Genomic DNA, 114544 nt, shown 5'->3' on the forward strand with positions numbered 1-114544 from the left:
GTCGTCGCCCTCGCCGGTGTCACCTGGGTGTCATCATCTGGGGTGATCGCTAAGGTCGTGCGCGATCTGGGGCGACTCGGTAACCGCGAGACCCCGACCGTGCTTTCCATCCTGGTGATGGAAGACTTGGCGATGGCGTTCTATTTGCCGGTGCTCTCAGCGCTCGTCATTGGTGCGGGACTGCTGCAGGGCGCGTTCACTGTGGCCATTGCCGTCGCTGTCGTGCTGCTGATTCTTTATGTTGCCCTACGTCATGGTCGATTCTTGTCCCGACTGCTTCCCGACAAGAACGCCGAAGCACTGTTGCTCGGTGTCGTTGGATTGACGATGCTTGTTGCTGGTTTAGCGGAACGCGTGAGCGTGTCTGCTGCGGTGGGTGCTTTCCTTGTCGGTATCGCGATCTCGGGCCCGGTGGCGCACCAGTCAGCCCAACTCATCACTCCCCTGCGTGATTTATTCGCTGCGGTCTTCTTTGTGTTCTTTGGGATCTCAACTTCGCCGGCAGACATTGTTCCTGTTCTGCTGCCGGCGGCTGCTCTCGCGTTTGTCACTATCGCTACGAAGACGCTCTCGGGCTACCTTGCGGCGAAACGGGCTGGGATCGCGGTTGCTGGTCGATGGCGCACTGGGCTAATTCTGACTCCTCGCGGTGAGTTCTCGATCGTTATCGCCGGGCTCGCAGTCGGTGCCGGCATTGAGCCCATGCTCGCACCACTAGCGACGGCGTATGTACTCATCACGATCATCGCCGGTCCACTCCTCGCACGAATCCCCGACACCAAGTGGTTCAAAGCCAAGGTGCGTAAGACCACGGGAACGACACCCCCGACAACGCCTCTCGCCACTACGTAGCGCCAGATTCATTTTCGAGGTCAGGTGGGCAGAAACGCTAATACTGCTTCCGCCCACCCGAACAACTACGCTAAACCGCTACGTGCGCAATCGCGTCGCGCACCGTTCTCGCTACCTCCACAGCATTGGGCAGATCAGAGTGGATGCAGAAGGAGTCGGCGCGAACAGGAATCGTGTTGCCTGTTGTGCTGATGGTTGTTCCTTCTCGCAAGGCACGTGACGCTCGCTCTGCGACTTCACCGAGGTCTCGCACGGAACCCGTGCGATTGACGACAACCATGCCGTCATCCGTGTAGTCGAGATCAACGTAGTACTCCGGAACGAATGGCACTCCCCTTGCTGCCGATACTCGTTCGTGAGCTGTGCCGGCTAGCCCATAAATGGGAACTCCGTACTGCACCGCTACATCACAGGCAGCATCCATCAGTTCATCGTTTCGAGCCAACATTCCAAACAGCGCACCGTGAGGCTTGATGTGGTGGAGTTCATGGCCGTGGGACTGCACGAAGGATGCGACTGCGCCTGTTTGATAGCGGATGAGGTCTCGCGCTTCCTCAACCGTAATTACCATCTCCCGCCGCCCGAAGCCGGCGATGTCTGGCAGCCCCGGGTGGGCTCCGACGCTGACGCCTCGGTCTAACGCGAGCGAGACGATCCGAGAAATCGCTGACGGATCGCCAGCGTGCAGCCCGCCGGCAACGTTGATCGTGTCAACGAATTCGAGAAGTGGCTCGTCATTACCGAAGTGATGGATCCCGACTGACTCCCCCATGTCAGCATTGATTGTGCGCGTCATCTCAGTGATCAGACCCCAGATTGTGCTCAGGGCTGCGGCGAGCCGTGGTAGCTTTTTCGACCGCAGAAGCGACCTTCAAGAGCCGCTGTTCGTCATAGGGCGCGCTCATGATTTCCAGCCCAACCGGCAGTCCGTTATCAGTGAAGCCCACGGGAACCGTAATCGCCGGAAAATGCAGTTGTGACGCAATGACCGTATTGGTGGGGTACGTCAGGCAGGTCCAGCGGTCAGCGAATACATCCGCACGCGTGGGTGCCGGCAGTTTTGCATCCGGGAAAACAATGGCGTCGAGCTGCAACTCCTCCATCAGACTGACAACATGGCGCTGGAACTTCTGCTGCACCAAAATTCGATCGACATATTCGTCATCATCAGCGGGGTTCTCCGGGGATGCGGCAATCCCGATTAGGAGATCAAGTTTCGGGTGGAACCGTCCACTAGCGATAACGTCGCTCATACCCGTCACTCCTGCACCGGGGCGCGTTGCAAAGAACTTATCCATGTCGTCGTGAGATCGAGTGTTGTACAACGAGGTGAATCCAACGAGGTGCATCAAGTCATCTACATGAACGTCGACAGTTTCGCCGCCGGCTGCGCGAAGCTTATTAAGCGTTTCTTCCAGCACAACATTGATGCGTGCACCATCGACATCGCTCTCGTCACCGAACGCTTCACGCAGCACTCCAACACGCTTTCCTGCCATGGTCGACTCGGCAAGACCATCCGTGTAGGAACCCACGTGGCGAGCGATGCGATTGATGCTCGTGTAGGAGTCTTCCGGGTCGAACCCCGCAAGCACATCGAGCACTCGCGCACTGTCCTCTACCGTGCGAGTCATCGGGCCGGGGGTGTCTTGAGGCTTGACGAGTGCGGACATACCCGCACGACTAATCAATCCAGGCGTTACTCGCAGTCCGACGAGGTTGCAGAATGAGGCTGGCAGACGTATCGACCCACCCGTGTCACCACCAATTCCGACCAGAGAGAGGTTCGCCGCAATCGCTGCCGCAGAACCTGACGATGATCCTCCAGGATCACGAGCAAGATCGTAAGGGTTCTTGGTCGTTCCGCTGCGTGACGACGTACTGAACCACGACGTGGCAAAGTCAGGCATCGTGGTGGTTCCCATGATCACGGCGCCAGCGGCGCGCAGTCGAGCGACAACCGTGGAATCCTTTTCGGGTACGAAATCTGCGGCGATCTCGCTTCCATAGCTTGTGGGCATTCCCCCAACTTCGACCTGATCTTTCACTAGCACTGGCACGCCATGCAGAGGGCCAAAGAGCTGACCGTTCTTTGCGTAGAACGCATCGAGGTCGGCAGCGTCTTCGAGCGCGCGGGGCGAGAGCGCAACGATCGAGTTGAGTTCCGCGCCACTGCGGTCGATCGATTCGATGCGGTCTAGGTAGGCCTGAACTACTGAGGTAACCGTGACGGTTCCTTTTTGGTAGGCATCCTGAACTTCGCTAATGGTGATTTCTTTGACATCAAGAGTCTCCGACATGATCTTGCTCCTTTAAACGGTGTCGTTGCTAATACTGGACTGGGCGGTCTCGGATGGCGAGACCCGGCGAGGGCGTGCAAAGCGGCTCCAATCAACTGAGGTGAGAGCCGCGATGATAATCACCCCCTTGATGATGTTTTGGTAGTACGCGTCGATATCAAGAAGGTTGAAGCCATTCTGCAGGGTTGCCAAAATTGCGACTCCTACGGCCGTGCGCCACAGTGATCCCTTTCCGCCGGCGAGAGTCGTGCCCCCAACAATGACCACGGTGAGGACATCGAAGACGAGCTGACCGCTCAACCCGGCCTGGGCTGAACTCAATCGGGATGCCGTGATGGTGCCGGCAATCCCAGCGCAGATTCCGGCGACAAGGTAGGCACTAGCAACAACCCAGCCGGCTCGGATGCCTGAGAGCCGTGCTGCTTCGCGATTGCCTCCGACCGCATAGATGTTGTGGCCGTATTTTGTGAAGGACAAGACGAGTCCGCCAACCACGAACAGAAGGATCATGAGTAGTGCACTTAACGGTATTCCCAGAATGGCTCCGCGACCGAGAACAGTAAACGGCTCGAAGATGACTTGGATCGGACGGTTCCCCGTCAGAAGCAGTGCAACACCGGTGATGATGAGGGACGATCCCAACGTTGCGATGAAAGGGTTGACTCTGAGAAGTGTGACGATCACGCCGTTGAGTAAGCCAACAACTCCAGCCACGATGATGGCTCCTATGAACGCCGCAATCGGAGGGAGCGTCTGTCCCAGCGTTGCCGCGACGACGGCGGCGAGAGCGTAGGTCGCGGCCATAGAGAGGTCGAAGCCTCCCGTCAACACGACGTATGTCATCCCGATGCCCATTATGGCGACGGGTGCCCACTGTGCGAGGACATTGCTGACGTTGCCCAGGGATAAGAACGCGGGTTGGAGAAGCGCTACAACCATGATGAGCACAACAAGTGCGAGCACTACGCCGTACTCGCTCAGTGCGCGACGGATTCGGGGGCCGATCGGTGCAGCAACGGGCTGCAGTGTTGCTGTCATTCGTGTGCTCACTGTTATTTCTCCTGCACGTGAGTGAGTGAAGATGCGGATGATGGTGTGGATACCGCAGCGAGGGCGGCGGTGCCGAAGGCTTGAGCAAGTACATCGTGCACAGTCGCCCCGGCTGGCAGCTCAGCGACGACTCGGCCAGCACGGCATACTACGACGCGATCACTGTGATCGAGCACTTCTTGAATTTCGCTAGAGGACCACAAGACAGCACGACCCTCATCGGCGAACGAGCGCATCGAGGCAAATACTTCTGACTTCGCCCCTATGTCCATGCCTCGAGTTGGTTCGTCGAGAAGCATGAGTCGGAGTGGACGTGAAAAGAGACGGCCGAGCAGCAGCTTTTGCTGATTCCCTCCCGAGAGAGTGCCTGCGGGCGCCCCCAGCCGGGATTGGGCGAAAGCGACCCGGCTTGCGATGGGTTCGGCCCATCGGCGCAAGAGGGCTGCGGTGATCCGTCCGCGCCGACGAGCGAGGTGGAATCCACCGAGCGCAATATTCCATGACGCTGGCTGATCAAGCACCAGACCCTGGTGCTTCCGATCTTCAGGGGCAAGAGCGATCCCCACTTTCCAGGCCTGCGCTGGTGATCTTGGCCAGCGCAGCGACTTTCCATCAAGTTCGATTGTTCCGGTCTGCACTGGTTCAGCACCGGCAACAGCTCGCAACAACCGGGTGCGCCCTGAACCGACTAGACCAGCAATTCCGACCACCTCGCCTGATCGGATGCTCAAGGATTCGAGATCTACACCAGGTGCCTGCACGTTGCTTAGTGCAACGATTGTTGGCTCCAGAGCGCTGTGGCGACCGCCGGTAGGGGCCGTGGACGGTGAGTGGCCGAGCATCGCGGTGACGAGTGCAGTTTTGTTCCACGCCGCCGCTGGCGCTCGCGAAACTATAGACCCTTCTCTCAGCACCATCACATCGTCGCTGACATCGAGTACCGCATCGAGGTCGTGAGATACATAGAGCACGGAACATCCTTTGTCGCGCAGGTCACGGATCACCTCATGCAGTCGCGCGATATCTTCCGGTCCCAACGACGCGGTTGGTTCGTCCATGATCACGAGTCGTCGCCCGTGCGCGATAGCGCGCATGATCTCAAGCAGTTGCTGATTGGCTGTCGAGAGGTCGCCGGCGCGGGCATCCGGTCGGATGTCGCTGCCAACCCGCTCTGCTACAGAACGATAGTTCCGTCGAAGCTGACTCGATCGCACAATCCCGAATAGCGTCGGAACGTGCCCCAAATAGACGTTCTCTTGAGCGCTGAGCTCAGGAACAATAGTGAGTTCTTGATAGATCATGGCAACCCCCGCATCCGATGCGGCGCGAGGGTTGCCAGCGACCAATTGTGTGCCAAAGACCTCAATGTGACCCGCGGTGGCACGCTCGGCGCCGGCAATCGACTTCATAAGCGTCGACTTTCCTGCGCCGTTTTCGCCAACGACAGCGAGCACGATTCCAGGCTCAACGCTGAAGGACACATTGTTGAGCGCGCGCACGCCCGGATATTCCTTGCTGAGGCCAGAAACGGTCAGAGCCGTTGACAATTCGCGGTTGAGGTTCATGATTAGTACTCGGGGTCGAAGTCAGCAGCGTTACTGCTGTCGATGAAGATGGTGCCCGGTCCATCGACGACGACAGGCGACTCGGCCAAGTAGGTGAAGCCTTCGGTGATCTCTCCAGTAGCAAGTGCTCTGGCGAGATGGACGCCACCGTAGTACGACTCCTCGTAGGGAAGCAGCACAGTTGTTGATGTCCATGCTCCGTCGATCACACGGTCGGTACCGTACTCGGTTCCGCCAACGCTATAGATCCGGACATCGCTGCCGGGGGTGAGCCCTGCTGCCCGAATCCCTTCTTCAACGCCTCGAGTCATGTCATCCCACGAGGAGACGACGATCTGTGCGTCGGGGTTGGCCTGCAAAGCATCTTGCACCACACTGAGCGCTGTTGCTGGGTCGAAGTTTCCGGGTTGTTCAGTGACGACGGTAACGTTGGGATGATCGGCGGCAGCGCGCTCAATTGCATTTTGCCAGCGAGTGTAGAGGTCGCTTCCGAGGAATCCACCAACCGCAATCGCTTCACATTCCCCTTCACAGGAATCGAACGCGTTGTTGACGTGCTCAAGGAAGAATGACTCGGTCTGCATCGCAGCGAAGCCCACGGACCCTTCAGTAAAGTCTGCGTTTCCGCACATCGGGCTGTTGATTGTGGCTACCGGGGCACCAGTCTCAACCAACACATCGAAGCTTGCGCATCCCGAAGCATCTGCGACGGGCGAGAAAATGTAGCCATCGAACTCGCGGAGCACGGCGTCTTGCACCTGACCCTGCTGAGCATTCGCATCGAATGCCGCGTTGAATAGGGTGATTTCTGCATTGACCGCTTCTGCAGCATCCTGCGCACCCTGCCATCGAACCTGGCAGAACGTGTTCTCGGTCGCGCACTCGGCGATATAGGCGATGGATGCTCCGTCGAGGTCGGGCAGTCCCGCTTCGATGTAGTCGAGCGTTGCTGCCATTGCCGTTTGAGAGGCAACTGCATCTTGCTTGGGGTTGTCGTCGGATCCAGTGGGTGTGGGCGCCGTGCAGCCGGCAAGAGCCAGAATGCCCAACATCGCTGTGCTTAGTAACACTCGGGTACGCATGAGTTTCTCCTCGTTTGAAAGCTAGACATTCAATGTTTGACACTCAACGTAGTACTTCAGACCTAGATCGACAAGCTTTTCGTTGTTACATTTAGATTTCGCAGAAACTGAGGTTTCGGCGTAACCCCACGCTCAGCACATCGAGGAGTCACAGATGACGCAACCCGCTTTCCAACCCGCAGAGCTGTCGCGTCGCGATGCCTCGGGCCAAATTGCGATGCAACTCCGCAAGGCAATCAATGACAACGTGTGGGAGCCAGGAGAACGTCTGCCCACCGAAAAAGAGCTGGCAGACTCCTTTGACGTGTCGCGCGCCACAGCGCGCGAAGCCCTCAAACTTCTCTCGGCAACCGGACTCGTGCAATCAACACGCGGAGGACAGGGCGGAACTTTTGTGACCGTCCCTGATGCCGATCAAGTCGCCGCGCAGCTCAGCGATGCCATCCGACTGTGGTTCCGTGTCGGAAATGTCACCGTGCACAATGTTGATGAAGCGCGCGAAAAGCTCGAGACGATGTGCGTCGCGCTTGCCGCCCAGCACCGCACCGATGAGGACCTCATCGCGATTCGCCACGCGGTTGATGCAGCTCGCGACCTCGAAATGGATATCGACGAGTGGTTGGAATGGGATCTCGCATTCCACACCGCAATTTCTCGAGCAACCAAGAACCCGATTCTCGAACTCGCAATGATGTCGGTCCACCTAAGCCGACCTGCCACAAACACCGTCTTCGTGAACCTCCTCGGTCGCGACGAGGTTTTGCAGCAGCACCACGAGATTTGCGAAGCAATCGCAGCTGCTGACCCTGAAAGGGCACAACAGGCTCTACTTGCCCACGTTGGGTACCTCAATGACGTGCGACGCGACGCACTTCTTGCACTTCAAGTGGACGATGTGCCGCTGTCGCAGCTCCCTTTCACACCAGGCAAACGTCGCTAACGACTGACTCGTTAAACAAAAAAAGCCCCGCAATCTTTACGATTGCGGGGCTAAATGGTGGATCCAAGGGGATTCGAACCCCTGACCCCCTGCATGCCATGCAGGTGCGCTACCGGGCTGCGCCATGGACCCATCTGTTTTATCTCCGTTACCAGAAATGCAACTTCTCAAGAATAGTACATGCGCGACGCATCCAGAACCATCTGAGCGTTCTGTGGCCCAAGTTCGTGAGAATCACAGCCAACATTGAGGGCGGAAACCCAAAGACGGCCAGCATCCGAATGGATACTGGCCGCCTTTTCGCAAGCCGGAGCGTGCGTTTGCTCGGTTGCCGTGTCGGCTAAGAAACGGGAATAACGAGTCCGTTGTAGAAGTCGTTGATGTACGCCTTTGTCTCGTCTGAGGTCAACAGTTCGTATAGCTTGAGCACCCGAGGGTCAGTCTTGAGCTCGTCACGCGTTACGAGCGTGTTGTAGTAGACGCTCGAGGGGCCCTCGGTGACCAGCTGCAGGTCGCCCGAGAGGCCAGCAGCACCGGCGTAGTTGAAGTTCACGATCGCAGCATCTTGGTCATCAAGAGCCGACGGCAGGCTTGCCGCATCAATTTCGATGAAGTTGAAATCGCTCGGGTTGGCAGTGATGTCGGCAACAGTCGACGGAGCATCCGTGGTCTCGATGAGTCCGGCATCCGCAAGCAGCAAGAGCGCACGGCCCTCATTGCTGGCATCGTTCGGCAACGCAATGTTCGCGCCATCCTTCAGGTCTGCAAGCTCGCCAACGGTCTTCGAGTACAGAGCGAGCGGCGGAAGGTAAACCTGGCCAACGACGAACAGATTGTCTCCCGTGTTCTCGTTGTAGAGATCCAGGAACGGCTCGTGCTGGAACAGGTTGACGTCGAGGCTGCCCTCACTGAGAGCAGGGTTCGGTGTCGTGTAATCGGTGAACTCAACGATGTCGAGCTCGAGGCCAGCAGCCTCAGCCTGACCGCTGTCGATCACGAACTGAACAATTTCGCCGGCCGGTGTCGCCGTAGCACCAACGGTAAGCGAACCGAGCGTGCCATCAGTGGGCGCGGACTCTTCGGCGGGAGCCGAGCATCCAGAAAGGGTCAAAGCGAGCACGCCAGCGGCGGCCACAGTGGAGAGTGAGAAGAATTTGGAGCGTGACATGACATTCCTTAATCGAGAAAACAAACAGTGGTGAAAGAAAAAAGAAAAACTACTCAGGGGTAAGCCGCCGACAGAGTCAGCGGTGAGACATTCGGTTAGCCAAGCGAGCGCCGACTACCTGAACGATCTGCACAATCGCGACTAGCACGATAATCACCGCGACAATGTGGATGACGCTGTAGCGCTGGTGTCCATAGCGAATAGCAACATCACCAAGACCTCCACCACCAATCGCGCCCACAATTGCCGAGTAGTTCACAATCGACACCACTGTCGTTGTAAAGCCACGGATGAGACCAGGAACAGCCTCAGGAATAATCACTTTCGACACCAACTGCCAGCGCGTCGCGCCCAAAGAGTGCCCCGCCTCAACAAGCCCCTCGTTGACTTCGCGCAGCGAAATCTCCACGATGCGGGCATAGAACGGAATCGCAGCAATCGTCAACGGTACAATCGCCGCGGTCACGCCAAACGCCGTCCCCAACAACAGTCGAGTAAACGGGATGAGCGCAATCATCAAAATGATGAACGGGATCGAACGGCCCAGGTTCACGACGGCCTGCAGCACCGCGTTGATGATGCGACCGGCGATCACACTGCCGAATGGGCGCTCGAGAATGCCGCCGCGGTCGGTGATAACCAACAGGGTGCCCGCTGCAAGCCCAATAATGAGAGTGATGAGCATCGTGACGCTCACTTGGTACAGGGTCTCCCCTGTCGCCTTCAGGAGCGTCTCAAACAGCTGCGGCCAGAAGCCGGGAGCTTGGGAATCGATCATCGTCCGCTCCTCACAATCTCAACGACGAGGCCCTGAGCGCGCAAGTCGTCAATTGCGGCAGTGTGCTGCTCGATCGTTCCCGGCAGTTCAAGGCGCGTGCGCCCTGATTGCGCTCCCCCGATGGTTTCCATCGCAGCACCGAGCAGACCAACATCTAGTTGGTGAGTGCGGGCAAGCTGAGCGACAACAGGTCGCGCTGACGACAAACCGACAAAGGTGACATCGATGACTGTGGAGTTACCCTGCGGCAGTTCGCCGAGCGGGAACAGTCCACGAGCAAGCTGCGAACCTGGCTTGGCAAGCAAGTCAACAAGACGACCCTGCTCGAGAATGCGGCCACCGCTCATTAGCGCTGCGGAATCGCAAATGCTTTTGACGACGTCCATCTCGTGCGTAATCAGCAAAATGGTGAGTCCGAGCTCTTTGTTGAGCCTGCGCAGCAACTGAAGAATGGAGTCTGTGGTCTCCGGGTCGAGGGCGCTCGTTGCTTCATCGCTGAGAAGAACGCGAGGCCGAGATGCCAGCGCCCGCGCGATGCCCACGCGCTGCTTCTGCCCGCCCGAGAGCTGAGCCGGATATTGCTGAGCTTTCTGTTCGAGACCCACAAGTTCAAGAATGTCGTTAGTGCGGCTGGTGCGTTCGCTGCGGCTCACGCCCACAACTTCTAAGGCGAGTTCCACGTTTCCACGAACGGTGCGGCTATCAAGCAGGTTGAACTGCTGAAAGACCATGCCGATTTCGCGACGCGCATGAAGAAGATCGCGATCGCTGAGCGCGGTCAGTTCACGGTCGGCGACGGTGACCCTGCCCGAATCGGGGCGCTCAAGAAGATTTACCGTGCGGATGAGCGTGCTCTTGCCGGCACCACTTTGGCCGATAACGCCGAAAATTTCGCCTCGCTGCACAGCGAGGTTCACATCGTCGAGCGCACGAACTGTGTTCGCGGCTGCACCAAAAGTCTTGGTGACGGAAGAAAGCGTAATCATGAAACCCCAGAGATCGAAGGCAATTCTTGTGGAATCGCCGCGGGGTCTAACTGCCCGGCTAGATCAAGAAAACCAGCACACTGGCACCCACACAAATTGAGTTACGAAGTGTGAAGTAATCGAACCAGACTGACTAAACAGCTCCCGATTCGGGGTCGGCTGGTGCTGCGATATCGATCGGGATGACGGGGCAATCGCTCCACAAACGCTCAAGCGAGTAGTAGAGGCGATCTTCTTCGTGGAAGATGTGGGCGACAACGTGGCCGAAGTCGAGAAGAATCCAACGACCCTCCGCACGGCCCTCGCGACGTAGCGGCTTCGCGCCAGCTTCGATCATCTTCTCTTCAATTTCAGACGCGATCGACTGAACGTTGCGTTCGTTGCGGCCTGTGGCAAGGAAGAAAATGTCGGTGTAGGGCGTGGGACCGGTGACATCCAGTGCGACCATATCCGTCGCCTGCTTGGCGTCGGCGGCGTGCGCGACGATGGAAAGTAGCTCGTTAGCACGAGGAGAAGCAGTCACAGGGTCCTTAATCGGAGGAAGAGCAAAGAGTTAAACCTACAACATGTTGAAGGCGAATGCTGCCACAAGCAGTCCGGCAACCACAACAGCCATCGACGAAGCCGAGATGAGCAACACCGTGAGTGCACGAGTACCCTTCGGCTTTTGTGTCTGAGTTACTGACTGATTGGAGAACGTACTGACGGCTTTGACGGCGCGCACGGGTGCTGAATCAGTCGAAACCATGTCGCTGTCATTGAGATCGAGAAGTGAATCAATATCTGCGTGGTCAAAACGGTCCGAGACACCACTTGCCGACAACGTGCTCGGCAGATCAATCGACCCTGTGAGCATAGTTTCACCGCTGGAATTCAATGGACCACGGATGTCGGTGGCAAACGGGATCGCTGGCAAGACAAGAGCGCTTGTTGCGGGGGTTCCGCTGCCAATGGTCCTCGAAATGATTGAGGCACTTGGGTCGTCTTCAACCGCAGCCTGGCGAGTCCAGTGGCCCGCTGGGGCTACAGTCATTCCCGGGGAGTCAATCCTCGGCGACGGGGCCGGCGCGGCGGTAGGCGTCACGTTGGGTTCGACCGATAGTCGGTCGACCGCGGGCAGTTCGCCATCGAGTCGCTTGCGCGCCTGTTCGTCGAACTCTGCGCGGGCATTGCTGAGGTTTGTTGGTGCCGCCGAAATAGTGGGCGCTGATTTTACCGCCGGCGTTGTATCGGCTGGTTCGCTAGCAGCCTCCGGAGCTAACCCGAGGAGTCCCGCAATGGTTGATCGTGCGGATGAACGGGGAGCTTCAGCCGACTGCGGTTCTGCGCTTGGCGCTGGCTGGTGCGGTGCTGAGGCGGCCGACGACGTGTCTACCGGAGCTGCTGCAATGGTTCCGCTGAAGTCGAGGTCCGCTGCTGACTTAGCAGAGCCTGTCTCACGCGGCGGATCGATGAGCGGAGACCGGGGAGCATCCGTGATTTCCGCATCTTTCGCGGAACCGTCAGCGTTGGCCAGTAGTGATTCGAAAGCGCTCAGCGCGTCTTCGGGAGGTGCGGCAACCGCTGCAGCTTCAGGAACTACCGAAAGTGGATCGATGAGTGCTGGCGGTTCAACGTAGGCCGGAATCGTGGGCTCTACAGTCAGGTGCTGTTCCGCTGCAGGCTTGGAAGCCTGTCCAGCTGAACCCGAGTATGGATAATGCGGCACGGCATCCGCAGCAGCATTTGCTAACGGAGTCGAAGCAGCCTTTGGCGCCGCCTCGGGAGACGCAGCCGCTTCAGAAGGCACAGCGGTTTCAGAAGGCACAGCAGTTTCAGAAGGCACAGCAGTTTCAGAAGGCACAGCAGTTTCAGAAGGCACAGCAGTTTCAGAAGGCACAGCAGTTTCAGCGGGCGCTGCAGCGGCACGTTCAGCTTCCTGACGTGCGCGAAGCTCTCGCAGTTCGCGACGAGTAAGGGTGCGCTCGGGAGAACTCGACTCCGGCGCTGCCGGAGCGGCAGTGGGAGGAGGAGGCGGCGCAAAGGAAGAGTCTTGCGTGAGTGGTGATGGTGGCGGCGCCAGACGATAGGCGGCGTCTGTCGACGGTTGGGATGTTGCGGGCGCGGCAGGAGGCGCAACGGTGCCTGATGGGGCGGCTGCGGCAGTGGTGTCGGCGCTCAAGTCTTTGTGAGGTTCTTCGACACTGTTCTCTTCTGCTTCTTGAGAAGGAAAAGTTGTGAAGCCCTCTACTGACGGCTGCTCATCGGCAGCTCGTTCGCGCTCACTCTGACGCGCCGCACGGCGCGACTGCGGCGGCGGATCGTGAAAAGTGGTCATGGCATACTCCGATATAAATGGTGCTTGGCGATGTACTGAACGACACCATCCGGAACCAGATACCAGACCGGGAAGCCCTGACTGACTCTGGTTCGGCAATCAGTGGATGAGATCGCAAGCGCCGGCACTTCTAACGAGCTTACGCCTTGAGTAGGCAATCCACTAATGGTTAGGGGGTGTCCTGGCCGTGAAACTGCTATGAAATGGGCAAGAGTCCAGACCTCGGAAACGTCTTTCCATTCCATGATCTGAGCCATGGCATCCGCCCCCGTAATGAAGAAAAGGTCGGCATCGGGATAGGCCTTGCGCATGTCCCGGAGCGTGTCGATTGTGTAGGTCGCGCCTTCTCGTTCTAAGTCAACGCGGCTGACGTTGAAGCCGGGGTTAGCGGCGGTGGCGATCACCGTCATGAGATATCGGTGTTCTCCGGCTGTGACCGTTGACTTCATCCAGGGCTTGCCCGTGGGAACGAAGACGACCTCATCGAGGTCAAACTGTTGCTGAGCTTCGCTTGCAGCCACGAGGTGACCATTATGGATGGGATCGAAAGTGCCACCCATGATGCCGATGCGCGCACGCTTCTGCGTCGTCTCGGCCGACACGACTAAGCCTTAGTGGCCTGCGCCGTGAGCGTCGCCAGCTTTCGCAGGCTTCGCAACGTGACGGTTAGCCACGTCACGGAAACTCCACGTGACAAAGCCGAGAGTCGTGAAAACGACTGCAGCGATGATCGGAAAAGCGATCGCCGGCAAGATAAGCGGCGCGAGCTCTTCGCTCGACGCAAGTACATTCAGAAAAACAGACATCAGATCTCCATTCACAAAGCCGAGAACAGTCTAGCCGCGCACCTGACCACTACCGCGCACAACCCACTTGGTGCTGGTAAGTTCTGGTAATCCCATGGGGCCACGAGCGTGCAGCTTCTGGGTTGAGATACCGACTTCGGCGCCGAAACCGAATTCCGCGCCATCCGTGAATCTGGTGGAAGCATTGACCATCACAACTGCTGAATCGATTTCGGCGAGAAACCGGTCAGCGTTGGCGAGATCATTGGTGATGATCGATTCGGTGTGCTTGGTTGAATACGTTGCGATGTGTTCAATCGCAGCATCGAGGTCGGAAACCACCCGCACAGCAATATCGAGGCTCAAGTGTTCCACCGACCACGCATCATCGTCTGCGATGAGGGCCTGGGGAAATAGCCCACGGGTGCGCTGATCGGCGTGAATCGTCACCCCGGCGTCTGCGAGGCGTGCCAGAACGGCAGGAATAAGCCTTTCGGCGGCGTCTTCATGCACGAGAAGTGTCTCTAGAGCGTTGCAGACACTCGGACGTTGCACTTTGGCGTTGTGCACGATCTCAATCGCCGTTTCTTTGTCGGCAGACGCATCGAGGAATACGTGCACAATGCCGGCACCCGTCTCGATCACCGGCACTGTTGACTCTCTGACAACGGTCTGGATGAGCTGCGCACTCCCCCGCGGGATAAGAACGTCAACAAAACCGCGAGCCTGCATCAGTGCCTTCGCGCCATCGCGACCAAATTCGTCAATTGTTTGAACGGCGGTCGGCTCCACTCCCACGCTCGCAAGAGCGGACTGAATGATGTCTACAAGAACGCGGTTGGAGTCTTCAGCGGCTGAACCACCGCGCAGCACTACAGCGTTGCCGCTCTTGAGCGCCAGCGCCGCAATATCAATCGTCACGTTCGGTCGCGCTTCATAGATCGCACCAATCACCCCGAATGGCACGCGCACTTGTGAGACCGAGAGTCCATTAGGCAGTACAGAACCGCGGACCACTGTGCCGACCGGGTCAGCGAGTTCGATGATGTCGAGCACCGCCGCTGAGAGCTGTGTGATGCGCTCACGGGTCAGACGCAGTCTGTCCTGTAATCCCTCGGACATGCCACTAGTTGCGCCGCGTTGGAGATCGAGAGCATTGGCCGCGATGATTCGTTCGGCGTGCGTTTCGACATCCCGGGCGATAGCAGCGAGTGCCGCATTCTTCTGCACCGTAGTAAGAGTGGTGAGCGTGCGCGACGCTGCGCGTGCCGCTTCGAACTTCTCAGTAATTGTGCGCTCGATTACACCTGAATCAACCATATTCAGAGTGTAGCGGCGCTCAATACGCGCCTTCGACCCCTAATCGATCGTGATCGCTGCTTCAAACCACGTGCCGATGGATGCTCCGGCCAGCGCAGCCGCAACGCTCCCGGTTCCAGCCAAGAGTACGGGGATCCCCGCCGTTGCGGCATGCTTTGCTGCCGCAACCTTGGTACCCGCGCCACCCGTGCCAACACCCGCAGCACCAATATCGCCGAAAGTCACGTGGGCAAGATCATCATCGAACGCGACAAAGTCAATGCGTTGGGCATCCGGTTCAGAAGGAGGCTTCGTATAGAGCGCATCGATGTCAGACAGAAGCACCAGCATGTCGGCCCGAACTAGTACGGAGACAAGCGCAGCGAGACGGTCGTTGTCACCGAAGCGGATCTCATGGGTCGCTACCGTGTCATTTTCGTTCACGATGGGCAAGATTTTTAGCCCAAGCAATCGTTCCATAGCCCGCTGAGCATTGCTGTGGTGAGTGGGGTTATCCATGTCGCCTGCGGTCAACAGGATTTGTGCTGCAACCACTCCGTAGCGGTCGAAGCTCTCCTGATACCGGTAAATGAGCACGTTCTGACCGACTGCCGCTGCGGCCTGTTGGGTAGCGAGGTCGGTGGGTCGCCCATCTAGCTTGAGGAAGGGAATGCCGGTAGCGATGGCACCCGAAGAGACCAGGATCACTTCTGAACCTGCGGCGTGTGCCGCGGCTAGCGCATCGACAAGAGCGCCGATTTGGCCCACGTTGGCGCCGCTGACCGATGACGATCCAACCTTGACAACGATGCGCCGCGCACGAGGAATCTCGGCGCGCACGACGGGCTTGCTAGTCACGATCCTCCGACTCATCGCCTTTTTCAATGGCGAAACCTTCATCGTCCACCCAAACGCCAGCTTCACGCTCAGACTCGAGCTCAGCGCGTGCGGCTGCCTTAGCATCCATGCGCTCGAGGTAATTCTTGCGACGGCTGCGGTTGGTTTCGCGGGGGTTGTCGTCGAGTCGTGGGTCGGTTCCTCGAGGAGCAACAGTCAGTTCGGCGGCCGATGAGAGCGTTGGCTCCCAATCGAAGACAACACCTCCGCCTGCGCCAATAATGACGGTGGAGCCGGGGACGGCACCTGCCTTGAACAGGTCGTCTTCAACACCGAGGCGCGCCAAACGGTCTGCCAAGTATCCGACAGCTTCCTCGTTCGCAAAGTCTGTTTGTGCAACCCAACGCTCAGGCTTATCGCCAACAACGCGGTAAATGTTGCCGTAGGTGCCACCTTCGACCTTGACGACGAAGTCCTTCGCATTGACGGCGCGCGGGCGCAGAATGATGCGTTCCTTGACCGGTTCGGAGTTGCGCTTCTCGCGGTCAGCGAGAACAACAGCAGCGAGAGCAAAGGACAGCTCTCGCAGGCCCTCGCGAGATACAGCAGACACTTCGAAGACACGGTAGCCGCGCTCTTCTAGCTCAGCCTTGACGAGATCAGCGAGATCACTGCCCTCGGAAACGTCGACCTTGTTGAGAGCAATGAGTTGCTCGCGCTCGAGCAATGGCTTTTGACCCTCTGGAACGGGGTAGGCCGCCAGTTCGCCGAGAATCACATCGAGGTCGCTGATGGGGTCGCGACCGGGCTCCAAAGTGGCGCAGTCGAGCACGTGCAACAGTGCGGTGCATCGCTCGACGTGACGCAAGAACTCAAGCCCAAGGCCTTTGCCCTCGCTTGCGCCTTCGATAAGTCCAGGAACGTCGGCGATCGTGTAGCGAACGTCTCCGGACTCAACGACTCCGAGGTTGGGGTGCAACGTAGTGAACGGGTAGTCAGCAATCTTTGGCTTGGCCGCGCTCATAGCAGCGATCAAGCTCGACTTGCCTGCAGACGGGTAGCCGACCAAAGCAACATCGGCAACGGTTTTAAGCTCAAGGAAGATGTCGCCCTGAAAACCGGGCGTTCCGAGCAGCGCAAAACCGGGAGCCTTGCGCTTAGTGGATGAGAGGGCTGCGTTGCCGAGCCCGCCCTGACCACCTGGGCCGACGACCAAGCGCATGCCGGGAGCATCCATGTCGATGAGGACTTCGCCATCCTGATCGCGCACGAGCGTGCCGACCGGAACCGAGAGCAACATTTCAGCACCGGCAGTGCCAGCCTTGTGGTCGCCCTGACCTGGCTGACCGTGCTGCGATTTGCGGTGCGGCGATCGGTGGAAGTTCAGAAGCGTGGTGACCTGAGGGTCGCTGTAAAGCACGATGTCGCCACCGTTGCCACCGTTACCGCCGTCAGGGCCGGCAAGAGGCTTAAACTTTTCACGCTTGACTGAAACACAACCGTTTCCGCCGTGTCCTGCTACGAGATGCAAGGTCACCTGGTCGACGAACGATGCCATGATGGTTCCTCCTATTCTCGTGAGACACGGGTAATGCTATTGCTGTACTCAATGGTGCTGCACCTAGTGGTGCTGAGTTAAATGGCGAGAGCGAGCCGAAGCTCGCTCTTCGCTGTATCGTTCGCCTGCGAACAGGCAACCGGGGAAAACTAGACGGTGACGATGTTGACGACCTTGCGGCCGCCCTTTGCACCGAACTGCACTGCGCCTGCTGAGAGAGCGAACAGAGTGTCGTCTCCTCCACGGCCGACGTTGACGCCGGGGTGGAAGTGGGTGCCGCGCTGACGAACAATGATCTCGCCGGCGAGAACCTCTTGGCCGCCGAAGCGCTTTACGCCGAGGCGCTGCGCGTTGGAGTCACGACCGTTGCGGGTGGAGCTTGCGCCCTTTTTGTGTGCCATTTTCTTGGAAGTCCTTTACGCTCGTCAGCTACTTGATGCTGGTGATCTTGATGCGGGTCAGTTCTTGACGGTGACCCTGGCGAACCTTGTAACCGGTCTTGTTCTTGAACTTCTGAATAACGATCTTTGGACCGCGCTCATCGTTCAGAACCTCGGCAACGACCTTGATCTTCTCAAGCGCCTTGGCGTCGTGAGTGATCTTGTCGCCATCAACGAACAGAACTGGAGCGAGCTCAACATTGCCGTTCTTGTCGGCTGCGATGCGGTCGAGAACGACAATCGTGCCGACCTCTACCTTCTCCTGCCGCCCACCGGCGCGCACAACTGCGTAAACCACTTTTGACCCTTACTTAACGATTAATAGCTAGAACTACTGAAGCTTGTGGCGAATTCTGCGGGCTATGCCCAGCACACACCAAGGATCAACGATACTCGACGTGGGCACTCCCGGTCAAACGACACGCTTCTGCTGCTTCGAATTAAGTCAGCCATGAGAGACGACTTAGCGAAAATGAGAACGTGTACACCGGAGATTGATCGCAATCTCAACGATCACAACCACAGTTCAAGTGCAGCGACAACAATAGTACGTCCCAAACGGGTGCCCGGTCAAAAGCTCAACGTCACGATCTGCCCTCAATTAGGCTCAGACCATGACTGTGTTGATCGACCAGGCGATCTGGCCCGCCCACGAGACGGTGTGGGCCCACCTCGTGAGTGACACGTCGCTAGCCGAACTCCACGAATTCGCTGAGCTCGCGGGCATCCCCCGCCGAGGATTCGACCTCGATCACTACGATGTACCAGCGCGGATGTGGGAACAACTTGTCGCCCTCGGCGCCGAACCAGTCGGCGTTCGAGAGTTCGTGCGCCGGCTGGAAGCTAGCGGACTTCGGGTTCCTCAGCGCGACCGCACCAAATAGGGCGCCCGGACTAGAGCGATGCCGACTGAAGCGATCGCAGCGCAGCGAGTGCGGCATCCACAGAGTCAATGGGGACAAATATGTGATCGTGATAGTTGCCAGCGATCACATTGCAGCTGATGTCTGCATCGCCCAGTGCCTGAGCGAACGCTGCGGTAAGACCAACGGCCTCAAGAGCAGAATTGACGGTGAGAGTGATCCACGCTGATCGGAAGCTGTGGGGAATCGACTGACGCAGAGCATCCGACTCGCTCAGCACCACAGAGATCCCTTCAGCCTCAATGATCATCGCTACGACAGAATCGGCGTCGATGTCACGAAGTGACTCCACCGTCGCAAACACAAATACACCGGGGTTGTGCTGAGGTTCCATAGTGGACAGCAGCGAATCGAGGTCAGAGATCGCAGTCATAAAACGAACCTACCGCCAGATGGCGCCGAAGCCCTCGACGCTTCGTGTGACTGCGCCAGTTGAGATCTCAACAATGTAGGTCGCAACACTTCGCGGGCGCGCACTCATCACATACTCGTCGGAATCGAATGCGGAAACATTGGGTTGAACCTCAACCGCGACAAATTGTCCATTGGGCGACACCCGAAAATCGAGAATCGCGCCTCTGTCTTCGACCGTTTGGAAGAGGATGCGTGAAGCCGCGCCGTCGTCGTAGGCAAGGATGCTGCTAAAGGTGTGTCCGTCCTCCCCCACCAACACCATCTTGGCAACCAAATCGTCAGCGGCATTCGCATCGGCGTCGCCCAAAAACGGCTGCTTGCCATCAACCGGTGATGCCAGGAGCCGACGTTCAGAACCATCGGTAAGCAACAGGGAAGCGCTGCCACGCGCATCACCGACGACCACGTGGGAACCATCCGCCGATACCCTGCCGAACTCAAAAAACTGACCGAGCGGCACAACCTCACCCGAAGCGGTATCTACTCGCACTACGGTGCTCTCGGTGGTGAGAGCAACAATATTTGCCGTACCGGGGATGAACTGCCAGCCCGTAACGCGCATGGGATCACCATCGAGGTCGGAGATAGCAACAACGTCGCGCCCACGATCGAGATCAACCGTGTAGAGCGTGTGCGAGACAGTCTCAATCGGCCCAGGATCATCGCTCGAAATCGTAAACCCGAGAGTTGCCCCCGCACGCGACGCATCGAGGTCCGCGACCTCCCCCACCTCTGGCAGCAACAGCTGTTCAGTAATACCCGACTCTGGATTCACCAGATGCAGCGCGCCAAGGCGGTCGGCACTGGCCGTAGTGAACGCCACCAAGTCCCCTACGGGAGTGAATTCTTGGATGCCCTCCCCCGCGAACAGCACAGTGCGCTCAGAGCCGCTGAGTCCGGTGCGCACAATCTCATCGACCGGAACCCCACGGTCGAGATAGTAGAGCTCTGCTTCGCCAGTGGTAAATGAGTAGTCGATCGCTGAGGCTGAACCGCCGGATGGACTGACAACTCCATCGACAGTCACCGTGTACTGCGTGCCGTACTGGAGCGGCTGCTCAAACTTCACCGAGATCAGATCAGCCTCGCTCGAGACGCTAACGGCTGCGGCTGGCTCAACAGTCACGGCACCGGCATCAATTGCGGCGATTGCTTGGTTGAGAAAGAGACGCAAGGTTTGATCAGATGAGGCAACAACGGCATCCGTGTCGAGTTGGGCATTCGACAACTTCGGCCCCTGCAGATACCCCAAGGCCAAAAACACACCACAGAGCGCAACGAGCACCCCAATCGTCCAAGCGAACGCCTTGCGGAACGCCTGAGCGCCAGCATGGGGATTGTTGGGATTGCGGCTAATAGAGATATGGCTCATTTGGCCGCTCCACAATGCTCAAGGTCTTCGGGACAAGAACGAGTGAAATATCGCTGCGCGAGCTCGGGTTAATCTCGAAGTTCCCGGTGATCTGCACCCAGGAGTCGATCGCGAATTCATTGCTCCAACCGGGCGCGTACACCGCGACACCGGTCGGCTGAGCGTCAACAGCGCAGCAGGTCACCGTAAAGCGAGAAAGATAAAAAATGTTGTCGGGATCGTCATCACTCGGAGTGATGAAACCTACTAAATCTGCGGTTTTATTGGAGTAAAAGCTCGGATCGCTGGTCTGGCGCAGCAACGATGCCCAGTCGACAACCGTGAAGCTCGCAATCAATGATTCATCGGCACTGTCGACGTCATCCACATTCTGGCTATCACTGCCGACCGTTGAGCCCACGATGTCACGTTGACTCGCTGTTGCACTGGAGAGGGTGGCCGGCGGCACGACAACAAGCGAAAGTGCAACAACCCCCGAGAGAACGAGCGCGATAACCCCGAGAACCCGAGACCAGCCACTTCTCACTGCAGGTTCCTCGGTGCTGCCAGGGCGAATTGCGACACTCATCACGCCAAGAACGAGGGCAATCACGGCCATGATGACCGTGAATACCACGTAGCGGGGATGGATGTAGAGAACGAGCTGCTGGCTTGCCGCGAGCCACATGGTGGCGCTGACCGCGACCACAATCAGGATGACTCCCCACCAACGTTGGAGGTTAGGCCACATAGTTGATCACCAACCCAATAACGGCACTCATGAGGGCAACCACCAGTGAAAGTTGCAGCAATACGCGTGCTGTGAATGTCGTGCGCATGATGGCCAACATCTTGATGTCGATAATCGGGCCGAAGACCAAGAATGTCACGATTGATCCCGGCATGAAGGTGCTCGCGAACGGCAAGATGAAAAACGCGTCAACGCTGGAGCACACCGATATTACGAAGGCGAGCAGCATCATTGCAAGAATCGACCACAAGGGGTTGCTGCCGAGCGACACGAGCACATCGCGTGGAACCGCTACCTGAATTGCGCCGGCGATAAGCGAACCGATGAAGACGGCGGGCATGAGCACGCTCGACTCGCGCATGAAGATGTCGAGGCTCTTGTCTGAACGCGACTGGTGCTGATGATCGGCACTGGCAGAACATTGGGCGGCGAACCGACCGGTGAGCATCGAGTTCGGTTGCGGATGCAGGCTGAAGAGCCAGCCAACAATGTTGGCAATCGCGAGCCCGCCAAGAATTCGACCGACGAGGATGCCGTCAGTGAACCCAAACGCCTGATAGGTCGTCAGGATCGTAATCGGGTTAATGATCGGGGCTGCGAGCAAGAACGTCATCGCCTCAGGAACCGAGAACCCTTTAAGCACTAGTCCGCGAGCTAGCGGAACATTTCCGCATTCGCAGACTGGCAAAGCAATACCAAAGAGCGAAATGATTGCACGCCTGAACACAGGTCGTTGTGGCAGGTAACGCATCAGCAGGTCATCGGGCAGCCACGCTTGCACGACAATCGACAGAACGATACCGAGCACCACAAACGGCAGCGATTCAATGATCACGCTCGTCGCTAACGTCAGTAAGTCCTGCGCGAGGCCAGGAACACCGAGCGTGTCTAATTCGCCGGTGTACGCCCGCAACGCGAGCAGTGAGATAACTCCGAGCGTTCCGATCGCCGCCCACAACCAGCGGCGCCGCGATCGGCGAGGTCGATGATCATGCCGATGGCGATCATCGACGTTCGCAGTCACAGTGGAACTCACACGCTAACCCTATAAAAGCGCGACTCTAAAAGAGCCGAGAACACCCGGCATTACTGATCGTTGTTCGGCGTCGCATTCACTGTTTTGCCCTGGCTGCTGGCACGACGCGAGCCGCGCGATCGACCTTGGCCCGGCTGCTTGGGCTCAGGAAGAGCCTCGAGAACCGAACCCAAAATCTGTTCAGCGTCCTGAGTACTGATCTTTGGCGACGATGGTGAACTCTTCGTAGCCGGAAGATCGAGAATCGCAACCGCAGCTTCTGCTGCAGCCTCAACGACCTCGCTAGCCTGAGCTACTGGCTTCGATGCGTTTGCCTCAGCCTGAGGAGAATCCGACGTCTGAGTCGAGTCAGCATCGCGAGACGAGTTCGCGTTTCGCGATGAACCAGAGTTGCGTGATGACCCTGAGTTCTTCGACGAACGTGACTTGGGCCCTGTTGCTGACGCCTGATCTGCCGACGGAGCCACCGGGGATGTCGCTGGTGCGTCTGCTACGGGCTCGGCGGCCGCTACGACGGTACTGGCTGCGACACGGGCAAGAGCATTGCGAACATCTTCGGTGATCGCGTGAGTGCCGTTACTGCCGCCATTGCTGGCACCGTTACTTGAGCCAGCGTTGGAAGACTTAGCAGCACCGTTCGACTGCTGATTCTGCGAGCCAGCGTTGCTACCGGAGCCGGAACTATTTCCACCGCCGTTTGCGCCACCGTTGTTGCCGCTTCCGTTGTTGCCGCTTCCGTTGTTGCCATTCCCGCCACGATTACGACCACGGCGACCGCTGCCAGCCTGCTCGTTCTGAGTGGGCTGCTGACGGTGCTTGGTAACGGGATCATGGTGCACGACAACGCCACGGCCGGCACAAACTTCACAGTTTTCGCTGAAAGTTTCGAGAAGCCCGAGACCCAACTTCTTACGAGTCATTTGCACAAGGCCGAGCGAGGTAACTTCGGCAACTTGGTGCTTGGTGCGGTCGCGGCTCAAGCACTCAACGAGACGACGCAAAACGAGGTCGCGGTTTGATTCGAGAACCATGTCGATGAAGTCAATGACGATGATTCCACCGATATCGCGCAGACGTAGCTGGCGAACGATTTCTTCGGCGGCCTCAACGTTGTTCTTGGTTACGGTCTCTTCGAGGTTTCCTCCCGAGCCGACAAATTTTCCGGTGTTGACATCGACAACCGTCATGGCCTCAGTGCGGTCGATGACGAGTGAACCACCAGAGGGAAGCCAGACCTTGCGGTCAAGCGCCTTCTCGATCTGTTCCGACACACGGTATTCCTCGAACGAGTCAACCGAACCCTCGTGTTCTTGCAAACGATCAAGCAAATCGGGAGCGACAGAACGCACGTAGCCCTCAATTGTCTTGCGAGCGTCGTCACCCTCGATCACGAGCTTGTGGAAGTCTTCGTTGAAGACATCGCGAATGATCTTGATCAACAGATCCGGCTCAGAATGAAGAAGGGCCGGAGCCTGAGCCTTTTCCACCTGCGAGCTGATGTCTGCCCATTGGTTCGTGAGGCGACTCACATCGAGAGTGAGCTGCTCTTCCGTGGCACCCTCAGCTGCCGTGCGCACAATGACGCCGACGTTCTCAGGGAGTACACCCTTGAGGATCTTCTTGAGGCGTGAACGCTCAGTGTCTGGGAGTTTGCGGCTAATGCCACTCATCGACCCATTGGGCACGTAGACGAGGTAGCGGCCAGGCAGCGAGACCTGGCTAGTGAGACGGGCACCCTTGTGTCCGACAGGGTCTTTCGTCACCTGAACGAGCACGCGGTCACCTGGCTTGAGCGCAAGTTCAATACGACGCGCTTGCGGCTTGCCGTCAGCAGAGTTCTCTGCTGCAGCATCCCAATCAACTTCGCCGGAGTAGAGCACCGCGTTGCGGCCACGTCCGATGTCGACGAACGCTGCCTCCATGCTCGGCAATACGTTCTGCACGCGACCGAGGTACACGTTGCCGATAAGGCTCGCGTCCTGAGCTTTGGCAACATAATGCTCAACCAATACGCCGTCTTCGAGAACAGCAATTTGGATGCGGTCAAACTTTGAGCGGACCACCATGACACGGTCGACACTTTCGCGACGCGCTAAGAATTCGCTCTCGGTCACAACGGGACGACGGCGACCAGCATCGCGACCATCACGGCGGCGCTGCTTCTTGGCTTCGAGACGAGTCGAACCCTTTACCTTGGTCGGCTCGTTGCTTGGCTCAGCCTGCTTGCGCGGCTGGCGAACGCGAACAACGGTGTTGGGAGACTCGTCACCTGGACGGGCCTCTTCGCCAGAACGACGGCGTGAGCGACGACGAACGTTGCCTGCCTCATCGTGCGACGCGTTGTCATCACCACGGGTGTCGCCATTCGACTTGTTGTCGTTGCGCGAGCGAGGCGCACGCGCTGGAAGATCCGGAAGATCCGGTGCCTGAAAGAGCAACGATGTTGTCGACGGAGCACTAGCTGCTGCCGTTTTCTTCGCCGCTGGGGCTTTCTTTGCTGACGGGGCCTTTTCAGTGGCGGCATCCGAAGAGTTCTGCACCGACGCTGCTGGGCTCTTGCGTGAGCGAGAGCGCGTGGTCGACGTCTTCGGCGCTTGCGCGTCGTTGCTCTTATTGGCGTCGGAACCGGAATCCGCGGGGATCTCCGTTACTGATGCGGGAACCTCGAGCCCCAAGTGCTGGCTCGCAGTCTTAGCCGCTGGACGCTTAGCCGATTGCGCAGGAACGTCGGCGGGTGGCGCCTGTTCCTTGGGGGCCTCGACAGGTGGGGTTTGCACGGTTGGCGTCTGCGCTGCTGGCGTCTGCGCCGTCGACTTAGATGCTGATTTGGAAGCAGGAAGAATGCGGCCGAAAAGGCCTTTCTTCTTCGGAACTTCTTTCGAACTATCGCTTTGATTCACCATCGCTGGTGTACTCCTTGCCCTAATAGGCGACCGCGCCACCTACCGGGTACTCTCTCGTGCGCTATTCCCCTGCCAAACCTATGGTGGGAGAACCGCTACTAATTCTTCAGGTCTTGCAACGGGCTCGTGGCTCGCGCTGCAGTTGTGCCCTGTCACGACACTTCGGAACTGGCTATCCGACTCGCGCAACAAGCGTTGCGTAACTGGTCCGGTCGCTATGCCCGGTAAGCCTTCTTGGTGTTATTCCGAGCGCGGCTCGGAGTAACTACGCTTCATTATCGCATGCATTCTCAGAAAACGAGCCTGACGCGCATGCGATAATCCCAGCATGACTGCCTCCGGGGTTCGAAACAGGCCCATAGCCCTCGCCGTATTTTTGATCATCACCGGTTTGATCGGGCTGTGGGCGTCGTTCCAGCTCATGGTGGAGAAGATCCACTCGCTCGAAAACCCAGAAGCGGTACTCAGCTGCGACTTCAGCATCATCGTTCAGTGTGCAAAGAATCTCGACTCGGCTCAAGGAGCCCTGTTCGGCTTCCCCAACCCCGTACTCGGACTGGTTGGTTTCATGGCTCCCGTCGTCGTTGGGGCAGCGATTTTGGCTGGCGCGCGTTTCAACAGCTGGTTCTGGGTCACCTTCAACATTGGCGTTGCCGGAGCATTTGCCCTGTGCATGTGGCTCTCCTACCAAAGCATTTTCAATCTCTTCACGCTGTGCCCCTGGTGCATGGTCGTCTGGTCGGTGACGATCCCGATGTTCTGGGCTGTGACGTTGCGAAACCTTAAGGTGGGGGCAATTCCCGCACCGCGCGCGCTTCGCAAGGCTGCGTCAGCTGCGTACAGCTGGGTGCCGGTAATTGCCCTAGTCGGCTACATCATCATCGCGATCATCGCGCAAGTGCGCCTCGACGTACTGAGCTACCTCTAAGAGATATTCCGTCCCAGCGGCGTATGCCGCACCGGGAACATAAAAACGGCGAGTTCCTGACCGCAGTCGGGATCTCGCCGTTTTTTGTGCGGAACGCGCCTGGCGTTCGCAGAGTGGGAAGACTTAGGAGAACCAGAGAGCCAGTTCACGTGCGGCCGACTCTGGAGAGTCACTGCCGTGCACCAAGTTCTGCTGAACGGCGAGTCCCCAGTCGCGCCCGAGGTCACCACGGATGGTGCCTGGAGCAGCAGTCGTCGGGTCAGTCGTGCCTGCGAGCGAGCGGAAACCCTCGATTGCACGGTTGCCGGCGATGCGCAAAGCAACAGTCGGACCCGACTGCATGAAATCCATCAGCGGCTCGTAGAACGGCTTGCCCTCGTGCTCGGCGTAGTGCTGCGCGAGCAGATCTACTTCAGCCTGCACCAAACGCACGTCGACGAGCTGGTAGCCCTTGGCCTCAATACGGCGAAGGATTTCTCCGGTCAGATTGCGAGCAACGCCATCCGGCTTAATCAGTACAAGTGTCTCTTCGATGTTCATTGTGTCTCCTCAGCGGGGGTAGTCGTGGTTGATGAACTAAGAATTGCGGCTTTGGCGGCGTCGATATGGCGGCCCTTGATGAAGCAGTATGTCCAGATTGCAGCAAAGCCCGCGCCGACCACAAACATCGGGGCGAGAATGAAGCCAAGCGCTATGAGGACAACCTGAAGCCCCCAGCCGATCCATACTGCCCAAGGGTGGTGCAGCATCCGTGCCAGGGCAACGAAGACAAGGATCAACACTGCGCCGCCGACAAAGGCTGGTGCCGGACCGAGAGCCTTCAGGCCGAACGCAGTCAAGGCCACGAAGAAAATCAAAGTCGCATCGAGCACCAGAACGATACTCAAGAGCAACTCAGTTACGGAGCGCGTTCTGCGAGGTCGTGGGGTTCGACTCACGGCTTCCAGCCCTCCGCCTCCGCTAGAGCGAGCGCCTCGCCGACCAAAGAAATTGACCCAGTGACGACTACGGCGCGACGTTCATTCTCGCCTGCCCACTCCCGGGCCAATTCCATCGCCTCGGCGAACGAATCAAAGTCGGTTGTCTCATCAGAGAATTCGCGAACAATTTCGACGAGGTCCTCTGGCGCCACTGCGCGATCCGATTGAGAGGTCGTGACATAGAAGCGGTTAGCAACCGGAGCCAGAGCCTTAACAATGCCAGCGGCATCCTTGTCGTCAAGCACACCAATGACGAACGCGATTTCGTCGAAAGTGAAGTACTCCTTCAGCGCTGCCGCCAGAGCTGTGGCACCGTGAGGGTTGTGCGCGGCATCCACAATTACTGTGGGCTCAGCACCGATAACGTGCAGGCGACCAGGAGATGACACGGTTGCGAGTCCCTCGGCGAGAACGTCACCGACAAGTGCCTGACTGCCGTCGCCTAAGAAGGACTCGACTGCGGCAATAGCAAGAGCGGCATTGTGCCCTTGGAACTCGCCGAAGAGCGGTAAGAAGAGATCGGAGTAGGTGCCAGCGAGGCCGCGAACCGAAATCAACTGGCCACCGATAGCTACGGCGCTGCTCGTCAACTCAAAAGCATCGCCCTCGAAGCCAAGCTTGGATTCCGTGAGGTCTGCCGCCCGTTCAAGCTCAATTTGGGCATCCGCAGTTTGAACCGCAGACACGATTGAGGCTGCCGGCTTGATGATTCCCGCCTTGGTGCGCGCAATTTCAGAAATTGTCGTGCCGAGGCGCTGAGTGTGGTCGAGCGCGATCGGGCTGAAGACGGCAACTTGGCCGTCGGCGACGTTCGTGGAATCCCACTCGCCGCCCATGCCGACCTCGAGCACAGCGACATCGATGGGGGCATCCGCGAAGCTCGCGAATGCGAGTACCGTCAGCGCTTCGAAGTACGTCAGCGGCTCTTCGGCCTTTGCCAACAACTCGGCATCCACCATGAGGAGGAAGGGGCGGATGTCAGCCCAGTTGGCGGCAAGAGCGCGGTTGGAGATGGCTCGGCCATCAATCACGATCCGCTCGTTCACGCGCACCAAATGCGGACTCGTCATGAGTCCGGTGCGCAACCCGTAGGCCCGCAAAATACTTTCGACGATGCGACTCGTTGACGTCTTGCCGTTGGTTCCCGTGATGTGAATCACCGGGTAAGTGCGCTGCGGGTCACCGATGAGTTCGACGGCACGACGAGTTGCCTCGAGCCGCGGTTGCGGTGCCTGCTCCCCTATCCGCGCCAGCAATTCGTCGTAGACGAGTGCGGCATCTTGGGCGTACTCGGAGTCTTCGAGTTCGAAATCTGAGTCCTCGTCGATGTTCGTTCCCTCGAAACCATCAGCGAAGGGGCTGAGGTCAGCAAGAGGGTGGGCCGCTTCGAGCTCGGCCCGTTCTTCGTCACTGAGAGAGTCATCGAATGACTCATCTGGTTCTACGCTGTCGTCGAATTCTTCGTCGCGTTCAGACATTAATCGTTCCTATCTTGGTGATGTCAATCACCAGGCCGCCCTGATTGGCATATTTTCCTGCCGGCAATTCGGTGCGGTATGTCTCAAGTGTGCCCTCTGTCAGCTCATTCGCGAAGCTCTGAACCGTCGATTGCGCTGCAAGCGTTTCTGAGGCGATCATGGCGCTGTGGAAGTCGATGGCCTCATGGTCAGCGGCGTCGAGGGCACTGATGACGAGTGCGATTCGGTCGCTTACGTCGAAGCCTGCAGCCTTGCGCGCATCCTGAATGGCCCGGATGGCGTCTCGAGCCAGCCCTTCGGCCGAAAGCTCAGGGGTGAGTTGGGTATCAATGATCACGAAACCACCGTCAGAGAGGAATGCGATCGCACTCGCTTCATCGGCTGCTTCCATCTGCAGTTCATATTCGGCTGATTCTAAAGCCATGCCATCGACCGAGACCCCATTAGCGGTCGCCTCCCAGTTGCCAGCTTTGGCCTCTTTGATGACGTGCTGAACTTGCTTGCCGACACGCGGTCCAAGAGCACGGGCATTGACGGTCAGCTTTTTGGTGATGCCGAAGCTGTCAAGCGATCCATCTTCGAGTTGCTCAAACCGAACAGTTTTGACATTGAGTTCATCACGAAGGATGTCGCTGAACGACGCGAGCGCATCGGGAGTTTTACTGACAATGGTCAACGATGCCAGCGGAAGTCGAACGCGCAAGCTGCGGGCCTTACGCAGCGCAAGGCTGTTCGACGCGATCTCGCGGACGCGGTCCATTGAGGCAACCAGCTCGTGGTCGCTCGGGAATGCGGATGTGTCGGGCCAGTCGGTGAGGTGCACGCTGCGGCCGTTGGTGAGGCCGCGCCACATCTCTTCCGAGACGAGCGGCAGCAGCGGCGCTGCTACCCTCGCGACGGTTTCGAGCACGGTGTAGAGCGTATCGAACGCGTCGGTGTCGCCGCCGTCCCAGAAGCGGTCGCGACTGCGACGCACGTACCAGTTGGTGAGCACGTCAGCGAAGTCGCGAAGTTTTGCGGAGGCCATGGGGCTGTCGAGCGCATCAAGCTCACGGGTGACGTCTTCGATGAGTTCGCGAGTTTTCGCCAGCAGGTATCGATCGAGAACGTTTGTCGAATCTGTTCGCCACGTTGCTTCGTAGTTATCGGCCGCGTTCGCATAGAGAGTGAAGAAGTAATAGGTGCTCCACAGGGGAAGCAGCATCTGGCGAACGCCATCACGGATGCCCTCTTCGGTAACCATGAGGTTTCCGCCGCGGATAACCGAGCTCGACATCAGGAACCAGCGCATCGCGTCGGCGCCATCGCGGTCGAAGACTTCAGAGACATCCGGGTAGTTGCGAAGACTCTTCGACATCTTTTGGCCGTCATTGCCCAGCACGATGCCGTGGCTGATGACGTTCGAGAATGCCGGGCGGTCGAACAACGCCGTCGACAGCGTGTGGAGGGTATAGAACCATCCGCGAGTTTGACCGATGTACTCCACGATGAAGTCGGCCGGGCTGTGAGTATCGAACCACTCTTGGTTCTCGAAGGGGTAGTGAACCTGGGCGAACGGCATTGAACCGGAATCGAACCACACGTCGAGCACGTCTTCGATACGTCGCATTGTCGACTGACCGCTGGGATCGTCGGGGTTGGGACGCGTCAGCTCATCGATAAACGGGCGGTGCAGGTCGGGCTCACCATCGTGATTGAGCGGCAAGCGACCAAAGTCTGCTTGGATCTCGGCAAGCGAGCCGTAGACATCCACGCGCGGGAAGTCAGGGTTGTCGCTCTTCCAGATCGGGATCGGTGAACCCCAGTAACGGTTGCGGCTGATCGACCAGTCGCGGGCGTTACCCACCCACTTGCCGAACTGGCCCTCCTTGACGTTCTCGGGAACCCAATTGATTTCCTGGTTGAGTTCACCCATGCGGTCGCGGAACTCGGGAACCTTGACGAACCAGCTCGACACAGCCTTGTAAATCAGCGGATTGCGGCAGCGCCAGCAGTGCGGGTAGGAGTGCTCGTAGCTGGCGACCTTGAGCAGGCGGCCCTCTTCACGCAGCAGTTTCGTGAGCGGCTTGTTGGCCTCGAATACCTGCATTCCGGCAACGGGCGGTACCGATGGCAAGAACTTGCCGCCATCGTCGACAGAGATGACGACGGGAATGCCGGCAGCGGCACACACGATCTGGTCGTCTTCACCGTAGGCCGGCGCCTGGTGCACGATGCCGGTACCTTCACCGGTGGCAACGTAGTCGGCAACCAAGAACTGCCACGCATTTTCGGTTCCATAGGTCTCGGCATCTTCGTAGAAATCCCAGAGACGGTCGTACCGCACACCGTCGAGTTCAGCGCCCTTGAGTGTGCGCGAGACTGCGGCGAGCGCCTCCTCAGAGGTCTCGTAACCAAGTTCCTTTGCGTACGCCGCTATGGTGTCGCCCGCGAGCAGGTATTGCGCCGAGCCCTCCTCTGAGCCGTCACCTGCACCCAAGGGGCCGGCGGGCAGCAGTGCGTAGTCGATGTCGGGTCCGACAGCGAGTGCAAGGTTGGTGGGCAGGGTCCACGGCGTGGTCGTCCAAGCGAGAGCCTTCACGCCGGTGAGTCCGAGCGCTTCGGCCTTCACTCCGTCGAGAGGGAATGTCACGGTGACGGTCTGGTCTTGACGCATCTTGTAGACGTCGTCATCCATGCGCAGTTCGTGGTTCGAGAGCGGGGTCTCATCGTTCCAGCAGTATGGCAAAACGCGGAAGCCTTCATAGGCGAGGTTCTTCTCATGCAGCTGTTTGAACGCCCAGATGACACTCTCCATGAAGTTCACGTCGAGGGTCTTGTAGTCGTTCTCAAAGTCAACCCAGCGTGCCATGCGGGTCACATACTCTTGCCACTCACCGGTGTACTTGAGCACCGATTCGCGGGCAGCTTCGTTGAACTTGTCGATGCCCATTTCTTCGATCTGGGCCTTCTCGGTGATTCCCAGTTGGCGCATCGCTTCAAGTTCGGCAGGCAGTCCGTGGGTGTCCCAGCCGAAGCGGCGGTGCACTTGCTTGCCGCGCATCGTCTGAAAACGAGGGAAGAGGTCTTTGGCGTAGCCGGTCAGCAAATGACCGTAATGCGGGAGGCCATTAGCAAAGGGTGGGCCATCGTAGAAAACCCACTCGTCAGCGCCTTCACGCTGATCAATGGATGCCTGAAAAGTGCCGTCTGTCTTCCAGTACGACAGAACCTGCTCTTCAATCGCCGGAAACTTCGGTGACGGTGCTACGGAATCGTCTGAGCGGTGGCGAGGATACGACATGGGGCTCCAGTGGTACGTGGGTGCGGATAATCTGCACGAGGACGACCTTTCAGCCGCGGTACCACCCCGCTTGTGCACCGTGCGGCACACCACTCATGTCGCTGTAACGGGCTTTCCCGTTCGGTTCTACTGCCGACCGCTCCACAACCGGGGCTGCAGTTGAGACGATTTCTTCCGAATGCTCACCGGTGATGGCCGGTTCATAGCGTGTGCATCAATCATAGGTGAGTTGGCTGATGCTTCGCCGCACAGTTCAGCCCCGTTTCGGCCGGCGCTCGTCGCGCTCTACGTTCTGAATTGTCGCCAGCACAGCGGCTCCTCGGGACGCATCATGCACGGTGACAACAAAACGTTTTCCGTTCACCCGCGTCACCTCGATGGCGTCACCCTTCGAGAGCACGACGCCGCTGCGCCCCTGGGAATCCCAGCGCCACCCATACCCGCCGAACTCTCCCATGGGGTCGATCTGAACTACCGCCACGGACGCGATCTGATCCGGTGCAATCGAAATTCGCGGCCACCCAAAAGCGGAGCGAACTCGGATACCATGCCGGTCGATAATCACACGCCAGGACAGAGTACTCGTCGCGAGCACGAGAGCAACAAGCCCAATCACGGCAGGAACTATCAACTCGTCGGGGTTATTGACAGCTTGAATGATCAGCGTGACGGCGAGAGCAAGGAACACGAGAAGAAGAATTGCGACAACTGGTGATCCGAGTCGGGTGCTACTGGCAAAGTAGAGCCGCTCTGTGGCTGACGCCGCTATCGGTTCAGCGACCGTGCGCGTGCTCGTAACCTTCTCGCCCGGGGGCAAGACAAACCACGACAGCAATGCAAGAATGCTCGCTGCTATGAACGCGATGGCGAGAACACCTCCGATGTTTCCCGCACGTTCGGCGCTCTCCAACCCGCGCTGGATCGCAAGACTTCCCCCGCTCGTTAGGGTCAGCACTGTTGCGAGAAAAATGGATGTCGCGACAAGCACTTTCTGCGCTCGCAATAGCCCTCCGTCGGGTCCGCCTCGCCAGCTCACGACCGCGGCGAATGCGGAGAACAGTAACGTCACCACAAGAGGCAGGGCGATCATTGCGCCCACCGTGGTGTAGCCATCCGGCCCACTGGGTGTCCAATGAGAGGCAACCGGGTTCGGGAGTTCGGGGATCCACAGCGCCATAACGAAAGCACCGGCCATGACGATCGTAACCGGTACGACGACGCCGATAACAACGATGGCACGCCGACTGCGGGAACGAGTCTCGGTGTGAAGGTCGGTGGGGGTAGTCATCGATATTCCTCTCGGATGAGGGCGGTTAGTGCACTGAGTGAAATGTTGTGGGTGCGAGCTTCGCTCACAAGAGCGGTGACCGCAGTCGTCAGTGCTTCATAGCTGTGACTGACGTCGGAGACAATGGCGCCGCGCCCCCTGCGAAGTTCGATAAAGCCTTCATCGCGGAGTTCTTGGTACGCGCGCAACACTGTATGCATGTTGATGCCTAGAGATTCCGCTAGCTCTCGAGCACTGGGTAGGCGCTCGTTCGTGCTGAGTCGGCCTTTGAGCACTCCCTGTCGAATGCTCGCAGAGAGCTGCTCAAAGAGCGGCACATCAGACGCGGTATCAACACGGATCAACATGAGTGCAATAGTAGTTGTTATAGCTCAACTAGCACAAGACCTCCGGCGATTCCGTGCCGGCTAAGCGTCTAATTGTTTCTTCTCGCACAAATACGCGAGATGTTTTTGGCAACCACTAAGGACATCCGAGGCCCAAGTATGACTAGGGTTATTGGCGCACCGGCTTTCTCAGCTTGGGCTCTCCACTGATCGCAGACAAGGAAAGGGGCGTCGCGTGTCGACACTCACTTTGACCCTCGGCCGACCCACACTCGCCGACACCATCTTTTCTCGCAGCCTCACGACCGACCTCGTCCTGGTTGGCGCGGGTGCTGCGCTCACTGCCGCCATGGCACAGCTCGTCGTTCCCCTTTACCCCGTACCAATCACTGGCCAAACGCTGGCCGTATTGCTCGTCGGAAGCACCCTTGGTGCAACTCGAGGCATGTTGGCGATGCTGCTCTATGCAATTCTCGGCATCGTGGGCTTGCCCGTGTTCTCGGAGGCGTCCTCGGGCCTTGGAGTGCTCGCTGGCACCACCGGTGGCTACATCGTCGGCTTTATCTTCGCGGCAGGGCTCACTGGATGGCTCGCACAGCGCGATTGGGACAAAAAGTTTCTCGGCGCCGCAGTGTCATTCCTCGCGGGCACCGGTCTTACCTTCGTTTTCGGGCTCACCTGGTTGGCACTCGTAACGGGCGGATCACTTGAGCAGGTTCTCGCGTGGGGCCTTTACCCCTTCATCATTGGTGGAGTGATCAAGGCTGCCATCGCCGCTGCCATCATCCCGTCGACGTGGAAGCTTTCGGCGGCAATCGCACGCAAACGCAACCAGTAGCTACTACTTAGCTTCATCAATCGGGCCGGCTTCGCTCACGCGAACCGGCCCGATTTTTCGGGTGCTAGACTTTATGTACTGAGTTCAACAATGCTCAATCCGCTCGCACCCGAGCAGCTTCCCTCCCACACAAAAGGACCACATTGAGCGCGCCCCGCCATCTTCTGCTCCCCCTCGCCATCGCTGCGACCGCGGCACTGCTCGCGGGATGCACCGCGACACCAGAACCTGCTGCTGAGCCCATCTCCGGTGGAACGCTCGTGTACGCCACTGGAGACGCAGAACCCGGATGCCTAGATCCGCACGTCGGAGGCAACTACCCCCAAGCGCTCATCAGCACTCAGTACATTGAGTCGCTGGTGTCAAAGAATGCCGACGGAGAAATCATCCCGTGGTTGGCAACCGAATGGACCCCCAGCGATGATGGCCTCACTTGGGACTTCACACTGCGCGACGACGTCACCTTCACCGACGGCACACCCTTCGATGCCGAAGCAGTGAAGGCCAACATCGAACACTTGAAAGACCCAAACACCGCGTCATCCACTGGCTACCTCGCTGTCGGCAAGATCGACGGCATCGAAGCTATCGCCGCCAACCAGGTGCGCTTCACGCTGTCTGCACCCGATAGCGCGCTCCTCGAGTCGCTCTCCCAGCCCTGGGTGGGCATCCAATCCCCCACGGCACTCGAGCGCGACCAAGCAACAAACTGCGAGAGCCCCGTGGGTACTGGACCATTCATCATCACCGAGTGGGTCAAACAACAGTCGATCACTCTGGCGCGCAACGAAAACTACAACTCCGCTCCTGACGATGCCGAGCACAGCGGTCCCGCCCTTCTCGACTCGCTCGAATGGCGGTTCATCCCCGATGCCGCAACTCGCTACGCAGCCCTCCAGTCTGGCGACGTAGATGTCATCGACAACGCGCAGCCGAACAACATCTCCTCCGCCGAGAGCGATCCCGCTACTGCCGAGCTCAATGCTCCCCGCCCCGGAGCATCAAATCGACTCGAACTGAACTCGGGCAAGGCGCCGTTTGATGACGAACGCGTTCGTGAGGCCTTCATCCGGGCAGTCGATGTCTCCCCCGGTATCGACAGCCTGTTCTTTGGCACAGCTGAGCGCTCCTATTCAGTTCTCTCGAGCGTTGAACCCGACGGCGTCTCGTTGCCCGATGCCTTCACCGTCGACCCGGATGCGGCCAACGCGCTGCTTGACGACGCCGGCTGGGACACGATCGACAGCGACGGCTATCGCACGAAAGACGGTGTGCGTTTGACTCTTGACTTCCCGATTAGCACCAACCAGTCGATTCCGGCCGAGCAGTCGCTATTCGAACAGATTCAGGCGTCAGCCAAAGACGTGGGCTTCGAAATAAATCTGAACCCGACGGACCTTTCATCGTGGTACGGCGCCCTCTTTACGAACGAGTACAACCTTGTGAGCGCTCCCTACACTAAGGTCGGCCCAGACGTGCTGCGGATCCTCTACCACTCCGACTCGATCATCCCGGCTCCGAGCGGCTACTACGCAAACCTGGCCCAGATCAGCGATCCTGCGCTTGATGAGATCCTGACGACGGCGAGCCAGACCTCGGATGCCGCCGAGCGAGCCGCACTGTACGAAGAAGCACAGTCGATCATTATTGATGGCTACTACGTGCTTCCCCTCTATGACCAGCAGAACCACTACCTCTACAGCACGAGCGTCGAGGGGTTCCGCGCCCTCCCCACCGTTTCGGCTCCCACCTTCTACGACGCGTGGCTTAACGACTAGGAACTCCTGTCGTGACGGATCGGTCAGACATTACCGCCGAGCGGCTCTCCACTCGGCCGGCAGCGCGATTGCGTTCGCTGGCGTGGGTGGTGCGCCGTTTCGGCGGTGGTCTATTTGTTTTGTGGATGGTGGCTACCGTCATCTTCTTCGCACTCCGGCTGATTCCCGGCGATCCCGTAGACGCAATCTTGGGTGGCCCAGGGTCACAGGCATCCGCTGAAGCCGTCGCTCAAATTCGCGCTGATTACGGTCTCGATCAGCCGTTAATTGTCCAGTATTTTTTAGCGATGGCGAAGCTCGCGATGGCTGACTTCGGCACGTCATACGCGCTCAAAATTGCGGTGGCGCCGTATGTGCTCACGCAACTGTGGTCGACGCTCGTGCTCACAATTGCCTCACTCGTTGTTGCGTGGATACTGGCCGTCGCGCTGACGCTGGTCACGAGCGGTCGCGGTGGGCCGGCGCGCGCTGTGGGGTCAGGGCTCGAACTGCTCGCTGCAGCCGTGCCGCATTTCTGGCTTGCCTCGCTGCTAATCATTGTTCTGAGCAACACCCTCCACTGGCTCCCCCCGATCAGCGTTCCCGGGCCACTCGGGCTCATCTTGCCTGTGCTCACACTCGCTCTCCCCCTGACCGGATTCTTGGGCCAACTCATGAGGGAATCGCTCGCAAACGCCTACGAGCAACCCTTCGTGGTTTCCGCTCGCGCCCGAGGGGAAAGTGAGCGGGGCGTGCGATTCCGTCATGTGCTGCGTCACGCCGCGCTCCCCGGAATTTCTCTCTCAGGTTGGGCATTCGGGTCGCTGCTGAGCGGCGCCGTGGTCGTGGAGACCATTTTTGCGCGACCAGGGTTAGGGCGCACGCTGTTGAGTGCTGTCTCCATCCGTGACATCCCTGTCGTTACGGCGGTAGCTCTGCTGTCGGCGCTCACCTTCATCATCGTCACGGTCGCGACCGACGCCATCGATCGAATCGTCGACCCCAGGGTGGCCAAACAGTGACTGAGATCCTTGCTGGTCGACTGAGTCGGAGCAACCCGGCTGGGCCGACAGCAAACCGGTGGCAGCAACTGGGCCGCAACGCCGGGGCCGCTGTGGCGATTGCGGCGTTGCTGGTGATTCTGATCGCCGCGATTTCGCCCCAATTGTTGACTTCGGCTGATCCGGATGCCGTAGCTCCGGTTGACGCTTTTCAGTCCCCGTCACTAGCGCACCTCTTCGGCACCGACGAATCAGGGCGCGATGTGTACACGCGCGTCGTGTTCGGGGCAGCTAACTCACTACTCATTGGCATTGCTGCCACGGTTGTTGGGCTCAGTCTCGCTCTCGTATTGGGCATGCTCGGCGGGCTCGGGGGCCGCGTTGGTGACTTTGTGAGCACGAGAGTCGTCGAAGTGATGTTCGCGTTGCCCGGCCTACTGCTCGCGCTCGTTTTCATCGCCATTGCGGGGCCCGGAGTGGTCACGTCGACAGTGGCGGTGGGGCTCTCCACTGCGCCGGGGTATGCCCGCATCATCCGGAGTCAACTGCGCAGTGTGCGCAACTCGGGCTACGTTGAAGCAGCAACCGTGCTCGGGCATTCACGACTCAGAATCGTTGTGCAACACATTCTCCCTGGTGCGCTGGCCCCCATTTTCGTGTTGGGAACGCTCGGAGTCGGTCAAGCGATTGTGTGGGCTTCATCGCTCGGATTCTTGGGGCTCGGCGTCGCACCGCCAGCAGCCGAATGGGGCGCAATGCTGTCGAGCGGTCGCACCTACATCGATGTGGCGTGGTGGCTGACGGTGTTCCCGGGGCTCGCCATCGTCGCAACCGCAGCGTCGTTCACCGTGCTTGGTCGTGCGCTCAATGAGCGAACCCGTCAGGGGGCACTCGGATGACCGTGCAGCCGTTACTGAGAGTGAAGAACCTGAGCGTGCATTTCGACCGCACGGCCGCACCCGCTGTTGACAGCATCAGCTTTGATGTGCGCGCTGGCGAATGTCTCGCCATTGTGGGGGAATCAGGGTCAGGCAAGAGCCTTACCGCCCGATCACTGCTCGGCCTCGAACCACAGAATGCGCACGTGAGTTTCGACACTGTGACGCTGCAAGACGAACCTCTGCCTGCCGCCAGATCACGGCGTTGGCGCGCCATTAGAGGCGCATCCATTGGTCTCGTGCTTCAGGATGCCCTGGTTTCGCTCGACCCGCTTCGCCCGGTCGGCCGAGAGATTGACGATGTGTTGCGACTGCACACGACACTGACCCACGCCCAGCGACACCGCCGCGTGCTCGAGTTGCTCGATGCGGTCGGCGTTCCCGACCCCGCGCTGCGTGCGCAGCAGCGCTCTGGCGAACTCTCGGGAGGGCTCCGGCAACGAGCCCTCATTGCGACAGCGCTTGCAGCAGGGCCCCCGCTGATTATTGCCGACGAGCCGACAACCGCGCTCGATGTGACAGTGCAAGCGAAAGTGTTGACTCTGTTGCGGTCCCTCACCAATAGCGGCACCGCCCTCATCCTCATCACCCACGACCTCGCCGTTGTCTCGCGCGTCGCCGATCGAGTCGCAGTAATGAGTCGGGGGCGCATCGTCGAAAGCGGCGACACTGCGACCGTGCTCAACGCTCCATCTGCGGTCGAAACTCAACAGCTGCTGGCATCGATCCCCGTGGATGTTCCTCGCGGGGTGCCATTGCTCAGCAACGCCATTCGGCATCTCGCGCTGCGGCCTCACGCGCCTGTTGATGATGGCGCGATGGAATCCCCTGCGGATGCTACGACGTCAGCTCGTCGGTTGACGCCTGCGCATCAAATGACGCCTGCGCTTCAACTGAGAGCTGTGTCCCGTCAATTTCCGACTCGCACTGGCGCACCGATCCAAGCGCTAAGTGGTGTGTCGCTCACTCTCGAAACCGGAACCACCTTGGGACTTGTCGGGCAATCGGGTTCCGGCAAGACCACGATTGCTCGCATCGCGCTCGGACTCGAAACTGCCGATAGCGGCGAGATTCTGCTCAACGGCACCGAATGGGGTTCACTCAATGCCCGCGAGCGCCGCCCTCTGCGACATACCCTCGGGGCGATCTACCAGGACCCCTTGAGCTCATTCGATCCTCGCTTGAGTGTTGAACGAATCCTGATCGATGCTCTTAGTGCCACCGCCTCTACTGCCGGCGAAACGAGTCAGCTGTCGTCCGTGGACGAACTCTTGGATGCCGTTGACCTGCCACGAAACCTCAAGAACCGTCGACCTCTCCACCTTTCGGGCGGCCAGCGACAGCGCGTCGCCATTGCCCGCGCTTTGGCTCCCGAGCCACTCACGCTCCTCTGCGACGAACCGGTGTCTGCATTGGATGTGTCTACGCAGGCGCGAGTGTTAGATCTACTCGATGACCTACAAAGACACCTCGGGCTCAGTTACCTATTCATCTCCCACGATTTGGGAGTGATCCGCCACATGAGCGACACTGTGGCCGTGATCAACGACGGGCGCATTGTGGAGACTGGCCCGACTGATGAAATTTTTACCTCACCACAAGCCCCCTACACTCGGTCGCTTATCGCCGCCCTCCCTCGGGTGCACCGCTCGGGGTCACTAAGCGCGGCACCATCACGAACGCAACCGGGTAAGTGAGAGGATGATGCAGTGACGACCACTCGACATCCCGGCCGGGGGCGACCCCCCGCTGCTTCGCGTGAACTTCTCCAAGAAGCTGCATTCGAACTCTTTGTCGAGAACGGTTACATCGGCACGACGGTTGACCAGATCGCCACGAGAGCGGGTGTTAGCCGCAATACCTTCTTTAACTATTTTGATGCCAAAGGTGACGTGTTCTGGGTCGAGCTCGATGCGATGACTGAGCGTCTGAAAGTTGCCCTTGCCGCCGGATCTTCGGTTGCTTCGACGGCCCCCACCGCTGTTTTCGGCATCCGAAACGCAGTTCTGGCGGCGATTGCCCCGCTGGACTCAGAACACGTTCCTTTTGTCTTGACGCAGTACGACATGATCGGCAGCATCACTGAGTTGCAAGCATCCGCAATGAGCCGCTTCACCAGCCAGGCCCGACTTCTCGGCGAGTATTTGCGACGTAACGGTGTCCACTCGGATGCTGCTCGGGCTCAGGCCTATAGCCTCATCGCGTGTGTCATCGCCGCGGCGCAAGAGTGGGCGCAAGCGGGGCCTCAACGCGGGCGGCTTGAACCCTACGTTCAGAGCGCAATCGACGTCGCACTCAACGCCGAGTAGAATTCTTCTACATCTCACACTCAGGCACCTCTTTTTGACTCGGTGCCGCATATATCGAACCGGAGTATTTATGTCGTCGAGCGTTCCCGACAAGCCCGCCCTAGAAGGCCTCGAAGATAAGTGGGCTCCTGTGTGGGAGAACGAAGGCACTTACCGGTTCGATCGCCGCAAGGCGCTGGCGGATGGCTCTGGCGGCGTATTCTCGGTCGACACTCCCCCACCGACGGCATCCGGCAGTCTGCACATCGGTCATGTGTTCAGCTACACGCACATGGACTTAGTGACCCGCTTCCAGCGCATGCGCGGAAAAGACATCTTCTACCCGATGGGGTGGGATGACAATGGTCTCCCCACCGAACGTCGGGTTCAGAACTATTACGGAGTGCGTTGCGATCCCACGCTCCCGTATGACGAGAGCTTTGAGCCTCCGCAGCACGGCGGTGAAGGCAAGTCGACGAAGGCCGCAGCCCAGCTGCCCATTTCGCGCCGCAACTTTGTGGAACTATGCGAGGAGCTCACCGCCGAAGATGAGAAGCAGTTTGAAGATCTTTGGCGCCAGCTTGGCCTCAGCGTTGACTGGAACCTCACCTATCGCACCATCGGCGACGATGCTCAGCGCGCCGCTCAGCGTGCGTTCCTGCGCAATCTCGACCGCGGCGAGGCCTATCAGGCCCACGCTCCGACTCTCTGGGATATCACGTTCCGCACCGCCGTTGCCCAAGCTGAGCTTGAAGACAAAGAGCAACCTGCCGCGTACCACCGTCTCGCCTTCCATAAGGTCGACGGCGACGACATCCACATCGAAACGACGCGCCCCGAGCTGTTGCCAGCCTGTGTTGCTCTCGTAGCCCACCCCGACGACGAGCGCTACAAGCACCTCTTTGGGACCATGGTGACGACACCGATCTTCGGTGTTGAGGTTCCCATCCTTGCCCACCATCTTGCTCAGCAAGACAAGGGTTCGGGAATCGCTATGATTTGTACATTCGGTGACGTCACCGACGTTGTCTGGTGGCGCGAACTCGATCTGCCCAACCGCACCATCATTGGTGCTGACGGTCGCATCATTGCCGACGCGCCCGACGTCATTGTGAGCGACGCTGCGCACGCTGCCTACGCCGAACTCGCCGGCAAGACAGTTTTCAGCGCAAAAGCAGCAATGGTCGACTTGCTCAAGGAGTCGGGCGAGATGATCGGCGACCCCAAGCCGATTCAGCACCAGGTGAAGTTCTTCGAGAAAGGCGACAAGCCGCTCGAGATCATTTCGACTCGTCAGTGGTACATCAGCAACGGTGCCCGCGACGAAAAGCTGCGTAGCCGCCTCATTGAGGCTGGCAAACAAATCAACTTCACGCCAGACCACATGCGGGTGCGTTACGACAACTGGGTTGGTGGCCTCACCGGCGACTGGCTCATTTCGCGCCAACGCTTTTTCGGTGTGCCGATCCCCGTGTGGTACGAACTGGATGCCGACGGAGTCAAGGGTGCTCCGATCGTTCCGAGCGAGGCTTCGCTACCGATTGACCCGTCATCCGATACGGCACCGGGCTACAGCGAAGACCAGCGTGGTGCTCCGGGCGGTTTCGAGGGCGAACTCGACATCATGGATACGTGGGCCACGTCATCTCTCACCCCGCAGATTGCCGGCGGCTGGGAGACCGATCCCGAGCTATTCGACCTCGTGTTCCCGTACTCGCTGCGCAGCCAGGGCCAAGACATCATCCGTACCTGGTTGTTTTCGACCGCGCTGCGCTCCGAACTCGAACACGGCACTGTGCCGTGGCGGAATGCTGGGATCTCCGGTTTCATCGTCGACCCCGACCGCAAGAAAATGTCGAAGTCTAAGGGCAACGTAGTAACCCCCAAGGGAATGCTCGATGACCACGGTTCGGATGCTGTGCGCTATTGGGCAGCATCCAGTCGACTGGGTACCGACGCTGCCTTCGACCCGCAGAACCCCAAGCAGATCAAGATCGGTCGCCGACTCGCGATCAAGGTTCTCAACGCCTCGAAGTTTGTGTACTCGTTCCCCGCCCCTGCCGGTGTTGCTGCCGATTCCGGTGTCGTTGTAACCGAAGCCCTCGACCTCGAAATGCTTGCCGAGCTTGCTTCGGTAGTGTCACAGGCGACCACAGCGCTCGAGAACTTCGACCACGCCAAGGCACTCGAAGTCACCGAAAAGTTCTTCTGGACCTTCTGCGACGACTACCTCGAGCTCGTGAAAGAACGCGCCTATGGCGCCGGAACCCCCGAAGCTCAAGCGAGCGCCAACCGCGCCCTGCACACCGCGATCGACGTATTCTTGCGACTCTTCGCCCCCTACCTCCCCTTCGCAACAGAAGAGGTGTGGCGCTGGACGCACGACACCTCCGTTCACGCGGCGACGTGGCCGACAGCAGACGAATTGGGCGTAACGGCAGAACCGACCGGACTGTTCTCGGCCGTCAGCCAAGCACTCATCAGCATTCGTCGCGCCAAGACCGATGCAAAGGCATCCCAGAAGACCGAAGTATGCACGGCAACGTTGGCAGGCCCAGCCCTGATCGCAGCCGCTATTGACGATCTGAAGGCTGTGGGCCGCATCCACAACCTCACGATTGTTGAGGCCGACGAGATCGAGGTCCGCGACATCGTTCTCGTTGAAGCTGCACCCGAAGCTTCCGCCTAGCGGTCAACGGAGGGTTCGGCGTCGAGTTCGGCGTCGAACCCCAAAACCGCGTATTGTTGAATGAATGACGAACTCAGAGAAGCCTTCGTACACCATCCGCGACATCCAAGAAGATGATTTTGAGCAGTGGAAAGCACACTTCGTCAAGTACGGCGTGTTCTACGACACTGAGTTCACGGATGAAATCGTTCAGGGCGTGTGGGAATGGCTCATGGATGACTCGGCGCAACTAAACGCTGTTGTTGCTGTCTCTCCCGAGGACCGCCCTAACCCCGGTGACATCGCCGCTTTCGGCCTCTACCGTCGCCTGCCAGACACTTTCACCGCGTCGTGGGGCTGGTTCATGGACGACCTCTACGTTGATCCTGAGCACCGCGGTGCTGGCGTTGCTGGAACAATCATCGACGACATCGCTGCCCGCGCGGCAGAAGATGGTGGCGGAAAACTTCGTTGGATCACCAACAAAGAAAACGACAGCGCCAAGCGCCTCTACGACAAGGTCGCAGACCGCACGTCGTGGATCCTCTACGAAAAGAACGTTTAATGCAGCTCGGCACACGATGGTCAGTGGGCGAACCGGCTCCCGAGCGCCTCGACGCGGCAACGCGCGAAGCAATCACGGGCGTTGAAGCAGAAATCGCCCACCTCGACACGAGTGCGTGGCGTTGGACGCTCACGTGGCTTGAATCGCGCCCTGTCGCCGAACTTGACGACGGCACCATCGTGCGCCAAGCCGCTGACGGAGACGTCACAGTAGAACAACCCGCGAACTAATCGCAGCGCACACCTAGTCGCAGCGCACACCTAGTCGCTTTAGCAGCCGCACGGCCGCCGGTGAGATCACACTCTCGCGAGAATCTCACCGTGCGGCATTGCCAACCACGCGTCTGGCGAATCTGCCCACTCGCGCCACGCAGCACTTATCTGCTGCAACACCTCGTGTGTGGCGAGCGACTTGCTCAGTGCATCCTCGGCAAAAGCCGATTCCAACACTCGCGCCTCCCACATGCTGCCCCACCATTCACGGTCAGGGGCGTCGGAAAAGTTCCAGACGGATGCCGTCACGGTGAGATCGGTGAGCCCCGCCTCCAGCGCCCAGGCCTTCAGGCGCCGGCCCGCGTTCGGGTCGCCCCCGTTACTGCGGTGCACTGAGTCATAGAGCTCAGCCCAGACTCGGAGCCCCGGCAATTCGGGATAAGCGATGACGCCCGCATAGTCGACATCGCGCACCGCGATGAGCCCACCCGGCTTGGCAACACGTTTCATTTCTCCGAGCGCCGCGACCGGGTCGCCAAGATGCTGCAGAGTCTGATGCGAGTGCACGAGATCGAAACTGTTGTCGTCGAATGGCAGCGCATAGGCGTCACCGACGACGAAACTGAGGTTGTCGGCGGTGAAGGCCGAGGCTTTTTCTATCGCTGCGGGAGCGGCATCCAACCCAACAACCATGCCGGGGGCGAGCCGCTTGGCAAACTCCGCCGTTATTGTGCCTGGCCCGCAGCCAATATCGAGAAGCGAGAGCCCTGGCTGCAGGTGTGGCTCGAGGTATGCCGCAGAGTTTGCGATGGTTCGCCACGTGTGCGATTTGAGAACACTTTCGTGATGGCCGTGGGTGTAGCGCTCTCTAGTCATACTCCGAGAATAGGGTGGATGTATGACCAATCCTTTCTTTGAGCCCAGCACGCTGCCCTTTGGTATGCCACCGTTCGCCGATATCGAGGATGAGCACTACGCTCCCGCGTTCGAGAAAGGCATGGCGCAGCAGCTTGAGGAGATAGCGGCGATAACCTCTCAGACCGATTCGCCGACCTTCGAAAACACGATGATTCCTTTGGAGAAAAGCGGTCAACTGCTTGAGCGTGCCGCGATTGTCTTCTTCAATAAGACCTCGGCCGACAGCAACGCGGCGACGGATGCTCTTGAAGAAGTCATTGCCCCGAAATTTGCTGCCCATCGCGACGCCATTAGCCTCAACAGCGAACTCTACGAGCGCATCCGCCGTATTCACGATGGCCTTGATTCCAGCACGCTGGATGCCGAAGCGCGCTACCTCGTCGAACGCTACTTCACAGAGTTCACGCTCTCAGGAGCTGGCCTCGACGACGAGGCCAAGGCCACCTTGCGCGAATACAACTCCCGGCTGTCGAGCTTGACGACGAAGTTTGAGAAGAACCTGCTCGCCGACACCAATGATCTTGCGATCGTTGCGGATAGTTCAGAAGAACTCGCCGGTCTCGATGCGTCAGAAATTTCTGCTGCCGCGAGTGCTGCAGCAGATCGTGGTCTCACCGGCAAGTACCTGATCACTCTGATTCTGCCAACCAACCAGCCTCACTTGTCTGTCTTGCACAATGCGGATGTGCGCGGTCGAGTTTTGGCAGCATCACGAGCCCGCGGTATTCGGGGTGGGGATTTCGATAACCGTGCTCTGGTTCTTGAGATCGCCAAGGTGCGCTCTCAGCGGGCGGCACTGTTGGGCTTTGAGAGTCATGCGGCATGGGTTACGGCCGACGAGACGGCGCAGAACCCGCAGCGCGTGGCAGACATGCTCGGAAAGCTCGCACCGGCTGCTGCCCGCAATGCTCGTGAAGAACATGCTGCGCTCGAGAAGCTGGCTCACACTGAGGTGACCGCCGCCGATTGGGCTTACTACTCGGAGAAAGTTCGGGCCGAACAATACAACGTCGATACCACCCAGATGCGCCCATACTTCGAGGCAGAGCGCGTGCTGCGTGATGGTGTGTTCTTTGCCGCGACCAAGCTGTATGGCGTGACATTCAGTGAGCGCTATGACCTTCCGGCCTACCACCCAGACGTTCGCATTTTTGAGGTCACGAACGAGGACGGCACCGAGGTTGGCCTGTACACGCTTGATCTGTACACGCGTGATTCGAAGCGCGGTGGGGCGTGGATGAACTCGCTCATTTCGCAGTCAGATCTGCTCGGGCATCCGGTCATTGTGACCAACAACCTCAATGTGCCTAAGCCCGCGGCTGGCGAAGTCACACTGCTGACCTATGACGAAGTGAACACGCTCTTTCACGAATTCGGGCACGCATTGCACGGGCTGTTCGCTCGAGTGACCTACCCGAAGTTCTCAGGCACAAACACCTACCGCGACTTCGTTGAATTCCCCAGTCAGGTAAACGAAATGTGGATGCTCTGGCCCGAGGTGCTCGACAACTACGCCAAGCACTATCAGACCGGTGAATCAATGCCACGCGAGATCGTCGAACGCATCCACGCGAGCGCTGCTTTCAACGAGGGGTTCCTCACGTGTGAGTATCTGGCTGCTGCCCTCATAGACCAAGCCTGGCACCGCATTGGCGCCGACGATGACGTGACTGATGTTGCCGCTTTCGAAGCGCAGGCGCTAGCGGCGGTCGGTCTCGACAACGCTGCCGTACCTCCGCGGTATTCAAGCACCTACTTTCAGCACATCTTCGCAAACTCTGCCTACGACGCTGGCTACTACTCCTACATTTGGAGCGAAGTGTTGGATGCCGACACGGTTGAGTGGTTCACCGAAAATGGCGGGCTCACGCGGGCCAATGGCGACCGTTTTCGATCAAAACTTCTCGGTGTCGGCGGCTCGAAGAATCCACTCGAAGCATTCCGCGATTTCCGCGGTCGTGACGCCGAACTGCAGCCTCTGCTGAATCGTCGCGGGCTGAGCTAGAGCCCTTTCGTCGGAGCGGAGTCCGTTGCGCATGCTTCAGACTCCGCCTCGATCACGGCAACAGTTGCGGGCGTTTCGACGATATATGCAGGCTATTCAGCTCATCAACGCACGATCATTGTGCGTGCTCAACAAAAATTGCTGAAACTCTTTCGCAAACCACCCGAACAGGGCACAATAGTCCCGGTTGCGCCTAGCGCACCCCGACACTTAGATGTCATCTAGCACGATGCCCTGAGGGCGATCCTGACTCAGCACTACCCGAATCTTGCTGAGGTTCCATCACCGGACGCGGTCGCCCTCAGGATCATCGATCCGCGCACTACCCGTTAAATGTGGCCGCTAAACGCTGCCACGCTTCTGCACGCACGTAGACGGGAACCTCGTCCCACGGCACTGTTCGAGTATCGGTTGCCGCTCCCTCAACGGGATCGCCGCTAAAGGCGTGAACCCAGTCGCCAGCGGGAAGCGTTGCCGAATGCTCACGGGCGCCCTCTTCGGTGACGGGTGAAACGAGAATGTCTCGCCCCAGCATCCACTGCAAGGGTTGCTTCCAGAGTCGTTCATCCTGAGGCCAGTCGAAGAACAATGGACGCATCACGTTTGTCCCGTTGGCTACCGCCCACTCGCTCTCCGCAGCAAGGTACGGGACAAGGCGTTCGCGCAATTCAACAATCGAGCGACTCATTGAGAGCACTGCGGGGTTTTCTGACTGCTCGGCAATATTCCAGGGTGTTCGGTCTCTACTCGGCGAACGGTGATGGTTGAACTCTGAGTGGTATTGCATGATCGGGACGAACGCAGCTGCGGCAAGGGAGCGCACATACAGTTCCGCCGTTGGCACGTCTCCGCTAAACCCAGCCAAGTCCCACCCCCAATAGAGAATCCCACTCGCACTTGCGTTGAGACCAGCGAACAACGACCAACGGAATGCATCCCAGGTTGAGTTCTCGTCGCCGGCCCAAAAAGCGCCGTGCGCCTGAGATCCCGTGTAGCCCGCTCGAGAGAATGTCACCGGCGCTTTGCCTGCTCGCCGCAACAGGTCTCCGTAGGCCCGCGCGTAGTGCACGGGAAATGTGTTGTTCTTTTCGTCGCCGCGACGCCCATCGCGATAGTGCAACTCGGAGCCCCACGCATGTTCGCCGCCATCAGTCTTGAAACCATCGACGCCCATGTCTTCGACGAGGTAGCGACGCTTCTCCGTCCACCATCGAGCGGATCGGTCATCTGTGAGGTCCGGCATCAGAGAGAGCGGAAACCACCAACCGCGATTGCGGTATGGCTTGAGCACACCGCGAGGGTCCTCATCCTGAATAAGCACGCCCTCTGCCACTGCGGCATCGGCATCGAAACGGGCTTGCTCCACCGGGTGGGGGCGCATCTTGATCAGGGGAATCTGCCACAACAACACGCGAACGTCGCGATCGTGCAGCTCATCAATCATGGCCTTCGGGTCGGGCCAGGCACCCTCGGCGGGGAACCTAAAGTCAGTAAGGGCCAGTGGTGCGCCGTCGGGGGTCGGCGTGTATTGCGCATCCCGCCACACCGTGAAGGTACTTTCGTCACTCCACGCTTCGATAACGACGCAACCGACCGGGATGCCGTGCTCACGATGGGCATCCATCTGACGCATGACTTCGGCTTGAGTGTTCCACTCATTGCCGCTGGCCCACAACCGGTGGACCCAGCTCGGCAACACTTCCGGTCTCCCGACTTCGGCCAGGAATTGGTTGAGCACCTGAGCGGGACTGCCGTCATAACCGCCGACGGTGAGCACCTCGGCGTCATCATCGGCCGCGTCAACCTCTGCCTCGATCCAGAGCAACTCAGAATCGCTTTCCGCCACGTCGAACCACACCCGGCGACTCGTCCGCACGTGAAAGCCCCAACCGCGCCCGCCAACGACATGAGCGAAAGGCATCGGAAGGTATGTTTTGCGTTCGGCGCCCTGCGACTTGTACTGCTCGAAGACCACTGAGTCGAGACTCGTCCCGCGATGGTCAAGAGAGTCGAAGCGCTCGCCAAAGCCAGACACGTGCTCTCCAGCCTCAAGAGCCAAAGCGAATCGCACTCTCACGATTCCGTGCCCGTCAGTGAGTACGCTAACGCTGCCGGCAACGAGCCCGGCAGCGGCATCCACGGCAACACGGGAGTCTGGCGCACTCTGCCAACCCGATGCTCGAACAGAGAACCACCGTGTGGACTGCGAGCGTGGTGAGGAGCGTGGGCCTCCAACGAACCGGTAGCGGTAGGAAGCCCCCGCCCCTATGGTGCTGACTGCTACCGCGAAGCCGGTGCTGGCCCGCGCCAGTTTGGCCTGAGCAGACGCTAAGTGGCCGCCGTCAACGGCCTGTCCCCGTGAACGCTGTTGAACCCGCTCGAGTGGATGCTCGGTAATCGATTCGCCGTCGTGCCACTCGAGGGTTACTTCGTCAACGTCGGAGGTCGCGCGCACTCCCAGACGAAGGTCATCACCTTCGATGGGGATTACCGGCTGACGCTGTTCTGTATCAACCGAATATGGGTGACCCGAGCCTCGTGGTCGATGTCTCAGCACTAGACAGTCTCTCTTTCATTTCCGTGGTGTCGTTCAGTAGTTTCGTGTGCTGGTTCGGTTGCCACTGGCGGCACGTAAACGCCAATCTCCACGGCTAGCCGCACGAACATGGCATGGCTCCACAGCAAGGGTGTGGCAACGGTTCCCCAGCGTTCGAGCCACTCTGCAACCCGCGTCGGGGCGAGAAGGTGGTCATCGACTTGCTCCGGCAAGAACCCTTCAGCCGTTACGGTCGTGGCAGCCCATTCCAATTGTTCGCGAGCTCGTGCGGAGTCGCCTCCGGCAGAGTATGCGAGGCCGACCATGCAACTGAGCAGCGGCCATTGTCCACCGCCATAAAAAGTGTCGTCGAGATAGCGATGCACTCCCCCGTTCACTGCCAGTTTGGCCATGATGCGCGCCACAGTTTGCGACGCAACAGACGAAGTGCCATCAACTACTCCGAGTGGAGCGATGAGCGCGGCGAGTGATCCGTCGACTGCATCAGACCCCAACCACTTGACCAAGTGACCATCACGAATGCCCTCACGCTGAATGAGGTCCTGAGCTTCTGCGGCAGCGAGCCGTGCCCGTGTTTGCCACTCTGACGCGAGTACCCCAGAGTCAGCGGCCGCGCTCAACCCGGCTACGACGCATCCCAGCGTCGAGACATGGCGCTCGGATTCGTGCTCTTCCCACCAGTCGAAGCAGGGGCGCTGCCAGGTGGCCAGAAGATAACGCACCGACAATTCGATGCCCCTTCTCCAGCGTTCGACACTGAGACCGTGCCGTTGCGCATGCGCTATAGCAGCCCACACCCACGTACCGAAGCCATCCGTTTGGAAGTCCCACCAGTCGTCGTTGCCTTCACCACCGTTGAAAGTGAAGCGAGTGGCAAGCATCTGAGAGTTAGCGAGCGGTGTTCCGGCTGCCTCGGCAAGCTCGATCGCGTCAATTTGGGTACGACGATCGAGAAGAATTGTTTCGCACCAGTCAAAAAACTGGGAGGCCGAGTCGACAGCGTTCGCCGCCGACATCCCGTCTGCGATGAATGCCCCATCGCGAAACCACGAATAGCCGGCATACGCTGAGAAGGTGGGGCTCGCGGGGTACGCTCCGGTGGGGTGCTGCAGCGTCGCGATCAGTGTGACGCTGTGAGCCGCGAGCGACGCGAGAGACTCGTCGTCGGTGGGTGAAGTCATTGCGTGCCCTCCTGGGCCGGCCGGGAGTGAGGCCCACACTCACGTGAACGGGGTGGGCCTCACTCGAGAGAAGTGCTATCCGATTACTGCGTTGATTCTTTCTTCAGCACTGGCGAGAGCATCAGCCACTGACTTGCGGCCAGCCTGCGCCTCAATCAGTTCCTCGGTGACGATGTCTTGCATCTCCTGCTGGCCATTCTCGACAAGCGGGGTGAGCGCAATCGAGTCAAGCGAGTCGAAAACTGCTTGACGGTTGGCTGGAGTGTCTTTGGTCAGGTATACGGCGAGCTGTTCTTCATCGCTCGTGGGAGGCAACTCCCAACCGGTGTCCAAGCGCACGTCAATCATCGTCTGTGATGAGGTCAAGAATTCAGCGAAAGCGCTTGCCTCTGCGATGTGATCGGATGCTGCAGAAACACCGACCGCGTTCGAGAACACTGCGCTGGCCTGCTGAGTGTTTCCTGGCTCGACCGCAATGTCCCACGTGAATGGTGCATCAGCCAGCGCCCCGAAGACCCAGATGCCGGAGTGCATCATTCCCAGTTTGCCCTCGAGGAAGAGGTTGGTGTCAAAGTCGGCGGTGCCTTGACCTTCTTCGATGGTTGGCATGACTGTGCCACTCTTTGAGGTGAGCCATTCGGCAGCCTCAATGCCCTCCGGAGTGTTAAACGCGACCGATGTACCGTCATCGCTCAAAAACGATGCGCCATTCTGGTCGAGCACTTTGTAGAACTCATAGAACGACACCGGTTGGTGATCTCCCCAAGTTCCTGTTGCCGAATCGGTGAGCGCCTCTGCCGCTGCCATTTCATCAGTCCAGGTCCAGTCGCTTGTCGGGTAGTCGAGCCCGGCGGCGTCGAACAGATCAGCGTTGTAGTAGAGCACTACGTCGGAGAATGAGCTCGGCAGCCCATAACTCGTGCCATCGACCGAGTATGCGTCGATGAGCGATTCGCGGTAGGAGTCGGGGTTGGTGACTTCGAGTGGGGCGAGCGAACCGCTCGAGGCCAACTGCGGGAAGAAGTCGTAGTTCGTGTCTACGACATCCGCGACGGTGCCGGCGGCGAGGTCGGTTTGCAGGGTCGTGAAGTAGTCGCCGTAGGGCAACGTCGTCACCTCAACCTTGATGTTGGGGTTCTCTGTTTCAAACGCATCAATGATCGTTTGCAGGTTCTCTTCGTTACCTCCTGATGAGGTGAAGTTTGAATAGGTGATCGTTACCGGGTCGTCGCTGCTCGCGGGTTCCGTGGCGCACGCACTCAGCAGCAGTGCCGAGACGCCGAGGATGCCTCCCGCAGCAAGTAGTGAACGTTTCATGCTAGATATCTCCTTTGATGTCAGGTGATGAATGGATCTCTGGTGTCCCGGGGCCTACTTGATCCCTGAGCTTGCAACGCCCTGAATGATGTACTTCTGGGCGAAAATGTAGAGCGCGAGCATCGGCAGGATGCTCACGACTGAGCCGGCCATCACGACATCCCACGCGGTGGTGTACTGACCTTGTAGTCCGGCGAGCGCGATGGGCAGTGTCTGTAGTTCGGGTGAACGAAGTACAACGAGCGGCCAGAGGAACGCGTTCCAACTGCTCATGAAGGCAAAGACTGTGAGCGTTGCGAGCGCGGGCCGGATGTTCGGAAGGACGATCTGGGTGAACACTCGAAAGTGCCCGGCTCCGTCAAGCGTCGCTGCTTCATCTAGGTCGCGTGGAACCTGGTTGATGGCTTGCCGCAGCAGGAAGATGCCGAAGGCGCTAGCAAACGTCGGCAAGAGCGCTCCTAGGTAGGTGTTCAGCAACCCGAAGGCTTTGAGCTCGGCAAATAGGGGCACGATAAGCACTTGCAGCGGGATCATCATGGTTGCCAGATAGATAGCGAATACGACGCCGCGCCCACGAAATGGCAATCGACTGAAGGCATAGGCGGCTGTAGCGCTTGTGAACAGTTGCGCCACGGTTGTCACAAGGGCGAGCCCGACGCTGTTCGCGATAACTCGCGCAAAAGGTCGCTCGGTAAAGAGCGTTTGGTACGCCTCAAATGAGGGGTTTTCTGGCCAGAGCTGCGGAGCAATCGAAAAACCTGCGCCTGGCGTGATGGAGGTGATGAAGGTCCACAAGAACGGGAAGAACATTGCCACAGCGCCCACGATGACAACGACGTGTAATGCAATCGATTTAGGGCGAACGCGCTGTGAATTATGCATAGTGCACCCACCTCTTCTGTCCAATAATTTGAATCACTGTTACGCCGAGAATCACGATGAACAGCAACCATGAGAGGGCGGAGGCTTCGCCTGCGGCCCCGTAGCGGAACGTCAGGTCGTAGATTTGTTGAACCACTACTTGGGTGGATCCACCCGGTCCACCACCGGTCATTGCGTAGACCTGATCAAACACTTGGAAGCCGTTGATGAGGGAGATGACGACGACGAAGAAACTGCTCGGGCTCAGCATGGGGATCGTGACGTTCTTCAGTCGACTCCATGCACCGGCGCCGTCAACTTTTGCTGCGTCGTACAGGTCAGGGTTGATCGACTGAAGACCGGCGAGCAAGATAACCATCACAAATCCAAGGTCTTTCCACGCACTGGCGAGGATGATCGAGATCATTGCCCAGTCGGGATCGGTCCACCAGCCGGGGCCATCAATTCCGAACCATCCCAGGGCCAGGTTGACGACTCCGTTGTTCGGATTGAGTAACCAACGCCACACGATGGCGACGGCGATCCAGCTGGTTACGACGGGCAGAAAGTAGATGCCGCGCCAGAGGGAACGGCCTTTGAGCGCACGGTTCAGTGCGAGTGCTAGTGCGAGCCCGCCAATGTAGACGAGGGGTAAGTAGCCTGCGATGTACTGAATGGTGTGCAGAAAGACTTCGGCGGTGCGCTCGTCGGCAAGCAGCGACTGGTAGTTAGCCCAGCCGATAAATTCCATTGGCGTGATGAGATTCCACTCGGTGAAGCTGATCCACGCTGCAGCAAGCATTGGGCCGAGTACGAAGAGCGCTAGCGGTATGGCGCTGGGCAGGAGAAATGCAAGAACGGTAAGCACGTAGCCAGCGGATGCTCGGGGCCGTCTTCTCCGAAGAGCTGAGCTCCGCAGCCGTATTGCCGGGGAGTCAGGGGTCGGTGTCGCACTCAATACGGTTGGTATTGCCATTAGGCGCGCTCCGGTGGCGATGCCTGCTGGACCAGACGTTGGCGAACCAAGTCTCCTTGTTCCCCGGCGATACCTTCTGCATCGAACGGGGTGGCAAGCACGAGGGTGGCGGCTCCTTGTGCCCAACTGGCATCCTGCCAAGTCTCAACAGCAACGGGAATACCACGACGGGACGGGATAAGTGCCGCACGGAAGGCCGGTTCAAATCCGAAGGACCAGTGGTGCCAGTCAGCGGTGCCTTCTCCGAGGAGGATCACAATCTCAGGGTCAATTACATGCACGAGTCCGGCAATTACGCGCCCCAGCAGGTGGCCAGCTTCGCCGAACACGGCGATCGCTTCAGCGTTCCCCTGATCCGCAGCATCGCGAAGCGCAGTGATTCCCGCGGTGCTTGCGATGACGCCGCGGTCTCTGGCTGTGGCGACCAGGGCAGATTCGGACACGAAAGTTTCGAGGCATCCGGTATTGCCACAGCTGCAGAGTGGGCCGTTGTCGCGAACAGGAACATGTCCTATTTCACCGGCGCCTCCTCCGAAACCGCGGACTATTCCCCCATCGACGACTATTGCTGCACCGACACCGGTTCCGATTGTGACGGCGAGAAAGTTGCGATGACGGCGCCCGAGACCATAGAGCCGTTCAGCCATCGCGAGGGCGTTGACGTTGTTTTCGACCAGAACGGGCATTCCAAGTTCACGCCGAAGAGTGGCGCCGATGGGAACGTTGTTCCACTTCAGCTGGGTAGAGCTGACTACACCTTCAGCCTGCGAGTCAACGGCACCGGGAACTCCGACTCCGATGCCGAGCAGCGGTGCTTCGGAACCTCCGGCAATGAATGCGCGCAGTAGGCCGGCAAGGCTTGTGAGCATGGTGGCTGACGCTGCATCGAATGGTTCGCTCGCCGTGCGCAGCAGTGATCCATCGATTCCCACTTCGACGAAGGCGACGTGATCGGAGGCAACTTTCACACCGACCGCTCGCCCCGCGCTCGACACAAGGCCGAGCATCCGCGCCGGGCGTCCACCTTGCGATGGCTGATGTTCCAACTCACTGAGCAGACCGTCGTTCAGAAGGTCTTTCGTGAGTTGGGTCATCAAAGCCGGTGAGAGGCTCAGTGTTCGTGCGAGCTCTGCTCGAGAGGCCGGGCCGTGTGCACCGAGATGAGCAAGGATTGCTGATCGGTTTACGTCGGTGCGTGCCATCGGTCGAAGCGCCATGGGTTCCCCTTAATTCAGGACTAAACAAACTATAGAATTAAGTAGGTGAGATTGTCAACGGTTCGAGACCACCGAAGCGAAAATAGGGCGCCGTGAGGGTGTCGCAGGCTTATGAGTTGTGCCCCTAATGCTTGGGCACGCCAAGAGAACTCCCGACAGAGCAGGAAGAGCAGCGAGCGGTGCGAAGGAGTACTTACGGGAAGGCTCTCGCCGTCAGGAACCGTGCGCATGCAGCATTATTTAGCGCCGACTGCCCAGCACTCTTCCAGTCGCTACCGGAGAATGAACTCCGGAGAATGAACTCTAGAAAAATTGCGAGTTAGGCTGACTTCTCTTCGCGCATAATCTCGCGCGGGATGATCGTCGGTGCGGCATTCTCGAGTACTGCAGCCTTGGTGACGATAACGCGGCCGACGGTTTCGTCTGACGGCACGTCGAACATAATCGGACCAAGTACTTCTTCAAGAATCGCACGCAGTCCGCGCGCGCCGGTCTGACGAAGCACGGCGAGGTCAGCGATCGACTCTAAGGCGTCATGCTCGAATTCGAGCTCAACTCCGTCAATCTCGAACATGCGCTGGTACTGACGCACGAGCGCGTTCTTCGGCGTCGTAAGGATATCCATGAGAGCGACCTGGTCCAGCTGGGTCACCGTCGTCACGACGGGCAGTCGACCAATGAACTCGGGAATGAGTCCGAACTTATGGAGGTCTTCCGGCAGCACCTCACCGAAGAGGTTGACGTCGTCACCCTTGCTGTGGAGCGGCGCACCGAAGCCGATGCCCTTTTTGCCTGCGCGATTGGAGATGATCTCTTCGAGACCAGCAAAAGCGCCGGCAACGATGAAGAGCACGTTGGTCGTGTCGACCTGAATAAACTCTTGGTGAGGATGCTTGCGGCCACCCTGTGGGGGAACAGAGGCGACAGTGCCTTCCAAAATCTTGAGCAGCGCCTGCTGCACGCCCTCACCCGATACGTCTCGAGTGATGGAGGGGTTTTCTGCCTTACGGGCGATCTTGTCGATCTCGTCGATGTAGATGATGCCGGTTTCAGCACGCTTGACGTCATAGTCTGCGGCCTGAATCAACTTCAGCAGGATGTTTTCAACATCCTCACCGACGTAGCCTGCTTCGGTGAGTGCTGTGGCATCCGCAACGGCGAATGGCACGTTGAGTCGCTTCGCGAGGGTCTGCGCGAGGTAGGTCTTGCCGCAACCAGTTGGGCCAATCAGCAGGATGTTGGATTTCGCAATTTCGACATCATCGATAACCGCATCAGCAGAAGTGATGGTGTTGCGGGCGCGAACGCGCTTGTAGTGGTTATAGACCGCTACAGAGAGAGCGCGCTTGGCGGCCTCTTGGCCGATGACATATTCCTCAAGGAAGGCGTAGATTTCACGGGGCTTGGGCAAGTCGAATTCACTCGACGCCTCTTCGCCGGCTTCAGCCAGGCGTTCTTCAATAATCTCGTTGCACAGATCTACGCACTCGTCGCAGATATAGACGCCGGGACCGGCAATCAACTGCTGAACCTGCTTTTGGCTTTTGCCGCAGAAGGAACACTTGAGCAGGTCCGCGCTTTCCCCAATTCGGGCCATGCCGGTTCCTCTCCTTGAGTAAATACCTTGATTACGAGCCTAACCCGATTTTGGGTCAGTCTCCGTCACCATTACGGGCGGCGTTTCGGCGCGTCGAGGCCCGGCCACTAGCCACCGGGTGACCGACCAAGCGAATCTGGCTCCGGATACGAACTAGGCTTAACGAGTTCGATGCAGCTGAGAGAAGGAGCCCCATGCATACCCGTGCAATGCGCGTGCTTCGTGGAAGTGCGGCAGCCTTCTTTGCCACACTTGCCGCAGCCCTCTCCCATCTCCTAGCTGGCGGGGTTTCCCCGTCGCTGTTCGGAATGGCCGTGTCGCTGGCGATCTCTGTCGCGGTGTGCACATTGCTCGCCGGTCGCACTGTCTCACTTGCACGACTGACCGTGGCGATCGTTGCCAGCCAAGCCATGTACCACGCACTCTTTAGTACGATGCTCGCGCCTGAGGGAATTGCGGGCCATGACATGTCGGCGATGACCGTGAACTTCAGCTCTGTTACTCAGAGCGCCAGTTCGGTCATGTCGCTCTCCCACCTTGGTGCTGCCGTTGTCACGATCGTCATGGTCCGTTACGCCGAGGTCGCTTTCTGGGGTCTTCTGACAACGGCACGGTTGTTCCTGGCACGGCTACTCACACCGGTTGTCGCGATCACAGTGCGAACAGCTCGTGTTCCCCGACCTGAGCAACCACTTCATCTCGCGCGCTTTGCCACCCGTTTTCTCTCAACGATGCGCTATCGCGGCCCACCTGCCGCGACCACAGCGGCTTAGCCCGCACAGCATCCCCTTACTTTTGTCGCATACTTGCGACCCTTCAGAGAGAACGAAATGACTATTTTGACTAAAGCTGCCTTCACAAAATCTGCCCTCGCCCTCGCGGCAGGCGCAACCCTGGCTATTGCGGCCCCGTTCGCTGCGATCGCACACGTATCGATCGAACCCGGGCAAGCCGAAGCTGGCTCGTACGCGCTCATCACCGTTAAGGTGCCGAATGAGTCAGAAACCGAAAAAACTAACCGGGTAGAGCTCAAACTGCCCACCGATACGCCCTTCACGAGTGTGCGCTTTGTTCCGGTTCCCGGTTGGGACGCCGAGCTTGTGCGCAGCGAACTTTCCGAACCCGTCATGGTCGGCGAAAGCGAAATCACCGAAGCTGTGACGTCGATCATTTGGACCGCTCAGGCTGGCTCAGAACTCGGCGACGGGGCGCTCCTACTCCTGCCCGTCTCACTCGGTCCCATCCCCGACGTCGGCAGCGTCGTGCTCACGGCAGACCAGACGTACACCGATGGTTCAGTCGTTAGCTGGAGCGGAACCGGAGAGGGCGCGGAGAAGCCTGCCCCTGTGCTCTACATCAACGACGAGCCGGTTGGCCATCACGATGCTGCTGCCACTGACGAAGACACGCACGGCGGCGATGACAGCCACGATGACGCGGCAGCGAGTGACAACGCTGCGGCTGCAAACAGCAGTGATCCTGTCGCGCGCGGTCTCGGAATTGCTGGACTCGTTGCTGGACTCGCAGCGCTGGTCTTGGCCTTCGCTTTCCGTCGCCCCACCAGCAAGTAGCTCCACAGATGCGTCGAATTACCCGCACCGGCGCTGCGCTTAGCGCGGCCATGATTGCAGCGCTCATGCTGCTCGTGGCCGCGCCCGCGTACGCACATAACTACCTAGTCACGAGCAATCCCGAAGAGGGTGCGATCGTCACTGAGTTGCCTACGGAATTTTCCGTGACCACAAACGACACTCTGCTCGACCTTTCCGGCGATGCTGGCGGCTTCGCCATCCAGATCACTAACGAATCGGGAGAGTACTTCGGTGACGGATGTTTCGCCATCCGTGATGCAACGCTCTCTACCGGAGCCACGCTTGGGGAGGCTGGCGACTATCTAATGCAGTGGCAGGTAGTCTCCGCAGATGGTCACACGATCTCTGGAGAGGTCGGATTCGACTGGAAGCCCGATTCAAGCCAAACAATCTCTAGGGGGCTCACCACTCCCCCAGCGTGCGGTGGCGGAACTCTCGACGAGGCTGCACCGGGACCAGACCAGACACACTCTGAAAACGAGAGTACTGATGCGAGCCCCACGCTCGATGCGTCGACGGTTGTGCTGATTGCTTCCGCGATTACTTTGGTGCTTGTAGCTGGCGTTGCGACCTTCCTCATCTCCGCGAGACGCAAGAAGGCTGACGACTCCGACAATTAACTGACTGAGGCGGTCATCCACAATTCGGATGACCGCCTCAGTGCTGCACAGTCGCTATAGGCCGAAGCCGCTAGCGCTGCGTTGAGTTCGTTAGCTTGTGATCGCCGGCAACGTCTTGCGGCTGGTGAGCACCTGGTCGATAAGACCGTACTCGACAGCGTCAGCGGCGCTCAGAATCTTGTCGCGCTCGATGTCCTTGTTGACCTGTTCGGGCGTACGGTTCGAGTGGTGCGACAGGGTCTCTTCGAGCCACGTACGCATCCGCAGGATCTCGCGAGCCTGGATCTCGATGTCCGAAGCCTGGCTTGCACCTTCTGAACCGCCAGCAGGCTGGTGGATCATGATGCGAGCGTTGGGCAGAGCGAGACGCTTGCCCTTCGTTCCACCAGCAGTGATCACGGCGGCGGCAGATGCTGCCTGACCGAGAACCACAGTCTGGATGTGGGGACGGATGTACTGCATCGTGTCGTAGATAGCCGTCATCGCGGTGAACGAGCCACCGGGCGAGTTAATGTACATCACGATGTCGCGGTCAGGGTCTTGGCTCTCGAGAACGAGAAGCTGTGCCATAACGTCGTCAGCGGAAGCATCGTCGATCTGCACACCCAAGAAGATGATGCGATCTTCGAACAGCTTCGCGTACGGGTCTTGACGCTTGTAGCCATAGGCTGTGCGCTCTTCGAACGTCGGCAGAATGTAGCGAGCATCGACATCCGGACGACCAATGCCGGCGGGCGCGTGTGCTCCGAGGTTGAAATTCGTCATTGCTAGTCCTTCTTGCTGGTGGCGTCGTTGTCGGATGCGCCCTCTTCGGTTCCGCCGCCGCCTACGACGTCGGACGCGAACTCGCGCAGGTGGTCAACAAAGCCATATTCGAGCGCTTCACGGGCCGTGAACCAGTTGTCGCGGTCGTTGTCGATGAGCACTTGCTCGACGCTCTTGCCGGTCTGCTCTGCAGTGAGCTCAGCCATGCGCTTCTTCATATCGAGGATGACGCCAGCCTGAGTTTGAATGTCAGCAGAGGTTCCGCCGAATCCGCCCGACGGCTGGTGCAAGAGAACACGAGCGTTCGGGGTGATGTAGCGCTTGCCCTTGGTGCCGGATGAGAGCAGGAACTGCCCCATCGACGCGGCAAGGCCGATGCCGACGGTAACGATGTCGTTCGGTACGAACTTCATCGTGTCGTAGATTGCCATTCCCGCGGTGATAGATCCACCGGGTGAGTTGACGTAGAGGTAGATGTCGCGCTTGGGGTCCTCTGCCGCGAGCAGCAAGATCTTTGCACAGATCTCGTTCGCGTTTGAGTCCCGCACCTCTGAGCCAAGCCAGATGATGCGATCTTTGAGGAGTTGGTCAAAAACACTTGAGACCAATGCCGGTTGGGCCATTGTTGCGCTCCGTTTCAGTAATCGCTTGATACGAATGTATCCGAGTACGCGTCCCGATTCTGGCTTGTTCGCCCTAGGCAAAGTACCGCGTCGTTCACCGGTGCTTGTAGGCTCACAAAATGCATGACAACTGGCGCGACCGAGTCGCAGATATCTGGTCCAACGCGGAGTCCATGGCAGAAGGCGATGTTGTCATCGCTATCGATGAGCTTGTCGCCGAACGCGATGGTGACGATGCCGAGGCTTTGTTCGAGGCCGCAGGAGCTCGCGACTATGCCGGCCTCGAAGCTGAAGCCGAACCGCTCTATCGTCGAGCGCTCGAAAACGGGCTGGATGTCGCGCTACGGCCACGCGCAATCATTCAGCTGGCGAGCACGCTGCGCAATCTCGGTCGCCTCGATGAGGCGATAGCGATGCTTGAGCAGCAATTGCACGAGCATCCCGATGATGAGTGGACGGGGCCTTCTGCTGCCTTTCTCGCTCTCGCGTTGACCAGTCGCGGAGAGTCAACTCACGCGGCTGCCGTTGCCCTGATGGCGTTGGCTGACTATCTGCCGATTTACTCGCGCTCGGTGCGTGGTTACGCGGCCGAACTTGTCGCTGATTAAGCAGCTCCGCCGCGGTTAGCATTGCGTCATGCAGCAAATGATTCTCGACGTTGATACTGGCATTGACGATGCCCTTGCCCTGATGGTCGCTGTGCGGCATCCCGACGTTAATCTGCGTGCGGTCACGTGTGTCGCGGGCAACGCCAGCCTTGGACAGGTCGTCAAGAACACGCTTGCGGTACTGGATGCTGCGGGCGCCGGCGATGTTCCGGTCGCTGCGGGTGCCAGTCGCCCGCTGCTCGCCGAGGCTAACCATGCCGCTCATGTGCATGGCGCAGACGGCCTTGGCGACCTGAACCTCGCGCCTTCACCACGCAGCACTGTGCCGCTGCATGCTGTTGAACTCTTGCGCCGCGAAATTCTTGCCAGCCCTACCCCGGTGACTGTGGTTCCGTTGGCACCGATGACCAACATTGCCCTCTTGGTGCGTATGTATCCCGAAGTTTTGGCCAACGTTGAACGAATCGTGTTCATGGGTGGTTCGGCCTCCGTTGGCAACGCGACAGCTGTTGCCGAGTTCAACACGTGGCACGATCCAGAGGCCGCCGAAATCGTGTTGAGTTCTGGCGTTCCCATCACTATGTATGGTCTCGATGTGTTCTACTCGGTGACGATTTCCCCCACAGATATCGCGGACCTTGCAGCGGCATCCGAACCAGGCGCGCAGTTAGCAGGTCGCTTGCTCCAGCACATAGTCACCGTGAAGGGTGGCGAGGTGCGAGTTGTTGGCGAAGGCCATGGAGACATCGGAGACGCGGGTGCGGTGTGCGCCGCGATCGATCCGGATGGTCTGAGCACCACGAATTTGCCTGTTCGAGTTAGTCTCGGCGATCCGCTTACTCGGGGGCAGACCGTTGTTGACCATAGAACTGCCGGTCATGAACAGTCGGGCGCTGGCGATCCGCTATTCCGCCGGATCGATGTGGCTCTCGGAGTCGACGGTGCACGCTACTCGCGGCTGTTCCTCGACACCATCACTGGTTGATCGCACACTACTCGTTAACGAACTCGTGGCCAGCTAGATAACTAGCTGGCCACGAGTATGAAGCTGTGTTTTAGGACTCGTCTGCTGCTTCTTCTACTGCAGCGTCATCCTCGACAACGTCAGCGTTTGCGATGGCGGTGAATGCCGACACGTCTACTGTCTTGCCCTTGGTGTCAACAACCTTTGCCTTGCTGAGCACGACCGCGAGGGCCTTGCTGCGAGCAACTTCGGCAACCATTGCGGGGATCTGGCCGTTCTTGTCCAGAACCTGGATGAACTCGCCCGGCTCCATGCCGTACTGCTGAGCACCCTGCACGAGGTACGAGGTGAGCTCTTCTTGGCTGACCTTGATCTCTTCCTTCTCAACGATGGAGTCGAGGAGGATCTGTGAACGGAAAGTCTTCTCGCTAGCGATTACGACCTCAGCGCGGTGCTCGTCGTCTTCGAGGCGATTTTCGTTCTCGAGGTGACGGTGAACTTCGTCTTCAACGAGCTTCTCGGGAACGGGGATGTCAAGAGTCTTGAGCAGTTCGTCAACGATCTGGTCGCGAGCTGCTGCACCCTGGCCGAAGGCCTTCGAGCGCTTGACCTGCTCCTTGAGGTCAGCCTTGAGTTCCTTGATGGTGTCGAACTCACTGGCCATCTGGGCGAAGTCGTCGTCTGCCTCAGGAAGCTCGCGCTCCTTGACGGTCAGCAGTGAAAGGCTGATTACTGCTGTCTCGCCCTCGTTGTCTCCACCGAGAAGAACTGACTCAAAGGTGGTCGATTCGCCGGCGCTGAGCGAGTCGAGCGCCTCATCGATGCCCTCGATCAGTTCGCCAGAGCCAAGCTCGTACGAAATGCTCGATGCGGAGTCGACCTCGGTGTCGCCAATCTTGGCTACGAGGTCGAGCTGAGCGAAGTCGCCCTTCTTTGCGGGGCGCTCAACGGTGACGAGGGTGCCGAACCGTGCACGCAGGGTGTCGAGTTCATCTTTCACGTCATCCGCGGATGCTTCAACAGCGTCAACCGTGAGGGTGAGCTTGTCGTAGTCAGGGAGATCAAACTCGGGGCGAACGTCAACCTCGATTGCGAGAACGAGCTCTCCGCTGAAGTCCTTGACCTCGGGCCACGTGACAATGTCTGCCTCGGGACGGCCGAGAACGCGAATCTCTTCTTCGGTGACCGCTTGGCGGTAGAAACCGTCGAGGCTGTCGCTCACAGCGTGATTGAGGATCTCTTCGCGGCCAACGCGCTGGTCAACTAGCTGTGGTGGAACCTTGCCCTTGCGGAAACCGGGGATGTTGACCTGCGACGCGATGTGGCTGTACGCGTGGTCAATGCTCGGCTTGAGTTCTTCTGGGGTGACCGAAATGTTGAGCTTGACGCGGGTCGGGCTCAACTTCTCAACGGTTGTCTTCACGTTGTGGACTCCTGTAATTCGTTGTGTGTATTTCGTCGGGGCGACAGGATTCGAACCTGCGACCTCTCGGTCCCAAACCGAGCGCTCTACCAAGCTGAGCTACGCCCCGGGCGCCGTACATAGATCTGACCGCGACGCAGAATTTCACGCCGGTACAAAATTGGCCTCGGCAAGTCTAGCCTGACCGGGAACGGAATGTTGACGAGATCTGCAGATCAGTAGATCTCCACGACTACTTGCCAGCAAATAGGCGGCGAAAGCAGTTTCGATCGATCTCGACTTCGCACTTCGCAAGGTTTCAGGTACAGTATTCCTCGGCGCACAGCACGATCGGGTGCCGAGTGGGGATGTAGCTTAATGGTAAAGCCTCAGTCTTCCAAACTGATGACCGGAGTTCGATTCTCCGTATCCCCTCCACTACTAAAGGCCGCCTCGTTCGAGGCGGCCTTTAGTCGTTAACGCGGTTCTGTGAGGCTGCTCAGCGAATAGCCGTCGCTGCCACTGCCCGAGCTTGCGCCCCTTCAGGGATAGGCAGGATCGGATAGTTGTGGATCATTCCCTCCCCCACATGGAAGTCGATCTGAATGCCCTGTTCGGTTGCTTGTTCGAGCAGTCGAAGTGCATCGGCGTGCACGATGTCTCGCGTTCCGGTGAACACGGTTATCGGACCGAGGCCCGCTAGCTCGCCGTGGATCGGGCTTACTCGCCAGTCAGATTCCGGCAATTCTGCGCGATACAGTGCTCCCGCTGCCTTAGTTCCCGGCACAGCCAGCCAGGGATCGCTTGGCGCGATCTCCGCCAGTTTGGGGTCAGTCCCACTGATGTCGAGCCACGGCGCCGACAGGACGATCGCCCGCAACGGTTCGTGTTTGCGGTCGCGAAGTTCCATCGCCACCGCGAGCGCCATTCCACCTCCGGATGAATCACCAATCACACTGACATTGCTGGCACCCACCTCGGCGATCAGCGACTGCGCCAGGTTGGCAACTTTGTCGACAACGACGGATGCCTGCCCGGCTGGGGCAAGCGGCATGATCGGAACACTGATGGTTACGCCGGTTTCGCGAACGAGTTTGGCAACAAATCGCCAGTGAAGTGGATCAATTTCGAAGACGTAGCAACCGCCGTGAAGAAAGAGTGCCTTGGCTGGGCTAGCGCCGGCGCGAGCGGAGACGTCGAATACTGTCCATCCGTCAACAACGCGAGAAGTGACATCCACGTGACGGGAGATGGATGCTGGCGGTGTGGCCTGTGCGGGGTGCAGTCGAAGCTGCTCAACCCTGTTGAGAGTTTTTTGCGGATCACTAAACATGCGCTTTGACCCGCGGAGGGTCAACGCAAGAGGGGCGAGCCGACTCAGAAAGCTCGCCACGGTCAACTAGCTATCGATGCGCTTCATGATGTGAATCGGCACGAATACTCCGAGGCACGTGATGAGGAGTCCGCCCATGAAGACGACCGACTCGAGGCCCTCTACATAAAAAGCTTCGCCCATCATGTAAATTCCACCGACAAAGAGCGCCAAAGAGATTACAAAACCGAAGATGTTCACGCGACTATCTTACCCACGGTCAGAGGGGTCGCGTTTAGCCGCGCGCGGCAACTAACTGACCCCTTGTCAGGATTCGAGCGTGCCCCCTATACTGGGGATAGCCGTTCGCCGAACTGATCCCCCGCGGCTGGATCGCACGCCGCACCCGTATCGCCCACCGCGGCAGGGCACCTTGGACTCCCCCGATGTCTAACACCGCTACTCAACTTCCCCCCTTCGGTTGGTACCCGGATCCCGCTGGCAGCCACATGCTGCGCTGGTGGGATGGTCAAGCGTGGACTAACCGCCTCGAAAAGCCTCGCCCAGAAATCCAGATAGCGAATGGCTTCTCGCAGCAGCAGTCCACACTTTCGCGTCTAATCGCTTCTTAAGGATTATTCAACGCTACTCTGAGGGTTCCTCCCGAAAGGAACTCCGAGTAAATGGTTGGTGCACCGCGTTCCTTCATTGAGCATGTCGGCCACGTACTTTTTCCCCGTGGCCCCAAAGACCTCATTGACAGTTCACGCTGCCCTGCCTGCTTTGTAGCACTTCCGAACAACTTGGTGTGTGTGAGTTGCGGGCTCGACATGAACCACCCCGACGCCGCTCGCCTACGGGACGAGTCACTCAACGTCGTTGCACTCATGGATGCGCGGCTTGAACTGATCGGAAAGATCCGGTTCGAGACAGCCGCCGAACGCACGCGAATTCGCGATGAGCTCCGTCTTGCCGAACGAGCCGCGCTCGAAGCAGCCGCAGCTCAACGCGCGGCTCGCTCAACAGCCGCACTGGCCTCCCCCACTCACACTGTTGCCGCCGAGGCTCCCCCGACGACACTGGCAACACCGGTATATCCGCAGCCGACATCGGCGCCAGATGTTGCTGCAGCTGCTTCGGCTGCTGCTGCAGCCACCTCATCTCTTGCGAGCCCTCTCGAGCCTGCGCCTCGCCTGACCGAATACACAGCGTCCGGCGTAAATGAAGCACCCACCGCTCGCTCACATACGGGCATCCAGGTCATCCTGCTGATCGTCGGAGTGTCACTACTGTCGGTCGGCGCAATCTTCTTCCTCATCTACGCCTTCATTAGCTTCGGACTCATCTGGCGGTCAGCGATCATCGCGACCATCACTATCGCGAGCATCGTCGGCGCAACGATGGTGAAAAAACGTGGGCTCTCCGCGACAGCAGAAGCACTCTCAGCACTGGCCGTCGTGCTTGTTGTGCTCGATATCTATGCAGTGCGCGCCAACGAGCTACTAGTCGTCGGCGACTCCGCTGGTCGCGTGTACTGGGGAGCCGCCCTGATTGTGGCCTCGCTGGGGTTCATGTTCTGGCACCGGGCGAGCAAACTCACCCTCGTCAACGTGCTTGGCTTCGCCGCGTTCCCTCCCGCCGCCGCACTCCTCATCGCTGGGCTCGCCAATGGAGACTCCCCGAACACTTTCGTGTTGATTCCGATGGTGGCCTTCTCCGCCGCGACGCTCATCTACCTGACCGCCGCCCACGGCAACTACCGTGGGGTAGCCGAGCGAGTGATCATGATCGTCTACGCGTTCGTATCACTCTCGATCGGATTCCTCAGCGCGCTCGCCTCCCTCTATTTCCCGCTCCGATTGTCAGACGACGACTCGACCGCAAGCTGGCTCCTCCTGTTGGGCGCCGTCGCGGCAGCCCACAGTGTTGCCGCACAGCGGGCAGGTTTCGGCACGATCATCCGTAATAGCTTTGCCGTGATCTCTGGGATAACCGTGGCAACTGCGATGTGGAATCTCATCGAAACTGATGCCCCTATCGGCGCATTCGCCGTCGTCGCAACCCTGACCGCCCTAGCTGTACTCAGCGAAGGCAGCGGACGATACTTCGGCGCTGCGAGCCGCAACACGACCCATTGGGCGTCGCTCGGAGTCTGGGCGATCACCGCAATCGCTCTCATCTCGCCCCTCGCGAGCTCACTCGCTATTGCCATGCAGTACGTTACTCAGTCGTCGCTGCGCCGCATCACACCGGCGAGCGCGCCGTTCGACGTCAGCGACAACGGCTGGCCCCAACTCGCGATTCTCAGCGTTCCCGTCATCATGACGCTCGCGTGGTGGGCTACAGGACAACTTCGCGCACGGCTCCCCCTAGTGCTCGCGAGCGCCGGTGCTGCGCTCGCCCTCGCTGCGCCGCTGGCCGGAACGCTGTTGCCGGTCATTGCGGTCTGGCTCGCGCTGGCGGCACTCGCTGTGGTCGCAATTGGCATCAGCCAGCGCCGCCGCCCTGGGCTACGCACCAGCACGGTCATCCTCATCATTGGCGGCTCCCTTCCTCTGGTGCTCGCCTATGTCTCAGGATGGTCGAGCTACGGCACGTGGCTACTCGCCAGCATGGGCACCGCCGCAATTCTCTTCGCCGCCCGCTACCTCGTCACCGCCGTTGCCGTTCGCGCCACGATGCTCGGCACGGCGATGCTCGCGCTTCTTCTCGCGGCCGCTGGCTTCGGCGAACAACTGCAATTCGCTCTCACCGCCACGAGCCCCAACCCTCTCGAATCATGGCTGACCGTCTCCGTTCTTGCCGTGATCATCAGTGCCCGATCGCTCTGGCCCCGCACGCGCGAAGTAACCGACCTCGAACGACGAGTTTTGTGGTGGATGGGATTCGTCAGCACAGCACTGGCAGGCAGCATTCTCTGGACCTCGACAGTCGACGGGGCCCCATTCCCCGACGCACCGCTCGCTCTCAGCCTGAACATCATCAGTGTGGTCGTCGCCGTGCTCTTGGTCACCATACTCAGCATCACCATGCTGAGGAGCACCACATTCAGCAACACAGTTTCTACCAGCACAGCGTCTACCGGCACGGGTGTGACGAGCCCGACGCAGACGCGCACTGCCGAAAGACTCGTCGCTGCTGCCGCCCTCGCTCCCGCTCTGGTGTGGGCGCTCGATAGTGCGAGCCGCACCGCCGGTCTCGGCGCCATAGCGATCGAGCTGGCTCCGGCCACGGCATCCGTTCTCGTCGGCGCTCTGAGCATGACTCTTCGCGTGCGCCAACACCACACGCTCGTTCGGCGCATTGGAGAGCTCAGCGCGCTAACGGTTGCGGCAATCACCACGGCAAGCGCAATTCTTCAACCCCACGAAACGCACTGGCTAATCGCCCTGCTCGTCTCGATCACGCTTCTGCTGGCGTCGATCTCCGCCGACGGAATCTTTGGCTCACATTCGCCGCGTCGCTTCGTCATCTGGGGCGCAGTTGCGTTCTCCACTTGGGCGCTCTGGTTGCGCCTCGACCAGTCCCGGGTTGAGGCCCTCGAAGCCTACGTACTCCCGCTTGCCGCAATCGTGTTGGCTATCTCGATCTTCACTGCCCGCGCAGAGTTACGGGAATCCTCCCTGCGCTCGGCACCCTTCATCGCACTCGCCGGCCTCCTCATTGCCGTAGTTCCGCTCGCGCTCAACGCAGCAAGCGGCTCGGGAACAAGTACGCTCATCATCTCCGCACTCTGTGGGGCACTCCTGCTCGCGGCCGCCTTCATCGCACCACGCCCGTCACTGCTCAGCTTCTGGGGCATCAGCGTTGTAGCCGCCGCCACCGGACTCATCACCGCCACAGCAGCCCGCACCCTCTACTCGTTCACTGCCGCACCAAGTGCTCAGCCCAACGCCGAGTTCATGCTCATCGGCGCCGTGACGCTTCTGACCGTTGCCAGTTTCGGGCTCGCCTACACAGACTTCGCGCGCGTTTCGCACTCAACTCTGTGGCAGAAGTCGAGCCCCGCACTACTGGGCGCCGCCGTCGTACTGCTCTATGCGGTCGAAGGCATCATCGCGATCGACTTGAACGGTTCGTCGACACCGCTCAGCAGCATCCGCATCGTTGCCTTGGTGACTCTCGGCGCTGCGCTCCTCGTCACCAACGCTCGGTTCGCGAAGCCGCCACTCACCCGCACCGTTGCCTACGTGGCGTTCACCTTCGCTGTGCTCGTAGCGCTCGGCACCTACGTCGTCAGCGCAACGCTCTACCTCGAATTCTGGCTCATCGCCGCAATTCTTGGCTTCGGGATGATCGCCCGAGCGCTCATGATGCGCTCACGTGAGAACGCCATGCTCGAACCCCGCACGCTGTGGTGGGCCGGATTCAGTGTCACGGCTCTGGCGGCAGCATCCCTCTGGAGTGCCAACCTTGCGGGCACGGCCTTTGCAAGTGGAGCCGGGTCACCCGCTCCGTTCATGCTCGATCTGTCCATCGTCAACGTCGTTGGCGCCGTTCTCGTACTTACCGCACTGAGCTTCACTATCTTTGGGCGCGGTGCGAGCGCCTCCGTTCCCGAAGCAATTGCTGCAGCTGCCGCCCTCGCCCCCGCCACGGCCTGGTTGCTCGACAGCGCAAGCAGAATGATCGAACTCCCCACGGTCGCCATCGAACTCGCCCCCGCCACGGCATCCGTGCTCGTCGGCGCTTTCAGCGTGATTCTGCGCCTGCGCGACCACGACGCTCCCGTTCGACGAGCCAGCGAGATTAGCGCGCTGGCTGTTGCCGCGATCACCACAGTGAGCGCAATCCTTGAACCGCAGCACACGCCATGGTTGATCGCGCTGCTCGTGTCGGTAACGGTGCTCCTCAGCTCGATCTCGCGTGACGGAGTGTTCGGATCGGCATCATTGCGCCGCCACGCTATATGGGGTGCTGTCGCGTTCGGCACTTGGGCGCTCTGGTTGCGCCTCGATCAGTCCCGCGTCGAAGCGCTCGAAGCCTATGTGCTTCCCCTCGCCGCCATCGTCATCGCACTCTCGATCTTCATCGCGCGCGCAGAACTGCGGCAAGCACGGCTAGCCTCGGCTCCGGCGATTACTCTCGCCGGACTCCTCATCGCGATACTGCCACTCGCACTGAATGCTGCCAGTGGTGACGGACTCCGCACCCTCGTCATTGCTGGGCTCTGCGGGGCACTGCTCCTGACCGCCGCCTTCGTGGAACCGCGCAGCGACCTCATCGACTTCTGGGGCGTTGCGATCATCGCCTCCGCGATCGGGCTTGTCGTCACCACCGCTTCGCGCGCAATCATCATGATCGCCGACAGTCGAGGGATGGTGCCCGAACTCGACGCTGGACTGCTCGCCGCCGCCGCGGTGCTTGCCCTTGCCAGCTTCGGTGCTGCCGCCAGCGGATTCTCGCACGACGATAACCGCCCCCGCTGGGCCGTGCTCAGCGAAGTGCTACTCGGTAGCGCACTCGTGTTGCTCTACGCGATAGAGACGCTCGCGCTTCTTGAGGCAGGTCAGCGCGACCAGCCAATCGACACCATCCGAATCATCGTTCTCGCAGCCCTCGGCGGCGCACTGCTCGTGCTCGCTTCACGTCCATCGACGCGACCACTCACCCACCGAATGAGCTACCTCGGGTTCGCCCTCGCCAGCATTGTCGGAGCTATCGCCTACTTCGGCGATCTCGTGCAGCCGCTGGAATGGGTCACCGTGCTCATCGGCGTTGCCCTCCTCGCCCACGGGAGCCTTCGAATGGTGAGCGACCCGGATGCTCGAAGCATGCGTTGGCTCAGTGCTGGGCTCCTCATCCTGCTGGCACCAAGCCTCATCGCAACGTTCATCGACACTGACAGCGATGGCACTCAGTGGCGCATCGTCGCCCTCGGAATCGTCGCGGTAGCGATCATCGTTGTTGGGGCATGGCTCAAGCTCAAAGCACCACTCGTTATCGCCACGATTGTCGTACTCATCCACGCATCACACACGTTCGCTCCCGCGCTGATCAGCTTCTATCAACTGACCTCGTGGTGGCTCTGGGCAGTTATCGGCGGCGCGATCGTGTTGTTCTTGGGCATCACACTTGAGCGGCGCATCCGCGATCTCACAACCCTCAACACCAAGTTCAGCGCGCTGCGCTAGGGCTAATTCGAGTGAGCTTAGCGCTGCAACCAGGTGAGAACAGCGAGCACTCGTCGGTGATCGCTGCCGGAATCTTCCAAATTAAGCTTCTGAAAAATCGATGTGACGTTCTTCTCCACAGCGCCAACTCCGATCACCAATTTCTGGGCAATGGCGGCGTTGGTGCGCCCCTCCGCCACCAGAGTCATCACTTCGTGCTCGCGCGGCGTGAGGGTCATCAACGGATCCTGACGGCGACCGACCAACTGCGCGACAACCTCAGGGTCAAGCACCGTACTGCCGGCAGAAATGCGCTCAACAGCATCCCGAAGCTGATCAAGCGAAGCCACACGATCTTTCAGTAGATAGCCGACACCGCCACGGCCAGAAGAGAGCAGTTCTTGGGCGTAGACAACCTCGACATACTGCGACAGCAACAGGATGCCGATCTGCGGTCGCAATTCGCGCAAACGAATCGCCGCCCGCACTCCCTCGTCGCGAAACGTCGGCGGCATTCGCACATCGAGCACGACCAGATCGGGCTCGCAGCTATCGAGATTGGAGAGCAGTTCATCCGCGTCACCAAAAGCGCCGACAACATCGAACCCTGCTTCGACGAGCACACGCACGAGCCCCTCACGCAGCAGCACCGAGTCGTCGGCAACAGCAACACGTAAAGGGCTCATGCGCTCAAGACTAGAGGGCAACGGGAGCCTGTTCTGCACTCTGCTTCGGTAACGGTAGTCGCGCCGTCACCGAGGTGGGCCCGCCTTCAGGGCTTTCGATTTCGAAGCTTCCACCGACGCCGCGAACGCGTTCCGCGATTCCGGCCAAGCCGTGCTCGGCGGTGATAGCGGCGCCGCCCTGACCGTCATCGGTGACCTTCACTAGTAGCCACGAACGGTCGTCAGCCAGCTCAGTGCTCAAGTGCACCTCGGCGTGGCTGGCCTGAGCATGTTTCGCGACATTCGTCAGCAACTCAGCAACCACGAAGTACGACGCTCGTTCGATCTCACCGGGCAAGATGAGTGGGGCCGGAAGCTCTGAAGTGAGCGAGGTCGGCACGACGGAGCGTGTGGCCACCGATTCGAGGGCAGCGACAAGGCCGCGATCGAGCAAGAGCGGCGGTGCGAAACCGCGAGAAAGTGCCCGCAATTCTTCGAGGGCCTCGGATGACTGCGCTTGGGCTTCCGTCAACAGCTGACGAGCTTTCTCTGGGTCGGTGTCGAGTTGGCGTTCGGCGGCGGCAAGATCCATTTGCAGTCGTACGAGGCGCTGTTGCGGACCGTCGTGGATGTCGCGTTCAAGGCGACGAAGAGAGTGGCCTTCTGCTGAGAGGGCCGCGCCGCGCGACTCTTCGAGGGACTGCACTTCACGGCGCAGCCCGTCCGACCTGAAGGCCGTGAGGGTTCCGCGGGCAAGCCACCACTGGGTCAGGACGAGACCGCGTGTGACGAAGGGCAGCGTCGCGATGAAGATGAGTCCGACGGCGAAGGCGACGATGTTGTCGGCGATTTCAAGGTTCCAGCCGGTGGTGTTTACGCCGAGGAGTCCGAAGAACCATTCTCCGAGCGACCAGTCGGAGTTTTCCCCATCGACTTGACTGCGAACGAACCAGGACGAGAGCCCGGTCAGCCCGACAACAACCCACACGAATGAGATTGTCCAGGTGATGAGGGTGAGAACGAAGCCCAAGATGGTGGTGTGCAGCAGGTACAGCCAGTAGTGCGGGTTGCCGAGCGTTGCGCTCAACCACCCGCCGAATCCGGTGGCGGCACGGTCGTCTTGCCAGTCGGGGCGTTCAAGTTTCTGGCGGCCGGCCCACTCCAGAAGGTTGACGTGTACGAGCCCGAAGCCGCGACCGACGTACAGCGCGAGGATCATCACGAAGAAACCGATGAGGAAGATAGCAAGGGTGCCGATGCCGGTGGCGACGAGAGAGATGGCCACACCAAACCCGGTCATCGCGATCGGGAAGCCCAGCATCAGGTACAACACCTCTTTTGGCGTGCTGCGCCACAGCTGCCAGTACGGGTTGCGGGGTTTTACTGCTGTCTGTGTCGTCATTGGTCTCTCGCTTTAGTCTCGCGCATTACAGGGCAGATGTTTGCCTTATTCAGGATCACGAAATCGAGGGACGGCGAACAGAGTGGATGCTCACCGATCGACAGTGGGGTTAGCCCCCGTGAGTCGAGTTGCGGCTGGTTAGCGTTGCCTCAGCTTGCTTGTGAAATTTTTGCTGCGTCGTAACGTTGAATCTGAAGAACAACGAAGGAGCACAAATGACCGAGATTAAAGCAGTTCCGCAGACCTCAGCCGATCCTGACGTCACCTCGGGTGTTGCCCAGTTTTTGGGTCCGGTAGTCACCGACCTCACTGCACTGTCGATTGATGGCAAGCAGGCTCACTGGCACGTTCGTGGTGTCAACTTTCAGGCCGTACACGAACTCCTCGACGTGATCGTCGACCACGCCCGCGAATGGGCAGACACCGCCGCTGAGCGTGTTGTGGCCCTTGGACTCCCGATTGATGCCCGCACCCAGACCGTCGGCGCCAAGGCAACAACCCCGAGCATGACGGCTGGATTCCAGCAGTCTGACGAGGTCATCGCTCAGGTCATCGCTGCGATCGACGCAACGCTCGTCACCGTGCGCACCGCAGTCGATGAGCTCGGCGAGCTCGACAAGGTCAGCGAAGACGTCGCGATTGAGATCGCTCGTGGGCTTGAGAAGGACCGCTGGTTCCTCTTCGCCCACCTCGCCACCAAGTAACTTTTCTGGTGGTCGCTTTGCCTGCGATGTGTTGTTCTACAACTCGTTGTGAGTGAAGCGACCATCAAGAATCGTCGCATCAACCCGCATCGCCCGCAGTTCTTCACCGCTGCAGTCGAGCGGGTTTTTTCGTGTCACCAGAATGTCGGCGACCTCGCCGACGGCGATTGTTGATTGGGTCGATGCCCGCAATGCTTCGTCGATAGTGATGCGCTGTTCTGGATGCCACGGCTCGCGCCCATCGCGACTGCGACTGACCGCCGAGGCGATGGTGGCCCACGGGTCGAGCGGAGCAACCGGAGCGTCAGAACCCATGAGGAGTTCCGCGCCAGCGTCGAGCAACGCTCGCAACGCGATGGTGCGGTGGGTGCGACCAGCCCAGTAAGCGTCTGCTACATCTCGGTCATCCATGGCGTGTTCGGGTTGCACGCTTGCGGCAATTCCGAGAGCGGCGAAACGAGGAATGTCTTCAGGGGAAAGCAACTGAGCGTGCTCGATGCGGCCACCGCATCCGACGGCCTCGAAAGCGTCGAGGGCAAGCCGGTTGGCGTCGTCGCCGATGGCGTGCACGGCCGGCGAAAGGCCGGCGTCACTTGCGGTGCGAATCCAGTCGATGAGTTCGTCGGTGGGGATATTTAGCATTCCCCGGTTTTCGCCATCTCCGGGGTAGGGCTCCATGCAGTACGCGGTTCGGGTGTTGAGCGAGCCATCGGTGATGACTTTGAATGGCCCGACCTCAAGAAGGGGGGCGAGTTGTTGCCCGGTTGCGAGGCCTTCGGATATTGCTCGTTCCAGGAACCGCGGGTAGACGCCAACGCGCACCCGGAACAGGTCGAAGCCTTCGAGCATACGGCGGTGCCAGTTGTCGAACTCCCACGTCATTTCGAGGTCGACAATGCCGACGACTCCGCGCGATGCTGCTTCTTGTGCGCTGTCGCGAATCCAGCCATCGAGAATTTCGGGTTCGACTCGGCTGAGCGCGCTTCCCACCGCAAAGGCTTCTTCTTCACGAAGAAATCCGGTCGGATGCTCGTAGAAGCCGAACCGTTCGAGGGCGAGGCTATTGAGCCAGCAGGAGTGCAGGTCGCCACTGACGAGCACGACGGCGATGTCGGCAACGGCGGAGTCGAGCAGTGCCCGGGTGGGCTGGTCTGGCCAGAGCGCGTCCCGGAATCCTTGGCCGACGATGATGCCATCGGAGTGCGCCAGAACGGAGGTGGCGAGAGTAACCGCGACTTCGGTCGCTGAGGTGGTGTGGCTCAGGTCGATTCGCTGGGACTGTTGGGCCCACATGCTGGAGTGCACGTGCTGATCCCAGAGACCGGGCATGATCCAGCGGCCGTCAAGGTCGACGGTGTCGTCGTGTGCTTCGGTCGCCGAAGCGTCGTGCGGCTCGATGGATGAGATTCGTCCCTCGGTGAGGGTCACGTCTACGAAACGTGTTGCATCATCTCCGACGATGCGGGCGTTACTCAGTTTCACTCGGTCGTGCCCTTGTCATTTCTGCGGCCAGTTCTGGGCTACTGTACGTGCCATTTGAGTTGAGTTCATCAATGATGTGCTGGTGCACTTCTGGCTTTTTGTTCTGGCTCATCTTCAGGCGGGCGTCGAAGCGGTCGATGACAATGCGCAGGCCGACGGTTCCTTTGGCGGTTCGGCGAGCGCCGGCTTCGTCATCCTTGAGGCTGACCGGATGCTCGACATGGTGTTCGAAGTGATCGACGAGTTCACTCAGCACCCGAAAATTCTCTTCTTCACTGAGGATCTCGGGGGTGCCGTAAAGGTGGGCGGTGGCATGGTTCCAGGTGGGGATGTCATCGCCTTCGGGGTACCAGCTTGACGAAATGTAGCCGTGCGGTCCCTGAATAATGACGAGTACTTCGTGCTGGCCGAGTTCGTGCAGTTCGTCATCGGGGCGCCCGAAGTGACTGACGAGACTGATCTGATCGTCGCGCTCTTCGAGCATCACTGGATAGTGCGAGGCGACCATGCCGTTCGAGGTTGGTGACACGATCGTGGCCCACGGGTTTTCGCTGACGAGTCGGCGCACTTCGGCCGGGTCAGTGATGACGTAGGTGGGGGTGTGTCGCATGTCAGCCTCCCTGAGGGTTGGTGCCTAATGGTGCCTGACAATTAGGGCACCAGTACAGTTTGCGCGCCGAGGCCAGTTCCATGGCGATATTCGTTCCACACACGCGGCACGGGAGACCTTCACGGTGATAAACCCAGTGTCGGTCGGCGCGGTTTGCGAGCGCGGCCGTGTAGTCGTCGCCGGTGAGGCCTTCCATGGTCATCATCTGCCCGGTGCGCACACCGATTTCGAGCAGGCGCGCCCAGTCCCTCCAGAGTTCGCGCAAAAGTTCTTCGGGGATGAGCTTTCCCGGCGTGTGGGGGTCGAGGCGAGCGCGGAACAAAATCTCGGCGCGGTAAACATTGCCGATGCCGCTGACGACCGACTGATCCATAAGCAGGATGCCGATGCCGGTCTGCTTTTTGCGCACCGTGGCGACGAAGCGTTCTTCGGCCTCGCCATTGTCATCGACGAGAGGGTCGGGCCCGAGCTTGTTGAGCGCGATCTGCACTTCGTCAGGATTGAGCACTTCGCAGGCCGTTGGCCCGCGCAGGTCAGCACAGGTGGTGTCGGTCAGGAGGCGAACGCGAACGGCGCCGATGGGCTCTGGCGGGAATTCTGAAGGCGCATCGCTGGCTTTCTCTTGCTCCGACATCCGCAAGCGTGTGCGGCGCGGGGCACCGATGCTCGCGAGGGAGTCTTCGTGCTCCCCCACGACGGTGTCGCGACTAGCCGCGCCGCTAGCAATCGAACCACCGGCATCCCCACCATCAACAGCCGCACCATCAATAACGGTTCCGTGCTGGTTGGTTTGCCCCATGCGGCCAGCAGCGGATGCCGTGGTCGCGTCGGCGGTGAAGTTGCCGGCGAAATCCCAGGCTCCGTAGAGCCCGAGGTGCACGCGCAGCCAGCGGTCGTGCTCGAATTCGAGGAACATCTGCTTGCCCACGGCTTTGGCGCTGAGCATCCGAAGTCCGTCGATGCGTTCAGCACCCGCAGCAAAGCGACCTTGCGGTGATGACACGGCGACGGTTTTGCCGACAAAGTGCAGCGCGAACTGGCGCGCAATGCGATGTACGGAATGCCCCTCAGGCATTACTGCTCGAAGGGGTGCGCGGCGATGGCGCCTGTCGTCTCGTATTCGGCGAGCTGCGCGATGCGGCGGGCGTGGCGCTCTTCACCGGAGAATGGCTCGGCGATGAACAGGTCGATGAAACGTGTGGCCTCGTCGACGGTGTGCTGGCGAGCGCCAATAGAGATGACATTGGCGTCATTGTGCTGGCGCGCGAGCGCGGCGGTCGAGTCATTCCAGACGAGGGCGGCGCGGATGCCTTTCACCTTGTTAGCGGCAATCTGCTCACCGTTTCCTGACCCGCCAAAGACAACACCGAGCGCTTCGATACCGGCAGTCTGGTCGGCGGCAACACCGAGCGCTGCGGCAATGCAGAACCCAGGGTAATCGTCGAGAGCGTCGTACTGAACGGGGCCGTGATCGATCACTTCGTGGCCGGCGTCGGTGAGGTGCTGCTGCAGGGTGGCACTGAACTCGAGGCCGGCATGATCGGTGGCGATATGGATGCGCATTCGCCCAGTCTACGGTCGCGATCATCCGCTATTGCTGACATTCTGCGGGCGCGGCATAAGCTAGTTGGGTGCGGTCACAAACCGCCCCAAAACGAAGGAGTTGTACGTGCCCGGAGAGAACCTCACCCGAGTTGAAGCGCAAGAACGTAAAGCGATTGTCAACGTTGACAGCTATGAGATTGCGCTTGACCTCACAACGGGTCCTGAGACGTTTAAGAGCAGCACGACTGTTCGCTTTACTGCCACTGCTGGCGCATCCACTTTCATTGATTCGATCACCCGCACGGTTGATTCGGTCACGCTCAACGGCACCGCTCTTGATGTTGCTGCCGTGAACGATGGTGTGCGTATCCAGCTCGACAACCTTGCTGAGAACAACGTTCTTGAGGTTGTGGCGGATGCCGAATACACCAACACTGGTGAGGGCCTGCACCGCTTCGTTGACCCTGTTGACGATGAGGTGTACCTCTACTCGCAGTTCGAGGTGCCGGATTCGCGTCGCGTCTTCGCTGTGTTCGAGCAGCCTGACCTCAAGGCAACGTTCCAGTTCACGGTGACGGCACCGGCACGCTGGGCTCTGATTAGCAACTCCCCCACGCCGACTCCAACAGTGGATGGCGAGAATGCCACGTGGGAGTTCCCACCCACTCAGATCATGTCGAGCTACATCACCGCGATTGTGGCGGGCCCGTATGCCGAGGTTCGCGACGAGCTCACCTCGAGCGATGGCCGTGTCATCCCCCTCGGAATCTTCACGCGTGCCTCGCTGAGCGAGTACCTCGATGCTGACTACATTTTCGAGAAAACCAAGCAGGGCTTCGAGTACTTCGAAAAGCACTTCCAGTACCCCTACCCCTTCGAGAAGTACGACCAGATGTTCGTCCCCGAGTTCAACGCGGGTGCGATGGAGAACGCGGGCGCTGTCACGTTCACCGAGACGTATGTGTTCCGTTCGAAGGTGACCGACGCCATCAAGGAACGTCGCGTTGTCACGATTCTGCACGAGCTGGCTCACATGTGGTTCGGCGACCTCGTCACCATGAAGTGGTGGAACGACCTCTGGCTCAACGAGTCATTTGCTGAGTGGGCATCCACCATCGCGACCGCTGAAGCTACCGAGTGGACCGAAGCGTGGACCACGTTCGCGGCCATGGAGAAGAGCTGGGCCTACAAGCAGGACCAGCTTCCCTCGACCCACCCCGTCTACGCCTCGATCAACGACCTCGATGATGTTCTCGTCAACTTCGATGGCATCACCTACGCCAAGGGTGGCTCGATTCTCAAGCAGCTCGTTGCCTGGGTTGGCCTCGAAGCGTTCATGGCCGGCGTTGCCGCGTACTTCAAGAAGCACGCCTACGGCAACACCGAACTCAAGGACCTGCTGGTCGAGCTGGAGAAGACCAGTGGCCGCGAGCTCATGGAGTGGAGCAAGCTCTGGCTTGAGACCGCTGGTGTGAACACGCTGCGCCCGGAAATTGTCACCGCTGAGGATGGCACTGTCGAGAGCTTCGCGATCGTTCAGACCGCGGCTGCCGACTACCCCACGATTCGCCCGCACCGTCTCGCTATTGGTTACTACTCGTTGCAGGGTGACAAGCTTGTTCGTCACCACCGCATCGAGATCGATGTTGAGGGTGAGCACACCGAGGTTCCTGAGCTTGTGGGCACGAAGCGCCCTGATCTGATCCTGATCAATGACGACGACCTCGCTTACGCGAAGATCCGTCTCGATGACTCGTCGCTTGCTGTCGCGATGAAGCACCTCTCGGACATCACTGACCCGCTGGCTCGCGCCATCGTGTGGGGTGCCGCGTGGGATGCTGCTCGTGATGCTGAGACTCCGGCCAGCGATTATGTTGGCCTAGTTCTCGGCAACATTGCGTCGGAGACCGAGTCGACCACCATCCGCACCACTCTCGCGCAGCTGGTTCTGGTGGCGAAGCAGTACGTTGCTCCGGAGCGTCGTACGGCCACGATCGAGAAGATCGGCGACACCCTCTGGGGTCTCGCTCAGAGTGCTGAGGCGGGGTCGGATGCTCAGTTCCAGTTCGTGAAGTACTTTGCGAATGTGGCCTCCACCGAACAGCACGTCACGGTGCTTCGCGCCCTGCTCAGCGGTTCGACCACGCTTGAGGGTCTCGAGATTGACACTGACCTGAGCTGGGAGCTTTTGGAGGGCCTCGTGCTCAACGGTGCTGCCGGTGATGCTGAAGTGGATGAGGCTCTCGCCAAGGACAAGACGGCGAACGGTCAGCAGGCTGCGGCTCGGGTTCGCGCAACGATTCCGACTGAAGCTGGCAAGCAGGCCGCCTTCGATTCGCTCGTGAAGAGTGACAAGGCGCCGAATGCGATCGTGCGCAACGTGACCATGGGCTATACCCACGTCAACGACCCCGCAGTGCTGGAAGCTTTTGTGGCTCCGTACTTCGAGGCGATCAACGATGTGTGGACGAACCGTAGCTACTCGATTGCCGAGACGGTCCTGCGTGGCCTCTACCCGGCACCGTTGGCCAGCCAAGGACTCGTGGATGCCACGAACGCGTGGCTTGAGGCGAACCCTGATGTTCCGGCTTTGCGCCGCATCATCGTGGAGAACCTTGCGGGGGTTGAGCGTGCGCTGGTAGTTCAGGCTCGCGACAACTGGTAGCACCCAGACGCCACACGGCGTGCGTGCGGGAGCCTAGCGGCGACTATTCAGCAGTCGCTCGCTAGGCTCCCATGCATGGAAGATTTCACGTTGGGCGGATTGCGCGCCAACATTGAGGCGTTTTTTGACGCATGGCCGATTGTCGAAGGCTTCGCGATCATTCTCGGCGCGTGGCTCATTCGCTTCGTTCTGGTCTTCGTCATCAAGCGTGTCGTTGACCGCATCGTTAATGGTGTGAAGCACAAAGAGAATATTCACGACACTCAGGTCTTGATGACCTCGCCACTGGCGGCCGTTCGTGTTGTGCAGCGCACTCGCACTCTGGGCGGGGTGCTTTCTAGTCTGGTCACGGTTGCCATTGTGATCGTCGTGCTGCTTCTGCTCTTCAATCTCTTCGTTCCTGGCGCCACGGGCGCGTTCGCCCTCATCACCGCAGCGACCGGTGCTGGTCTAGGTTTTGGTGCCCAAAACGTCGTGAAGGACGTGCTGAATGGTCTCTTCATGGTGGCCGAGGACCAGTTGGGCGTTGGCGACATTGTTGATCTCGGACCGGCTGTTGGTGTTGTTGAGTCTGTCGACATCCGCACCACACAGGTGCGCGATGTGAACGGAACCCTGTGGTTTGTGCGCAACGGTGAGATCACCCGGGTCGGCAATATGTCGCAGGGGTGGGCGCGCGTGATCATTGATCTTGCTGTGCCCTACGACTCCGATGTGGATGCCGTGCAGGAGCGCATCCTGAAAACCGCCGTCGACCTCTATAAGACTCCCAAGTGGACGACTCGCATCTTGGAGCAGCCCGAGATTTGGGGCATTGAATCTATTTCGTCGGAGGCGGTGGTGGTTCGCCTGGTGGTGAAGACGGCATCCGCGACGAAGGATGATGTTGCTCGCGAGCTGCGGGCTCGTTTGAAGAAGGATTTGGATGAGGCGGGTGTCAAACTTCCCGCTTTGAACTCGATCGTGTTGAGTGGCTTTGAGGGTGCTGCCAGTGTGCGCGGTGCACGACCGCCCCGCACGCGCCCGGTGCCCGTGAACTTTGGCGAGGAGAAGCCCAAGAAATGACCGACTCTGAGAATGTAGCTGAGCCTGAGAATGCAGCTGGCGCCGGCGCCGAGAACGTAGCCGAGACTGCGAACGCGGCGGAGCCCGCGAAGCGCCCGAAGATTCGCATCATTGCGAAACCGGCGGTGACTCCGGATGCTCCGGCCGATTCGATGTGGGAACTTATTGGTGGTCGCGACACGTTCGAGAAGTTGGTGCGCGAGTTCTATGTGGGTGTGGCAACGGATGAGGTTCTGCTGCCGATGTATCCGGAGCAGCCCGACCTCGAGGGTGCCATCCAGCGCCTGACGGGTTTCTTGGAACAGTATTGGGGCGGCCCGAACACGTACAGCCAGGAACGCGGGCACCCCCGCCTGCGCCAGCGCCACATGCCCTTCAAGGTGAACCCGGATGCCCGTGACCGCTGGCTACATCACATGCGCAACGCCCTCGACACTCTCGAACTACCGCCGCTCTACGACGCCGAAATCTGGGCGTACCTCGACCGTGCCGCGCACGCCATGGTCAATACGTTCGAGGAGTAGCATCCTCTGCCATGGATACATTTTCGAGAAAGCTGGCCACGCTTTCGGTCGTAGTCGCATTAGCAATGGCCCTCAGCGCATGTACGTCCGCTACCCCGTCGCACACTGGCGCGGCTGACTCTGTGCGGCTGGCAACATCGAACTCAGCGCAGCTCAGCGGGATGGAAGCGCTACTTGAGGGAACTCTAAAGATCGGCGCAAACGGGTGCGTGATTGCGGAGACCGAGGGCGGACCTGTAGCTCTCGTGTGGCCCAAGGGCTACTCGGTCACTGGAGATGCGAAGTTCTTCGATGTGCTCGACGCCGATAACAACGTGGTGGCGAACTCTGGTGAGAACGTTTCCCTAGGCGGAGGTGGTGGCTCAGCGCGTAGCGCCAAGACGGAACCGGATTGCGCCACGGGAACCCCTTGGATTGTTGGCACGATTACGACGAGCTGACAGCTGGTTTCGCGCTGCCGAAGCTCGCGATTGCACCGACGAAGCGTCGAGAAGTAGCTGCTGCGGGCACTATAACTCCCGAGCATTAGGGATGATGGTGCAGATCTCAGCCTCGGTGCAGTTGGCCGGGTCGAGAGCTTGAGCCTCGTGGATGAGTTGCTTCAGCTCCGCTTCGAGCGCCGCCAGGTCTTTCCGGCGCTCCTGTACGCCTTCTAGTTTGTGTTCGAGCAAGCTTGAGACGTGGGTGCAGGGCGCTTCGCCGGCATCCCGCAGCGACAGGATGCTCATGATTTCCGACAGTGTGAGCCCCGCGGCTTGGCTGTTGCGGATGAATGTGACTCGGTCGACAACGGCGGGATCGTAGTCGCGATACCCGTTGCCTTGCCGTTGAGGCTCGGGCAGAAGCCCTTGCTTTTCGTAAAAGCGAATCGTGTGGCGCGGAACATCCAGGCGATCGGCGACTTCTCCAATAAGCATTGGGCAAGACTAACGCTTGACCTTCAAGTGCACTTCAAGGTTTACGGTGAAGGTATGGAAATCACGCTGCAATACTTCGAGGGCTGCCCCAACTGGAAGGTTGCCGATCAGCACATCACCGAACTCGTACAAGAGTTCCCGGAGATTACGGTGTCGCGACATCTGGTCGACACGGTCGAAGAAGCTGAGCGTGTGGGGTTCCGCGGGTCGCCCAGCATCCTCTTCGATGGCGTGGACTTTGCCCAGGCGGATGCCCCGGTCGGGCTTGCCTGCCGCCGCTATGTCACTCCGGATGGCTTTGCCGGCGCGCCCACTGTTGGCCAGCTGCGGGAGAAGTTGAAAAGTGTGTAGCTCTAGGCGTTCAGGGGCGGTCCACCGACACCAGCGGATGGTTTCCAACTACCGAATTATTGAAGCGAACGGAGCGCTAAAGATTCTGGCCGACAAGAGCACGAACCGCGTCATCGGCGCCCCACGTCCTTGGCCTCGACGATGCCGAACCCACATACACGTTAGCTCTCGCCATGAAGAACGGTCCCGCCGCGCGCTAAATCAGATCGACAGCCACGGCGTGCAGTCCACTGGGTCAGACCTAGGGATCGGTTGTCCGAGGCAGTGGTCGCGGACAGCACCACATGCGGCCTGCCGCCGATACCCGCCCAACTCCGCCGTTCTATAACGTCGAAATCTGGGCGCGCCTCGACCGTGCCGCGCACCCCATAGTCAACACGCTTGAGGAGCAGCAGCCGAGACGTCGAGCCCTTGCAGTTTGAAACTGTCCGCCGTGCGCTCGGGTACGCGTCGTGCCATTACCGCGAGAGACCTTCAAACATGGCGGGAAGTGCTGCGACTTGGGCTCAGGCAGATTCAGCTTTAACAATAGATTTCTCAACATTTATCGGCAGCAACAAATCATCGGACTGCCGATCTAGTCGGGCCATTCCCGGTTTCCCAACGATCAGGTCCTCCACCAGCCAAGCGGCGAACATAGCCGCCATCGCGGCGATATAGGTTGTGTTCGCACCCTGAGGATCCGCAGGTGCGGCATTCAACGTCATCTCTGGGCCCTCTAGTCGAAGGAAGCCTGTCATGGAACTACTGGTGACGTGGACGAGCTGCGACTGCTGTTTGTAGACCATTTCGAGCATATGCCGTTGATCGACGGCACGAAGTCTATCCACTACAGGCGGCATGCCTTTGCCAAGTTGACCGAGACGTTCCGTCTCAACTTCCATAGCTTCGACGAGTTGCTCGTTCTCGAGCCAGGTTGACATTTTGCTGTAAAAGTCGAGATGAGTCGCTTGGATGGTGACGACGAGCCGGTCGAGACCGCCTTTTGTGTATCTCGCCCATTGCGCCGTTGCAGCATGTTCTATTGCTTGCCTCGCTAGGACGGTTGCTTCGCGCGGTCTACCTGTCCGGTGGAGCGCAGCAAATGCGCCTGCATAGCGGATCGCTTGGGCACATACTCCGTAGAGCAACTGAAACTCGCGTGCGCGTGTTTTTTCAATGTCATAGTTGCGACCGAGCATCCGAGTTTCCTGCTCCTCAATAAAAGCCAGCAGATCCTCGACGGGTGGAATTCTTTGTTCTGGGTTCACAACTCCAATCTAGGGCCCCATCACCGGAACCACGGTGGAGAAAGAATCGCCCGCTTGACAAGAATTTTGCTAATCGTTAGCCGCAGGATTGCGCTCACCGGCAAGCTAGCGCGCCCGAAAATCACGAAAATCTATGTCAATTTGCGCGCGTCCCGATCGCTTTCTCGACGAGCCGATATAAAGGCAAACCTGCGATAGTTGCTTATGCTGTTCACCGCGCTTCACCGACTCCTAGGCCGAGGTCCGAGTCCGATCACCGACGATTTAGTCGATACCGCCGTAGAACTGGAGCTCTCGGAGTCCGATGACCTCGACTGGAAGAGTGAGCTGCCCCCGACCAAGGGCCTCGCGGAGACAGACTTCCCGAAGGACGTAGCTGCGATGGCCAACAGCGGCGGTGGCGTCATAGTTTACGGCGTGGCGGAACAGCAGAAGCGTGCAACGGGTCGCACCGATGTTGGCGTCTTAACTGAGAATCACGAACGAACGCTGCGCGCTGCCGCATATGGCGCGATCACCCCACCTGTCTTCATTGGAGTGCACGCAGTTGGCACTCCTGGCAAACGGGCCGTTGTCGTGGTCGTGCCCGCATCCATCGATGGCCCACATCTGATTTTTAGGGACAAATTCTTTGGTGCCCCCCTTCGCAACGACGCTGACACCGAGTGGATGAAGGAGCGACAGATCGAGGCTGCATATCGCGTTCGGCTAGAGGAACGACGCCGCACAGACAAGCTCCTGACTCAGCTGTACGACGAAACCGCCACGAATTGGAGCAGTGACCAGCGCGCCCTCGTTGTTGCGGTCGCGCGCCCTCGATCGCTCTCTACGAACACGGTTCGCAGAGAGCGGGCAGAGGCTCGTTCAATATTTACGAGTGCAAAGCGCTTGGGCCAGGTGTTTTCTAGCGACAACGGAATTCACCCTCTCGAAAACGTGGTGAACAACCCCAGACCGGGCCTCCGTCGTTGGGTGGCGGTCAACGCTTCGACGGGAGATAGGGCACTCTGGCGTGGAGCCTGCGCATCGATTCACGACAACGGCTCAGTAAGCATGGCTGCCACAGTGGGTGGCCACCGGAGCACGAGCGGCAAGATGATGCGTGACAGCCAGGTTGATTCCGCAGCTATCGAATCCGCAGTCGGGGACTTCATGGCACTCATCAGGACTTGGAGCACGGAATTGGGCCTGGGAGAGTATGAAGTCCGAATAGGTATCGAATGGCCCAGTTCGGCCCCCTTGCTGATCCAGACAGTTGATCAAAGCGGATATCCGTTCAATGGCACGTCGGTGCCACTCAATCGGTACATTCCTGTAGAAGTCACGGTCAATTCTGCGGCGTCAGATCCGGCATTCTTCTGGCAGGTCTATCAGGTAGCTGAAGACTGCATCAATCAGGGGGGTATAACTAACTTGCGGATGATCCGACCCCCCGCAATCGAGGACTAGCTCGTCAATCGAACGGGATCAAAAACGACACAAGGGTAATAACAGCTGTCGCGCTACTCGGCGATGATCGGCAAGTGCGATTCCTCTCCCTAAACGCCCGTCAGACACCTGCAGCTGGTTCGTTCTGATTGCCACCGCTAAACCCCAAAATCGATCAGATTCCCACGCTCGAACGAGTCCTTAGGCGGGACCATTCTGCAGCCGCTCGAGTTCACTAGCGGGAATCGACCCCAGGTGCAGCTGGTCGAGGTTCGTCCGCATCTCGGTGCTTTCGCAGTTAACTAATGAGATGAGGCAGATATTCGGCCGAAAGCAACAGCGGAGTTCTAGGGGTCGAGGAGAGCTTTGTCCAGCAGCATTCTCCCGCTCGCCCCACCCGCGAAACCTATCTTCCGGATTTGTCTTGGTGCTCGCCGTCCGAATGCGTGAGCGTGGTCAGCCCATCGCTAACATCCGCAACTATCCGTGACGCGGGCCGCGGGGATTCTTGAATCTGCTGAATACTATCTCCGACATCTGGGTTGCCGTCTGGTTCAGACTGCGGTGTTCTAGCCATATTCATTCCTTAGGTAAGGCGCTGCATGATGAATACCAGGAGCGCTATTGAAATAGCGATTGAAAGTAAAACGAACCCAACCTTGAGAGCGGTAACGCGCGCGTTCGTGCGGAGCTGCATCTCGTTATACGCCACAACTTTGAGTTTCAATAAGTAGATTTCAAGCTCATACGCTCCCTGAGCGTTGTCGATCCACTTCCACCAAACTTTTTCTGGGTCGATCGCACCCGCTGGCGCAGGCCACAGCGCAATAGTTGCGGCGACAACCGTGCCAAGAGCCATCACGAGCGGAAGAGTGGAGAGCCACAAGTGCTCGAACCCCTCTGGCGTGTCAAACGCTGTCCCGGCCAAGAGCCCAGCGACCACGACTAAAAACGAAGCCTTGACCTGTATAGAGCGTGCTCTTTCAGCTGCCGTTTCGCGTTGAATGTCCAGCTCAGCACTTAGAAGCGCGACCCGCTGCCGCCGCTCGCTCGGCCTCAAGCTTGCCTTGTCGAAGAAACCCATGCAACAAATAGTGGCATAACCAAGAATGCCGGCCTAGGAATCAGCGTGAAGCAATCAGGTGACGAGGACCGTCTCGTCGACCGCTCTAGCTAGAGAGTTCAGAATTGGGCCGCAGGGACGCTTGAAGATTCGCTGTTCCGCTCCATACAGGATTGCGGATCGGAACACATGGTCACACCTGCGGTCGACTCGCTGGAACAGATACTGTGTAACTAGCTGAGGGCCGCTCAGCCTTACTACGAACGGTTTCGATGAAGCAGCAATTCCGTGGCTACTACCAGCCCTCAAAGGAACAACTAGATGATTTGTGGGCCAGAGGTCTCATCGTCCTCGATACGAACGCATTGTTAAATTTCTATCGATACTCGGATTCAACCAGGTCAGACTTCCTAAGTCTTTTAACCTCACTGACCGATCGATTGTGGTTACCCCACCAGGTGGGCCTCGAATTTCATCGCAACCGCCTCGAAGTGATCGACCAGCAAGAACAAGCCTTCGAATCGATCGAGTCGGCTCTCTCCAAAGCTCAAAGTCTTGTGGAGAAAGAGCTAAACGGTTTTAGAAGCCATCAGTCGCTGAATCGGCAGGGAATTGCTACAACTCTCGAGATGGGTCTATCCAAAGTGAAAGATACCATCTCCGAGTCCCGCCGACTCTTCGACGAATCACCGATTGTTGACGACGGAGTGGACACGGTTCTAGTCGCTCTCACGGACCTCTTTGACTCCCGCGTTGGAACAGGGTTTAGCAAAGATAAACTCTCTGACATCTACACCGAAGGCGCTGCAAGATACGAGAAGTCGATTCCACCCGGATTCAAGGACAAGGCCAAACCTGAACCAGAGCGTTATGGCGATCTGGTCCTATGGCGCCAGGTTCTTGATAAAGGAAGAACGCTAAAACTGCCAGTAATTTTTGTAACCGACGACAGCAAAGAGGACTGGTGGCAAAACTTCAAAGGGCGCACCATGGGCCCGCGCGTCGAGCTCGTCGACGAATTTTACGAAGCGACGGATCAACGTATCCACTTTTATACGCCTGAGAGATTCCTGCAGTACGCGAAGGATCGCGGAGGATCGCCCGACATTCGTGCCGAATCCATCGGGGAAGTCCAGCAGGTCTCCGAGGCACCGTTTCGCGCTGTACAGGTCTTGAGCGATCGCCTTCAATCGTTGACAGCAGAGAGACAAGTTATCGAAGAGGAACTCCTTCGAACTGATGCTTCATCCGGTGACGATAAAAAGCCGCACAAGCGCCATCTTCCTGACCTTGAAGCCGAGGCACGCGAGCTCAAAACCTCGCTTGAAGGAACTGCACAGTTCCATACCCGCGTTAGAGAACTCATTGTTGTCGCTGAGAACGAGGAGGATCGTCGTGATTTGCTCGTGCAACTCGATCTGCTAGACCAGCAGAAATCAAGGCTTCAGAGCTCCCTTTCTGCGATCACGAGAAAAATTCAGCACTCCGTACAGTTCGAGCGCAGCAACGCGACCTCGCGATCTCAAGCCTTGCGCAGATATGCTGAAAACTTAGACAATGACATCGAAAAAACTGTGCTGGCGATCGAGGAGCTTCAGTAGAAGCATTAGGCCCGCTGCCAGATTCGACTAGAGATTTTGAGGGGACGGCGAGGCCCCGCTTCGCGCCTATCTTGACGAGGCGCTGACGGCGTGAAGTAGCTGGGGAATGTCCGGGTTGTGACGGTGCTCTTCGCACGCAGATCGTTCTTCAAGATTGTTATCCCGGGGATATAGGAACCCGAAGGCGCCCGCGAGGAACTGATTTCATTTCCAGAGATGCGGAACCTTGCTCGCGACTCGTTTCGGGACAAGGCTCGCCTTCGCGTCAGATCCGAACCTTCCCCCCTCCTACCCCTCGCGCAACCCCGCCCGCGCCACCACGCACTCCGCGTGCCTCAGGATGGGGCCGTCGACCATGCGACCCTCAAAGCTGAAGACTCCGGGCTGCGATTCCGCGGCGGCGAGAAGTGCCCGTGCTGAGGCGATTTGCTCGACCGTGGGCGCATAACTTTCGCGCACAATAGCGACCTGAGAGGGATGAATGCGGGCCGTGGCCGTGAACCCTAGCGCAGCGGCATCCCGCTCCTCAGCACCGAGACCCTCCAGGTCTGCGATATCGAGATGCACCGCATCAATCACCACCTTTGAGTAGGCTCCGGCCGCCAACAACACCGACGACCGCGCATGCAGCGCGACACCACGCACGGTAGGGGCCGGAATCTTGGCGCGACGAGACTCGCACTCCGATCCCGCACCACAGCGTTTCTCTCGTGTCCTTCGTGTGTGTTGTGGCTTAAAACTTCACAATGTTGCGGATACCTGTCCTTCATCGCCGAGTCGTAGGACTGGACGCCCTTCAGTAAGCAGGTCTGTTACTCCGACGCTCATCACGGTCGATCACCTGCTTCATTCTCGAACCCACCAACCGCAGCCACTAGTCGAAAACCCTTCTCCGTTGTAGACCGTGACTCGAATCGAGTTCGGGGCAAAAGTGACGAAGTTGTTGTCGATGATGTTGCCCTGGCCGTTGGAACGCTCCCAGTAACAATTGCGAAGATTGCTTTGCACGGTTTTGTACGTGCCTGCAGAAATAGAATCGCCGACCGCTCGACCGCCGTCGCCAAAAGCACCCGCGGAAATATCTACCCAAGTTGAATAGGTTGGGCAACTTAGCGCGGTAGCAGCCAATGGCACGAGCGAACCGCTAGAAGAATTCTTCTTAATAACGGTGATCAAAGCCTGCGCGGACTGCTCGGCGGAAGTCAGATCGTCGCAGAAATCTTGAGCACCTTGAAGAATGTACGGGCGGTTCTCTTCAACTACGTCCCACCCACCTGATTGCACTGCTTCTACGTACACGTCTTCCGCCGCGATTTGAGCCGCCGCGGCCGCGGCTTCTGCGGCTTCAGCGGCTTCTTTTGCTACAGCTGCCGCTTCTTGTTCTGCTGCCGCTTGGATTTCAGCCTGCCTCGCAGCTTGCTGCGCTGGAGTGTCTTTCGGGCCCACTCTGTCGATAAGGCTGTTCAGATTGGTTATCCGGGAGCTGATCGCCCCTGGGGACAAATGACCATCAAGTGCCGACTGAACATCCTTGATCGTTCTCGCGAGACCACTTGCCTGGGAAAGAGTGATGTAAGACTCGGAAGACTTCTGAAACTCGATACCGTTCTTCAGAGCGATCTCGGCCTTCGCCTCAGCATCTTCCTGCTCCTCCTGTTTTATCGCCTCCGCTTCGGCCCTGGCCGCCGCAATTTCCGCGTTCTCAGCGAGAAGAGCCGTCTCTTCTATTCCGGCATTTATGGCATTCGCCGCAGTGACGACACCAGCCAAAAGCAAAAGAGCTGCCAGCGAACCTGCGACCGACAAGACCACAGTTTTTGATGGTCGCCGATGGGTAGAGAAGATCTTCCGAATTGCCCACGCCATTCCCGTCTCAGTGGGCCGTACGTCATCGGTTGCCGATACGTCAACGTCTAGAGTCAGCGCATCATCGACCGCCTCAGCGACCAGCTTCGCCTCCGCAATCTCAGCAAGTTCGCGTTCGTACCGAGCCAATGCCACCGCGGCAGATTCGCCTTCGCGCATGAGAATCTCAGCGCCGGAAGGGTGCACTGCGTAACGCTCTACCATTTTGCTAGACCTCTCTTGAGTGCTGTGGGCACCTCCTCAAAAGTAGGGAGCATCTTGAAGCCACGCAATCCCGCAAACGGAGGCCAACCAACTCTTCTATCCCAGCGTTCGCCTGGGGCGCCGAAAAATCGCCGGGGAATACGGTATATATAGGCTCTCGCGGGAGCAGTCGCTACTGCTAACCCTCGCGCAACCCGGCCCGCGCTACAACGCACTCCGCGTGCCTCAGGATGGGGCCGTCGACCATGCGACCCTCGAAGCTGAAGACTCCGGGCTGCGATTCCGCGGCGGCGAGAAGTGCTCGGGCTGACGCGATTTGCTCGACCGTGGGCGCATAACTTTCGCGCACAATAGCCACCTGGGAGGGATGAATACAGGCCGTTGCCGTGAAGCCGAGCGTAGCGGCATCCCGAGCCTCAGCACCGAGACCCTCAACGTCTGCGATATCGAGATGCACCGCGTCGATCACCGCCTTCGAGTAGGCACCGGCCGCGAGCAGCACCGACGAACGCGCATGCAACGCGACACCACGGCACGGGCCGGAATCTTCGCGCGACGATGAACCGCCCAGCGACGCCACCAAATCTTCGGCACGCCACATGAGGGCAACCACGCAATCCAGCGCCGCCAAACTTGTAGCCGCCTGCACACCCCGCGCCGTCTCGCACAGAGCGATCACGTCGAGCTCAGTGATGCCCGCTGCGTCACGTCAGCGTCGGCAGCGGTGGCGACTACTTCGCCTTGAAGAATCCTGCGATGCCCGTTACAAAGAGTCCGAGAACGGCCCATGAGAGGCCCCTAATGACGCTGAACGCCACCACAAGCCACCATTCAGAATTGATTCTCCAGAGCTCGAACTGCCCCGTTTGTATTGCTGGTGCGACTATGTCAACGGCATACAACCCGGCCTGAAAACCGGCGTATGCAGTGGGTACCGGGCGAGTGTTTCCCGTTGCTGGCTGGACTGACTCTTCTCCTTCGGAGATATCGACCGTCGCCAGTTCGGCTGCGCCCGCCGGGGAGTTGGCGGCCGCGGGCGCCTCGAGAGTTAGCGAGAGCGCCGCACTGCGGTCAGTAGGCGAAAACGAATCGGGAAAACTGACCCCGAGCGAAAAGGCGAGCACCCACAGCACACCGAGAGAGACCAACGCACGTTCTGGACTAAATCCGTAGCCGATCGTTCCGCGCAACACTTGTCGCGCCAGAGGCGAATACCACTCGCGCCGGTTTTTCATCATTTCGTCTGTAGCTTGGTAGCGAAGTCTGCGAGCTTCACGATGTAGCCCACCGCTCGCGTAGGAATCCGCCGCAGCCAACCATGGCTGAGCGAAGAACTCTGGATGACCCTTGGTGGTCTGCTCTTCCGACCTCAAAAGCCAGTCGCGGACCGTCTTGAACGCTTCGCCCTCTGGGGTTGTGATCCGCTCAATCGCAAGATGACGAGTCCGTGTGAGTGATGCGATCTTGGATTTCTTGTCGGCTGGCCCAAGCTGCAAGTGCCCGATAGTCGCCCCGTCGAGGCTGATGTGGCGAAAAGTGTTGCTCAGGATAAGGTGTTCGAACCTCACTCCCGCTAAGTCCGCGTACTCGACCGCAATCACACCGCCCGAGTCGAGACCTTCTCGAGCGCCGAATCCCTTTATGGCTGTTAGATCAACCGTTCCACGACTCGAGGCTCTGGCCGCGTTGAGCCGGCCACCGAGGACTATCGGCGCGTCAGCTCGTACCTTTATCTGGCCCTGAACCTTCAAGTCCTCTACGCCCAAATCGCCCAGAATATTCGGGCTGATTTCGTCTTGACTTTTTGCAGAGCTAAGCTCGAAGTTGCCCTCGATGCTCGCGCCTGAAAGAACAACGTCCCCCTCTACGCGACGAATCGACAGAAGGACGTTTCCCTTTATGTTGCTGCCTCGGAAAGCGACGTGCGCTGAACAAGGTGAGCCTGCAGTGGGGCGGCATTCGGCGATTCGATCCGTGCTCGCCAGGATCGAATCCAACAATTCAATACGCAGTTCTCTTCGCGTCGAGTCCAAGAACGCGTTTGCTCGCAATGTTGCTCGCAAAATTCTGTCGCGATAGGCAACGAGCAAATCATGCGATTGAGCCTGTTGTGAGGCGTCACCAATCCGAGTTTGGATACGCAATGCTTGCACACTCCCAAATTCTGAATTCGTGAGCTTCACACTCCCCGTGCAATTCATATCGTTGACATTGGTGAGGCCACCGACACTCATTCTGTCTACTCGCACATCTCCGAGTGCCACCGAGCCGTCAAGCACAAGGTCGTCAGCAACGACAGCAGAAGTGAGTTCCAAAGCAAAATTGCCAGAATTTTCGGGAATCCCTGATCTCCCACCGAATATCGCACTCTTGAACGAGATACTTCTCGAAACAGTCCCGCCGAAATCTGTCTCACCACAGATGACTGCGTCGTCAAACCTGATAGTCCCGTCGACGTGGGCGCCGTCGAGACTGACGCTAGGGCGTTCGTCGACTTCGCGCTCGCAAGGCAAAACAATCAGATTTCGAGCTTGGACACTTCCGCCGATTTGGGAGTGCTTTGCGTCCAACCGGCCGTGCACAACGGCGTGATCGATGAAGAGCCCGGCATCTATTCGGGCTGCGTCAAGTGAAAGCGCGGCATGATTCTTGCGATTTTCGTCTATAGCTGCAGCACCGATTAGCGAACTCGTGAAGTCAAAGCAGCCATCGATTCGAACACGTTGTGCATTGACGATCCCGTCGATTGTGGAACCCATGAAAAGACAATCGCCCGACGCTCGTAATCCCTGCAACGAAAGCAAAGGGGCGTAATCCGATCTCTCCAAGTAGTCGGATCGAATTATTTCCAACCCGGTAGCCGAAATCGTCGAAGTTTCGGTCTCGGAAAGGTTGATCGAACCGTGTGAAATCACGTTTTCGAAGTAGATTCCCGCTGCAAACTTTGTACTGGCAAAATTGGCACCATTCACAAGTAGCGAATTCGAAATTCTAAACTCCGAGCCGGTTGCGCCAAACAGCAAAATCATGCTGTCGAAATGCACGAAATCGAACTGGACAGGGAAGCCCAGATTGAAGAAATCAAGCTCGAGAGGGCCAGAAATACGGACTCCTTGAATCGTTAAACCCGACGGGTCGATCTGGTCCGCTGTCTTCATGAGTGCAGCGCGTATGTCTGAAGCGGAAATCTCGGGGAATGATTCCCACTCGGCCGCCGTCATCGAAGCCTCACGGCGCTTGCTGTCGAAATTCGAGGGGTTGAACTTCGAGCCCGGCCCCGCCAGTGCCTCTGCAATCTCCGCGGCGGCTGCTGTCTCGTCTTGGGGCTCGTGAATTTCGGCGCGATCTTTCTCAGTCATTGGCAGTCTCCCCCGTTAGCTTGAGGCCCCACACCCCAATTCTGAGAATTCTACACTTTGATAGTTCCCGGTCTTTACTCGCAGTATCGTCGGACGCTGGAACTGAGACAGCTGCTATCCCTCACGCAACCCCGCCCGCGCAACAACGCACTCCGCGTGCCGCAGGATGGGCCCGTCGACCATGCGACCCTCGAAGCTGAAGACTCCTGACTGCGATTCCGCTGCGGCGAGAAGTAACCGTGCTGACGCGATTTGCTCCACCGTGGGCGCATAGCTTTCGCGCAAAATGGCCACTTGAGAGGGATGAATGCAGGCCGTAGCCGTGAACCCCAGCGCATGTGCATCCCGAACTGGAGCCAAATGAAGAAGACCGCGTGATTTCCCACGCTGTTATTTCAGCGGCGCTCCAACTGAGCGCAAGATCGGGTAGGGATTAGCCCATGATCTCTAAAGAGCCTCGCGGTACGTGGTGTTCTTCTCGTCGCGAGCGGACGAGCTGAGCGATCGGATTTGCTGCGCGACGTAGCTTGCGTGCCTGATCAGCCCGAATGTCTGCACTGTGCCGTCACTATTCGTGATCGTTATGGAACTACCGCCGAACGCGCTGTCAATCGCGTTCACAGTTTTGACCCGGTATAAATCGACGTTTTGTACGTGTTTGGTTAGAAAGCCCTGGCTTACCGTAAAGGTTCCAGCTTGCAGCGTGTAGCTAGTAGAAGATGCGCGAGCCGCCAGCACGGCTGTCGGAATCCAAAAAAGCAACCAACTCCAAGTAAGACTCCACAATGTCGGCCGCCAGTCGATTGCGACAACATTGTTTATTAATTGAGGGGATGTGGGCGCTGGGGCCACCGGCACTGCAACTGTTGCCGGCGAAATGACTGGTACAGGAGACGGCGCAGAGGCCTCGGCGTGAGCGCGACGCAGTTCCGTCCAGTTGCCACCGTCCCACCAACGTTGCCTATTCGAGTCTTGAGGATCCTCCATCCACCCAGCGGTGGGGAGGTTGCTATTTGAGTCGGACATCAGTGGCTCTCCTAAAGACGGTTCGAAATCATAGTAGTGAAATTCGTTCCACCGATTGTGAAACAGAATGGCAGATAGTGGTTTAGCAACTTCCAATCGCCGTGATTACTGCAGCTACGGCGCTGATCTTCTCTGTCGGGCGATAATCCAAGTGGCTGCCCCTCGCGTAACCTCGCTCGCGCCACCACGCACTCTGAATACCGCGGCATCGGCCCATCGACCATGCGACTTTCGAAACTGAAGACTCCGTACAGGCCGTCCATTTCGACGAGAAGCGTCTGCGGCGACACGATCCTGTCCACCGTGGGCGAATGCCTTTCGCGCACACTAGCCATCGGAGATAAACAAGTGCAGACCGTAGCAGCGACGCCGAACGCAGTGGCATGCCGAGTCTGAGCACCGAGATCCTCAGGTCTGCGATGTGGAGATGCACCGTATCAATCACAGCCCTTGAATAGGATCCCGCTTCCAAGACCACCGACGACCGCGCACGCAATGCGAAGCCACAGGTAGCCTGCGATCGCTAATTGACCGACAGTGCTTGTCGGTTCATTTTTAAGAGCCTGGGGCGCGCCAAACCGCCCCCCTGAAGATGGGGTGTCTGTAATGAATTCTTCTGCCCTATGGTGGGGGGAGCCATTTCGATCGTTGCGCCTGCGCGACACCAAAGAGTCTCGAAAGGACCATGATGAGCGACGGCCTCAACCGCAAAAATGAAGTTAGCTATGTGCGCCAGCAGAAGGGGCACAGCCTAATACTCCACTTGCTCCTCGGGACGTTCATTCTTTGGGTGAACGTGATCGTGCTGTCAGTGTCGAAGAACCACTACTGGCACGCCTAAGTCATCAAGGCTGAAAAGTGACGCCCCACGCAGCTAAAGCAGCGCGGGGCGTCATTTTGCGTTTAAGCATTGAGAGCAGGAACGCCCACCTCACCTAAGCCTCGCGCAACCCCGCCCGCGCGACCACGCACTCGGCGTGCCGCAGGATGGGGCCGTCGACCATGCGGCCCTCGAAGCTGAAGACGCCGGGCTGCGATTCCGCTGCGGCGAGAAGTGCTCGGGCTGAGGCGATTTGCTCGACCGTGGGCGCATAACTTTCGCGCACAATGGCCACTTGAGAGGGATGAATGCAGGCCGTTGCCGTGAACCCGAGTGCTGCGGCATCCCGAGCCTCAGCGGCCAGACCATCGGTGTCTGCGATGTCGAGATGCACCGCATCAATCACGGCCTTCGAATAGGCTCCGGCCGCGAGCAGCACCGACGAGCGCGCATGCAAGGCCACACCACGGTAGGGGCCGTCGTCAACGCGTGACGATGTTCCGCCGAGCGACGCGACGAGATCCTCGGCACCCCACATGAGGGCAACCACGCAATCGAGCGAGGCGAGGGTCGTCGCAGCCAGCACACCGCGAGCCGTCTCGCAGAGTGCGATCACGTCGAGCTCAGTGAGGGCATCAAAGTCAGCTGCCGACTCCGCTTTCGAGAGCATCACCGTGCGGTAGTCAGTCTGTTCGAGAGCTTCGAGGTCACTGTCGTGATCCTGAGTTCCGGCAGGGTTGAGACGCACGATCGTGCGCGCCGGATCCATCGGGTTCGCGATCAGAGCCTTGCGAGCCTCAGCCTTGTCAACACTGGCAACAGCATCCTCAAGGTCAATGATGATGGCATCCGCGCGCTCAAGAGCTTTCGCATAGCGATCAGGGCGATCAGCCGGCACAAACAGAATTGACGGCCCTAAAGTGAAGCTCACGGTGCGTTCTCCTCAGTCCAAACCATTACCGAACGAGTGGCCACCGCAACAACAACGCCATCTTGATTTTTGGCAGTGTGCCGCAGCGAAATGATTCCCTGGCCTGGACGCGACTTTGAGAGCCGCTTCTCCAGCACCTCACTCTCCGAATACATCGTGTCGCCGTGATACAGCGGATGCGGAAAGTTGACCTCCGTGAAGCCCAAATTCGCCACAATCGTGCCCTGCGTCAGTTGAGCCACGGATGCCCCCACCATCGTCGAGAGCGTGAACATCGAGTTCACTAAGCGCTGCCCGAACGGCTGCTCAGCCGACCACGCAGCATCCAAGTGCAACGACTGCGTGTTCATTGTGAGCGTCGTAAAGAAGACATTGTCGGCCTCGGTGACGGTGCGGCCGGGCGCGTGCAGGTACACGGCGCCCTCCTCGAACTCGTCGAACCAGAGGCCGCGCTGCTGAATTCGTTTGCCGGTCATAGTGTGGCGAATCCCAACTCACGAGCGATAACCATCATCTGCACCTCAGTCGTGCCCTCGCCCAGTTCGAGCACCTTCGAGTCGCGGTAGTGACGAGCAACAGGGTTCTCGTTCATAAAGCCATAGCCACCAAAAATCTGGGTGGCGTCGCGGGCGTTATCCATGGCCGCCTCGCTGCTGATCATTTTCGCCAAGCTCGCCTCCATCTTGAAAGGAACTCCGGCCACCAGTTTGCGGGCTGCGTCATACGTTGCCAAGCGCGCCGAATGAACGCGGGCCTGCATCCGCGCAATCTTGAACGCAATGTGCTGGTTTGAGCCGATCGAACGACCAAAGACATGGCGTTCGTTGGCGTAACGGATCGACTCTTCGAGACAACCCTGAGCTGCGCCCGTGCAGAGTGCGGCGAAGGCAACGCGACCCTCGTCGAGCGCCTCAATGAAGTTCGCGAAACCACGACCGCGCTCCCCCAAGAGGTTCGCTTCAGGTACGCGCACATTGTCGAACGACAGGGGGTGCGTGTCAGAGGTGTGCCACCCGACTTTGTCGTAAGGGGGGTGCACTGTGAAACCGGGCGTGCCACTCGGAACTAGGATGGCGCTCAACTCAGGGCGCCCATTCTCGCGACGACCAGTTACCGCCGTCACGGTCACAACCTTCGTGATCTCACTACCCGAGTTAGTGATGAACTGCTTCGTGCCATTGATGACCCATTCGCCATCGACGAGCTCGGCGGTGGTCTTGGTTCCCGCGGCATCGGAGCCCGCATCCGCCTCAGTTAGTCCAAAGCCAGCAAGCGCTTCACCGCGCGCGAGCATCGGAACCCACTCCTGCTTCTGCTCCTCGCTACCGTGCTTGAAAATCGGCATCGCTCCGAGACCGATGCCCGCTTCGAGAGTTACCGCAATTGACTGGTCAACGCGCGCGAGCTGCTCAATGGCAATACACAGCGAAACATAGTCTTTGCCCTGTCCACCGATTTCCTTGGGGAATGGCAGACCGAAGAGGCCCATCTCACCCATCTGGGCGATGATGCCGTAAGGCAGTTCACGCTTCGTGTCGTACTCATACGCTGCCGGAGCAACAACCTTGTCAGCGAAATCGCGCACGTCAGCGCTCAACTTCAACTGCTCATCGGTGAGGCCGAGGTGGGTGATTTCGCCGCGGGTAGCATCGTGACTCATGAGGTTTCTCCTTCAGTGCTCGCTTGTGGCGATTCGATTCGGGCAACGATCTGATCGCGTGTGACCAGATCGCCAGGCTTCAAACTGATGTCGACAACCCCATCGAGGGTCGCGACAACGGGGTGTTCCATCTTCATGGCTTCAATCGTGAGCACCGTCTGACCGGCCGTCACACTGTCGCCGTGCGCAACCGCGACCGCAACGACCGTGCCGGGCATGGGCGAACGCAGTTCGGGGTCGATGACGCCGGCTACCCGGGCGAGCGTCGCACGGTGATCAGCGAGCGACTCGGCGCGGCCCTGAGAGGTCAACGACCACGAAGTGCCCTCGTGAGCAATCCAGACCGTGTGACCATCCGTGGAATGTTCGTGCGCACCCTCGGTCTCAATAGCGAGACGGATGCTCAACGCACCCCACTCGATGCCGGTGCTCGTCAGGCGTGCCGGGGTGGTGTCGCCGCTGATCGTGACTTGCGCAGCGCTGGGCGGGCCGGCGACCAAAACTTCGTACACCGTGCCCGCACACTCAAGACGGTATCGGGCCGGGCGATGCTGTCCCACACGCCAACCGCTCGGCTGCTGCCAGGGTGAGCCCGACATCCAACGATGGGAATGGATGCTCAGAGCCGCCGCCGCGAGAACGGCAGGGGTTGGGGCGGCGAACTCGATCTCGGCAAGAGCCCGCTCGATGAGGCCCGTGTCGAGTTCGCCGGCGCGCACGTCGTCGCGGGCGAGCAGGGCTCGCAAGAACTCGATGTTGGTCGTCACGCCGAGAATTACCGTGTCGGCGAGGGCACGGTCGAGGGAGTGCAGCGCTTCGGCACGCGTGGCGCCGTGAGCGATGACCTTCGCGAGCATCGGGTCGTAGTTTGCCGAAACGGTGCCGCCCTGCACGAGCGAGCTGTCGACGCGCACGCTTCGCGCACTCGTGCTGTCGGCACCCGTATCGTCGGCCTCATGCAGGTGCACGATCTGGCCCGCCGAGGGCAAGAAATCGTTCGCGGGGTCTTCGGAATAAATGCGTGCTTCAACCGCGTGACCGGTGAGCGTCGGTGTCTCCACCGTGAGCTGCTCGCCGGCAGCGATCCGCACTTGCCACTCCACCAGGTCGATGCCGGTGACCATTTCAGTGACCGGATGCTCCACTTGAAGGCGCGTGTTCATCTCCATGAAGAAGAACTCGTCTGGGGCATTGTCGGAGACGAGGAACTCGACCGTTCCCGCGCCGACGTAGCTCACGCTGCGCGCGACCTCACAGGCGGCTTCGCCGATGCGCTGACGAGTCGCTTCATCGAGCAACGGTGATGGCGCTTCTTCGATGATCTTCTGGTGGCGACGCTGCAGCGAACATTCGCGTTCGCCCAAGTGGATGATCGTGCCGTGGCTATCGGCCAGCACCTGCACCTCGATGTGGCGGGGCTTCTCCACGAGACGCTCGAGAAAGAGCGTGTCGTCTCCGAACGCGGCACGGGCCACGCGGCGAGCAGACTCGAGCGCGCCCGCAACGGCGTCAGCCTCGCGCACGATCGTCATGCCCTTTCCGCCGCCGCCCGCCGACGGCTTGATCAGCAGCGGGAACCCGACCTCCGCAGCAGCAGCCACAAGATCATCGTTCGTCATGCCCGGCTCAGCGATACCGGGGATCACCGCGACACCGCGCTCGGTCACATGCTTCTTCGACGCGATCTTGTCGCCCATGATCTCGAGGGCTTCGACACCGGGACCGATAAACGTGATTCCGGCAGCGGCGCAGGCCTCAGCCAAGTGGGCGTTTTCGGAGAGGAAACCGTAGCCCGGGTGGATCGCGTCGGCACTCATACCCGAAACGGCATGGGCGGCAGCAACGATCGATTCGACCGAGAGGTAGTTGTCGATCAGCACCGCGGCATCCGCGACTCGAACGTGCTTCGCGTCACGATCGTGCTCGGTGTACACCGCGATCGAGCGGATGCCCATTGAGTGCAGGGTGCGCGTGATGCGACAGGAAATTTCGCCACGATTGGCGACCAGAACAGCAGAGAACATCGCCATCACATCCGGAAGAGGCCGAAGCCCGGGTCGGGCAGCGGGGTGGCCGCAGCGATATCGAGGGCCATGCCGAGCACGTCTCGCGTGTCTTTGGGGTCAATGATTCCGTCATCCCAGAGGCGGGCTGTCGAATAGTAGGGGCTGCCCTGGCGTTCATACTGCTCGCGGATGGGCTTCTCGAAAGCGACCTTGTCGTCGTCGGTGAAGGCGTCTTCGCCGAGTTGATCGCGGCGCACCGTGGAGAGCACGGCAGCAGCCTGCGGGCCGCCCATGACCGAGATACGGGCGTTGGGCCACATCCACAAGAAGCGTGGCGAATACGAGCGGCCGCACATTGAGTAGTTGCCAGCCCCGAACGAGCCGCCGATCACGACCGTGAACTTGGGAACACGTGTTGTCGCCACAGCGGTCACCATCTTGGCACCGTTCTTCGCGATGCCGCCAGCTTCATATTCCTTGCCGACCATGAATCCCGAAATATTCTGCAGGAACAGCAGCGGGATGCCGCGCTGATCGCACAGCTCGATGAAGTGTGCACCCTTGAGCGCCGACTCGCTGAACAGCACCCCGGCGTTGGCGACGATGCCGACTGGATGCCCGTGCAGGGTCGCGAACCCAGTAATGAGCGTCGTGCCGTATTCCTTCTTGAACTCGTGGAACTCACTGCCGTCAACAAGGCGGGCGATCACTTCGCGCACTTCGTAGGGGCTCTGCACGTCGGTCGGCACAACCCCGTAGAGCTCGTCAGGGTTCACGGCAGGAGGCCGCGATTCGACAACATCCCACGCGGGAGCAGCAGGCTTGGGGATCGTCTTGATGATGTCCCGCACGATCTGGAGCGCGTGGCGGTCATCGTCAGCAAGGTGGTCGGTGACGCCCGAGGTGCGGGCGTGCACGTCTCCCCCACCCAGTTCCTCGGCGGTGACGATCTCGCCGATAGCGGCCTTCACGAGCGGCGGACCGCCCAAGAAGATCGTGCCCTGATTGCGCACGATGATCGTTTCGTCGCTCATAGCCGGCACGTAGGCGCCACCCGCGGTGCACGAGCCCATAACCGAGGCGATCTGCGGGATGCCCGCCGCCGAGAGCCGAGCCTGATTGTAGAAGATGCGCCCGAAGTGGTCGCGGTCGGGAAAGACTTCATCCTGCATCGGCAAGAAAGCGCCACCCGAGTCAACGAGGTACACACACGGCAGCTTGTTCTCGAGCGCAATCTCTTGCGCCCGCAAATGCTTCTTGACCGTGAGCGGAAAGTAGGTGCCGCCCTTGACCGTCGCGTCGTTCGAGATCACGAGCACGGGGCGAGAGTGGATGAGGCCGATGCCGGCAATCACGCCAGCGCCGGGAGCTTGGTCGTCGTAGATTCCATTCGCGGCGAGCGGGGCGATCTCGATGAAGGGGCTGCCCTCATCGAGCAGCTCATCAACTCGATCGCGAGGCAGAAGCTTGCCGCGAGAGACGTGACGTTCGCGAGATTTCTCTGAGCCACCGAGAGCCGTTGTTGCGAGTCGTTCGCGCAATTGCTCGACAAGGCCGCGCATTGACTCTTCGTTAGCCGCAAACGTCGGATGAGACGGTTGGGCGGCGGTAGAAATTTTCTCCATCGAACACCTTCGTTCTGCGCAGCTTGTGGCCGCTTGGGTTAGTCACTACTAACTGAATTTAGGTTAGTCATCATTAACCGAACTGTCTAGACTCAGAACATGAACGTGACCCCAACTCCGCGAAGCCAAGCGAAGGCCGACCGACGCGAGGCCATCCTCGACGCCGCCGCCAGCCTCTTCGCCGAGCGCGGGTACACCAGGGTCTCGCTCGAAGATCTCGGCGCAGCCGCCGGTATCAGTGGTCCCGCCGTCTACCGTCACTTCGACGGCAAACAAGATGTTCTCGCCGCGATTCTTGTCGACGCCAGCACCAACCTGCGCACCGGGGCGCAGACCGTGATCGAGTCAGCGGCCAGCCCGCGAGCCGCGCTCGAAAGCCTCGTTCAGTTTCATGTGGAATTTGCGCTCGGCAATGCCGACGTCATCCGGGTTCAAGATCGCGACCTCGACAGCCTCACCGCCAGCGACCAACACGACGTACGTGCCCTGCAGCGCAGCTACGTCGAGCTATGGGTCAGCGTGCTTGCCCAAGTGAATCCGGATGCTGCCACCACCGAGTTGCGCACCCGCGCCCACGCCACCTTCGGGCTCATCAACTCCACTCCGCACAGCGGGCGTGCTGGCGCTACCAGTGCCGTGCTCGAGCGGATGGCGTTGGCCGCTCTCGACGCCTAGCGCACCACGGCAGGTAAGGCCACGGCAGGTGAGACCACAGCACTTGCCCATGCCTCTCGCGGTGTCCCCATAGGGTTTTGATAGGCAGCGAGCCGAGTGTGGATTTCGTACACCGGAGATTCCGGATAGGACGAAAAGGATCAACCATGAACAAGAAACTGATCACCGGAGCAGCTGGCGTAGTGCTGGCCTCGTGTGTAGGACTGGGCATTGCTTTGCCCGCCCAGGCTGACACCATCGAAACTGCCACCACAAGCGCAACTGTCTCCGAAACAACCACCGACAGCATCACCACAAGCGGCGAACGAGCCGGGCACGGTCACGGCCCTCGCCTCGACGCCGGCGGTCTCGCTACCAAGCTCAGCCTCGCCGAAGCCGACGTGACTGACGCCCTCACGGCAGTGCGCGACAGCACCGAGCGCCCAGAACGACTGGGGTCCGACGCCACCGAAGAAGAACGAACAGCAGCGAAGGATGCCCGCCGAGCGACGTTCGTGACGGCTCTCGCCACCGAACTCAACCTAGACGAAGACACCCTCACCGCCGCCCTCACCGAGCTTCGTGCCGAGCATGAAGCCGAGCGCGCAGCAAACCCCGACGCCACCGATGGCGACCGTGGCGGCGACCGCGCAGATCACGGCGATCGCGGCGCTACCACTAGCAGCGATCAAGACAACACTGACGACTAACAAATCCAGCACGATGAAGGGCCTGCGACTGATCGGTCGCAGGCCCTTTCGCCTTCACAATGCGTTAGGGGCGATCGAGCCCACCGAGGCGTCGGAGAACCGCGTTGAGGAGCGTTCCTTCTGCATCCGGAATGACATGGTGGTTGAGGTAGATCCCCTCCAGCCAGGGCAATACTTCCACCGCTGGCAGCCCGATAATGTCCCAGTTGACTCCCGGAACAGCTTTGGTTCGCGGCGATCCAGTGCGGGGATCAGTCCATGCTTCGGCGATTGGCTGGTCGGGTTCAGCGTCGCCTGCACCCCACAGGAGGGCGATCGGATGATTCTCGCCGTCGATGTGGTCGTGACTCACCGTTCCCGCGCCGAGCCACGGCAACGTCAACAGCTCGCCCTCGACTTCAATCTCGAGCAGTTCAAGCTGCACCGGCTCTTCAACTTCACAAATGTAGAGGTCGAATCCGGCATCGTGCCAGGCTGCCGCTTGAGTGATGTCCTCAAGCAGAGTCGGCAAGAGTGCATGAAAGTCGGTAGCTAGTTGGGTTGCCCACTGCAGGAGCGTGTTGGTGTCGTTGGCCCGCCACGGGCTTGAGGGGCGGTGCTCACCGTGCGGAGTGTGGAAGTGGTGGCTGACACCGGCACTCGTCGTTTCGAGGTGCAGTTGACCAGTCTTGTATTCGACGTGGAGGTCGCTCAGTTGCCCTTCGTCATCCCAGTCCGCGAAGAGCTCCGGCTTGGCCAACGCCGTTGGCAGAGTGATGGGCGGCGTGCGTCGTGTGCCGAGATTGAGCACAGCCCGCAGCCGTGAGTTGGGCATCCGCAGACTGAGGTCTGTCATGGTGCCGTTGGGGGTGTTGCTGCCGGAGGTGTTGCCGCAGCATCCGCACTCTCGATCGCAACCGGTTCAGGCTTCGATGCAATGCCCATGAGCGAGATAACCACGATCATGATGGCGCCACCGACGAGAGCAATATCGGCGATGTTTCCGATGAAGTAACCGTTGTAGTTGATGAAGTCGACAACGTGGCCGCGCGCAAAACCGGGGTCGCGAAAAAGGCGATCTCCGAGGTGGGTGATGGCCCCACCCAACAGCATGGCGAGAGCAAAGGCCCACGCGCGTGACTCAACTTGCGCCGCATACCAAGTGATCGCCGCGACCGCGAGCGCCGCAATGATTGTGAGAACCCACGTGAACTCTTCGCCAATGGAGAAGGCCGCTCCCGGGTTGTAGACAAGCTGGAACGACAGCAGATCCCCAATGATGGGGATGGTCGTGCCGTCGCCGAGAGTTGCCACAGCCCACCACTTGCTCACCTGGTCGACGACAACCACGAAAGCAGCGAGCGCAAGAATGCCCCACAACAGACGTCGCGATTTACGCGAGGTGGTGGTGGCCGCGGCAGGGTCGAAATTCTCGGTCATAAGACCATTGTCACCTGTCGCGGCTACCCCTCGTGTCACACCATGCTCAATACGGTGCCTGGGTCACTCAGAATTGCCCCAACATCGGTGAGAAAGCGGGCACCCTGTTCGCCATCAACAAGTCGGTGGTCGAACGACAGACTCAGTGTCATGACATCGCGGAGCGCTACCTCGCCACGGTATTCCCACGGCAATTTGCGCACAGCACCGATCGCCAGAATTGCAGCTTCACCCGGGTTCAGGATGGGGGTACCGGTGTCAATACCAAACACACCAACGTTCGTGATCGAGATTGTTCCGCCGCTCAACGATGCCGGTGTGGCCTTGCTGGCACGAGCATCCCGAGCAATAACGCCGATCGCTTCCGTGAGCTCAGCCAATGTAAGCGAATCAGCATCCTTCAGATTCGGAACCATGAGCCCCCGCGGTGTTGCCACCGCAATGCCCAGATTCACATAGCCGAACTCAACAATTTCGTTAGCTTCCGCATCCCAGCGCGAATTGAGCGAGGGGTTGCGTGCAACGCCAATGCACAGCGCTTTCGCAACAACGGAGAGAACGGATGCCGCACTCCCCTTCGCTTTCAAGCGCGCAACGAGTTCGAGCGTCGGAGTCACATCAATCGTCAAGAACTCGGTGACATGGGGTGCCGTAAAGGCGCTCGCCACCATGGCAGCCGCTGTCGCTTTGCGCACTGACTTGATGGGGGTGCGTTGCTCGCGCTGGCGGGACTCAGAACCACCTGCTCGAGGCGCTCGAGGCGCTGTTGCTGCGGTGGTTGCTGTGCTGGCTGTTGAGGAGGTGGCTGCAGCAGTGTCTCCTCCCGCAGCGGCCGCCTTCGACACGTCCTCACGGGTAATAACGCCGTCTGGTCCACTGCCCTGCACGGTCGTGAGGTCAACCCCTAGGTCGTGGGCGAGCTTACGAACCGGCGGTGTTGACTTGGTGCGCGCTTCGGCCGGGCTGGCAGTAGCGTTTGCGGCTGGTGTCGAGGTTGCGCCTTCGGCTGCCGTTCCTGCTGCGGGTCCGGTTCCGGCTTCAACTTCGGTTGCGGTCGACTCGGCGGGAGCAGGCTCTGCCGATTGAGGCGCACGACGCTTGCGAGTGGGATGTTTGCCACTCTCCACCGCCGGACCGTAACCCACTAGCACCGAATTGCGTTCCGGAGCGGCTGATGCGGCTGAGGAAGCGGACGCGCTTTCTGACTCAGCCGAATCGTTCGGCTCTGCAGCATCCGACGAAGGCACAGCATCTGACGAAGCCGCAGCATCAGCAGACCCGGCAGCACCTTCGAGCTCAAATGTCACGATCTTGGCCCCGACCATGACGGTAGCCCCGGGCTCAGCATGAAGAGCCGTGATCTTGCCCGCCACTGGCGACGGCAGCGACACAATTGCTTTCGCCGTCTCCACCTCAGCAATGGGCTGATTCAGCGTGACCATATCGCCGACAGCGACATGCCACTCAACGATCTCCGACTCGGTGAGTCCCTCCCCCAGATCGGGCAGAGCAAACTCCTTAACGGCCATCATGCGCTCCACCCGGTGAGCGAATTGACGCGACCAAGAGCGCGATCGACACCATCAAGAATGCGGTCAAGATCCGGCAAGAAGTGATCCTCCAACTTTGCTGGCGGATACGGCACGTCAAACCCCGTGATGCGCACCGGGGCCGACTCAAGGTAGTAGAAACAACGATCAGTCAGAGTCGCCGCAATTTCGGCACCGAGACCGCCAGATTCCGAAGCTTCATGGGTAATCACGAGCCGCCCCGTCTTCTGCACGCTCGCCGAAACGGTGTCAAAGTCAACCGGCGACAGCGAACGCAAATCAACCACCTCGACAGAAATACCCTCGTCGGCGGCGGCAACTGCGGCATCCAGAGCAGTAGCAACCAGCGGGCCATAGGTAACAAGAGTCACGTCAGTACCCTCAACCACGACACGCGCTTTGCCCATCGGCAGGCCGTCAGCATCTTCGTCGACCTCACCCTTGGTCCAGTAGCGACGCTTGGGTTCGAAGAACAGCACAGGATCGTCGCTCGCTATTGCTTCGCGCAACATGCTGTGAGCATCCTGCGGCGTCGAACACGTGACAACGCGCAGCCCAGCGGTGTGGGCAAAGTAGGCCTCCGGCGACTCCGAGTGGTGCTCGACCGCGCCAATTCCTCCACCGTAGGGAACACGAATCGTCAACGGCATCCGCACATTTCCGGCCGTGCGGTAGTGCAGCTTCGCCACCTGCGCGACGATCTGGTCAAAACCTGGATAGATGAAGCCGTCGAACTGAATTTCGCACACCGGACGGTAGCCCCGGAATGCGAGCCCCACCGCCATCCCGATGATTCCGGCTTCGGCGAGAGGCGTATCCATCACTCGATCTGTGCCGAAATCGCGCTGCAAACCATCGGTCACTCGAAAGACTCCACCGAGAGTACCGATGTCTTCGCCAAGCAACACAACCTTGTCGTCGTCGGTTAGGGCTCGGCGCAAACCTGAGCCGAGCGCCTTCGCCAGAGTTAGTTCAGTCATTTCTCAAACCCCTCTAGGTACGCCTTGTATTGGCTCTTTTGACGCGCAAGACCCGAGTGTTCTGTCGCATAGACGTTGTCGAAAACACTGAGCGGTTCTGGGTTCTCGAGCGCCAGACATCCCGCCCGGAATTCGGCAGCGACCTGATCGGCACGCGCCTGGATGGAGGCGGCAAGTTCGTCCGTCAGCACCCCTTCACTGCGCAAAAAGGCTTCGACGCGCGCAATAGGGTCGCGAGCTTCCCACTCTTTTGCGACCACAGGGTCGACATAACGACTCGGGTCATCGGAGGTCGTGTGCGGTCCACGGCGGTACGTCACCGCTTCGATAAAGGTGGGGCCGCCACCGTTACGCGCGCGGTCGAGGGCGCTGCGAGTTGCCGCCATGACAGCCAACACATCGTTGCCATCGACCCGGATGCTCGGAATACCGAACCCCGGAGCCCGATCGGCAATCGGCCGCTGAGCTTGCAACCCCACTGGCTCGGAGATCGCCCACTGGTTGTTTTGGCAGAAGAAAATCACGGGAGCTTTGAAGGAGGCAGCAAAGACCATTGCTTCGCTGACATCCCCTTCGCTAGTGGCACCGTCACCGAAGTAAGCCACAGCGACACTATCGACGCCATCTTTTTTGCAGCCGACGGCGTATCCAGTGGCATGAAGCGTCTGGGCGCCGATAATCACGGCTGGCGTTGCCATTCCCACCGAGAACGGATCCCACCCCGAGGCCGCAGTTCCGCGCCACACCCGAACAAGATCGGGCAGCTTCACTCCACGGCAGTACGCGACGGCGTTTTCGCGGTAGCTGGAGAACACAAAATCATCGGGCCGCAGGGTGCGAGCGGAACCGACTTGAGCGGCTTCCTGACCGAAGAGCGGCGGCCACAGGCCAAGCTCGCCCTGACGTTGGAGGGCAGTCGCTTCAGTATCGATGCGACGCACAATGATGAGGTCTTCATAGAGGCTGGCAAGCTGATCGCCGGTGACATCCGACACCCAAGGGTCATAGACATCATCGCTGAGCCGAATTCCCTCTGGATCGAGAAGCTGCACGAACTCAGGGTTCTGCTTCTTAGCCTCAGATTTCTGGGCTTTCACGGGCACGGTCATACTCATCGTTCCTCCGATCTGCCATTGCGTCTGCCGGTAAGCCACGCGCAAGCGATCCTCACAACCGCGATTGGTAAATCACAGGTTGACCCGAGCCTCGTCGCTCGGAGTTAATTTGACCGTACCTACACCGTGCGCGGTTCACAAGGTGGCGCGCGAAAGTTGCCACCAAATTGGTGGGTGACGCGACATACTGTCAGCACATCAGTGTCAAAGGAGTCACGTATGACGCAGTCGCGCGAACTGGACGCAATCGTCGTCGGAGCAGGCCTTTCGGGCCTTGTCGCCGCCGCCGAACTCATCGCGGCAGGCAAACATGTCGCCATTGTCGAACAAGAGCCAGAAGCCAGCCTTGGCGGCCAAGCGTGGTGGTCTTTCGGCGGGCTGTTTCTGGTGGATTCTCCAGAACAACGACGCATGGGCATCACAGACTCACTCGAACTTGCCCGTCAAGACTGGTTGGGCACGGCTGGTTTCGATCGCGAAGAAGACGAGTGGCCCCGGCGTTGGGCCGAGGCCTATCTAGAATTTGCTGCCGGCGAGAAACGCGAATGGCTTCGCGAACGCGGTGTGGGGTTCTTCCCTGTTGTCGGTTGGGCAGAGCGCGGCGGCTACACAGCGCTGGGGCACGGCAATTCGGTTCCGCGTTTTCACGTGACGTGGGGAACTGGCCCTGCCGTCGTTCAGCCCTTCATCGATGCCGTGCGCCGTGGTGTCGCTGAAGGTCTCGCGACTCTGCATTTTCGTCACCGCGTCGATGAACTCCTCAGAGAGAACGGTGCCGTTGTTGGCGTACGCGGTGCGACGCTAGCTGCAGACGACGCAGCACGCGGTGCATCAAGCAACCGAACGATCATTGGCGACTTTGAGCTGCGCGCCCCCGCCACGATCGTGACGAGCGGAGGCATCGGCGGCAACCACGATCTCGTGCGCGCCCAGTGGCCGAAGCGGATGGGGGCAGCCCCCAAGAAGCTGCTGAGCGGTGTTCCCGCTCACGTCGACGGACGCATGCTCGGCATCGCCGAGTCCGCTGGCGCTCGCCTCATCAACGGCGACCGCATGTGGCACTATGTCGAAGGAATTCAGAACTGGGATCCGGTGTGGCCGAAGCACGGCATCCGCATTCTGCCTGGCCCGTCGAGTGTGTGGCTGGATGCGACAGGGCACCGCCTACCGACGCCCCTGTTTCCCGGTTTCGACACGCTCGGCACCCTCGAACACATCCTCGCGACTGGTTATGACCACTCCTGGTTTGTGCTCACCCAGGCAATCATCGAGAAAGAATTTGCGCTCTCCGGTAGCGAGCAAAATCCTGACCTGACCGGCAAAAGCGTGCGCGAACTCCTGAAGCAACGGCTCGGCAAGGGCGCCGCAGCTCCCGTCGAGGCTTTCAAAAAGCACGGCGCCGATTTCATTGTTGCTGACACCCTCGACGAATTACTCACCGGAATGCAAAATCTGACCCCGGATGTCGCGATCGATCTGCCGCACGTTCGTCGCGAGATTGAGGCGCGCGACCGCGAACTCACCAACTCATTCTCGAAGGATTCGCAGGTCAATGCGATCAGACAAGCTCGCCACTATCTCGGAGACAAACTCATCCGTGTGGCCAAGCCGCACCGCATCCTTGATCCGAAAGCGGGGCCGCTCATTGCGGTCAAGCTCAATATTCTGACTCGCAAGAGTTTGGGCGGCATCCACACCGATCTAGCCGGCCGAGCACTCAGCGCTGACGGAGCCACGGTGCCGGGTTTGTGGGCGGCAGGAGAGGCCAGCGGATTCGGCGGTGGAGGGATGCACGGCTACCGCGCGCTTGAGGGCACCTTCCTCGGCGGTTGCCTCTTCAGCGGTCGTGCTGCTGGGCGGAGTGTCGCAGCGCTTTAAGCCACAGAATGAGCCGCCGCTGCAGCTAGAATTCCAACATGAGCAATTCTTCGGCGGAGCCAACGGCACCGGGCTGGTATTCGGATCCGTCGGGTCGTGGAGGCAAGGCGTGGTGGAACGGCTCAGCCTGGGGTCCGTCAGAATACGTGCCTGCGGGTGGCCAAGCGTCGCAACCCGTTGCCACGTCCACGGCTACGGTCGCGCAGCCGCAGTATGCGCAACCCCAGTATGCTCAGGCGCCGGCTGCGTCATCGAGCGAGGTGTCGCCGTACACGTGGCAAATCTGGACGATCATATTGCTGCCGTTCCTGCCGCTCATTGGCCTCGCCCTCATCGACCCCACGACGCTGATTCTCAGCGCCTACGATCCGCTTCTGGTCTATTCAGATCCCGGATTCATCATGGTGATCGTCGGCACGTGGGTGGCCTATATCGCCACAATCGTTTTAGCTTTTCGCGATGTTCGAAGCCTGAAACGTCGCGGGATCGACCGCCCATTTCATCCGGCATTCATCTTCCTGGGCCCACTCATTTACTGCATCGGGCGTTCGGTTGTCGTGAAGCGTCAGCTGGGCTGGGGGCTCACACCCATTTGGGCATCGTTGGGCGTCTGGTTCGTTTCCGGAGTCGGATCACTACTGCTATCGCTCAACTTTGTTAGCGGACTCGGGGTCTAGAGAACCTGAGGGCTAGCGCGCGACAGACCACGCCCGACGCTTGACGAGTACGTGCCCCCGTTTGGTGGTGATTCGCGTCCACGCACCGGATTCGTAGACTGACGCTGAATCGTCGTCGCCGAGGAAGCCCAAACTTACGGCAGCAAATCCTGCTCCCGCTGGCAGGTAATCGGGGTTGTCCAGCGGACGCCCCCATACTTCTGTGCGCACTTTATGCACGATCGCTTCGCCAACGCCCGAGGGCACGGCCTGCGCAACTTCGTCGATTCCCTCTTTGGCCGCAGTCTCAAGGATCTCGCCCGCAACCGTATCGATTGCCACCCATCCTCCACGCGGCGGAGTAATCGCAGCCCACGTGACGGTGTTCACGCTCATGGGCAGGCTCACCGTCACGGGTTCCCCAAACGAGTCGGCGGATTCGTCTATCGCGCTTTCCACGCGACCGATAAGGGAGCGAACGGGCACAACAGCGTCGAAGGTATCTTTCGACGCCAAAGCGAAGGTTCTCAAACCAAGAACGGTTGGGCTGTGGTCAAGCAAGCCAGCGGGATGCAGCACGGAAACGTAGACGGCAAGCACGCCTGCGCCACCAATAAGTCGAACGGAGCCGTCGTCAACACGAGCAGCGCGACCCAAAAAGACATGCAGATCACCCAGAGCCAGGGAATCCACCAAAGTAAACGATCCAGTCATAGGTCTCCTAAACTACAGGCATGAGCGACCCTATGTCTGGGCTTCTAACTGCCCTCGATCTGACCGACACCGGCGCACGAACAAACGAAGACATTTTTACGGGTCCAAGCCAATGGATGCCGCAGGGTCGAGTCTTCGGAGGTCAAGTGCTTGCGCAGGCTCTTGTTGCCGCTCAGCGCACTCTCGCCGCGGACCGAATCGTGCACTCGATGCACGGCTATTTCTTGCGTCCGGGAGACATCAACCTCCCGATCACCTTTTCAGTCGACCGCATCCACGATGGTCGATCGTTCTCAACACGACGTACGCAGGCCTATCAAGATGGGGTGCCAATTCTTTCGGCCATCGCATCGTTCCAGGACCAAGACGACGGTCTCGATCACCAGATTGATATGCCAAGCGACCTCCCCGACCCGGAGTCGTTGCCAACGACTGCAGAGTCGTTGGCGTCGCTCGATCATCCGGTCGCACGGTATTGGGCATCCGAGCGCCCATTCGATATGCGTTACGTTCCTTCGCCGATCTTCATTTCAGTTGAGGGCGGGCATGTGGCTCACCAGGCTGTCTGGTTGAAGTCGGTTGGTCCGATGCCCGACGATATGAACCTTCATCGCGCAGCTCTGGCCTATGCGAGCGACTATTCGATTCTCGAGTCGATCATGCGTCGACACGGGCTCGCCTGGGCTACTCCGGGGATCAAGGTTGCCAGCCTCGACCATGCCATGTGGTGGCACCGGGCGGCGCGAGTGGATGAGTGGCTCCTCTATGTTCAGGAGTCGCCGAATGCAATCGGTGGGCGCGGGCTTTCGCTCGGCCGCATCTACGATCGTTCTGGTCGCCTTGTCGCCAGTGTTGCTCAAGAAGGTATGGTGCGCCCGCCGCGCTAAGCCCTCTTATTCGTTGCGACTCGCCTCACGGCGGCGTCGCCAATGTAACGAATAGACAACGAAGTCGACCGGCCCCGATGCCTACTGTGCCGCGGATCGAGGTCGGCCAATGCCACGGGATGTCCCCAATCTGGTGGACCTGAAGCTGCGAGCATTCCGCAAAAGAGTTACGTTTGATTACGGCCCGGTTCCCGGTACGCCCTTGTTTGGCGTTGTGGACGGGGCGCAACGAATCAGGCCGCGCGCGCCACCTCGGGAGTCCGAGTTGACGTTCGTACGGTTGTTTCGCACTGGAATCGTTCCGACAATGATTCCCCTTCTCGCACAGCTCGACAGGGAGCAGCGTGAGTAGCGAGGTGCCCGCAACCCGGACCGTAATCGAGAAGAGCGGAGCCCTTATGGTGCCGAGCATTCAGGAGAACGTGACCGAGGAAATCGCAGTCAGCGCCAAGAACCTTTATAAGGTTTTCGGCCGCCGCCCAAACGAAGCAGTCGAGCGACTCCAGCACGGAGCAACTCGCGACGAGATATCAGAGCTGGGCACCGCTGCCGTCATTGATGCAAGCTTCGATGTTCACAAGGGCGAGATTTTCGTCGTCATGGGCCTCTCCGGATCGGGCAAATCAACGCTCATCCGCATGCTCAACGGACTGTGGGACACCACATCCGGGTCAGTAACAGTTGGCGACGATGTCATTTCAGGCCTTTCCGCCGCAAAACTTCGCGACGTTCGCCGTCGCCGCATCTCAATGGTGTTTCAGCACTTCGCGCTGTTCCCTCACCGCAGTGTTCTTGAGAACGCCGCCTACGCGCTCGAAGTTCAGGGCATTCCCCGCACGGAACGTCTCGCTCGCGCCCAGAAGACGATCGACCTCGTCGGCCTTAAGGGTTGGGGCGACAAGATGCCGTCAGAGCTTTCTGGTGGAATGCAGCAGCGCGTAGGCCTTGCCCGCGCCCTCGCCGCTGACACTGATGTGCTCTTGATGGACGAGGCGTTCAGCGCTCTCGACCCCCTGATCCGTCGCGAAATGCAAGAGCAGCTGCTCGAGCTTCAGACGGAACTCGGCAAGACGATCATCTTCATCACTCACGATCTCAACGAGGCAATGTTCCTCGGTGACCGCATCGCCGTGATGCGCGACGGTCGCATTGTTCAGATCGGGACTCCAGAAGACATCCTCACCGACCCGGCCAACGACTATGTTGCCCAGTTCGTTCAGGATGTTGACCGCTCACGCGTTCTCACCGCAGCAAGCGTCATGGAGCCAGCCCGCGTCACCGCATTCGCCGGCTCAGGACCCCGTGCAGCTTTGAAAACGATGCGCGACATGCAAAGCTCGACCGCATTCGTCATCAGTCGCGATCGCACGCTCAAGGGCATCGTTCGCGATGCTGAGGCAATGACGTTGGTCCGCCGCGGCGAAACCGACCTGAGCTCGATCATCAGCGACGACTTCAACGTTATCCAAGCAGACACCTCGCTCTCGGAACTCTTCGTTCCGTCAGTGGAGAGTCCACTGCCGCTCGCGGTAGTGGATGAGCGTGGCCGCCTAATTGGGGCAGTCCCGCGCGTCACACTGCTCGCCGCACTCGGCAATGTCACGACAGACACTGGCGAATTTCCTTCGATGGAGCCGTCGTTGACTGTCTCGACGGAGCTGATTTCTGACGCTCTTGCTACTCCTGAAGTCGACGCCCCTGAAACCGCCACCGAAACCGCCACCGAGAAGGAGGTCACCCGATGAACGATTTCTTTAGACTTCCCCTCGGCCAATGGGTCGAAGATGGCATTGACTACATCACCGTGACTTTCGGAGTCTTCTTCGATGTCATCAAGTTCATGATTGCCTCGGTTGCCGACGGAATGAACTTCCTGTTCACGTCGCCGCCATTCTGGATAATGCTGATCATCTTTGCCGTGATCGCTTTCGTAGCGCGCGGTTGGGCGTTCTCACTGGGCACCACAATCAGCTTCCTGTTGATCCTCAGCTTGGATCAGTGGGAAAACGCTATGGATACCCTCGCGTTGGTCTTGGTAGCTGCAGCAATTGCAGTTCTGATCAGTGTTCCGCTGGGAATCCTCGCGGCCAAGTATCAAACGGTCTCCACCATCGTGAAGCCAGTACTCGACTTCTTGCAGACAATGCCAGCATTCGTCTACCTGATTCCCGCACTGATCCTCTTCCGCATTGGTGATGTTCCCGGAATCGTGGCAACGGTGCTCTTCGCCCTTGCCCCCGGCGTACGTCTTACTGAGCTGGGCATTCGTGGCGTCGATAAAGAGGTTGTTGAAGCTGGGCAGGCATTTGGTTCGTCACCGAGCCGCATCCTGCGACAGATTCAGCTTCCCCTGGCACTCCCGTCGATCATGGCCGGTATCAACCAGGTGATCATGCTCTCGCTCTCGATGGTCGTTATTGCCTCGATGGTTGGCGCTGGTGGCCTCGGTAAGCCCGTTATCCAGAGCCTGAGCCGGGCGGATGTTTCGCTCGGGTTCGAAGCTGGACTCTCCGTAGTGCTTCTGGCCATCTTCCTTGACCGGCTCACGGCATCCTTCGGCACCGGCAAGGGCTACTTCCGCTTCATCCTGGACTCCTTCAGCTTCCGCGGTAAGCCAAGCGCATCCGACACGGTCGAGGCTGACGGCACGAGCGCAACTTCTGCGCCCGCCACAGCCGAGCAAGCAGAACTGACTCCTC

101 protein-coding genes, 3 tRNA genes and 3 pseudogenes (2 of these 107 only partly in view) are annotated in these 114544 nt (G+C 59.3%); 38 read left to right on the plus strand and 69 right to left on the minus strand.

Translation table 11 applies throughout. From position 1 onward, the window contains the following. Window positions 1–852, plus strand: the 3' portion of a protein-coding gene (locus AC1ENN_RS08500) for a cation:proton antiporter (RefSeq protein WP_480405839.1). It extends 351 nt beyond the left edge of the window; 852 of the gene's 1203 nt are visible here — the last part of the coding sequence; the start codon falls outside the window, past its left edge; the stop codon is at window positions 850–852. Between the two features lie 70 nt (window positions 853–922). Here the strand turns inward: AC1ENN_RS08500 and pxpA are convergent, their stop codons facing one another. Genes pxpA through AC1ENN_RS08525 form a run of 5 tightly spaced genes read right to left on the minus strand, consistent with a single transcriptional unit; the run spans window position 923 to window position 6849 of the window. After that, the gene (gene pxpA, locus AC1ENN_RS08505) at window positions 923–1648 is read right to left on the minus strand and encodes a 5-oxoprolinase subunit PxpA (protein ID WP_480390898.1); all 726 of its coding nucleotides are present in this window, start codon (window positions 1646–1648) and stop codon (window positions 923–925) included. Between the two features lies 1 nt (window position 1649). Continuing rightward, on the minus strand, window positions 1650–3152 hold the full coding sequence (locus AC1ENN_RS08510) for an amidase (protein ID WP_480390899.1): 1503 nt from the start codon (window positions 3150–3152) through the stop codon (window positions 1650–1652). A gap of 12 nt (window positions 3153–3164) precedes the next feature. Continuing rightward, window positions 3165–4202, minus strand: coding sequence for an ABC transporter permease (locus AC1ENN_RS08515; RefSeq protein ID WP_480405840.1), 1038 nt, complete (start codon window positions 4200–4202; stop codon window positions 3165–3167). A gap of 2 nt (window positions 4203–4204) precedes the next feature. Beyond that, entirely contained in the window at window positions 4205–5767 is a 1563-nt protein-coding gene (locus AC1ENN_RS08520; RefSeq protein ID WP_480390901.1) for a sugar ABC transporter ATP-binding protein, read from the minus strand. Between the two features lie 2 nt (window positions 5768–5769). Further along, entirely contained in the window at window positions 5770–6849 is a 1080-nt protein-coding gene (locus AC1ENN_RS08525; RefSeq protein ID WP_480405841.1) for a sugar ABC transporter substrate-binding protein, read from the minus strand. A 154-nt stretch (window positions 6850–7003) separates the two neighbouring features. Here AC1ENN_RS08525 and AC1ENN_RS08530 point away from each other — a divergent pair, with 154 nt between their 5' ends. Beyond that, window positions 7004–7789: a FadR/GntR family transcriptional regulator gene (locus AC1ENN_RS08530; protein ID WP_480390903.1), complete on the plus strand. Its 786-nt coding sequence runs from the start codon at window positions 7004–7006 to the stop codon at window positions 7787–7789. A gap of 55 nt (window positions 7790–7844) precedes the next feature. Here the strand turns inward: AC1ENN_RS08530 and AC1ENN_RS08535 are convergent. The 13 genes from AC1ENN_RS08535 to rplU all read right to left on the minus strand — a co-directional run bounded on the left by AC1ENN_RS08535 (window position 7845) and on the right by rplU (window position 18255). After that, window positions 7845–7921, minus strand: a tRNA-Ala gene (locus AC1ENN_RS08535). A 208-nt stretch (window positions 7922–8129) separates the two neighbouring features. Then, window positions 8130–8957 (minus strand): MetQ/NlpA family ABC transporter substrate-binding protein, encoded by an 828-nt coding sequence (locus AC1ENN_RS08540; RefSeq protein ID WP_480390904.1) that lies wholly within the window; start codon window positions 8955–8957, stop codon window positions 8130–8132. 76 nt (window positions 8958–9033) lie between these two features. Further along, window positions 9034–9735, minus strand: coding sequence for a methionine ABC transporter permease (locus AC1ENN_RS08545; protein ID WP_480390905.1), 702 nt, complete (start codon window positions 9733–9735; stop codon window positions 9034–9036). Then, window positions 9732–10721 carry a methionine ABC transporter ATP-binding protein gene (locus AC1ENN_RS08550; protein ID WP_449646921.1) on the minus strand — a complete coding sequence of 330 codons (990 nt, stop codon included), beginning with the start codon at window positions 10719–10721 and terminating at the stop codon, window positions 9732–9734. The genes AC1ENN_RS08545 and AC1ENN_RS08550 overlap by 4 nt, the downstream gene beginning before the upstream one ends. A gap of 133 nt (window positions 10722–10854) precedes the next feature. Further along, window positions 10855–11244, minus strand: a complete 390-nt coding sequence (rsfS, locus tag AC1ENN_RS08555; protein WP_449646922.1) for a ribosome silencing factor — start codon at window positions 11242–11244, stop codon at window positions 10855–10857. A gap of 36 nt (window positions 11245–11280) precedes the next feature. Then, window positions 11281–13038: a hypothetical protein gene (locus AC1ENN_RS08560; protein ID WP_480405842.1), complete on the minus strand. Its 1758-nt coding sequence runs from the start codon at window positions 13036–13038 to the stop codon at window positions 11281–11283. Beyond that, the gene (nadD, locus tag AC1ENN_RS08565; RefSeq protein ID WP_480390907.1) at window positions 13035–13640 is read right to left on the minus strand and encodes a nicotinate-nucleotide adenylyltransferase; all 606 of its coding nucleotides are present in this window, start codon (window positions 13638–13640) and stop codon (window positions 13035–13037) included. Before nadD ends, AC1ENN_RS08560 begins: the two co-directional genes overlap by 4 nt. 9 nt (window positions 13641–13649) lie before the next feature. Beyond that, window positions 13650–13844: a hypothetical protein gene (locus AC1ENN_RS08570; protein ID WP_449646925.1), complete on the minus strand. Its 195-nt coding sequence runs from the start codon at window positions 13842–13844 to the stop codon at window positions 13650–13652. Between the two features lie 30 nt (window positions 13845–13874). Continuing rightward, complete coding sequence (locus tag AC1ENN_RS08575) at window positions 13875–15143, minus strand: glutamate-5-semialdehyde dehydrogenase (RefSeq protein ID WP_480390908.1); 1269 nt, start codon at window positions 15141–15143, stop codon at window positions 13875–13877. A 39-nt stretch (window positions 15144–15182) separates the two neighbouring features. Further along, window positions 15183–15980 carry a glutamate 5-kinase gene (gene proB, locus AC1ENN_RS08580; RefSeq protein WP_449646927.1) on the minus strand — a complete coding sequence of 266 codons (798 nt, stop codon included), beginning with the start codon at window positions 15978–15980 and terminating at the stop codon, window positions 15183–15185. Further along, on the minus strand, window positions 15973–17517 hold the full coding sequence (gene obgE / locus AC1ENN_RS08585; RefSeq protein WP_449646928.1) for a GTPase ObgE: 1545 nt from the start codon (window positions 17515–17517) through the stop codon (window positions 15973–15975). Before obgE ends, proB begins: the two co-directional genes overlap by 8 nt. A 149-nt stretch (window positions 17518–17666) precedes the next feature. Continuing rightward, window positions 17667–17918, minus strand: coding sequence for a 50S ribosomal protein L27 (gene rpmA, locus AC1ENN_RS08590; protein ID WP_219948239.1), 252 nt, complete (start codon window positions 17916–17918; stop codon window positions 17667–17669). Window positions 17919–17946: 28 nt separating this feature from the next. Beyond that, window positions 17947–18255, minus strand: coding sequence for a 50S ribosomal protein L21 (rplU, locus tag AC1ENN_RS08595; protein ID WP_009772527.1), 309 nt, complete (start codon window positions 18253–18255; stop codon window positions 17947–17949). A gap of 316 nt (window positions 18256–18571) precedes the next feature. Between rplU and AC1ENN_RS08600 the strand changes: the two genes are divergently transcribed. Continuing rightward, window positions 18572–18841 (plus strand): DUF4031 domain-containing protein, encoded by a 270-nt coding sequence (locus AC1ENN_RS08600; RefSeq protein ID WP_449646929.1) that lies wholly within the window; start codon window positions 18572–18574, stop codon window positions 18839–18841. A gap of 10 nt (window positions 18842–18851) precedes the next feature. Here the strand turns inward: AC1ENN_RS08600 and AC1ENN_RS08605 are convergent, their stop codons facing one another. Genes AC1ENN_RS08605 through AC1ENN_RS08625 form a run of 5 tightly spaced genes read right to left on the minus strand, consistent with a single transcriptional unit; the run spans window position 18852 to window position 25335 of the window. Next, window positions 18852–19253 (minus strand): ACT domain-containing protein, encoded by a 402-nt coding sequence (locus tag AC1ENN_RS08605; protein ID WP_449646930.1) that lies wholly within the window; start codon window positions 19251–19253, stop codon window positions 18852–18854. Between the two features lie 9 nt (window positions 19254–19262). Then, a complete protein-coding gene (locus AC1ENN_RS08610) occupies window positions 19263–20666 on the minus strand; it encodes an Ig-like domain-containing domain (RefSeq protein ID WP_449646931.1) in 1404 nt (467 codons plus the stop codon). Then, window positions 20647–21396: a TIGR03943 family putative permease subunit gene (locus AC1ENN_RS08615; protein ID WP_480390909.1), complete on the minus strand. Its 750-nt coding sequence runs from the start codon at window positions 21394–21396 to the stop codon at window positions 20647–20649. Before AC1ENN_RS08615 ends, AC1ENN_RS08610 begins: the two co-directional genes overlap by 20 nt. After that, window positions 21386–22432 (minus strand): permease, encoded by a 1047-nt coding sequence (locus AC1ENN_RS08620; RefSeq protein WP_449646933.1) that lies wholly within the window; start codon window positions 22430–22432, stop codon window positions 21386–21388. Before AC1ENN_RS08620 ends, AC1ENN_RS08615 begins: the two co-directional genes overlap by 11 nt. Window positions 22433–22482: 50 nt before the next feature. Continuing rightward, window positions 22483–25335 carry an Rne/Rng family ribonuclease gene (locus AC1ENN_RS08625; RefSeq protein WP_449646934.1) on the minus strand — a complete coding sequence of 951 codons (2853 nt, stop codon included), beginning with the start codon at window positions 25333–25335 and terminating at the stop codon, window positions 22483–22485. A gap of 328 nt (window positions 25336–25663) precedes the next feature. Between AC1ENN_RS08625 and AC1ENN_RS08630 the strand changes: the two genes are divergently transcribed. After that, on the plus strand, window positions 25664–26263 hold the full coding sequence (locus AC1ENN_RS08630) for a vitamin K epoxide reductase family protein (RefSeq protein WP_449646935.1): 600 nt from the start codon (window positions 25664–25666) through the stop codon (window positions 26261–26263). 123 nt (window positions 26264–26386) lie between these two features. Here the strand turns inward: AC1ENN_RS08630 and ndk are convergent, their stop codons facing one another. From ndk to AC1ENN_RS08660, 6 genes are all read right to left on the minus strand, one after another. After that, window positions 26387–26803, minus strand: coding sequence for a nucleoside-diphosphate kinase (ndk, locus tag AC1ENN_RS08635; protein WP_343926461.1), 417 nt, complete (start codon window positions 26801–26803; stop codon window positions 26387–26389). Next, window positions 26800–27201, minus strand: coding sequence for a DUF4233 domain-containing protein (locus tag AC1ENN_RS08640; RefSeq protein ID WP_480405843.1), 402 nt, complete (start codon window positions 27199–27201; stop codon window positions 26800–26802). Before AC1ENN_RS08640 ends, ndk begins: the two co-directional genes overlap by 4 nt. Then, on the minus strand, window positions 27198–28721 hold the full coding sequence (locus tag AC1ENN_RS08645) for a bifunctional folylpolyglutamate synthase/dihydrofolate synthase (protein ID WP_449646937.1): 1524 nt from the start codon (window positions 28719–28721) through the stop codon (window positions 27198–27200). The genes AC1ENN_RS08640 and AC1ENN_RS08645 overlap by 4 nt, the downstream gene beginning before the upstream one ends. Continuing rightward, window positions 28714–32004 carry an isoleucine--tRNA ligase gene (ileS, locus tag AC1ENN_RS08650; protein WP_480405844.1) on the minus strand — a complete coding sequence of 1097 codons (3291 nt, stop codon included), beginning with the start codon at window positions 32002–32004 and terminating at the stop codon, window positions 28714–28716. Before ileS ends, AC1ENN_RS08645 begins: the two co-directional genes overlap by 8 nt. A 253-nt stretch (window positions 32005–32257) precedes the next feature. Then, on the minus strand, window positions 32258–33292 hold the full coding sequence (locus AC1ENN_RS08655; RefSeq protein ID WP_480405845.1) for a DUF1648 domain-containing protein: 1035 nt from the start codon (window positions 33290–33292) through the stop codon (window positions 32258–32260). Further along, window positions 33289–33639: a GntR family transcriptional regulator gene (locus tag AC1ENN_RS08660; protein ID WP_480405846.1), complete on the minus strand. Its 351-nt coding sequence runs from the start codon at window positions 33637–33639 to the stop codon at window positions 33289–33291. Before AC1ENN_RS08660 ends, AC1ENN_RS08655 begins: the two co-directional genes overlap by 4 nt. A gap of 214 nt (window positions 33640–33853) precedes the next feature. Here AC1ENN_RS08660 and AC1ENN_RS08665 point away from each other — a divergent pair, with 214 nt between their 5' ends. The 9 genes from AC1ENN_RS08665 to AC1ENN_RS08705 all read left to right on the plus strand — a co-directional run bounded on the left by AC1ENN_RS08665 (window position 33854) and on the right by AC1ENN_RS08705 (window position 43903). Further along, complete coding sequence (locus tag AC1ENN_RS08665) at window positions 33854–34456, plus strand: biotin transporter BioY (RefSeq protein WP_341954428.1); 603 nt, start codon at window positions 33854–33856, stop codon at window positions 34454–34456. A 143-nt stretch (window positions 34457–34599) separates the two neighbouring features. Continuing rightward, window positions 34600–36234 carry an ABC transporter substrate-binding protein gene (locus tag AC1ENN_RS08670; RefSeq protein ID WP_480405847.1) on the plus strand — a complete coding sequence of 545 codons (1635 nt, stop codon included), beginning with the start codon at window positions 34600–34602 and terminating at the stop codon, window positions 36232–36234. An 11-nt stretch (window positions 36235–36245) separates the two neighbouring features. Beyond that, window positions 36246–37235, plus strand: a complete 990-nt coding sequence (locus tag AC1ENN_RS08675) for an ABC transporter permease (RefSeq protein WP_480405848.1) — start codon at window positions 36246–36248, stop codon at window positions 37233–37235. A 68-nt stretch (window positions 37236–37303) separates the two neighbouring features. After that, window positions 37304–38113 (plus strand): ABC transporter permease, encoded by an 810-nt coding sequence (locus tag AC1ENN_RS08680; RefSeq protein ID WP_445944787.1) that lies wholly within the window; start codon window positions 37304–37306, stop codon window positions 38111–38113. Continuing rightward, window positions 38110–39849 (plus strand): nickel ABC transporter ATP-binding protein NikE, encoded by a 1740-nt coding sequence (gene nikE / locus AC1ENN_RS08685; protein WP_480405849.1) that lies wholly within the window; start codon window positions 38110–38112, stop codon window positions 39847–39849. Before AC1ENN_RS08680 ends, nikE begins: the two co-directional genes overlap by 4 nt. Window positions 39850–39861: 12 nt before the next feature. Further along, window positions 39862–40461 (plus strand): TetR/AcrR family transcriptional regulator, encoded by a 600-nt coding sequence (locus AC1ENN_RS08690; protein ID WP_480405850.1) that lies wholly within the window; start codon window positions 39862–39864, stop codon window positions 40459–40461. A gap of 70 nt (window positions 40462–40531) precedes the next feature. Further along, on the plus strand, window positions 40532–43129 hold the full coding sequence (gene valS, locus AC1ENN_RS08695) for a valine--tRNA ligase (protein WP_480405851.1): 2598 nt from the start codon (window positions 40532–40534) through the stop codon (window positions 43127–43129). Between the two features lie 64 nt (window positions 43130–43193). Beyond that, window positions 43194–43673: a GNAT family N-acetyltransferase gene (locus AC1ENN_RS08700; RefSeq protein WP_449646949.1), complete on the plus strand. Its 480-nt coding sequence runs from the start codon at window positions 43194–43196 to the stop codon at window positions 43671–43673. Then, window positions 43673–43903 carry a hypothetical protein gene (locus AC1ENN_RS08705; RefSeq protein ID WP_480405852.1) on the plus strand — a complete coding sequence of 77 codons (231 nt, stop codon included), beginning with the start codon at window positions 43673–43675 and terminating at the stop codon, window positions 43901–43903. Before AC1ENN_RS08700 ends, AC1ENN_RS08705 begins: the two co-directional genes overlap by 1 nt. 66 nt (window positions 43904–43969) lie before the next feature. Here AC1ENN_RS08705 and AC1ENN_RS08710 read toward each other — a convergent pair whose 3' ends face one another. Continuing rightward, window positions 43970–44761 carry a methyltransferase domain-containing protein gene (locus tag AC1ENN_RS08710; protein WP_480405853.1) on the minus strand — a complete coding sequence of 264 codons (792 nt, stop codon included), beginning with the start codon at window positions 44759–44761 and terminating at the stop codon, window positions 43970–43972. A 22-nt stretch (window positions 44762–44783) separates the two neighbouring features. Here AC1ENN_RS08710 and AC1ENN_RS08715 point away from each other — a divergent pair, with 22 nt between their 5' ends. Beyond that, window positions 44784–46808 (plus strand): M3 family metallopeptidase, encoded by a 2025-nt coding sequence (locus tag AC1ENN_RS08715; RefSeq protein WP_480405854.1) that lies wholly within the window; start codon window positions 44784–44786, stop codon window positions 46806–46808. A gap of 322 nt (window positions 46809–47130) precedes the next feature. Here AC1ENN_RS08715 and AC1ENN_RS08720 read toward each other — a convergent pair whose 3' ends face one another. From AC1ENN_RS08720 to clpX, 7 genes are all read right to left on the minus strand, one after another. Then, a complete protein-coding gene (locus tag AC1ENN_RS08720; protein WP_480405855.1) occupies window positions 47131–49365 on the minus strand; it encodes a glycoside hydrolase family 31 protein in 2235 nt (744 codons plus the stop codon). Then, entirely contained in the window at window positions 49365–50546 is a 1182-nt protein-coding gene (locus AC1ENN_RS08725) for a glycoside hydrolase family 15 protein (protein ID WP_480405856.1), read from the minus strand. The genes AC1ENN_RS08720 and AC1ENN_RS08725 overlap by 1 nt, the downstream gene beginning before the upstream one ends. Before the next feature lie 75 nt (window positions 50547–50621). Next, window positions 50622–51863: an ABC transporter substrate-binding protein gene (locus AC1ENN_RS08730; protein ID WP_480405857.1), complete on the minus strand. Its 1242-nt coding sequence runs from the start codon at window positions 51861–51863 to the stop codon at window positions 50622–50624. Between the two features lie 54 nt (window positions 51864–51917). Then, complete coding sequence (locus AC1ENN_RS08735; RefSeq protein WP_480405858.1) at window positions 51918–52745, minus strand: carbohydrate ABC transporter permease; 828 nt, start codon at window positions 52743–52745, stop codon at window positions 51918–51920. Next, window positions 52738–53700 (minus strand): carbohydrate ABC transporter permease, encoded by a 963-nt coding sequence (locus AC1ENN_RS08740; protein ID WP_449646957.1) that lies wholly within the window; start codon window positions 53698–53700, stop codon window positions 52738–52740. The genes AC1ENN_RS08735 and AC1ENN_RS08740 overlap by 8 nt, the downstream gene beginning before the upstream one ends. After that, window positions 53700–54917, minus strand: coding sequence for an ROK family protein (locus tag AC1ENN_RS08745; RefSeq protein WP_480405859.1), 1218 nt, complete (start codon window positions 54915–54917; stop codon window positions 53700–53702). Before AC1ENN_RS08745 ends, AC1ENN_RS08740 begins: the two co-directional genes overlap by 1 nt. A gap of 319 nt (window positions 54918–55236) precedes the next feature. Continuing rightward, window positions 55237–56514 carry an ATP-dependent Clp protease ATP-binding subunit ClpX gene (clpX, locus tag AC1ENN_RS08750; protein ID WP_449646959.1) on the minus strand — a complete coding sequence of 426 codons (1278 nt, stop codon included), beginning with the start codon at window positions 56512–56514 and terminating at the stop codon, window positions 55237–55239. Window positions 56515–56708: 194 nt separating this feature from the next. Here clpX and AC1ENN_RS08755 point away from each other — a divergent pair, with 194 nt between their 5' ends. Genes AC1ENN_RS08755 through AC1ENN_RS08765 form a run of 3 tightly spaced genes read left to right on the plus strand, consistent with a single transcriptional unit; the run spans window position 56709 to window position 58726 of the window. Further along, entirely contained in the window at window positions 56709–57287 is a 579-nt protein-coding gene (locus tag AC1ENN_RS08755) for a hypothetical protein (RefSeq protein ID WP_480405860.1), read from the plus strand. Between the two features lie 57 nt (window positions 57288–57344). Further along, window positions 57345–58085 carry a YcnI family copper-binding membrane protein gene (locus AC1ENN_RS08760; protein ID WP_480405861.1) on the plus strand — a complete coding sequence of 247 codons (741 nt, stop codon included), beginning with the start codon at window positions 57345–57347 and terminating at the stop codon, window positions 58083–58085. Between the two features lie 8 nt (window positions 58086–58093). After that, complete coding sequence (locus AC1ENN_RS08765; protein ID WP_480405862.1) at window positions 58094–58726, plus strand: copper resistance CopC family protein; 633 nt, start codon at window positions 58094–58096, stop codon at window positions 58724–58726. Window positions 58727–58816: 90 nt separating this feature from the next. On the opposite strand, the gene AC1ENN_RS08770 is transcribed toward AC1ENN_RS08765, so the two are convergent. Beyond that, window positions 58817–59491 carry an ATP-dependent Clp protease proteolytic subunit gene (locus AC1ENN_RS08770; protein ID WP_449646963.1) on the minus strand — a complete coding sequence of 225 codons (675 nt, stop codon included), beginning with the start codon at window positions 59489–59491 and terminating at the stop codon, window positions 58817–58819. 2 nt (window positions 59492–59493) lie between these two features. Beyond that, window positions 59494–60114 (minus strand): ATP-dependent Clp protease proteolytic subunit, encoded by a 621-nt coding sequence (locus AC1ENN_RS08775; protein WP_219948205.1) that lies wholly within the window; start codon window positions 60112–60114, stop codon window positions 59494–59496. Between the two features lie 119 nt (window positions 60115–60233). On the opposite strand from AC1ENN_RS08775, the gene AC1ENN_RS08780 reads away from it, so the two are divergent. Together AC1ENN_RS08780 and AC1ENN_RS08785 are read left to right on the plus strand one after the other, a co-directional pair. Then, window positions 60234–60722: a tetratricopeptide repeat protein gene (locus AC1ENN_RS08780; protein ID WP_480405863.1), complete on the plus strand. Its 489-nt coding sequence runs from the start codon at window positions 60234–60236 to the stop codon at window positions 60720–60722. A gap of 28 nt (window positions 60723–60750) precedes the next feature. Then, complete coding sequence (locus AC1ENN_RS08785; protein ID WP_480405864.1) at window positions 60751–61707, plus strand: nucleoside hydrolase; 957 nt, start codon at window positions 60751–60753, stop codon at window positions 61705–61707. A 70-nt stretch (window positions 61708–61777) separates the two neighbouring features. Here AC1ENN_RS08785 and tig read toward each other — a convergent pair whose 3' ends face one another. Together tig and AC1ENN_RS08795 are read right to left on the minus strand one after the other, a co-directional pair. Further along, window positions 61778–63109: a trigger factor gene (tig, locus tag AC1ENN_RS08790; RefSeq protein ID WP_480405865.1), complete on the minus strand. Its 1332-nt coding sequence runs from the start codon at window positions 63107–63109 to the stop codon at window positions 61778–61780. A gap of 35 nt (window positions 63110–63144) precedes the next feature. Then, window positions 63145–63218: transfer RNA gene (locus AC1ENN_RS08795), tRNA-Pro, on the minus strand. A 234-nt stretch (window positions 63219–63452) separates the two neighbouring features. On the opposite strand from AC1ENN_RS08795, the gene AC1ENN_RS08800 reads away from it, so the two are divergent. Next, window positions 63453–63526 (plus strand) — tRNA-Gly (locus tag AC1ENN_RS08800). 61 nt (window positions 63527–63587) lie between these two features. Here AC1ENN_RS08800 and AC1ENN_RS08805 read toward each other — a convergent pair. Further along, window positions 63588–64481, minus strand: a complete 894-nt coding sequence (locus AC1ENN_RS08805; protein WP_449646967.1) for an alpha/beta hydrolase fold domain-containing protein — start codon at window positions 64479–64481, stop codon at window positions 63588–63590. 6 nt (window positions 64482–64487) lie between these two features. After that, complete coding sequence (locus AC1ENN_RS08810) at window positions 64488–64661, minus strand: hypothetical protein (RefSeq protein ID WP_449646968.1); 174 nt, start codon at window positions 64659–64661, stop codon at window positions 64488–64490. A gap of 185 nt (window positions 64662–64846) precedes the next feature. Here AC1ENN_RS08810 and AC1ENN_RS08815 point away from each other — a divergent pair, with 185 nt between their 5' ends. Next, a complete protein-coding gene (locus AC1ENN_RS08815) occupies window positions 64847–65032 on the plus strand; it encodes a DUF2510 domain-containing protein (RefSeq protein WP_449646969.1) in 186 nt (61 codons plus the stop codon). Window positions 65033–65230: 198 nt separating this feature from the next. Next, window positions 65231–70534: an SCO7613 C-terminal domain-containing membrane protein gene (locus AC1ENN_RS08820; RefSeq protein WP_480405866.1), complete on the plus strand. Its 5304-nt coding sequence runs from the start codon at window positions 65231–65233 to the stop codon at window positions 70532–70534. Between the two features lie 17 nt (window positions 70535–70551). Here the strand turns inward: AC1ENN_RS08820 and AC1ENN_RS08825 are convergent, their stop codons facing one another. Both AC1ENN_RS08825 and AC1ENN_RS08830 read right to left on the minus strand, forming a co-directional pair. Then, window positions 70552–71199 carry a response regulator transcription factor gene (locus AC1ENN_RS08825; protein WP_480405867.1) on the minus strand — a complete coding sequence of 216 codons (648 nt, stop codon included), beginning with the start codon at window positions 71197–71199 and terminating at the stop codon, window positions 70552–70554. A 10-nt stretch (window positions 71200–71209) separates the two neighbouring features. Then, window positions 71210–72580, minus strand: coding sequence for a sensor histidine kinase (locus AC1ENN_RS08830; RefSeq protein WP_480405868.1), 1371 nt, complete (start codon window positions 72578–72580; stop codon window positions 71210–71212). A gap of 215 nt (window positions 72581–72795) precedes the next feature. On the opposite strand from AC1ENN_RS08830, the gene AC1ENN_RS08835 reads away from it, so the two are divergent. Further along, window positions 72796–73284 (plus strand): Dps family protein, encoded by a 489-nt coding sequence (locus AC1ENN_RS08835; RefSeq protein WP_197105938.1) that lies wholly within the window; start codon window positions 72796–72798, stop codon window positions 73282–73284. 36 nt (window positions 73285–73320) lie between these two features. Here the strand turns inward: AC1ENN_RS08835 and AC1ENN_RS08840 are convergent, their stop codons facing one another. From AC1ENN_RS08840 to AC1ENN_RS08855, 4 genes are read right to left on the minus strand one after another with little or no spacing between them, the layout of a single operon-like run. Further along, window positions 73321–74766 carry an amidohydrolase gene (locus AC1ENN_RS08840; protein WP_480405869.1) on the minus strand — a complete coding sequence of 482 codons (1446 nt, stop codon included), beginning with the start codon at window positions 74764–74766 and terminating at the stop codon, window positions 73321–73323. Further along, a complete protein-coding gene (locus tag AC1ENN_RS08845) occupies window positions 74753–75376 on the minus strand; it encodes an FMN-binding negative transcriptional regulator (protein ID WP_480390934.1) in 624 nt (207 codons plus the stop codon). Before AC1ENN_RS08845 ends, AC1ENN_RS08840 begins: the two co-directional genes overlap by 14 nt. A gap of 1 nt (window position 75377) precedes the next feature. Next, complete coding sequence (locus tag AC1ENN_RS08850; RefSeq protein ID WP_480390935.1) at window positions 75378–76451, minus strand: Fpg/Nei family DNA glycosylase; 1074 nt, start codon at window positions 76449–76451, stop codon at window positions 75378–75380. After that, window positions 76451–76939 carry a ribose-5-phosphate isomerase gene (locus tag AC1ENN_RS08855; RefSeq protein WP_480390936.1) on the minus strand — a complete coding sequence of 163 codons (489 nt, stop codon included), beginning with the start codon at window positions 76937–76939 and terminating at the stop codon, window positions 76451–76453. Before AC1ENN_RS08855 ends, AC1ENN_RS08850 begins: the two co-directional genes overlap by 1 nt. Window positions 76940–77045: 106 nt before the next feature. On the opposite strand from AC1ENN_RS08855, the gene pepN reads away from it, so the two are divergent. From pepN to AC1ENN_RS08875, 4 genes are all read left to right on the plus strand, one after another. Further along, the gene (gene pepN / locus AC1ENN_RS08860; protein WP_480405870.1) at window positions 77046–79586 is read left to right on the plus strand and encodes an aminopeptidase N; all 2541 of its coding nucleotides are present in this window, start codon (window positions 77046–77048) and stop codon (window positions 79584–79586) included. Between the two features lie 75 nt (window positions 79587–79661). After that, complete coding sequence (locus tag AC1ENN_RS08865; RefSeq protein WP_480390938.1) at window positions 79662–80651, plus strand: mechanosensitive ion channel family protein; 990 nt, start codon at window positions 79662–79664, stop codon at window positions 80649–80651. Window positions 80652–80803: 152 nt separating this feature from the next. Beyond that, window positions 80804–81175, plus strand: a complete 372-nt coding sequence (locus tag AC1ENN_RS08870; protein WP_480392171.1) for a globin — start codon at window positions 80804–80806, stop codon at window positions 81173–81175. An 11-nt stretch (window positions 81176–81186) separates the two neighbouring features. Continuing rightward, the gene (locus tag AC1ENN_RS08875) at window positions 81187–81615 is read left to right on the plus strand and encodes a hypothetical protein (protein WP_480405871.1); all 429 of its coding nucleotides are present in this window, start codon (window positions 81187–81189) and stop codon (window positions 81613–81615) included. A 69-nt stretch (window positions 81616–81684) separates the two neighbouring features. Here AC1ENN_RS08875 and AC1ENN_RS08880 read toward each other — a convergent pair whose 3' ends face one another. Beyond that, a complete protein-coding gene (locus tag AC1ENN_RS08880) occupies window positions 81685–82092 on the minus strand; it encodes a heavy metal-responsive transcriptional regulator (protein WP_480390940.1) in 408 nt (135 codons plus the stop codon). 54 nt (window positions 82093–82146) lie between these two features. Here AC1ENN_RS08880 and AC1ENN_RS08885 point away from each other — a divergent pair, with 54 nt between their 5' ends. Further along, a complete protein-coding gene (locus tag AC1ENN_RS08885; protein ID WP_480405872.1) occupies window positions 82147–82443 on the plus strand; it encodes a thioredoxin family protein in 297 nt (98 codons plus the stop codon). A gap of 506 nt (window positions 82444–82949) precedes the next feature. On the opposite strand, the gene AC1ENN_RS08890 is transcribed toward AC1ENN_RS08885, so the two are convergent. Next, window positions 82950–83693, minus strand: a complete 744-nt coding sequence (locus tag AC1ENN_RS08890) for a DUF5677 domain-containing protein (protein WP_480405873.1) — start codon at window positions 83691–83693, stop codon at window positions 82950–82952. 204 nt (window positions 83694–83897) lie between these two features. On the opposite strand from AC1ENN_RS08890, the gene AC1ENN_RS08895 reads away from it, so the two are divergent. After that, entirely contained in the window at window positions 83898–85142 is a 1245-nt protein-coding gene (locus AC1ENN_RS08895) for an AlbA family DNA-binding domain-containing protein (protein WP_480405874.1), read from the plus strand. A 565-nt stretch (window positions 85143–85707) separates the two neighbouring features. Here AC1ENN_RS08895 and AC1ENN_RS08900 read toward each other — a convergent pair. Then, window positions 85708–86049: a hypothetical protein gene (locus AC1ENN_RS08900; protein ID WP_480405875.1), complete on the minus strand. Its 342-nt coding sequence runs from the start codon at window positions 86047–86049 to the stop codon at window positions 85708–85710. 407 nt (window positions 86050–86456) lie between these two features. On the opposite strand from AC1ENN_RS08900, the gene AC1ENN_RS08905 reads away from it, so the two are divergent. Then, window positions 86457–87785, plus strand: coding sequence for a PIN-like domain-containing protein (locus AC1ENN_RS08905; RefSeq protein WP_480405876.1), 1329 nt, complete (start codon window positions 86457–86459; stop codon window positions 87783–87785). Window positions 87786–88073: 288 nt separating this feature from the next. Here AC1ENN_RS08905 and AC1ENN_RS08910 read toward each other — a convergent pair. From AC1ENN_RS08910 to AC1ENN_RS08935, 6 genes and pseudogenes are all read right to left on the minus strand, one after another. Next, window positions 88074–88458 (minus strand): annotated as a pseudogene (locus tag AC1ENN_RS08910) (CoA ester lyase); the annotation flags it as partial. A 173-nt stretch (window positions 88459–88631) separates the two neighbouring features. Then, the gene (locus AC1ENN_RS08915; RefSeq protein ID WP_480405877.1) at window positions 88632–89855 is read right to left on the minus strand and encodes a hypothetical protein; all 1224 of its coding nucleotides are present in this window, start codon (window positions 89853–89855) and stop codon (window positions 88632–88634) included. A gap of 178 nt (window positions 89856–90033) precedes the next feature. Continuing rightward, window positions 90034–90546, minus strand: a pseudogene (locus AC1ENN_RS08920) (HpcH/HpaI aldolase/citrate lyase family protein); the annotation flags it as partial. A 40-nt stretch (window positions 90547–90586) separates the two neighbouring features. Then, the gene (locus AC1ENN_RS08925; protein WP_480405878.1) at window positions 90587–93214 is read right to left on the minus strand and encodes a hypothetical protein; all 2628 of its coding nucleotides are present in this window, start codon (window positions 93212–93214) and stop codon (window positions 90587–90589) included. 114 nt (window positions 93215–93328) lie between these two features. Then, window positions 93329–93571 (minus strand): annotated as a pseudogene (locus AC1ENN_RS08930) (CoA ester lyase); the annotation flags it as partial. A gap of 90 nt (window positions 93572–93661) precedes the next feature. Beyond that, window positions 93662–94240, minus strand: a complete 579-nt coding sequence (locus AC1ENN_RS08935) for a DUF2510 domain-containing protein (protein WP_480405879.1) — start codon at window positions 94238–94240, stop codon at window positions 93662–93664. Window positions 94241–94928: 688 nt separating this feature from the next. Between AC1ENN_RS08935 and AC1ENN_RS08940 the strand changes: the two genes are divergently transcribed. Continuing rightward, entirely contained in the window at window positions 94929–95081 is a 153-nt protein-coding gene (locus tag AC1ENN_RS08940; RefSeq protein WP_480405880.1) for a hypothetical protein, read from the plus strand. A 94-nt stretch (window positions 95082–95175) separates the two neighbouring features. Here AC1ENN_RS08940 and AC1ENN_RS08945 read toward each other — a convergent pair whose 3' ends face one another. From AC1ENN_RS08945 to AC1ENN_RS08965, 5 genes are read right to left on the minus strand one after another with little or no spacing between them, the layout of a single operon-like run. Continuing rightward, entirely contained in the window at window positions 95176–95991 is an 816-nt protein-coding gene (locus AC1ENN_RS08945) for an HpcH/HpaI aldolase/citrate lyase family protein (protein WP_480405881.1), read from the minus strand. Next, window positions 95988–96467: a MaoC family dehydratase gene (locus AC1ENN_RS08950; RefSeq protein ID WP_480405882.1), complete on the minus strand. Its 480-nt coding sequence runs from the start codon at window positions 96465–96467 to the stop codon at window positions 95988–95990. The genes AC1ENN_RS08945 and AC1ENN_RS08950 overlap by 4 nt, the downstream gene beginning before the upstream one ends. Next, window positions 96464–97651: an acyl-CoA dehydrogenase family protein gene (locus AC1ENN_RS08955; protein ID WP_480405883.1), complete on the minus strand. Its 1188-nt coding sequence runs from the start codon at window positions 97649–97651 to the stop codon at window positions 96464–96466. Before AC1ENN_RS08955 ends, AC1ENN_RS08950 begins: the two co-directional genes overlap by 4 nt. Beyond that, complete coding sequence (locus AC1ENN_RS08960; RefSeq protein ID WP_480405884.1) at window positions 97648–99675, minus strand: acetyl/propionyl/methylcrotonyl-CoA carboxylase subunit alpha; 2028 nt, start codon at window positions 99673–99675, stop codon at window positions 97648–97650. The genes AC1ENN_RS08955 and AC1ENN_RS08960 overlap by 4 nt, the downstream gene beginning before the upstream one ends. Before the next feature lie 5 nt (window positions 99676–99680). Then, a complete protein-coding gene (locus AC1ENN_RS08965) occupies window positions 99681–101282 on the minus strand; it encodes a carboxyl transferase domain-containing protein (protein WP_480405885.1) in 1602 nt (533 codons plus the stop codon). A 99-nt stretch (window positions 101283–101381) separates the two neighbouring features. Between AC1ENN_RS08965 and AC1ENN_RS08970 the strand changes: the two genes are divergently transcribed. Beyond that, window positions 101382–101957, plus strand: a complete 576-nt coding sequence (locus AC1ENN_RS08970; protein ID WP_480405886.1) for a TetR/AcrR family transcriptional regulator — start codon at window positions 101382–101384, stop codon at window positions 101955–101957. Window positions 101958–102103: 146 nt separating this feature from the next. Continuing rightward, window positions 102104–102646 carry a hypothetical protein gene (locus AC1ENN_RS08975; protein WP_480405887.1) on the plus strand — a complete coding sequence of 181 codons (543 nt, stop codon included), beginning with the start codon at window positions 102104–102106 and terminating at the stop codon, window positions 102644–102646. A gap of 64 nt (window positions 102647–102710) precedes the next feature. Here the strand turns inward: AC1ENN_RS08975 and AC1ENN_RS08980 are convergent, their stop codons facing one another. From AC1ENN_RS08980 to pdhA, 5 genes are read right to left on the minus strand one after another with little or no spacing between them, the layout of a single operon-like run. Next, window positions 102711–103481 carry a hypothetical protein gene (locus tag AC1ENN_RS08980; protein ID WP_480405888.1) on the minus strand — a complete coding sequence of 257 codons (771 nt, stop codon included), beginning with the start codon at window positions 103479–103481 and terminating at the stop codon, window positions 102711–102713. Beyond that, the gene (locus AC1ENN_RS08985) at window positions 103478–104065 is read right to left on the minus strand and encodes a signal peptidase II (protein ID WP_449646997.1); all 588 of its coding nucleotides are present in this window, start codon (window positions 104063–104065) and stop codon (window positions 103478–103480) included. The genes AC1ENN_RS08980 and AC1ENN_RS08985 overlap by 4 nt, the downstream gene beginning before the upstream one ends. A gap of 35 nt (window positions 104066–104100) precedes the next feature. Then, on the minus strand, window positions 104101–105594 hold the full coding sequence (locus tag AC1ENN_RS08990; protein ID WP_449648182.1) for a dihydrolipoamide acetyltransferase family protein: 1494 nt from the start codon (window positions 105592–105594) through the stop codon (window positions 104101–104103). Beyond that, window positions 105594–106595 carry an alpha-ketoacid dehydrogenase subunit beta gene (locus AC1ENN_RS08995; protein ID WP_480390960.1) on the minus strand — a complete coding sequence of 334 codons (1002 nt, stop codon included), beginning with the start codon at window positions 106593–106595 and terminating at the stop codon, window positions 105594–105596. Before AC1ENN_RS08995 ends, AC1ENN_RS08990 begins: the two co-directional genes overlap by 1 nt. Beyond that, window positions 106592–107704 carry a pyruvate dehydrogenase (acetyl-transferring) E1 component subunit alpha gene (gene pdhA / locus AC1ENN_RS09000; RefSeq protein ID WP_480406939.1) on the minus strand — a complete coding sequence of 371 codons (1113 nt, stop codon included), beginning with the start codon at window positions 107702–107704 and terminating at the stop codon, window positions 106592–106594. The genes AC1ENN_RS08995 and pdhA overlap by 4 nt, the downstream gene beginning before the upstream one ends. Before the next feature lie 225 nt (window positions 107705–107929). Between pdhA and AC1ENN_RS09005 the strand changes: the two genes are divergently transcribed. Both AC1ENN_RS09005 and AC1ENN_RS09010 read left to right on the plus strand, forming a co-directional pair. After that, on the plus strand, window positions 107930–109588 hold the full coding sequence (locus AC1ENN_RS09005) for an FAD-binding dehydrogenase (RefSeq protein ID WP_480405889.1): 1659 nt from the start codon (window positions 107930–107932) through the stop codon (window positions 109586–109588). Between the two features lie 38 nt (window positions 109589–109626). Further along, the gene (locus AC1ENN_RS09010) at window positions 109627–110265 is read left to right on the plus strand and encodes a hypothetical protein (protein WP_449647000.1); all 639 of its coding nucleotides are present in this window, start codon (window positions 109627–109629) and stop codon (window positions 110263–110265) included. 12 nt (window positions 110266–110277) lie between these two features. Here AC1ENN_RS09010 and AC1ENN_RS09015 read toward each other — a convergent pair whose 3' ends face one another. Then, window positions 110278–110958: a DUF8185 domain-containing protein gene (locus AC1ENN_RS09015; RefSeq protein ID WP_449647001.1), complete on the minus strand. Its 681-nt coding sequence runs from the start codon at window positions 110956–110958 to the stop codon at window positions 110278–110280. A 32-nt stretch (window positions 110959–110990) separates the two neighbouring features. On the opposite strand from AC1ENN_RS09015, the gene AC1ENN_RS09020 reads away from it, so the two are divergent. The 3 genes from AC1ENN_RS09020 to AC1ENN_RS09030 all read left to right on the plus strand — a co-directional run. Beyond that, window positions 110991–111845: an acyl-CoA thioesterase gene (locus AC1ENN_RS09020; protein WP_449648184.1), complete on the plus strand. Its 855-nt coding sequence runs from the start codon at window positions 110991–110993 to the stop codon at window positions 111843–111845. 398 nt (window positions 111846–112243) lie between these two features. Beyond that, window positions 112244–113590, plus strand: coding sequence for a quaternary amine ABC transporter ATP-binding protein (locus tag AC1ENN_RS09025; protein WP_449648185.1), 1347 nt, complete (start codon window positions 112244–112246; stop codon window positions 113588–113590). Continuing rightward, window positions 113587–114544, plus strand: the 5' portion of a protein-coding gene (locus tag AC1ENN_RS09030; RefSeq protein ID WP_480405890.1) for an ABC transporter permease. The gene runs 11 nt beyond the window's last position; 958 of the gene's 969 nt are visible here — the first part of the coding sequence; the start codon lies at window positions 113587–113589; its stop codon lies off the right edge, out of view. Before AC1ENN_RS09025 ends, AC1ENN_RS09030 begins: the two co-directional genes overlap by 4 nt.

It is taken from the genome of Rhodoglobus sp. G.S.23 (genome assembly GCF_056675935.1).

Excerpts from the sequence above, each read along its gene's own strand:
- pxpA (WP_480390898.1), bottom strand. The coding sequence starts at position 1,648 with ATGACGCGCACAATCAATGCTGACATGGGGGAGTCAGTCGGGATCCAT.
- AC1ENN_RS08510 (WP_480390899.1), bottom strand. The coding sequence starts at position 3,152 with ATGTCGGAGACTCTTGATGTCAAAGAAATCACCATTAGCGAAGTTCAG.
- AC1ENN_RS08520 (WP_480390901.1), bottom strand. The coding sequence starts at position 5,767 with ATGAACCTCAACCGCGAATTGTCAACGGCTCTGACCGTTTCTGGCCTC.
- AC1ENN_RS08525 (WP_480405841.1), bottom strand. The coding sequence starts at position 6,849 with ATGCGTACCCGAGTGTTACTAAGCACAGCGATGTTGGGCATTCTGGCT.
- AC1ENN_RS08530 (WP_480390903.1), top strand. The coding sequence starts at position 7,004 with ATGACGCAACCCGCTTTCCAACCCGCAGAGCTGTCGCGTCGCGATGCC.
- AC1ENN_RS08540 (WP_480390904.1), bottom strand. The coding sequence starts at position 8,957 with ATGTCACGCTCCAAATTCTTCTCACTCTCCACTGTGGCCGCCGCTGGC.
- AC1ENN_RS08545 (WP_480390905.1), bottom strand. The coding sequence starts at position 9,735 with ATGATCGATTCCCAAGCTCCCGGCTTCTGGCCGCAGCTGTTTGAGACG.
- AC1ENN_RS08550 (WP_449646921.1), bottom strand. The coding sequence starts at position 10,721 with ATGATTACGCTTTCTTCCGTCACCAAGACTTTTGGTGCAGCCGCGAAC.
- AC1ENN_RS08560 (WP_480405842.1), bottom strand. The coding sequence starts at position 13,038 with ATGACCACTTTTCACGATCCGCCGCCGCAGTCGCGCCGTGCGGCGCGT.
- AC1ENN_RS08570 (WP_449646925.1), bottom strand. The coding sequence starts at position 13,844 with ATGTCTGTTTTTCTGAATGTACTTGCGTCGAGCGAAGAGCTCGCGCCG.
- AC1ENN_RS08575 (WP_480390908.1), bottom strand. The coding sequence starts at position 15,143 with ATGGTTGATTCAGGTGTAATCGAGCGCACAATTACTGAGAAGTTCGAA.
- obgE (WP_449646928.1), bottom strand. The coding sequence starts at position 17,517 with ATGGCATCGTTCGTCGACCAGGTGACCTTGCATCTCGTAGCAGGACAC.
- rpmA (WP_219948239.1), bottom strand. The coding sequence starts at position 17,918 with ATGGCACACAAAAAGGGCGCAAGCTCCACCCGCAACGGTCGTGACTCC.
- AC1ENN_RS08600 (WP_449646929.1), top strand. The coding sequence starts at position 18,572 with ATGACTGTGTTGATCGACCAGGCGATCTGGCCCGCCCACGAGACGGTG.
- AC1ENN_RS08605 (WP_449646930.1), bottom strand. The coding sequence starts at position 19,253 with ATGACTGCGATCTCTGACCTCGATTCGCTGCTGTCCACTATGGAACCT.
- AC1ENN_RS08610 (WP_449646931.1), bottom strand. The coding sequence starts at position 20,666 with ATGAGCCATATCTCTATTAGCCGCAATCCCAACAATCCCCATGCTGGC.
- AC1ENN_RS08615 (WP_480390909.1), bottom strand. The coding sequence starts at position 21,396 with ATGTGGCCTAACCTCCAACGTTGGTGGGGAGTCATCCTGATTGTGGTC.
- AC1ENN_RS08625 (WP_449646934.1), bottom strand. The coding sequence starts at position 25,335 with ATGGTGAATCAAAGCGATAGTTCGAAAGAAGTTCCGAAGAAGAAAGGC.
- AC1ENN_RS08630 (WP_449646935.1), top strand. The coding sequence starts at position 25,664 with ATGACTGCCTCCGGGGTTCGAAACAGGCCCATAGCCCTCGCCGTATTT.
- ndk (WP_343926461.1), bottom strand. The coding sequence starts at position 26,803 with ATGAACATCGAAGAGACACTTGTACTGATTAAGCCGGATGGCGTTGCT.
- AC1ENN_RS08645 (WP_449646937.1), bottom strand. The coding sequence starts at position 28,721 with ATGTCTGAACGCGACGAAGAATTCGACGACAGCGTAGAACCAGATGAG.
- ileS (WP_480405844.1), bottom strand. The coding sequence starts at position 32,004 with ATGTCGTATCCTCGCCACCGCTCAGACGATTCCGTAGCACCGTCACCG.
- AC1ENN_RS08655 (WP_480405845.1), bottom strand. The coding sequence starts at position 33,292 with ATGACTACCCCCACCGACCTTCACACCGAGACTCGTTCCCGCAGTCGG.
- AC1ENN_RS08660 (WP_480405846.1), bottom strand. The coding sequence starts at position 33,639 with ATGTTGATCCGTGTTGATACCGCGTCTGATGTGCCGCTCTTTGAGCAG.
- nikE (WP_480405849.1), top strand. The coding sequence starts at position 38,110 with ATGACCGTGCAGCCGTTACTGAGAGTGAAGAACCTGAGCGTGCATTTC.
- valS (WP_480405851.1), top strand. The coding sequence starts at position 40,532 with ATGTCGTCGAGCGTTCCCGACAAGCCCGCCCTAGAAGGCCTCGAAGAT.
- AC1ENN_RS08700 (WP_449646949.1), top strand. The coding sequence starts at position 43,194 with ATGACGAACTCAGAGAAGCCTTCGTACACCATCCGCGACATCCAAGAA.
- AC1ENN_RS08705 (WP_480405852.1), top strand. The coding sequence starts at position 43,673 with ATGCAGCTCGGCACACGATGGTCAGTGGGCGAACCGGCTCCCGAGCGC.
- AC1ENN_RS08710 (WP_480405853.1), bottom strand. The coding sequence starts at position 44,761 with ATGACTAGAGAGCGCTACACCCACGGCCATCACGAAAGTGTTCTCAAA.
- AC1ENN_RS08715 (WP_480405854.1), top strand. The coding sequence starts at position 44,784 with ATGACCAATCCTTTCTTTGAGCCCAGCACGCTGCCCTTTGGTATGCCA.
- AC1ENN_RS08725 (WP_480405856.1), bottom strand. The coding sequence starts at position 50,546 with ATGACTTCACCCACCGACGACGAGTCTCTCGCGTCGCTCGCGGCTCAC.
- AC1ENN_RS08730 (WP_480405857.1), bottom strand. The coding sequence starts at position 51,863 with ATGAAACGTTCACTACTTGCTGCGGGAGGCATCCTCGGCGTCTCGGCA.
- AC1ENN_RS08735 (WP_480405858.1), bottom strand. The coding sequence starts at position 52,745 with ATGCATAATTCACAGCGCGTTCGCCCTAAATCGATTGCATTACACGTC.
- AC1ENN_RS08740 (WP_449646957.1), bottom strand. The coding sequence starts at position 53,700 with ATGGCAATACCAACCGTATTGAGTGCGACACCGACCCCTGACTCCCCG.
- AC1ENN_RS08745 (WP_480405859.1), bottom strand. The coding sequence starts at position 54,917 with ATGGCGCTTCGACCGATGGCACGCACCGACGTAAACCGATCAGCAATC.
- clpX (WP_449646959.1), bottom strand. The coding sequence starts at position 56,514 with ATGGCCCGAATTGGGGAAAGCGCGGACCTGCTCAAGTGTTCCTTCTGC.
- AC1ENN_RS08755 (WP_480405860.1), top strand. The coding sequence starts at position 56,709 with ATGCATACCCGTGCAATGCGCGTGCTTCGTGGAAGTGCGGCAGCCTTC.
- AC1ENN_RS08760 (WP_480405861.1), top strand. The coding sequence starts at position 57,345 with ATGACTATTTTGACTAAAGCTGCCTTCACAAAATCTGCCCTCGCCCTC.
- AC1ENN_RS08765 (WP_480405862.1), top strand. The coding sequence starts at position 58,094 with ATGCGTCGAATTACCCGCACCGGCGCTGCGCTTAGCGCGGCCATGATT.
- AC1ENN_RS08770 (WP_449646963.1), bottom strand. The coding sequence starts at position 59,491 with ATGACGAATTTCAACCTCGGAGCACACGCGCCCGCCGGCATTGGTCGT.
- AC1ENN_RS08775 (WP_219948205.1), bottom strand. The coding sequence starts at position 60,114 with ATGGCCCAACCGGCATTGGTCTCAAGTGTTTTTGACCAACTCCTCAAA.
- AC1ENN_RS08780 (WP_480405863.1), top strand. The coding sequence starts at position 60,234 with ATGCATGACAACTGGCGCGACCGAGTCGCAGATATCTGGTCCAACGCG.
- AC1ENN_RS08785 (WP_480405864.1), top strand. The coding sequence starts at position 60,751 with ATGCAGCAAATGATTCTCGACGTTGATACTGGCATTGACGATGCCCTT.
- AC1ENN_RS08815 (WP_449646969.1), top strand. The coding sequence starts at position 64,847 with ATGTCTAACACCGCTACTCAACTTCCCCCCTTCGGTTGGTACCCGGAT.
- AC1ENN_RS08820 (WP_480405866.1), top strand. The coding sequence starts at position 65,231 with ATGAACCACCCCGACGCCGCTCGCCTACGGGACGAGTCACTCAACGTC.
- AC1ENN_RS08825 (WP_480405867.1), bottom strand. The coding sequence starts at position 71,199 with ATGAGCCCTTTACGTGTTGCTGTTGCCGACGACTCGGTGCTGCTGCGT.
- AC1ENN_RS08830 (WP_480405868.1), bottom strand. The coding sequence starts at position 72,580 with ATGACGACACAGACAGCAGTAAAACCCCGCAACCCGTACTGGCAGCTG.
- AC1ENN_RS08835 (WP_197105938.1), top strand. The coding sequence starts at position 72,796 with ATGACCGAGATTAAAGCAGTTCCGCAGACCTCAGCCGATCCTGACGTC.
- AC1ENN_RS08845 (WP_480390934.1), bottom strand. The coding sequence starts at position 75,376 with ATGCGACACACCCCCACCTACGTCATCACTGACCCGGCCGAAGTGCGC.
- AC1ENN_RS08850 (WP_480390935.1), bottom strand. The coding sequence starts at position 76,451 with ATGCCTGAGGGGCATTCCGTACATCGCATTGCGCGCCAGTTCGCGCTG.
- AC1ENN_RS08855 (WP_480390936.1), bottom strand. The coding sequence starts at position 76,939 with ATGCGCATCCATATCGCCACCGATCATGCCGGCCTCGAGTTCAGTGCC.
- AC1ENN_RS08865 (WP_480390938.1), top strand. The coding sequence starts at position 79,662 with ATGGAAGATTTCACGTTGGGCGGATTGCGCGCCAACATTGAGGCGTTT.
- AC1ENN_RS08870 (WP_480392171.1), top strand. The coding sequence starts at position 80,804 with ATGTGGGAACTTATTGGTGGTCGCGACACGTTCGAGAAGTTGGTGCGC.
- AC1ENN_RS08875 (WP_480405871.1), top strand. The coding sequence starts at position 81,187 with ATGGATACATTTTCGAGAAAGCTGGCCACGCTTTCGGTCGTAGTCGCA.
- AC1ENN_RS08880 (WP_480390940.1), bottom strand. The coding sequence starts at position 82,092 with ATGCTTATTGGAGAAGTCGCCGATCGCCTGGATGTTCCGCGCCACACG.
- AC1ENN_RS08885 (WP_480405872.1), top strand. The coding sequence starts at position 82,147 with ATGGAAATCACGCTGCAATACTTCGAGGGCTGCCCCAACTGGAAGGTT.
- AC1ENN_RS08895 (WP_480405874.1), top strand. The coding sequence starts at position 83,898 with ATGCTGTTCACCGCGCTTCACCGACTCCTAGGCCGAGGTCCGAGTCCG.
- AC1ENN_RS08905 (WP_480405876.1), top strand. The coding sequence starts at position 86,457 with ATGAAGCAGCAATTCCGTGGCTACTACCAGCCCTCAAAGGAACAACTA.
- AC1ENN_RS08915 (WP_480405877.1), bottom strand. The coding sequence starts at position 89,855 with ATGGTAGAGCGTTACGCAGTGCACCCTTCCGGCGCTGAGATTCTCATG.
- AC1ENN_RS08925 (WP_480405878.1), bottom strand. The coding sequence starts at position 93,214 with ATGACTGAGAAAGATCGCGCCGAAATTCACGAGCCCCAAGACGAGACA.
- AC1ENN_RS08935 (WP_480405879.1), bottom strand. The coding sequence starts at position 94,240 with ATGTCCGACTCAAATAGCAACCTCCCCACCGCTGGGTGGATGGAGGAT.
- AC1ENN_RS08940 (WP_480405880.1), top strand. The coding sequence starts at position 94,929 with ATGAGCGACGGCCTCAACCGCAAAAATGAAGTTAGCTATGTGCGCCAG.
- AC1ENN_RS08950 (WP_480405882.1), bottom strand. The coding sequence starts at position 96,467 with ATGACCGGCAAACGAATTCAGCAGCGCGGCCTCTGGTTCGACGAGTTC.
- AC1ENN_RS08955 (WP_480405883.1), bottom strand. The coding sequence starts at position 97,651 with ATGAGTCACGATGCTACCCGCGGCGAAATCACCCACCTCGGCCTCACC.
- AC1ENN_RS08960 (WP_480405884.1), bottom strand. The coding sequence starts at position 99,675 with ATGTTCTCTGCTGTTCTGGTCGCCAATCGTGGCGAAATTTCCTGTCGC.
- AC1ENN_RS08965 (WP_480405885.1), bottom strand. The coding sequence starts at position 101,282 with ATGGAGAAAATTTCTACCGCCGCCCAACCGTCTCATCCGACGTTTGCG.
- AC1ENN_RS08970 (WP_480405886.1), top strand. The coding sequence starts at position 101,382 with ATGAACGTGACCCCAACTCCGCGAAGCCAAGCGAAGGCCGACCGACGC.
- AC1ENN_RS08975 (WP_480405887.1), top strand. The coding sequence starts at position 102,104 with ATGAACAAGAAACTGATCACCGGAGCAGCTGGCGTAGTGCTGGCCTCG.
- AC1ENN_RS08980 (WP_480405888.1), bottom strand. The coding sequence starts at position 103,481 with ATGACAGACCTCAGTCTGCGGATGCCCAACTCACGGCTGCGGGCTGTG.
- AC1ENN_RS08985 (WP_449646997.1), bottom strand. The coding sequence starts at position 104,065 with ATGACCGAGAATTTCGACCCTGCCGCGGCCACCACCACCTCGCGTAAA.
- AC1ENN_RS08990 (WP_449648182.1), bottom strand. The coding sequence starts at position 105,594 with ATGGCCGTTAAGGAGTTTGCTCTGCCCGATCTGGGGGAGGGACTCACC.
- AC1ENN_RS08995 (WP_480390960.1), bottom strand. The coding sequence starts at position 106,595 with ATGACTGAACTAACTCTGGCGAAGGCGCTCGGCTCAGGTTTGCGCCGA.
- pdhA (WP_480406939.1), bottom strand. The coding sequence starts at position 107,704 with ATGACCGTGCCCGTGAAAGCCCAGAAATCTGAGGCTAAGAAGCAGAAC.
- AC1ENN_RS09005 (WP_480405889.1), top strand. The coding sequence starts at position 107,930 with ATGACGCAGTCGCGCGAACTGGACGCAATCGTCGTCGGAGCAGGCCTT.
- AC1ENN_RS09010 (WP_449647000.1), top strand. The coding sequence starts at position 109,627 with ATGAGCAATTCTTCGGCGGAGCCAACGGCACCGGGCTGGTATTCGGAT.
- AC1ENN_RS09015 (WP_449647001.1), bottom strand. The coding sequence starts at position 110,958 with ATGACTGGATCGTTTACTTTGGTGGATTCCCTGGCTCTGGGTGATCTG.
- AC1ENN_RS09020 (WP_449648184.1), top strand. The coding sequence starts at position 110,991 with ATGTCTGGGCTTCTAACTGCCCTCGATCTGACCGACACCGGCGCACGA.
- AC1ENN_RS09025 (WP_449648185.1), top strand. The coding sequence starts at position 112,244 with ATGGTGCCGAGCATTCAGGAGAACGTGACCGAGGAAATCGCAGTCAGC.